106 protein-coding genes, 1 pseudogene and 1 CRISPR repeat array (2 of these 108 only partly in view) are annotated in these 115,343 nt (G+C 51.9%); of the genes and pseudogenes, 58 read left to right on the plus strand and 49 right to left on the minus strand.

Going from position 1 to position 115,343, the window contains the following annotated elements; genetic code table 11:
- From glnP to rhtA, 4 genes are all read right to left on the minus strand, one after another.
- A protein-coding gene (glnP, locus tag HV346_RS06795; protein ID WP_181622771.1) for a glutamine ABC transporter permease GlnP crosses the window boundary here: on the minus strand, positions 1–286 show its 5' portion. Its footprint begins 374 nt before the window's first position; only the first 286 of its 660 coding nucleotides appear in the window; it begins with the start codon at positions 284–286; its stop codon lies off the left edge, out of view.
- An 86-nt stretch (positions 287–372) separates the two neighbouring features.
- The gene (gene glnH, locus HV346_RS06800; RefSeq protein WP_013097464.1) at positions 373–1,116 is read right to left on the minus strand and encodes a glutamine ABC transporter substrate-binding protein GlnH; all 744 of its coding nucleotides are present in this window, start codon (positions 1,114–1,116) and stop codon (positions 373–375) included.
- 361 nt (positions 1,117–1,477) lie between these two features.
- Positions 1,478–1,981: a DNA starvation/stationary phase protection protein Dps gene (dps, locus tag HV346_RS06805; RefSeq protein WP_181622772.1), complete on the minus strand. Its 504-nt coding sequence runs from the start codon at positions 1,979–1,981 to the stop codon at positions 1,478–1,480.
- 301 nt (positions 1,982–2,282) lie between these two features.
- Positions 2,283–3,170 carry a threonine/homoserine exporter RhtA gene (rhtA, locus tag HV346_RS06810; RefSeq protein WP_181622773.1) on the minus strand — a complete coding sequence of 296 codons (888 nt, stop codon included), beginning with the start codon at positions 3,168–3,170 and terminating at the stop codon, positions 2,283–2,285.
- A 354-nt stretch (positions 3,171–3,524) separates the two neighbouring features.
- Between rhtA and ompX the strand changes: the two genes are divergently transcribed.
- Complete coding sequence (gene ompX / locus HV346_RS06815) at positions 3,525–4,043, plus strand: outer membrane protein OmpX (protein ID WP_181622774.1); 519 nt, start codon at positions 3,525–3,527, stop codon at positions 4,041–4,043.
- Positions 4,044–4,177: 134 nt separating this feature from the next.
- Here ompX and HV346_RS06820 read toward each other — a convergent pair whose 3' ends face one another.
- Both HV346_RS06820 and mntS read right to left on the minus strand, forming a co-directional pair.
- Positions 4,178–5,761: a phosphoethanolamine transferase gene (locus HV346_RS06820; RefSeq protein ID WP_181622775.1), complete on the minus strand. Its 1,584-nt coding sequence runs from the start codon at positions 5,759–5,761 to the stop codon at positions 4,178–4,180.
- Positions 5,762–6,040: 279 nt separating this feature from the next.
- On the minus strand, positions 6,041–6,169 hold the full coding sequence (gene mntS / locus HV346_RS06825; RefSeq protein ID WP_181622776.1) for a manganase accumulation protein MntS: 129 nt from the start codon (positions 6,167–6,169) through the stop codon (positions 6,041–6,043).
- A 182-nt stretch (positions 6,170–6,351) separates the two neighbouring features.
- Between mntS and mntR the strand changes: the two genes are divergently transcribed.
- The 6 genes from mntR (at position 6,352) to HV346_RS06855 (ending at position 12,705) form a co-directional block, all read left to right on the plus strand.
- The gene (gene mntR / locus HV346_RS06830; RefSeq protein ID WP_181622777.1) at positions 6,352–6,825 is read left to right on the plus strand and encodes a manganese-binding transcriptional regulator MntR; all 474 of its coding nucleotides are present in this window, start codon (positions 6,352–6,354) and stop codon (positions 6,823–6,825) included.
- Positions 6,822–7,922, plus strand: coding sequence for an anion transporter (locus HV346_RS06835; protein ID WP_181622778.1), 1,101 nt, complete (start codon positions 6,822–6,824; stop codon positions 7,920–7,922). Before mntR ends, HV346_RS06835 begins: the two co-directional genes overlap by 4 nt.
- Positions 7,923–8,024: 102 nt before the next feature.
- Entirely contained in the window at positions 8,025–9,062 is a 1,038-nt protein-coding gene (locus HV346_RS06840; protein ID WP_181622779.1) for an aldo/keto reductase, read from the plus strand.
- Positions 9,063–9,221: 159 nt separating this feature from the next.
- Positions 9,222–10,598: a glycoside hydrolase family 1 protein gene (locus HV346_RS06845; protein WP_181622780.1), complete on the plus strand. Its 1,377-nt coding sequence runs from the start codon at positions 9,222–9,224 to the stop codon at positions 10,596–10,598.
- Positions 10,599–10,649: 51 nt separating this feature from the next.
- Positions 10,650–11,972 carry a PTS transporter subunit EIIC gene (locus HV346_RS06850; protein WP_181622781.1) on the plus strand — a complete coding sequence of 441 codons (1,323 nt, stop codon included), beginning with the start codon at positions 10,650–10,652 and terminating at the stop codon, positions 11,970–11,972.
- Between the two features lie 16 nt (positions 11,973–11,988).
- Positions 11,989–12,705 carry a GntR family transcriptional regulator gene (locus tag HV346_RS06855; RefSeq protein WP_181622782.1) on the plus strand — a complete coding sequence of 239 codons (717 nt, stop codon included), beginning with the start codon at positions 11,989–11,991 and terminating at the stop codon, positions 12,703–12,705.
- 15 nt (positions 12,706–12,720) lie between these two features.
- Here HV346_RS06855 and HV346_RS06860 read toward each other — a convergent pair whose 3' ends face one another.
- Positions 12,721–13,530, minus strand: a complete 810-nt coding sequence (locus HV346_RS06860; RefSeq protein ID WP_181622783.1) for a glycosyltransferase family A protein — start codon at positions 13,528–13,530, stop codon at positions 12,721–12,723.
- A 245-nt stretch (positions 13,531–13,775) separates the two neighbouring features.
- A complete protein-coding gene (gene ldtB / locus HV346_RS06865; protein WP_181622784.1) occupies positions 13,776–14,696 on the minus strand; it encodes a L,D-transpeptidase in 921 nt (306 codons plus the stop codon).
- Positions 14,697–14,917: 221 nt separating this feature from the next.
- On the opposite strand from ldtB, the gene HV346_RS06870 reads away from it, so the two are divergent.
- Positions 14,918–16,513: an ABC-F family ATPase gene (locus HV346_RS06870; protein ID WP_181622785.1), complete on the plus strand. Its 1,596-nt coding sequence runs from the start codon at positions 14,918–14,920 to the stop codon at positions 16,511–16,513.
- 181 nt (positions 16,514–16,694) lie between these two features.
- Here the strand turns inward: HV346_RS06870 and HV346_RS06875 are convergent, their stop codons facing one another.
- Together HV346_RS06875 and HV346_RS06880 are read right to left on the minus strand one after the other, a co-directional pair.
- A complete protein-coding gene (locus HV346_RS06875) occupies positions 16,695–19,058 on the minus strand; it encodes a glycoside hydrolase family 31 protein (RefSeq protein WP_181622786.1) in 2,364 nt (787 codons plus the stop codon).
- A gap of 17 nt (positions 19,059–19,075) precedes the next feature.
- Complete coding sequence (locus tag HV346_RS06880; RefSeq protein WP_181622787.1) at positions 19,076–20,377, minus strand: MFS transporter; 1,302 nt, start codon at positions 20,375–20,377, stop codon at positions 19,076–19,078.
- Between the two features lie 288 nt (positions 20,378–20,665).
- Here HV346_RS06880 and HV346_RS06885 point away from each other — a divergent pair, with 288 nt between their 5' ends.
- A complete protein-coding gene (locus HV346_RS06885; protein ID WP_181622788.1) occupies positions 20,666–21,733 on the plus strand; it encodes a LacI family DNA-binding transcriptional regulator in 1,068 nt (355 codons plus the stop codon).
- Here HV346_RS06885 and HV346_RS06890 read toward each other — a convergent pair.
- The 4 genes from HV346_RS06890 to HV346_RS06905 form a co-directional block, all read right to left on the minus strand.
- Positions 21,730–22,986: a DUF1479 domain-containing protein gene (locus HV346_RS06890; RefSeq protein ID WP_181622789.1), complete on the minus strand. Its 1,257-nt coding sequence runs from the start codon at positions 22,984–22,986 to the stop codon at positions 21,730–21,732. The two genes, HV346_RS06885 and HV346_RS06890, sit on opposite strands and share 4 nt — an antisense overlap.
- 148 nt (positions 22,987–23,134) lie before the next feature.
- Positions 23,135–23,950 (minus strand): Cof-type HAD-IIB family hydrolase, encoded by an 816-nt coding sequence (locus HV346_RS06895; protein WP_181622790.1) that lies wholly within the window; start codon positions 23,948–23,950, stop codon positions 23,135–23,137.
- Positions 23,951–24,117: 167 nt separating this feature from the next.
- Complete coding sequence (locus HV346_RS06900) at positions 24,118–26,550, minus strand: formate C-acetyltransferase/glycerol dehydratase family glycyl radical enzyme (RefSeq protein WP_181623711.1); 2,433 nt, start codon at positions 26,548–26,550, stop codon at positions 24,118–24,120.
- A 5-nt stretch (positions 26,551–26,555) separates the two neighbouring features.
- Positions 26,556–27,455 carry a glycyl-radical enzyme activating protein gene (locus tag HV346_RS06905; protein WP_181622791.1) on the minus strand — a complete coding sequence of 300 codons (900 nt, stop codon included), beginning with the start codon at positions 27,453–27,455 and terminating at the stop codon, positions 26,556–26,558.
- Between the two features lie 128 nt (positions 27,456–27,583).
- Here HV346_RS06905 and fsa point away from each other — a divergent pair, with 128 nt between their 5' ends.
- A complete protein-coding gene (fsa, locus tag HV346_RS06910; RefSeq protein WP_181622792.1) occupies positions 27,584–28,246 on the plus strand; it encodes a fructose-6-phosphate aldolase in 663 nt (220 codons plus the stop codon).
- A gap of 81 nt (positions 28,247–28,327) precedes the next feature.
- Here the strand turns inward: fsa and moeB are convergent, their stop codons facing one another.
- Both moeB and moeA read right to left on the minus strand, forming a co-directional pair.
- Complete coding sequence (moeB, locus tag HV346_RS06915; protein WP_181622793.1) at positions 28,328–29,080, minus strand: molybdopterin-synthase adenylyltransferase MoeB; 753 nt, start codon at positions 29,078–29,080, stop codon at positions 28,328–28,330.
- A 2-nt stretch (positions 29,081–29,082) separates the two neighbouring features.
- On the minus strand, positions 29,083–30,315 hold the full coding sequence (gene moeA / locus HV346_RS06920) for a molybdopterin molybdotransferase MoeA (protein ID WP_181622794.1): 1,233 nt from the start codon (positions 30,313–30,315) through the stop codon (positions 29,083–29,085).
- Positions 30,316–30,504: 189 nt separating this feature from the next.
- Here moeA and iaaA point away from each other — a divergent pair, with 189 nt between their 5' ends.
- Genes iaaA through gsiD form a run of 5 tightly spaced genes read left to right on the plus strand, consistent with a single transcriptional unit; the run spans position 30,505 to position 36,764 of the window.
- On the plus strand, positions 30,505–31,443 hold the full coding sequence (gene iaaA, locus HV346_RS06925; RefSeq protein ID WP_181622795.1) for a beta-aspartyl-peptidase: 939 nt from the start codon (positions 30,505–30,507) through the stop codon (positions 31,441–31,443).
- An 11-nt stretch (positions 31,444–31,454) separates the two neighbouring features.
- Positions 31,455–33,320 (plus strand): glutathione ABC transporter ATP-binding protein GsiA, encoded by a 1,866-nt coding sequence (gsiA, locus tag HV346_RS06930; protein WP_181622796.1) that lies wholly within the window; start codon positions 31,455–31,457, stop codon positions 33,318–33,320.
- A 23-nt stretch (positions 33,321–33,343) separates the two neighbouring features.
- A complete protein-coding gene (gsiB, locus tag HV346_RS06935) occupies positions 33,344–34,882 on the plus strand; it encodes a glutathione ABC transporter substrate-binding protein GsiB (protein WP_181622797.1) in 1,539 nt (512 codons plus the stop codon).
- A gap of 48 nt (positions 34,883–34,930) precedes the next feature.
- Positions 34,931–35,851 carry a glutathione ABC transporter permease GsiC gene (gene gsiC, locus HV346_RS06940; protein ID WP_181622798.1) on the plus strand — a complete coding sequence of 307 codons (921 nt, stop codon included), beginning with the start codon at positions 34,931–34,933 and terminating at the stop codon, positions 35,849–35,851.
- 1 nt (position 35,852) lies between these two features.
- Positions 35,853–36,764 (plus strand): glutathione ABC transporter permease GsiD, encoded by a 912-nt coding sequence (gsiD, locus tag HV346_RS06945; protein WP_181622799.1) that lies wholly within the window; start codon positions 35,853–35,855, stop codon positions 36,762–36,764.
- Positions 36,765–36,820: 56 nt separating this feature from the next.
- Here the strand turns inward: gsiD and rimO are convergent, their stop codons facing one another.
- Both rimO and HV346_RS06955 read right to left on the minus strand, forming a co-directional pair.
- Positions 36,821–38,155 carry a 30S ribosomal protein S12 methylthiotransferase RimO gene (gene rimO / locus HV346_RS06950; protein WP_181622800.1) on the minus strand — a complete coding sequence of 445 codons (1,335 nt, stop codon included), beginning with the start codon at positions 38,153–38,155 and terminating at the stop codon, positions 36,821–36,823.
- 251 nt (positions 38,156–38,406) lie between these two features.
- Positions 38,407–38,988 (minus strand): hypothetical protein, encoded by a 582-nt coding sequence (locus HV346_RS06955; RefSeq protein ID WP_181622801.1) that lies wholly within the window; start codon positions 38,986–38,988, stop codon positions 38,407–38,409.
- A gap of 158 nt (positions 38,989–39,146) precedes the next feature.
- Between HV346_RS06955 and HV346_RS06960 the strand changes: the two genes are divergently transcribed.
- The 5 genes and pseudogenes from HV346_RS06960 to HV346_RS06980 all read left to right on the plus strand — a co-directional run.
- On the plus strand, positions 39,147–39,356 hold the full coding sequence (locus HV346_RS06960) for a hypothetical protein (RefSeq protein ID WP_181622802.1): 210 nt from the start codon (positions 39,147–39,149) through the stop codon (positions 39,354–39,356).
- Positions 39,357–39,448: 92 nt separating this feature from the next.
- Positions 39,449–39,967, plus strand: a complete 519-nt coding sequence (locus HV346_RS06965; RefSeq protein ID WP_181622803.1) for a PAAR domain-containing protein — start codon at positions 39,449–39,451, stop codon at positions 39,965–39,967.
- 18 nt (positions 39,968–39,985) lie between these two features.
- Complete coding sequence (locus HV346_RS06970) at positions 39,986–41,434, plus strand: PAAR domain-containing protein (RefSeq protein ID WP_181622804.1); 1,449 nt, start codon at positions 39,986–39,988, stop codon at positions 41,432–41,434.
- The gene (locus HV346_RS06975) at positions 41,427–41,834 is read left to right on the plus strand and encodes a hypothetical protein (RefSeq protein WP_181622805.1); all 408 of its coding nucleotides are present in this window, start codon (positions 41,427–41,429) and stop codon (positions 41,832–41,834) included. Before HV346_RS06970 ends, HV346_RS06975 begins: the two co-directional genes overlap by 8 nt.
- Before the next feature lie 367 nt (positions 41,835–42,201).
- Positions 42,202–42,520, plus strand: a pseudogene (locus tag HV346_RS06980) (transposase); the annotation flags it as partial.
- Between the two features lie 254 nt (positions 42,521–42,774).
- Here the strand turns inward: HV346_RS06980 and HV346_RS06985 are convergent.
- The 6 genes from HV346_RS06985 to HV346_RS07010 form a co-directional block, all read right to left on the minus strand.
- Positions 42,775–43,443 carry a hypothetical protein gene (locus HV346_RS06985; protein ID WP_181622806.1) on the minus strand — a complete coding sequence of 223 codons (669 nt, stop codon included), beginning with the start codon at positions 43,441–43,443 and terminating at the stop codon, positions 42,775–42,777.
- A 545-nt stretch (positions 43,444–43,988) separates the two neighbouring features.
- Positions 43,989–46,097 (minus strand): dynamin family protein, encoded by a 2,109-nt coding sequence (locus tag HV346_RS06990; protein ID WP_181622807.1) that lies wholly within the window; start codon positions 46,095–46,097, stop codon positions 43,989–43,991.
- Positions 46,094–47,074 (minus strand): hypothetical protein, encoded by a 981-nt coding sequence (locus HV346_RS06995; protein WP_181622808.1) that lies wholly within the window; start codon positions 47,072–47,074, stop codon positions 46,094–46,096. Before HV346_RS06995 ends, HV346_RS06990 begins: the two co-directional genes overlap by 4 nt.
- Positions 47,067–47,891, minus strand: coding sequence for a hypothetical protein (locus HV346_RS07000; protein WP_181622809.1), 825 nt, complete (start codon positions 47,889–47,891; stop codon positions 47,067–47,069). Before HV346_RS07000 ends, HV346_RS06995 begins: the two co-directional genes overlap by 8 nt.
- A gap of 23 nt (positions 47,892–47,914) precedes the next feature.
- Positions 47,915–49,528, minus strand: coding sequence for a dynamin family protein (locus HV346_RS07005; RefSeq protein WP_181622810.1), 1,614 nt, complete (start codon positions 49,526–49,528; stop codon positions 47,915–47,917).
- Positions 49,521–51,182 (minus strand): dynamin family protein, encoded by a 1,662-nt coding sequence (locus HV346_RS07010; RefSeq protein WP_181622811.1) that lies wholly within the window; start codon positions 51,180–51,182, stop codon positions 49,521–49,523. Before HV346_RS07010 ends, HV346_RS07005 begins: the two co-directional genes overlap by 8 nt.
- A gap of 295 nt (positions 51,183–51,477) precedes the next feature.
- Between HV346_RS07010 and bssR the strand changes: the two genes are divergently transcribed.
- Together bssR and HV346_RS07020 are read left to right on the plus strand one after the other, a co-directional pair.
- Complete coding sequence (gene bssR, locus HV346_RS07015) at positions 51,478–51,861, plus strand: biofilm formation regulator BssR (RefSeq protein WP_181622812.1); 384 nt, start codon at positions 51,478–51,480, stop codon at positions 51,859–51,861.
- A 106-nt stretch (positions 51,862–51,967) separates the two neighbouring features.
- Positions 51,968–53,086, plus strand: a complete 1,119-nt coding sequence (locus tag HV346_RS07020; protein ID WP_181622813.1) for a PQQ-dependent sugar dehydrogenase — start codon at positions 51,968–51,970, stop codon at positions 53,084–53,086.
- Here the strand turns inward: HV346_RS07020 and HV346_RS07025 are convergent, their stop codons facing one another.
- Positions 53,087–53,713, minus strand: coding sequence for a glutathione S-transferase family protein (locus HV346_RS07025; RefSeq protein WP_181622814.1), 627 nt, complete (start codon positions 53,711–53,713; stop codon positions 53,087–53,089).
- A 257-nt stretch (positions 53,714–53,970) separates the two neighbouring features.
- Between HV346_RS07025 and dacC the strand changes: the two genes are divergently transcribed.
- A complete protein-coding gene (dacC, locus tag HV346_RS07030; RefSeq protein WP_181622815.1) occupies positions 53,971–55,176 on the plus strand; it encodes a serine-type D-Ala-D-Ala carboxypeptidase in 1,206 nt (401 codons plus the stop codon).
- Between the two features lie 84 nt (positions 55,177–55,260).
- Here dacC and deoR read toward each other — a convergent pair whose 3' ends face one another.
- From deoR to HV346_RS07045, 3 genes are all read right to left on the minus strand, one after another.
- A complete protein-coding gene (deoR, locus tag HV346_RS07035) occupies positions 55,261–56,019 on the minus strand; it encodes a DNA-binding transcriptional repressor DeoR (RefSeq protein WP_181622816.1) in 759 nt (252 codons plus the stop codon).
- 67 nt (positions 56,020–56,086) lie between these two features.
- Positions 56,087–56,695 carry an undecaprenyl-diphosphate phosphatase gene (gene ybjG, locus HV346_RS07040; protein WP_181623712.1) on the minus strand — a complete coding sequence of 203 codons (609 nt, stop codon included), beginning with the start codon at positions 56,693–56,695 and terminating at the stop codon, positions 56,087–56,089.
- Between the two features lie 7 nt (positions 56,696–56,702).
- Complete coding sequence (locus HV346_RS07045; RefSeq protein ID WP_181622817.1) at positions 56,703–57,431, minus strand: phosphatase PAP2 family protein; 729 nt, start codon at positions 57,429–57,431, stop codon at positions 56,703–56,705.
- Between the two features lie 168 nt (positions 57,432–57,599).
- Between HV346_RS07045 and HV346_RS07050 the strand changes: the two genes are divergently transcribed.
- Positions 57,600–58,832, plus strand: coding sequence for an MFS transporter (locus HV346_RS07050; protein ID WP_181622818.1), 1,233 nt, complete (start codon positions 57,600–57,602; stop codon positions 58,830–58,832).
- 55 nt (positions 58,833–58,887) lie between these two features.
- On the opposite strand, the gene HV346_RS07055 is transcribed toward HV346_RS07050, so the two are convergent.
- Entirely contained in the window at positions 58,888–59,700 is an 813-nt protein-coding gene (locus tag HV346_RS07055; RefSeq protein WP_181622819.1) for a Cof-type HAD-IIB family hydrolase, read from the minus strand.
- Entirely contained in the window at positions 59,690–60,904 is a 1,215-nt protein-coding gene (locus tag HV346_RS07060) for an MFS transporter (protein WP_181622820.1), read from the minus strand. The genes HV346_RS07055 and HV346_RS07060 overlap by 11 nt, the downstream gene beginning before the upstream one ends.
- Before the next feature lie 81 nt (positions 60,905–60,985).
- Here HV346_RS07060 and HV346_RS07065 point away from each other — a divergent pair, with 81 nt between their 5' ends.
- Positions 60,986–61,579, plus strand: a complete 594-nt coding sequence (locus HV346_RS07065; protein WP_181622821.1) for a TetR/AcrR family transcriptional regulator — start codon at positions 60,986–60,988, stop codon at positions 61,577–61,579.
- Positions 61,580–61,695: 116 nt separating this feature from the next.
- Here the strand turns inward: HV346_RS07065 and HV346_RS07070 are convergent, their stop codons facing one another.
- Positions 61,696–63,381 (minus strand): aspartate:alanine antiporter, encoded by a 1,686-nt coding sequence (locus HV346_RS07070; protein WP_181622822.1) that lies wholly within the window; start codon positions 63,379–63,381, stop codon positions 61,696–61,698.
- A gap of 278 nt (positions 63,382–63,659) precedes the next feature.
- Between HV346_RS07070 and HV346_RS07075 the strand changes: the two genes are divergently transcribed.
- Complete coding sequence (locus tag HV346_RS07075) at positions 63,660–64,034, plus strand: inner membrane protein YbjM (protein WP_181622823.1); 375 nt, start codon at positions 63,660–63,662, stop codon at positions 64,032–64,034.
- Between the two features lie 43 nt (positions 64,035–64,077).
- Here the strand turns inward: HV346_RS07075 and HV346_RS07080 are convergent, their stop codons facing one another.
- Positions 64,078–64,347, minus strand: a complete 270-nt coding sequence (locus HV346_RS07080; protein ID WP_010429050.1) for a GrxA family glutaredoxin — start codon at positions 64,345–64,347, stop codon at positions 64,078–64,080.
- 187 nt (positions 64,348–64,534) lie between these two features.
- Between HV346_RS07080 and nfsA the strand changes: the two genes are divergently transcribed.
- The 12 genes from nfsA (at position 64,535) to HV346_RS07140 (ending at position 75,811) form a co-directional block, all read left to right on the plus strand.
- Positions 64,535–65,257 carry a nitroreductase NfsA gene (gene nfsA, locus HV346_RS07085; protein WP_181622824.1) on the plus strand — a complete coding sequence of 241 codons (723 nt, stop codon included), beginning with the start codon at positions 64,535–64,537 and terminating at the stop codon, positions 65,255–65,257.
- 69 nt (positions 65,258–65,326) lie between these two features.
- Positions 65,327–66,229 carry a 30S ribosomal protein S6--L-glutamate ligase gene (gene rimK, locus HV346_RS07090; protein WP_181622825.1) on the plus strand — a complete coding sequence of 301 codons (903 nt, stop codon included), beginning with the start codon at positions 65,327–65,329 and terminating at the stop codon, positions 66,227–66,229.
- Between the two features lie 63 nt (positions 66,230–66,292).
- Entirely contained in the window at positions 66,293–66,769 is a 477-nt protein-coding gene (locus tag HV346_RS07095; protein ID WP_181622826.1) for a YbjN domain-containing protein, read from the plus strand.
- Between the two features lie 351 nt (positions 66,770–67,120).
- Entirely contained in the window at positions 67,121–68,233 is a 1,113-nt protein-coding gene (gene potF / locus HV346_RS07100) for a spermidine/putrescine ABC transporter substrate-binding protein PotF (protein ID WP_181622827.1), read from the plus strand.
- A gap of 100 nt (positions 68,234–68,333) precedes the next feature.
- The gene (gene potG, locus HV346_RS07105) at positions 68,334–69,467 is read left to right on the plus strand and encodes a putrescine ABC transporter ATP-binding subunit PotG (RefSeq protein ID WP_181622828.1); all 1,134 of its coding nucleotides are present in this window, start codon (positions 68,334–68,336) and stop codon (positions 69,465–69,467) included.
- A gap of 9 nt (positions 69,468–69,476) precedes the next feature.
- On the plus strand, positions 69,477–70,433 hold the full coding sequence (gene potH, locus HV346_RS07110) for a putrescine ABC transporter permease PotH (protein ID WP_181622829.1): 957 nt from the start codon (positions 69,477–69,479) through the stop codon (positions 70,431–70,433).
- A complete protein-coding gene (potI, locus tag HV346_RS07115) occupies positions 70,430–71,275 on the plus strand; it encodes a putrescine ABC transporter permease PotI (RefSeq protein WP_181622830.1) in 846 nt (281 codons plus the stop codon). The genes potH and potI overlap by 4 nt, the downstream gene beginning before the upstream one ends.
- Before the next feature lie 17 nt (positions 71,276–71,292).
- The gene (locus tag HV346_RS07120) at positions 71,293–71,814 is read left to right on the plus strand and encodes a YbjO family protein (protein WP_181622831.1); all 522 of its coding nucleotides are present in this window, start codon (positions 71,293–71,295) and stop codon (positions 71,812–71,814) included.
- Between the two features lie 117 nt (positions 71,815–71,931).
- Complete coding sequence (gene rlmC / locus HV346_RS07125) at positions 71,932–73,068, plus strand: 23S rRNA (uracil(747)-C(5))-methyltransferase RlmC (protein ID WP_181622832.1); 1,137 nt, start codon at positions 71,932–71,934, stop codon at positions 73,066–73,068.
- A 64-nt stretch (positions 73,069–73,132) separates the two neighbouring features.
- The gene (locus HV346_RS07130) at positions 73,133–73,558 is read left to right on the plus strand and encodes an Sbal_3080 family lipoprotein (protein WP_181622833.1); all 426 of its coding nucleotides are present in this window, start codon (positions 73,133–73,135) and stop codon (positions 73,556–73,558) included.
- Positions 73,559–73,647: 89 nt separating this feature from the next.
- Positions 73,648–74,355: a response regulator transcription factor gene (locus HV346_RS07135; RefSeq protein ID WP_181622834.1), complete on the plus strand. Its 708-nt coding sequence runs from the start codon at positions 73,648–73,650 to the stop codon at positions 74,353–74,355.
- The gene (locus tag HV346_RS07140; RefSeq protein WP_181622835.1) at positions 74,339–75,811 is read left to right on the plus strand and encodes an ATP-binding protein; all 1,473 of its coding nucleotides are present in this window, start codon (positions 74,339–74,341) and stop codon (positions 75,809–75,811) included. The genes HV346_RS07135 and HV346_RS07140 overlap by 17 nt, the downstream gene beginning before the upstream one ends.
- Before the next feature lie 65 nt (positions 75,812–75,876).
- Here HV346_RS07140 and artJ read toward each other — a convergent pair whose 3' ends face one another.
- From artJ to HV346_RS07170, 6 genes are all read right to left on the minus strand, one after another.
- Complete coding sequence (artJ, locus tag HV346_RS07145; RefSeq protein WP_181622836.1) at positions 75,877–76,608, minus strand: arginine ABC transporter substrate-binding protein ArtJ; 732 nt, start codon at positions 76,606–76,608, stop codon at positions 75,877–75,879.
- Between the two features lie 179 nt (positions 76,609–76,787).
- Entirely contained in the window at positions 76,788–77,456 is a 669-nt protein-coding gene (artM, locus tag HV346_RS07150) for an arginine ABC transporter permease ArtM (RefSeq protein ID WP_181622837.1), read from the minus strand.
- Positions 77,456–78,172, minus strand: a complete 717-nt coding sequence (gene artQ, locus HV346_RS07155; protein WP_181622838.1) for an arginine ABC transporter permease ArtQ — start codon at positions 78,170–78,172, stop codon at positions 77,456–77,458. Before artQ ends, artM begins: the two co-directional genes overlap by 1 nt.
- Before the next feature lie 6 nt (positions 78,173–78,178).
- Positions 78,179–78,910, minus strand: coding sequence for an arginine ABC transporter substrate-binding protein ArtI (gene artI, locus HV346_RS07160; protein ID WP_181622839.1), 732 nt, complete (start codon positions 78,908–78,910; stop codon positions 78,179–78,181).
- Positions 78,911–78,929: 19 nt separating this feature from the next.
- Positions 78,930–79,658, minus strand: a complete 729-nt coding sequence (artP, locus tag HV346_RS07165) for an arginine ABC transporter ATP-binding protein ArtP (RefSeq protein WP_181622840.1) — start codon at positions 79,656–79,658, stop codon at positions 78,930–78,932.
- A gap of 225 nt (positions 79,659–79,883) precedes the next feature.
- Positions 79,884–80,399, minus strand: a complete 516-nt coding sequence (locus tag HV346_RS07170; protein WP_181622841.1) for a lipoprotein — start codon at positions 80,397–80,399, stop codon at positions 79,884–79,886.
- A 91-nt stretch (positions 80,400–80,490) separates the two neighbouring features.
- Between HV346_RS07170 and HV346_RS07175 the strand changes: the two genes are divergently transcribed.
- The 3 genes from HV346_RS07175 (at position 80,491) to HV346_RS07185 (ending at position 82,540) form a co-directional block, all read left to right on the plus strand.
- Positions 80,491–80,814: a heavy metal-binding domain-containing protein gene (locus HV346_RS07175; protein ID WP_181622842.1), complete on the plus strand. Its 324-nt coding sequence runs from the start codon at positions 80,491–80,493 to the stop codon at positions 80,812–80,814.
- Positions 80,811–81,641 (plus strand): N-acetylmuramoyl-L-alanine amidase, encoded by an 831-nt coding sequence (locus HV346_RS07180; RefSeq protein ID WP_181622843.1) that lies wholly within the window; start codon positions 80,811–80,813, stop codon positions 81,639–81,641. Before HV346_RS07175 ends, HV346_RS07180 begins: the two co-directional genes overlap by 4 nt.
- A gap of 275 nt (positions 81,642–81,916) precedes the next feature.
- A complete protein-coding gene (locus HV346_RS07185; RefSeq protein ID WP_181622844.1) occupies positions 81,917–82,540 on the plus strand; it encodes a helix-turn-helix domain-containing protein in 624 nt (207 codons plus the stop codon).
- A 25-nt stretch (positions 82,541–82,565) separates the two neighbouring features.
- Here the strand turns inward: HV346_RS07185 and HV346_RS07190 are convergent, their stop codons facing one another.
- Together HV346_RS07190 and HV346_RS07195 are read right to left on the minus strand one after the other, a co-directional pair.
- The gene (locus tag HV346_RS07190; protein WP_181622845.1) at positions 82,566–83,165 is read right to left on the minus strand and encodes a hypothetical protein; all 600 of its coding nucleotides are present in this window, start codon (positions 83,163–83,165) and stop codon (positions 82,566–82,568) included.
- Complete coding sequence (locus tag HV346_RS07195; RefSeq protein ID WP_181622846.1) at positions 83,165–84,742, minus strand: peptidoglycan-binding protein; 1,578 nt, start codon at positions 84,740–84,742, stop codon at positions 83,165–83,167. The genes HV346_RS07190 and HV346_RS07195 overlap by 1 nt, the downstream gene beginning before the upstream one ends.
- Before the next feature lie 301 nt (positions 84,743–85,043).
- On the opposite strand from HV346_RS07195, the gene gspC reads away from it, so the two are divergent.
- The 15 genes from gspC (at position 85,044) to HV346_RS07270 (ending at position 101,347) form a co-directional block, all read left to right on the plus strand.
- Positions 85,044–85,775 carry a type II secretion system protein GspC gene (gspC, locus tag HV346_RS07200; protein ID WP_181623713.1) on the plus strand — a complete coding sequence of 244 codons (732 nt, stop codon included), beginning with the start codon at positions 85,044–85,046 and terminating at the stop codon, positions 85,773–85,775.
- 12 nt (positions 85,776–85,787) lie between these two features.
- On the plus strand, positions 85,788–87,692 hold the full coding sequence (gene gspD / locus HV346_RS07205) for a type II secretion system secretin GspD (protein ID WP_181622847.1): 1,905 nt from the start codon (positions 85,788–85,790) through the stop codon (positions 87,690–87,692).
- 13 nt (positions 87,693–87,705) lie between these two features.
- The gene (gene gspE / locus HV346_RS07210; protein ID WP_181622848.1) at positions 87,706–89,184 is read left to right on the plus strand and encodes a type II secretion system ATPase GspE; all 1,479 of its coding nucleotides are present in this window, start codon (positions 87,706–87,708) and stop codon (positions 89,182–89,184) included.
- Positions 89,184–90,392, plus strand: coding sequence for a type II secretion system inner membrane protein GspF (gspF, locus tag HV346_RS07215; protein WP_181622849.1), 1,209 nt, complete (start codon positions 89,184–89,186; stop codon positions 90,390–90,392). The genes gspE and gspF overlap by 1 nt, the downstream gene beginning before the upstream one ends.
- Positions 90,393–90,395: 3 nt before the next feature.
- A complete protein-coding gene (gspG, locus tag HV346_RS07220; RefSeq protein ID WP_181622850.1) occupies positions 90,396–90,839 on the plus strand; it encodes a type II secretion system major pseudopilin GspG in 444 nt (147 codons plus the stop codon).
- Complete coding sequence (gene gspH / locus HV346_RS07225) at positions 90,839–91,324, plus strand: type II secretion system minor pseudopilin GspH (RefSeq protein ID WP_181622851.1); 486 nt, start codon at positions 90,839–90,841, stop codon at positions 91,322–91,324. Before gspG ends, gspH begins: the two co-directional genes overlap by 1 nt.
- The gene (gene gspI, locus HV346_RS07230) at positions 91,317–91,697 is read left to right on the plus strand and encodes a type II secretion system minor pseudopilin GspI (protein WP_181623714.1); all 381 of its coding nucleotides are present in this window, start codon (positions 91,317–91,319) and stop codon (positions 91,695–91,697) included. Before gspH ends, gspI begins: the two co-directional genes overlap by 8 nt.
- Positions 91,694–92,335 (plus strand): type II secretion system minor pseudopilin GspJ, encoded by a 642-nt coding sequence (gspJ, locus tag HV346_RS07235; RefSeq protein WP_181622852.1) that lies wholly within the window; start codon positions 91,694–91,696, stop codon positions 92,333–92,335. Before gspI ends, gspJ begins: the two co-directional genes overlap by 4 nt.
- Complete coding sequence (gspK, locus tag HV346_RS07240) at positions 92,332–93,342, plus strand: type II secretion system minor pseudopilin GspK (RefSeq protein WP_181622853.1); 1,011 nt, start codon at positions 92,332–92,334, stop codon at positions 93,340–93,342. The genes gspJ and gspK overlap by 4 nt, the downstream gene beginning before the upstream one ends.
- A gap of 15 nt (positions 93,343–93,357) precedes the next feature.
- Positions 93,358–94,503 carry a type II secretion system protein GspL gene (gene gspL / locus HV346_RS07245; RefSeq protein WP_181622854.1) on the plus strand — a complete coding sequence of 382 codons (1,146 nt, stop codon included), beginning with the start codon at positions 93,358–93,360 and terminating at the stop codon, positions 94,501–94,503.
- Positions 94,500–94,985 (plus strand): type II secretion system protein M, encoded by a 486-nt coding sequence (locus tag HV346_RS07250; protein ID WP_181622855.1) that lies wholly within the window; start codon positions 94,500–94,502, stop codon positions 94,983–94,985. The genes gspL and HV346_RS07250 overlap by 4 nt, the downstream gene beginning before the upstream one ends.
- On the plus strand, positions 94,982–95,770 hold the full coding sequence (locus HV346_RS07255) for an A24 family peptidase (RefSeq protein ID WP_181622856.1): 789 nt from the start codon (positions 94,982–94,984) through the stop codon (positions 95,768–95,770). Before HV346_RS07250 ends, HV346_RS07255 begins: the two co-directional genes overlap by 4 nt.
- Positions 95,771–96,023: 253 nt before the next feature.
- Positions 96,024–98,807: a glycosyl hydrolase family 18 protein gene (locus tag HV346_RS07260; RefSeq protein ID WP_181622857.1), complete on the plus strand. Its 2,784-nt coding sequence runs from the start codon at positions 96,024–96,026 to the stop codon at positions 98,805–98,807.
- Between the two features lie 137 nt (positions 98,808–98,944).
- Positions 98,945–99,391: a type III secretion system invasion protein IagB gene (gene iagB, locus HV346_RS07265; RefSeq protein ID WP_181622858.1), complete on the plus strand. Its 447-nt coding sequence runs from the start codon at positions 98,945–98,947 to the stop codon at positions 99,389–99,391.
- 135 nt (positions 99,392–99,526) lie between these two features.
- Entirely contained in the window at positions 99,527–101,347 is a 1,821-nt protein-coding gene (locus HV346_RS07270; protein WP_181622859.1) for a glycoside hydrolase family 19 protein, read from the plus strand.
- A gap of 88 nt (positions 101,348–101,435) precedes the next feature.
- On the opposite strand, the gene HV346_RS07275 is transcribed toward HV346_RS07270, so the two are convergent.
- The 4 genes from HV346_RS07275 to poxB all read right to left on the minus strand — a co-directional run bounded on the left by HV346_RS07275 (position 101,436) and on the right by poxB (position 106,751).
- Positions 101,436–102,449, minus strand: coding sequence for an NAD(P)-dependent oxidoreductase (locus tag HV346_RS07275; RefSeq protein ID WP_181622860.1), 1,014 nt, complete (start codon positions 102,447–102,449; stop codon positions 101,436–101,438).
- A gap of 93 nt (positions 102,450–102,542) precedes the next feature.
- On the minus strand, positions 102,543–103,979 hold the full coding sequence (locus HV346_RS07280) for an SDR family oxidoreductase (RefSeq protein ID WP_181622861.1): 1,437 nt from the start codon (positions 103,977–103,979) through the stop codon (positions 102,543–102,545).
- Positions 103,980–103,993: 14 nt separating this feature from the next.
- Positions 103,994–104,995 (minus strand): low-specificity L-threonine aldolase, encoded by a 1,002-nt coding sequence (gene ltaE, locus HV346_RS07285; protein WP_181622862.1) that lies wholly within the window; start codon positions 104,993–104,995, stop codon positions 103,994–103,996.
- Positions 104,996–105,032: 37 nt separating this feature from the next.
- On the minus strand, positions 105,033–106,751 hold the full coding sequence (poxB, locus tag HV346_RS07290) for a ubiquinone-dependent pyruvate dehydrogenase (protein WP_181622863.1): 1,719 nt from the start codon (positions 106,749–106,751) through the stop codon (positions 105,033–105,035).
- Between the two features lie 152 nt (positions 106,752–106,903).
- Here poxB and HV346_RS07295 point away from each other — a divergent pair, with 152 nt between their 5' ends.
- Positions 106,904–107,338 carry a DoxX family protein gene (locus tag HV346_RS07295; RefSeq protein ID WP_181622864.1) on the plus strand — a complete coding sequence of 145 codons (435 nt, stop codon included), beginning with the start codon at positions 106,904–106,906 and terminating at the stop codon, positions 107,336–107,338.
- Between the two features lie 180 nt (positions 107,339–107,518).
- Positions 107,519–107,726: direct repeats of the CRISPR family, unit length 28 nt; unit sequence GTTCACTGCCGTACAGGCAGCTTAGAAA.
- 159 nt (positions 107,727–107,885) lie between these two features.
- On the opposite strand, the gene hcr is transcribed toward HV346_RS07295, so the two are convergent.
- The 4 genes from hcr to aqpZ all read right to left on the minus strand — a co-directional run bounded on the left by hcr (position 107,886) and on the right by aqpZ (position 112,438).
- The gene (gene hcr / locus HV346_RS07300; RefSeq protein ID WP_181622865.1) at positions 107,886–108,854 is read right to left on the minus strand and encodes an NADH oxidoreductase; all 969 of its coding nucleotides are present in this window, start codon (positions 108,852–108,854) and stop codon (positions 107,886–107,888) included.
- 10 nt (positions 108,855–108,864) lie between these two features.
- Positions 108,865–110,517 carry a hydroxylamine reductase gene (gene hcp, locus HV346_RS07305; RefSeq protein ID WP_181622866.1) on the minus strand — a complete coding sequence of 551 codons (1,653 nt, stop codon included), beginning with the start codon at positions 110,515–110,517 and terminating at the stop codon, positions 108,865–108,867.
- A 144-nt stretch (positions 110,518–110,661) separates the two neighbouring features.
- Positions 110,662–111,561: a lysine exporter LysO family protein gene (locus tag HV346_RS07310; protein ID WP_181622867.1), complete on the minus strand. Its 900-nt coding sequence runs from the start codon at positions 111,559–111,561 to the stop codon at positions 110,662–110,664.
- Positions 111,562–111,742: 181 nt separating this feature from the next.
- Positions 111,743–112,438 (minus strand): aquaporin Z, encoded by a 696-nt coding sequence (gene aqpZ, locus HV346_RS07315; RefSeq protein WP_181622868.1) that lies wholly within the window; start codon positions 112,436–112,438, stop codon positions 111,743–111,745.
- A gap of 372 nt (positions 112,439–112,810) precedes the next feature.
- Between aqpZ and HV346_RS07320 the strand changes: the two genes are divergently transcribed.
- The gene (locus HV346_RS07320) at positions 112,811–114,469 is read left to right on the plus strand and encodes an ATP-dependent endonuclease (RefSeq protein ID WP_181622869.1); all 1,659 of its coding nucleotides are present in this window, start codon (positions 112,811–112,813) and stop codon (positions 114,467–114,469) included.
- Here the strand turns inward: HV346_RS07320 and HV346_RS07325 are convergent.
- A protein-coding gene (locus HV346_RS07325; RefSeq protein WP_181622870.1) for a VirK/YbjX family protein crosses the window boundary here: on the minus strand, positions 114,466–115,343 show its 3' portion. Its footprint extends 79 nt past the window's final position; the window shows 878 of its 957 coding nt (coding positions 80–957); the start codon falls outside the window, past its right edge — the gene reads right to left on this strand; its stop codon occupies positions 114,466–114,468. The two genes, HV346_RS07320 and HV346_RS07325, sit on opposite strands and share 4 nt — an antisense overlap.

Below are 115,343 nucleotides of genomic sequence, written 5' to 3' on the forward strand. Positions count from 1 at the left end.
TGACAACAGCTGCACTGAACGGATCGATGCGCAGGTCGTTAAAGGCCATAGGCAGGGCAAAGTAAATGAACATAACCTGGACGACAATCGGCGTTCCGCGGATCACTTCAATGAAGACCAGTGCGATGTGGTTTGCAATCCAGCCACCGTAGGTGCGAGCGAAACCAGCCACGAGGCCGATAATCAACCCGCCAACCAGACCGAGGACCGAAATCCACAGGGTCATTTTGGCGCCTTCAAGCAAGATAGGAATGGCAGGCCAGATGGCGCTCCAGTCAAACTGCATGATAATTTCCTGTTACTGTTACCGTGGTTCAAAAATAGCAGGGGCGAAAGGTCGCCCCTGAGTGTTCTTCTTTTTTTTAAGAATAGTTATTTAGGTTCTGTACCGAACCATTTTTTGTAAATTTCGTTGTACGTGCCATTCTCTTTCAGGGTTTTCAGCGCGCCGTTCACTTTGGTACGCAGGTCGTCGCTGCCTTTCGGGAAAGCGATTCCGTACTGCTGGGCTTCCAGAGACTCACCCACCGCTTTGAACTTGCCGTTGCCTGCTGTTTTGATGAAGTACAGGATGTTTGGCGTATCGTGCAGAACCGCGTCAGCACGGTTAGTGCCGAGTTCCATATAGGCATTATCGATGTTCGGGAACTGACGTAGGTCTTTGGTTTTGATATTTGCTTTTGCGTAATCAACGGAACCCGTACCGCTCTTCACAGCAACCACTTTACCATCGAGATCTTTAACGCTTTTCACGTCGTTGTTGTCAGCTTTCACCATCACCAGCAGGCCGCTTTTGTAGTAGCCGTCAGAGAAGTCGATCGCTTTTTTACGTTCGTCGGTAATGGTGATACCCGCGAGTGCCAGGTCAACGTTTTTGGTTTGCAGTGCCGGAATGATGCCGCTGAAGTCCATTGGCTTCAGGGTGTAGTCCAGTTTGAGTTCTTTTGCGATAGCCGCCCACAGATCCACGTCAAAACCAACGTACTTGTCGCCCTGCTTGAATTCAAACGGAACGAACGCAGTGTCAGTTGCCACAACAAGTTTGTCGGCAGCCTGAGAAGACACCGCAAAAGCCAGGGTAAGTGCAGCCAGTGAAACTTTTAATACAGACTTCATAGCATTTCCTTTTATATCCACGGGGCGATCCCCTGCGAGAACGATTGGTATCATGAAAAAATCGTGCCAACTTTACAACCTGTTGTTTTGCAAAGGGGATGGTGTCACATATTGCACAATAAATGTGGCAAAGATGCTGAATTGCACCAATGTGAAGCACCATTTTGGTGCATTGCATTTAGGGCAGGTAGCAGGGGGCTATTTAGCGCATATTCTGGCGAAAAAACAATCTTCCGTTAACGGTTGTGTGAGGTGATTATTACATTTCATTCACTTTTGCAGCGAGGGGGAGAAAAACATGCACCATAAATGTGCAAAACCCCCGCCAGAGGGCGAGGGTTTGATAGTAAATTCGTATGGATTACTCAATGTTAGATTCGATAAACCACAGGAATTTGTCCAGGTCGCGAGAAGCTGCTGTAAAGATATCAGCCGTGTCTTCATCCTTCGCTTCACTCACCGCCTTGCGAACGTCGTTAGCGACGATGGCATAGCGATCCGCCAGCTCTTTCAGGTGATCCTGTACGGTATGGATATCCAGCGGGTAGCTTTTCAGCGGGGTTTTGCTATTGATCACCTGCGTTGTACCGAGCGCAACGCCCCCGAGTTGTACCGCACGTTCTGCCATGGTATCGAGGTGGTCGGTGAGCGCGGTACGGAAGCCATCCAGCATTTCATGTACAGCGATAAAGTTTGCACCACGCATGTTCCAGTGGGCCTGTTTGGTGATCAGTGACAGGTCAATGAACTGGACAACCTGGCGATTCAGCAACTCGATCGTCGCTTTTTTATCGCTATCTGATACATCGTTACGGGTATAAAGCAGATTAGACGCTTTCGTTTTTACCAATTTAGCGGTACTCATAATCTCATATCCTCTTGATGTTAGTGTCCCAGGTAATTAACGAAAATGAGTATAGCACCAGACTTGAGGTATGTGGTTTTGGTGCTGCCTATCAGTTTAATAGTAAGAAGTGAGTTGAAGTGTTTATTTAAATAAAAACAATAAGTTAGTTAATTTTTATTAACGTGTGGAACATTTTGTTTATGCTGCGTGAACGTACGGTTTTTATTTTAAAATAATAACAGAAGTGTTAGTAAATAATACGTGATCTCATTATGGCCTCTATTCTGCATGGCAAATTTGCCATGCAGAATCATGCGCATCAATTTATATCTATTTTTTCAACTTTACTTTCGCGCCGCAGAGTGAGCGTCGACCCCATCGATGCGGCGATAATCGAACAGAGTGCCAGCGTCTGAGTGAATGTCAGGGTTTCACCCAGAAAGACCATACCTGAGATAGCCGCCAGTGCAGGTTCCATGCTCATTAGCGTACCAAAAATACGTGTGGGCAGGCGGGTCAGGGCAATCATCTCCAGAGAATAGGGAAGTGCTGTTGACAGAATGGCGACAGCTATTCCGATCGGCATGACTGACCATTGCCAGATAGATGCAGTAGCCTGCGCCATTCCGAGTGGCACAAAAATAATGGCAGCAATTAATGAACCCAGCGCCACTGTTGCCGGGCCGTGTTCTTCTCCGGCTCGCTGACCTGAGAGGATATAGATGGCCCAGCACGCCCCAGCACCCAACGCGAGTGCAGCGCCGGTCAGGTCAATTTGCGAGACATCCTGACCCAGTGGCAGCAGGAACCATAATCCCAGAACGGCCAGAACCACCCAGATAAAGTCCACCGGACGACGAGACGAAAAAAGAGCAACGGCCAACGGGCCGGTGAATTCAAGCGCAACGGCGATCCCAAGCGGTATGGTCTGTATAGAGAGGTAGAACATATAGTTCATCGCTCCCAATGACAGCCCGTAGAAAAGCAGAGGCAAACGCTGCTCTTTCTTAAAGCGGAGCCGCCACGGTTTAAAGATGACCACGAGTATCAGTGTACCAAGGGCAATACGCAGCGCTGTGACGCCCGGAGCTCCAACAAGCGGAAAGAGTGATTTCGCAAGCGATGCGCCGCTCTGGATGGACAACATGGCGATGAGTATTACAGCGATCGGCAACCAGACCGATGCTTTGCGGGGTAACCCTGGCATCCTTTCTCCTGTCAATTTATGTCAAATGAAGTAAAAGCCGCAGTGTAATAGAAATATGCTGCAACGGTTGAGACTACGTTGAAAAAAAAACGTGTGAAATCCGTAAAATGGTTAAGCGTTGATGGATTTATCAGCTGTCAGATTAGGAATAATCTGGATGAATGTAGCGACAAGGGCGCGCAGTATTAGCGTTTTGAAGTGGGAATTCTATGTTATTTGAAGGAGATAGCTTCTTCTGGAAATGTTCTGTTACAGGAAAGGCTCCTTTAGACATTACGAATCACAAAGAGTTTCACAAGAATTTTTGATATATTTAAAACTTACGGATTTACTTGAAGCACATTTGAGGTGGTTATGAAAAAAATTGCATGTCTTTCAGCACTGGCCGCTGTTCTGGCTGTTTCCGCAGGTACTGCTGTAGCTGCTACTTCTACCGTTACCGGTGGTTACGCTCAGAGCGATATGCAGGGCGTGATGAACAAAGCTAACGGTTTCAACCTGAAATACCGCTACGAGCAGGACAACAGCCCGCTGGGTGTGATCGGTTCCTTTACCTACACTGAAAAAGACCGTTTCGACGACAGCGCTTACAATAAAAGCCAGTACTACGGTATCACCGCAGGTCCAGCTTACCGTCTGAACGACTGGGCAAGCATCTACGGTGTTGTTGGTGTGGGTTACGGTAAATTCCAGCAGACTGAAAACGAATCTGCTAACCGCACTGCAAGCACCAGCGACTACGGCTTCTCCTACGGCGCAGGCCTGCAGTTCAACCCAATTGAAAACGTTGCTTTGGACTTCTCCTATGAGCAGAGCCGTATCCGCAACGTTGACGTTGGCACCTGGATCGCGGGTGTAGGTTACCGCTTCTAATCACTCCGGTGAGCCAGTAAAAAATCCGCCCAATGTGGCGGATTTTTTTATGTCTGTAAAAGTAAAATGGCAACCCGAAGGTTGCCGTTTTATAGTATTTGTCCCCTCGCAGGAGAAGGGACAGGCTGCACAAATCAGCGACTTTTTATATCGAAGATATCCGTGCCCAGGTGGTTATAGTCAACTTTCTGTAACTTAAAATTGGTAACGTAAACTGGCGGGGCTTTTTGCCCGGAGATAAAACGATAATCGTTAGGGATTTGCGTGGCGGAAATCCCCGTCCACTGTGAGAAGAAGCTCAAAAAATCGTTCGCAGAGCGACGTGCTTTAACAATACGATGGGCTTTATCATCACTGGAGAGCACCATAAAGGGAACCTGGAAGTTCTGCTGGAATTTGTCATCGTGCGCCAGGTATTGAACCTCTTTTCCGCGTTCCTTAAATGCCAGCCCGTGGTCAGAAAAATAGACCATCGAGAAACTGTCACCGGTATTACGCAACTGGTCATACAGCTTACTTAGCAGATCGTCCGTCTGCGTCATGCTGTAGAGGTAGCATGACGTCTCCTTCGATTGAACGAATTCGTTGTATTTCCCCTGAGTACGATCGCAAGCCTGTGGATGTGAGCCCATTAAATGCAGAACGATCAGTTGTGGCTGCGTGTGCTGCGTGGCAAAAACCTGGGCTGTCATTTTCAGCAGAGCTTCGTCTTTGGTGTTTTTATCGGCTTCAAAATCACCATTCTTCAGGAACTGAACCTCATCAGCACGTTTTGCAATGCTGGCGATAGCGGTATCATATTCGCCAATTTGGCCTTGGTTCGAGAACCACCACGTCTGGAAACCTGCACGGTTTGCCAGCGTGACAAAGTTATCCTGATATTGCGGTTTATTATCAACTACCCGGTTTAACGTTAATCCCAGCGATTTTTGCGTGGAACCACTGGCCGCAATGTAATCGGTAAACAGGTAACCATTCACCGAGCTGGCAAAGGGTGTGTTATCCCAGTGGCCACCAAATGCACCCAGCGCATCACGGCGAGCGCTTTCACCAATGACCACCACGTATGTGTGATACTTCGGTTTAACGGCCAGTACGTTCCAGGTGTCCTTCATTTGCGACAGTTCTGCCATTCGCGACTGTTCATCGAGAACTTCCTGGTTATTGACCACGACATCTTTTACAAAGCGGAACACTGGATAGCCGGTATCCTTGAACTTAAATACGCCACCCCAGGCAAGATTTTGAACCGGCGTGACAAAAAAGGTTGCCACGCTAAACACCAGGCACAGGCTCTCAACTTTTCCCCATGCTTTTTTCTCTTCCGGTTTACGACGAACGGCGATGACGCCGAGTGCAAAAATGAAAAGACCTACTACGTAGCTGTACCACGGGAAGATGGTCAGAATTTCCGTCGACTCTTCCATGTTGGTGGAATGCAGCGCCAGCAGGGTATTAAAGTTTGGCGAGCCATAGGCCTGGCCAAAAGGAAAATAAAGTGCCGCGATCAGCGAACAGATCCCTACCACTATCTTCTGCACTCGGGGTGTGCCACGCCACAGCAAATGGAGTACGCACGTAAAGGCGACGGCGTACAGCAGGCTAAAGGGATAACCAAGTGCAAAGTTAATCAGCAGTGATTGCAGAAAATAGAATCCCGTCCACGGGCTTAAGGCCCGGCTGCGGGTAACAAGTGTTTCTTTCAGGGTTAAATTCATAGGTCACTATCATAAAAACGCCATGTGCTAACCCTGGCGTCGAGGGTCAAAACCTGCCTGACAGTGCGTGGAGAGGGAATGAGGGTCCGCTTCAGCGAGCCGCAAATTGTGCAGGGCTGCAAGAAGATAGTGCGAGCGATAAATAAGATCAACAGTTGCTAAGCAGATGTTTTGCGAAGGGGATTACAAATCCGTAAAAAAGATCGGGAAATTTGAGGTAAACGCGCAGTTTGCACGAGAATTGTGACGAAAAAATGAAGCGGCGTACCGCGACGCCGCTTAGTGGGATGGTTTATCGTTCTGCTGTGGTTTGTTGCCAAACATATCGCACAGCATATTCAACAGCATTAAGCGTACTTTAAAGGGAGAGTGAGTAAACACGTTCATGCACCTCTTGAATTCGTTCATATGACCTCCTGATTTTTGATCCCTTCGATCCGTGAAGGATGACTGCATTACATACAGATATAGCACAGGCTATATTGTATAGCTACGGCTATTTCGTTAATTTTTTGTGCTTGTTCCGCGATGGTTTACAATGGCGCTCTCGTTATACGGCGCTGGAAGCGTCACCCCATTGAGGAAGCACAATGAACCGTCGCGCAGGTAAGCCAACAAATAAAAAAACGACGCAACTGGTTAATGTTGAAGAGCATGTCGAAGGATTTCGTCAGGTCAGGGAAGCACACCGTCGTGAACTGATTGATGACTACGTTGAGCTGATTTCCGACTTGATTCGTGAAGTCGGGGAAGCACGGCAGGTTGATATGGCAGCACGTTTGGGTGTTTCGCAGCCAACAGTCGCTAAGATGTTAAAGCGTCTGGCTTCTGTTGGTCTAATCGAGATGATCCCCTGGAGAGGTGTATTTTTAACGCCAGAGGGTGAGAAGCTGGCGCACGCGAGTCGTGAGCGTCATCAGATAGTCGAAAACTTTTTACTGGTGTTGGGCGTAAGCCAGGAGATTGCGCGTCGGGATGCGGAAGGGATGGAACATCATGTGAGCGAAGAGACGCTGGTGAAGTTCCGTGAATTTACCCTTAAGTATGGGCCTTCTGTTGAATGAGTATCCCAGGACTGCGGGCACTTGCCCGCGATCGTTTTTTCCATCTTTTATTACTCATTGGTGCAGGATTAAGTTTCTTTGTTCCGTTTGCACCTGACACCTGGCCTGCTGCTATCGACTGGCGGACGATAATTACCCTCAGCGGGTTAATGATGCTGACCAAAGGTGTGGAGCTCAGTGGCTATTTTGATGTACTGGGACGTAAAACTGTCCGCCGTTTTGCCACTGAGCGCAAGCTGGCGTTGTTCATGGTATTGTCAGCCGCACTGCTGTCGACATTCCTGACCAACGATGTGGCGCTGTTCATTGTTGTCCCGCTCACTCTCACGCTACGTAAGCTTTGTGCCATTCCGGTCACGCGGCTGATCATCTTTGAAGCTCTGGCCGTGAACGCCGGGTCACTCTTAACGCCCATTGGAAATCCGCAGAATATTTTGCTCTGGGGCCGCTCTGGCCTATCGTTCGCCGCATTTACCTGGCAGATGATGCCGCTGGCACTGGCGGTCATGGCCTCACTGCTGCTGGTCTGCTGGTTTGCGTTTCCGGCTAAAAAACTGCAGTACCATAGCAGTAATACAGCCCCACAGTGGCAGCCGCGTCTGGTGTGGAGTTGTCTGGCACTGTATATCGTTTTCCTCACGGCACTGGAGATGAAACAAGAGCTGGCGGGCGTTCTACTGGTTGCGTGTGGGTTTTTGTTCCTCGCAAGTCGCGTCCTGGTCAGCGTCGACTGGACGCTGTTGCTGGTGTTTATGGCGATGTTTATCGATGTGCATCTGCTGATTCAGTTGCCTGCATTACAAAACGCCCTGCATAGTGTTACGGGCCTGTCGCAAACCGGTCTGTGGTTGACGGCAATGGGCTTGTCGCAGTTTATCAGCAATGTTCCCGCAACCATTTTACTGCTTAATTATGTGCCTGCTTCGACCTTGCTGGCCTGGGCGGTTAACGTCGGCGGATTTGGCCTTCTGCCGGGTTCGCTGGCAAATCTGATTGCCCTGCGTATGGCCAACGATCGTCGCATCTGGTGGCGTTTTCATCTGTGGTCGCTGCCCATGCTGGTCTGGGCCGCGTTGATTGGCTTCCTGCTACTTTAGAGAAATGGGCAAGAAATAGACAGAAACGCCACATTCGCAATGAGGGGCGGGAAGGTATAACTCTTCCTGTACCCATCGAACGAACATTGCGAGGAGCGTTGTATGCGTTATCAAAAACTGGGCAATACCGGTCTGTTTGTTTCTGAGTTGTGCCTTGGCACGATGACTTTTGGTGGTGAAGGCGGCATGTGGGGAAAAATAGGCCAGTTGCAGCAGCGTGAGGCTGACCAACTGGTGGGCCGTGCGCTGGATGCTGGCATTAACTTTATCGATACCGCAAACGTCTACTCGGAGGGCCGCTCTGAGGAGATCACGGGTCAGGCGCTGAAAAATCTCCATATCCCGCGTGAAAATGTTGTGGTTGCGACCAAAGTATTTGGTGAAACAGGGACGGCTGGGGTGAACTCACGCGGCAGTTCGCGTTTCCACATCATGAACAGCGTCAAAGAGAGCTTGCGTCGTTTACAGCTCGATCATATCGATCTCTACCAGTTACATGGTTTTGACCCAGCCACTCCCATCGAGGAGACGCTGTACGCTCTGGATAATCTGGTCCAGCAGGGTCATGTGCGTTATATCGGTGTGTCGAACTGGGCAGCCTGGCAAATCATGAAGGCGCTGGGGATTGCCGAGCGCCTGGGTCTGTCCCGTTTTGCGTCGCTGCAAGCCTATTACACCATTGCCGGGCGTGATCTGGAGCGCGAACTGGTTCCGATGATGCAAAGTGAAGGCGTTGGGTTGATGGTCTGGAGCCCGTTAGCTGGAGGGCTGTTGAGCGGTAAATATGGCCGTGATGGTCAGAGTGAAGCCGGCGGGCGTCGTCTGGAGTTTGATTTCCCGCCTGTGGAGAAAGATCGTGCATTCGATGCGGTTGATGTGATGCGTATGATTGCTGACCGTAAAGGTGTGTCGGTGGCGCAAATCGCGCTCGCATGGCTGCTGCATCAAAAAGTGGTCACCAGCGTCATCATTGGCGCAAAACGCCCGGAACAACTCGATGACAACATTGCAGCAACCACCGTTTGTCTAAGCGAAGAAGAGCTAAAACAACTTGATACGGTTAGTGCTCTGCCGCGTGAATATCCAGGCTGGATGCTGGAACGCCAGGGCGAGTATCGTCGCAACCAGCTCGCGCAGTAGTCATTTTATAACGTGCTTTCAGGCCGGGTCCGCATAGCGGATCCGGCTTTTTTATTTAATACGGCTCACAAAAAACGATCCTTTCTTTTGCCTGGTTTTTCATTCTTGTCTATATGACTAGTCATAATATTTAAATGACTAGTCATATAGGGAGAGACCATGAATCAATCACTGCCAGCTAATTTCTTGTGGGGAAATTCAGTTTCCAGCATGCAGACGGAAGGGGCGTGGAATGAAGGCGGAAAGGGAATGTCGGTGTATGACATTCGCGAGGCCGCTGAGAATACCTCTGACTGGAAAGTGGCGACAGACTCGTACCATCGTTATAGGGAAGATTTCGATTTGATGCAGGATCTGGGCATGAATTGCTACCGTTTCCAGATCGCATGGAGCCGCGTTTGCCCTCAGGGTGATGGCGAGTTCAATGACGAAGGGATCGCGTTTTACGATCGTTTTATTAACGATCTGATTGCCCGTGGCATTGAGCCCATGATTTGTCTCTATCATTTTGACATGCCACTGGCGTTGGCACAGGAATACAACGGTTTTAACGATCGCCGTGTGATGGCGGCGTTTATCCGCTACGGCAAAAAGATGATCGACTGCTACGGCGACCGCGTGAAGTACTGGCTGACCTTCAACGAGCAGAACATTTTCCATATGCCGGAAGCCTTCAGGATCTCCGGCTATATGAAAGGGGAGAAAACCCTGCGCGAGTTGTATGAGCTTCAGCACCACACGATGGTGGCGCATATGGCATTGACCGAGTACTTGCATCAGACCAGACCGGGGCAGTTAATGGGCGGTATGCTGGCACATCAACTGGTTTACCCGGCAACCTGCAAACCGCGCGATATTTTTTGTGCACAACAGTACGACGAATTCCTCAACCAGAACCTGCTGCGCGTTTTTGCAGGCCAGGGCTACAGCCCGGCGGTCATGGCGGTGGTAGAACAGCTTGGCTTTAGTGATATCTATCGTGCTGAAGATCTGGCTCTGCTGGCAAGAACCAAAAACGATTACATGGCATTCAGTTACTACGCCAGTAAAACCCTCGACAGCGATGCTATCCCTGACGGGACGCCGGTGAACGATTACCTGCTTTATGGCGATAAAAATAATCCCTACCTGAAAGCAACAGAGTGGAACTGGCAAATTGATCCTCTTGGTTTTCGCACCATTATCACGCGCTATTACAACGACTGGCGCATGCCGGTATTCCCGATTGAAAACGGTATTGGGGTGATTGAATCATGGGATGGGATTCACCCGATCGAGGACGATTACCGTATCGATTATCACCGTAAGCACCTTGAGGCGATGCAGGCCGCGATGTTTGAAGATGGCGCGCAGGTTATTGGCTACCTTGGCTGGGGGTTGATCGACATTCTCAGTTCGCAGGGGGATATGCGTAAACGTTACGGCGTGGTCTATGTGAACCGCGAAAACCATGATCTGAAAGACCTTAAACGCGTGCCGAAAAAGAGTTATGCGTGGTTAAAACAGGTTATCCATACCAACGGACGCGAGATGTAAGTTGTACGCTGCCGGGCCGTTTTTGTGACTGATAAATGGGAAATATCCGCTATGTCTGAAACAAAAATAACACCGAATATGCAGTCTTTTGTCGACAGATTTGTTGAGTTTTCAGCACGCCTGGCAAACCAGGTGCATCTTCGCTCCCTGCGTGATGCCTTCGCCACGGTAATGCCGATTTTTATTCTGGCGGGCCTGGCAGTGCTGGTGAACAATGTGGTGTTTCCCTGGATCTTTGAGGGCGACACGCTGACACAGTTTAAGGTGTGGGGCGAGGCTATTATCAACGGTACGCTGAATATAGCGGCGCTGTTGCTGGCTCCGATGATCGCCTGGTCGCTGGCGCGCAACAAAGATTTCGACAATCCGGTCTCGGCAGTGGTGATCGCCGTCAGCAGTTTTATCATTATGATGCCCATGCATCTGCAACTGACTCCCGTAGGAAGCCAGACAACGGTGAACGTCACGCAGGTGCTGACGTTTGCCAATATAGGCTCCACCGGGATTTTTGCCGGAGTGCTGATTGGCCTCCTTTCCACTGAGGTCTTTATTGCCATTTCGCGGTTAAAAGCGTTGCAGATCTCACTTGGGGAGAATGTCCCTCCGGCGGTCAGCAAATCCTTTACCGCACTGATCCCGACTATCCTCACGCTCTCTTTATTTGCGGTGCTGGCCGCCTTGCTGGCGAATGTGATGCATACGGATTTGATCCACCTGATCACCACCTTTATTCAGCAACCCTTACGACTAATTAATACCAGTCTGCCCGGTACTATTTTTATCTATAGCTTTGTTAACTTCCTGTTTACGTTGGGTATTCACCAGTCAGTGGTGAACAGTGTGGTGCTGGAGCCATTTTTGCTCATCAATACGAATGAGAACATGCTGGCTTTTGCTAACGGCCAGCCTGTTCCTCATATCATCAATAACATCTTTGTCCCAACATTCGGTATGGTGGGCGGAACCGGGAGCACCATTTCACTCCTGCTGGCGATTTTTATCTTCTCGCGGCAAAAATCTGCAAAACAGGTGGCGCGGTTATCCCTGGCGCCGGGATTATTCAATATCAATGAGCCGGTTATCTTTGGCTTACCGATTGTCTTTAACCTGCCGCTGATGATCCCGTTTGTCCTGCTGCCAGCGATTGGCATTTACGTTGCCTGGCTATGCACTACGCTGGGATGGATGTCGCGCTGTGTGGTGATGATCCCCTGGACGACACCGCCCATTCTTAGCGCATGGCTGGCGACGGCAGGGGACTGGCGGGCGGTGGTGGTGCAGTTGGCAATCATTGTATTTGGTGTATTCTTCTACCTGCCTTTCCTCAAAATTGCCGAGAGAGTGGCGTTAAAAAACAGCGGGATAGAAAACTAATTGTAAGGAAAGGACGATGGCGGCTAAGTACATCACCATTGCACGGGAAATCAAGAAACGCATTATCAGCCAGCAGTATGCCGCTAGTGAGCCGTTGCCAGACCAGTTTGCGCTGGCAGCGGAGTTCAGTACCAGCCGTATGACCATTCAACAGGCGATGCGCCAGTTGATTGTCGAAGGTCTGGTATATACCCGTCAGGGGCAGGGGACGTTTATTCGTAAGAATTTCCTGCAACTCTCGCAATGGGATCTCTCTGGTAGTGACTATTTTGGGGCGACAAAAACATGGGAACATCTTGGAACAGTCACAAGCCAGGTTGTGCACTTTGAACTGCGTTTCCCGAACGAGAAAGAGCAGGCATCCCTGATGATAAACGGTGATGCGCCAGTCTATGATTTTGTCCGTCTGCGTTTATTGAATGGTGAGCCGATGTCGCTGGATTCAACCGTAATGCCGCTGAACCTGGTTCCGGGGTTGAACAAAAGCCACCTCGAAAGCTCGGTATTCCGTTATGTGCAAGAAACGCTAGGGCTCAAAATTATGGGATCATACCGTGTTGTGCGTGCACTCAAGCCGAATGCCCTGGACATGCAGCACCTGGTTTGTGAGCAAACCGATCCGGTTCTGGAGGTTGAGCAGGTTATCTATCTGGAAGATGGCACACCGCTAGAGTATGCGCATTGTCATTATCGTTATGACCACGGTGGGATCGTGATTGTGAACAACGGGTAAGTATTTACCCGCATCTCAGGCGCATGACTCAAAGTAATTGTCGGTATCTTTTATGTAGAGATCGTTCTGGCACAGATAGTGAATTTGACCTGGTTTAAATGTGAAACGCATTTTTTGCAGGAATGAGCGTTTAATTTTGCTGGTATTTGTTCGGGAAAGACCATAGTCATGAATAATTTCATGGATATGACGAATGTTTTGCGCTGAAACATAAACAGGTGTTTTGGTTAATTGAATAAGTTTACTGATCCAGATGTCATCCGCGCAGGGGCATACTGTCAAAAAGTCTTCATTATCATGAAAATATTGAGGAATCATATTTTTTTTAAGTACGACGCCACCAAGTCCCGTAATAATATAGTCCTGATCTATCACTTTTGGTGTGGTAATTAACGGGAAATTTCTATAACTATCAAGAATATCTTTTTTCTTTTTTATCGTTTTTCTGACGCGAATAGCCACGACGTATTCTTGATTATGGTGATAAAAATCACTCAGCAGGTTTTCAGTCCACACATCGTTATAAATAGCGTCGTCATCAGCATAAATCAGTATATCGTCTCCTGTTGCTTCTCGCAGAGCAGGGAACAACTTACGGTACGGGCCTGTGTTTTTAACCCAGCGGAAAATAAGGTTTATGCCTGTTTGTCGGATCTTTTCTGCCCACACGGGTTCTTCGGTGATGCCTTCATCACTGAGGTATGGCTCTCTGGATACCCAAACAACAATCTGATCCACCGTTTTACTCTGGTTCGCAAGTGACCATACGGTTTGCGAACAGAGATAAAGACGCGATTTTGTAGTTGTTAAATTAATACTGATCATCGTAAGAAACGTGCTCCAGAAAAATTATGCAATTACAAATAACGCAGAAAACACCGGGCTATAAGTGGCTGGATGATATCACTGGGAAGAATAGATGTAACCCCATCTGGCTAACATAAAATGGCCGTAATGAGACATATAGCATCTTTAATACATTTTTCTGGGAGATATAAATACGGAACACAAAAAAATAAAAACCCCGATGATTCGGGGTTTTTTAGGAACGCTTTAATAAGCAGAACGGATTAGTTTAAGCGTACTGGCATACCAGAGCGGTTTTGAATAGCCTGATCAACAATCGTGCTTTCAACGTCCTGCTGAGCTGTGACGGCTTGTACCGCTTTAGTCAGAGTCACAGGTACGGTTTCGTTATTGTTAATCTGATCTTCGCTAGTGGAGAGCGGGTTATGAACTTCAATATAACGGCTACCATCTGGCTCTGACGTTGCTTTTACTGGTTCGTTGATGAACTGAACGCGCGTGCCAACTGGAACGTTTTCAAACAGGAATTTGATGTCGTCGTTACGCAGACGCACACAACCATGGCTCACACGCAGACCAATACCGAAGTTGGCGTTGGTTCCGTGGATCGCGTACAAGCGGCCAATGTAGAGAGCATACAGACCCATAGGGTTATCCGGGCCGGCAGGAACAACGGCTGGCAATGGTTCGCCTGCTGCAATGTATTCTGCGTGCATTTTGGCGGTTGGCGTCCAGGTTGGACCCGCTTTTTTACGCTCAACTTTGGTGGTCCAGTTCATCGGGGTATCTTTACCCAACTGGCCGATACCAATTGGCAGAACGATGACCGTGTTTGTCCCTTTCGGGTAGTAGTAAAGACGCATTTCGGCGCTATTAATGACGATACCTTCATGAACGGTATCTGGCAGAATCAGCTGCTGAGGAATGTTCAATACCGTACCGGCTTTCGGCAGATAAGGGTCTACACCTGGATTGGCTTCCAGCATGTTGGACAGGCCTAGCTGATACTCAGCGGCGTAATATTCCAGCGGCTGGGTGTTTCCTTCCTCAATGGTGACGACCTGGTTTTGACCTACCAGACGGCTACCGTCTGTCGGCAGTGGATACGTCACCGCAGAAGCGGTTTTGCAAAAACCTACTACGGCAAACGCCGCCGCTAAAAGCGTTGTTAATTTCATGTTCATGTTGTGCGAGGTATCTGGCCACTCAGGCGATTAGTTGATAAGTCTGAATCATTGATGGGAGCGCATTATATGTGCATTCCCGCTAACAGGGAAATCAGATGTGTACGAAATCACACTTTTTTCGGTTTTGTTATAGTTTAGTGGCGAATTGCAACACGGGATCTCATTTCGGAATTGTGGCATAATGCCGTGTTTATCACACTTTTTCGCAGGAATCTCCCGTGTTAGTTACCAGCAACGTCACTATGCAGTTTGGCAGTAAGCCGCTGTTTGAAAACATTTCCGTCAAGTTTGGCGGCGGCAACCGTTACGGCCTGATTGGTGCCAACGGTAGCGGCAAATCTACCTTTATGAAGATTCTGGGTAGCGATCTCGAACCTACACTGGGCAACGTGTCGCTCGATCCGAATGAGCGTATCGGTAAGCTGCGTCAGGATCAGTTTGCCTTTGAAGAATTTACCGTACTCGATACCGTGATCATGGGACACGGAGAGCTGTGGGAAGTGAAACAAGAACGTGACCGCATCTACGCCCTGGCAGAAATGAGCGAAGAAGACGGCTATAAAGTGGCTGATCTCGAAGTACTTTATGGCGAAATGGACGGTTACTCTGCTGAATCTCGTGCGGGCGAACTGCTGCTTGGCGTGGGCATTCCTGTTGAACAACATTATGGTTTGATGAGTGAAGTGGCCCCAGGCTGGAAACTGCGTGTGTTGCTTGCGCAGGCGCTGTTCTCTAACCCGGACATTCTGCTGCTCGACGAACCAACGAACAACCTGGACATCGATACCATTCGCTGGCTGGAGCAGACGCTGAACGAGCGTGACAGCACCATGATTATCATCTCGCACGACCGTCACTTCCTGAACATGGTCTGTACCCACATGGCGGATCTGGATTACGGCGAACTGCGCGTTTACCCAGGCAACTACGACGAGTACATGACGGCGGCAACTCAGGCGCGTGAGCGTCTGCTGGCTGATAACGCCAAGAAGAAAGCGCAAATTGCTGATCTGCAATCCTTCGTGAGCCGATTCAGTGCGAATGCGTCAAAATCCCGTCAGGCGACCTCACGTGCTCGTCAGATTGACAAGATCAAACTTGACGAAGTGAAGGCCTCCAGCCGTCAGAACCCGTTCATCCGCTTCGAGCAGGATAAGAAACTGTTCCGTAACGCGCTGGAAGTGGAAGCCCTGGCTAAAGGGTTCGATAACGGCCCATTGTTTAAAAACTTCAACCTGTTGCTGGAAGTGGGTGAGAAGATTGCCATTCTGGGAGCGAACGGCGTGGGTAAATCCACCATGCTGAAAACGCTGGTTGGCGAACTTCAGCCTGACAACGGGACGGTGAAGTGGTCTGAGAATGCGCAGATTGGTTACTACGCACAGGATCATGAATTTGAATTCGAAAATGATCTGACCGTATTCGACTGGATGAGCCAGTGGAAGCAGGAAGGGGATGACGAGCAGGCTGTTCGTAGCATTCTGGGGCGTCTTCTGTTCAGCCAGGACGATATTAAAAAGCCTGCCAAAGTGCTTTCTGGTGGTGAAAAAGGCCGCATGCTGTTTGGCAAGCTGATGATGGAAAAACCGAATATTCTGGTCATGGATGAACCAACCAACCACCTGGATATGGAATCGATCGAGTCGCTGAACATGGCGCTGGAAATGTACCAGGGGACGTTGGTCTTCGTGTCCCACGACCGTGAGTTTGTTAGCTCGCTGGCAACCCGTGTGATTGAAATTACGCCAGAACGCGTGGTGGACTTCACCGGCAACTACGAAGATTATCTGCGTAGCAAAGGCATCGACAACTAATTTCCCGTTGTCTTTTACGCAGCAGATGCGTTGGCTTCACCTGTTCACCCCGGTCACTTACTGATGTAAGCGCCCGGGGATTCACTGGCTTACCGCCTTCCTGCAGCGCGAAATACTGAGGGAAAGGAGTATTGCTCCTGTTCCCTCTCCTAATGGGAGAGGGTGAGGGCATCAGGCCGTACTACACCACCCATTCACCACCTTCAACACCATTCACCAGCAGCTTGCGTTTTTCCCCTGTCGGTAATGATACCTTCAGCGCTTGCCACGCCGGACGATAATCCCCGCGCGCATTCACCTTCAGATTGATGGTTGCCCCATCGCACACCATCTCCCACTCAACCCACAACGCGTTGCCTGTCTGATATCCCCAGCTTTCGCCATCATCTTCGAACAGCAAACCTGATGTCGTGCCGACACCTTTGACAGGGAACAGCTTCAGTTCACGCGCGTCATCTTTTTCCGCGCAGACATGGGTGATGCGTTCGCTGAGCGGCAACCCCGCCCCTGCGCGAACCAGAAGCGGGAGTTTTTCCAGCGGGGCGTCGAGGACAATCCACTGAGCACCCGAGAACCATTCGTGGGTGTAGAAATCGTACCAGCCGGTTTCGTTATCCGGTAACCAGACGCGGCGCTCACGTTGCCCGGCTTCAACCACGCTTGCGACCAAAACGTCGCGGCCCAGCAGGAAGTCGTCACACTCGTCGAAGGTCTGCGCATCATGTTCGTGATCGAGGAAGGTCGGGCGCAGCATTGGCTCATCGTCGGCATGTGCCTGCCAGAGCAGGGTGTAGAGGTAAGGTAGCAGACGATAGCGCAGTTCAATCGCGCTACGGATCGCAGGCGTAACGCCCGGATACATCCATGGCTCATTAACGGTGTGATCGTCATTCCAGGAGTGAATGGTGAAACGTGGGTGCATCACGCCGTTTTGTACCCAACGAACGAACAGCTCTGCATCCGGCTTATCACCGGAGAAACCGCCGACGTCATGACCGACGTTAAACAGCCCTGACAGGCTCATTCCCAGCCCCATGCGGGTGTTATAGCGCAACGTATCCCAGTTGGTGCGGTTGTCGCCGCTCCAGGTCTGGACATAGCGCTGCATCCCTGCGCAGCCGGAACGTGAAATCAGATACGGGCGTTTTTCTGGCGCAAAACGCTGCTGTGCTTCCAGCGAAGCACGCATCATCAACAGCGGCATCACCGGACGGATGTGCTTAATCGCAATCTCCTGGCCAAAGCCATGGCAGCGGGCTTCTCCGTCCCACACTTCAAATTCATTGTTATCGTTCCAGGTGGAGTCGATGCCCATCTCCAGTAACTGAGTGGTAACGCCTTCTTGCCACCACTGGATCGTCTGTGGGTTCGTAAAATCCAGGTTTGAACCTTCGTCATCCCAGAAGCTTGAACGTTCTGGGGCGTCGGTTTCGGAGTCACGAATGAACAACCCTTTTTCCGCCACTTCGTTATAGCGTGGGTGATCCTGCAACAAACAGGGTTTGATATTTGCCGCGAGTTTCAGCCCTGCGTCATGGAAGGCCTGGCTCATCACTTTCGGCTGCGGCACTTTGTCGTAGTTCCAGTTAAAGACGTAGCGTTTACCGTTGATGGAGGTATAGCCGGACGAGAGCTGGAACGAATCGCACGGGATCGCGTGTTCTTCGCACAGGCGAATAAAGTTCATCAGCTGGTTTTGCGCGTCCGGCGCATCGGTGTAGTGCATGGTCGAGCCGCTATAACCCAGGCTCCATTTGGGACCGAACAGGGTTTTACCGGTCAAACGCACAAAGACTTTGGTGACATCCAGCACCCGTTTACCGGTAAACATGTAGTAATCAATGTCACCCGCTTCCGCTTGCCAGCGGCGATAAGCGGTGTGGTAGTTATCAATTTCGTTACCCAGATCCAGCCAGCAACTGCTCAGGTTATCGTAGAACAGGCCATAGCTGACGTCATCGCGGCGCGCGATAGTGAACGGAATATGTTTGTACAAAGGGTCTGTGCTGACGGCGTTATACCCCATTGCATCCAGGTTACGCATCTCATAGCGCTTACCGTTGCGTTGTAAATCACCGGCCTTTTCGCCCAGGCCATAAAAACGTTCATCCTTGCGACGGCTCAGGTAGTGCGCCACGCCGTCGCCGTGGGCATTCAGCAAATAGGCACTCGTCGGGCGATCGTTGACCAACGGCTGCCACTCACCCGCGTCGCTGCGATAATGCCACTCCAGCCACAGTGGCTGGTGCACCGTCACGCGCAGTTGTTCTGTTGCAACGGTAAGCATGTCGTCCTGCTGAGTAAGCTGCCAGGCCGGGCAAGAAAATCCACTGAGATCCTGGCGATCGCGCCCTTCCCAGGGCACATCTTTCTCCGGGGCGATACTCCAGGTTTTGTCCAGAGCCAGTCCGCCTTTGCGCTTAATCAGCACACGAAACAGATTCTCTTCCAGCACATACAGACACAGATGATGTTGGTTATCGAGCAGCAGTTCCAGATGGTTCGCCGTCTGCTTATTGAGGGTCCAGCTTTTCAGGGTTTTCATATGCAATACATCCACTATCAGGCGCGCTTGGCGCGGCGTTCAGCAATAAATGCTACCAGGAAGAAAGCGCCAATCAGGTCGAAGAACCCCATGGCGATAAACAGCGGGTTAAAGCCGATTTTGTCGGCGGTCACCCCAATCAAAAGGGAGAAAAGGAAGCTCGCGATCCACGCAGCCGAGCCGCGCATACCATTGACGGTCGCCATCTGGCCTTTATCGAATGACTCCACGACCAGCGCGCTCAACATGCAGGAGATGATCTGATGCCCGAAGCCACCAATTGAGATCAGTACGATGGTGATATACGGATCACGCGTAATGGCGACGGCGGCCAGGGAGATCATCAAAAATGCGCCAGTGACGGAGCTCGCCACCACAGAGTTAACACGGGTGCAGCCAAACACGCGGGTGTACAGGCGTGTAAGGTATCCACTCACAACACTGCCCAGGTCGGCAGCAAGGAACGGCAACCAGGCGAACATAGCTATTTGCTTCAGATCCATGCCGTGTTCTTTGGCAAGGTACAACGGAACCCAGAAGCTCAGAACGGCCCAGGCTGGCTCCGCCATAAAGGCCGGGATGGCAATACCATAGAAGCGCTTATTCCTGGAGACGGTTTTCAGCGCGGTGAGGAAAGGCAGTTTCATGGCGGGCGGTTCATTATCCTGCTTGATAAACGCCAGCTCGTCTTTGCTCAGATTCGGATGCTGCTCAGGGTTATGGTAGAACGCCCACCACAGGATCACCCACAGCAACGCCAGCACGCCGGTAAACATAAACGCACCCTGCCAGCCAAAGGAGGCATGCGCGAAGTAGATGATCGGCGGGGCGAGCATTGCGCCAATTGAGAAGCCGACTCCCGCCCAGCCAGCGGCAATCGGGCGCTCTGATTTCGGGAACCATTCACCAATCGTTTTGGCGTTAGCCGGCGTCGCCGCCGCTTCTGATGCCCCCATAAAGAAGCGCAGGATAGCCAGATGCAGCCAGCTTCCGGCTCCTGCATGGAAAATACACATCAGTGCCCACAGACCGGCGCACACCATAAAACCAATTTTCAGCCCAATGACATCGATCAGCCAGCCGCACAGGGGCTGGAAAATGGTATAGGCAATCTGGAACGCGCCCACAATCCAGGAATACTGTTCGGTGGTGATGCCCACGCTCTCTTTCAGTTCCGGAGCAAGGATACCGAGAGAGTTACGGGTGATGTAGTTGACGGTTACGCCCAGCAAAAACAGTACCAGCACATACCAGCGCAGGTTCTTTATGACGCGGCGAGTTTTGCTCGTCGCCACAGTGTTGTTGATGTCCTGACTCATTTCGTTCTCCACAAGACGGACGGGTAGGGGATAAGGTTTAGGTGTCATGCATATTTTTTAACTATTTGATAGTTATCTGTTTTGTTGTTTAAAGCTGATATACAACTAGTATGGAAGATGTGTGACAAGTTCACCTTAAGGGAGAAAAAGAACTGGCAATAGTGGATTTTGTGCAAACTTTCTCATAACTACCGCTAATCGTTTGGCATGATGCATTCCATGACCGATAGTGCCTGATATTTACGTCATGAAAATTTTTTCATTTAGCAAACGGAGCGAGATCACAAAATGGATAAAAGGCTAAAAATTGCCGAGATTGCCGCTCGCACAGCGCTTTCCATCAGCACGGTTTCGCGTGTACTGGCAGGAAAAGCCAATACCAGCGAAAAGGCGCGTAGCAAGGTGCTGGAATGTGCACGGCAACTGGGCGTTATGGAGGGGCTGGCTGCTGGTCGCTTGCTGCTCAACAGTCTGGTGGTCTTTGCTCCACAGCGCGCGTTTGATGAGCGGTCCGACATCTTTTACTACCGCGTGATCCAGAGTGTCAGTAAAGGTCTGGCCTCACATGAAGTACGGTTGCGCTATTGTGCGCTGGAAGAGAATGACAGTGACGCACAGCTGTTTCTGGCGCGAATGAACGAGCCAGATACCCAGGCCGCAATTCTGCTGGGGATAGACGATCCGCATATTCACGATTTGGCGGTAGATATCGGCAAACCCTGCATGTTGATTAACTGCCGGGACCGCCTCATGCGCCTTCCTGCGGTTGCGCCCGACCACCGCGCGATTGGCGAACGTGCTGCTGAATACCTGTTTGAAATGGGGCATCGTGAGGTAATGAATGTGCTCTGCCTGCGGCGCTACACCATGGAACTGCGTCTGTCGGGAATGCGTGACGCATGGCAGGCACATAACCTGAAGTTTACGGATAAACGTGATCTGCTGGTGATCCCGAGTTTCAGTGCCAAAGAGACAGAGCAACGGGTCAGTGAGTGGCTGAGTCAAAGCAAAAACGTGCCTACGGCCTTTCTGGTCGGAGGGGATTTTATGGCCGCAGGTACGATAAGCGCCCTGCAAAAAAAGGGGTTACGCGTGCCGCAGGATGTCTCAGTGATGAGCATTGACGGCTTTAACCTGGCGGCTATTCAGGATGTGCCATTAACCGCCGTACATGTCCCGCGGGATGAGCTGGGTACAGAAGCGGTGCATATGCTCCAGCAACGGCTGATGCGCCCGGATGCAGCTGTCGGAACCCTGTTGCTGAACGGTTCACTGGCGGTGCGGGAGTCCGTCCGGCGGATACGTCAGGGAAAACGACGCACCGCCGTTGAGCGGGAAGGGTTATACGATGTTTAGGCCATACCCAGCGCGCGTTTGCCGTGGATGTTCAGATCGTCCAGGGTGAAGCGGTCCTGCCAGGTTTTTTCATAATCTTCACGCGGGAAATCCCCCGGCGAAGCCCCGGTTTCCAGTGCTGCTTTGACTTTCTTCGCGTAGGCGAGGTTTTTCTCACACATCGGTGCGGCAGGGATGTACATCACATTGCCCCAGCCTTGCTGGTTTTCGACAGGCGCAACAGAGTGGATCACATCGCAGTGCCACCAGACGGAATCACCGGCTTCCAGAGCAGGAATGCTGGTGAGTGCTTCGATAAGCAGTGGATGCCATTTTTCGGAAATGGGCAGCACGCGGCCAGGGGCAACACCGCACAGCTCATCTTCCGGTACATCGTCCAGCAATGGGCGCAGCAGAATATATGCCATCGCTTCCGGGATCGGAACCACATGCAGCAGACCTTGATCCGGGATCATATCGGAGAGCGCAGTCCAGCCCTGGAAGGTGCGGAACACGGAACATTTCGTGGTGTTATCCACGGTGTACTCTTCAACGTCGGTGCGATGCGCCGCATTCCACGGATCGTATTGATCCACATTGCCGTCAAAGACGCGGGCGAACACCTGCTGGTAAGCCGGAAGTAGCCAGCGTTCCAGCGCTCCGGAGTCGGTGTGTGCTCCCAGCCCTTTTGACGTGGTTCCTGGCGGGCGGCGGCGGATACGATCCGGGTAAATCACGCTGACATCCGGGTTAAACCACTGTTTACCGTTGCTCTCGAATGTCCATAAACGGTTCAGGAACGACTGGACCTGCGCCATCTCTTCACTCTGGCGTGCCTGCATTTGCGCCTGTGACCAGTAGATCGGGTAAATCTCCGGGCGTGAAGCGGTTAATGTGCCGAAGAAGTTATCGCCAGGCCCTTTGTAGACCGCATCAAACTGGTTGAGATCAAGATAGTCGAGCATGGCGTTATCCCACGCCAGCGCTTGCTCGCGCGGGAAATGACCTTTGATGACGGCACAGCCCCGGCGTTTAACGGCATCACGCTGTTCTGCGGTGATACTGCCGTTTTTGACATCTGCAAACGGGATCACCGGCCAAACGGATCCGCCTTTGCTTTTCAACGTATTTATTTCGGCCACGCGGGTCGCAATTTTGTCGCTGAGCGTATCGAAAACCGCCTGAACGTCACCGATCTGCACACGTAACTCACGTTTCATCTGACGGATCGCGGCTTTGTGGTCCGCTGGCAAAATCTCACTGGTAAACGTCATAACTGCCTCGCATCTTTCATTCGAAAGTAAAAATATCTACAAGTGATACTTTAAGTTAAAAAATGGTTAATGCAAGTTTAAAATCTTGACGTACAGCACAGGATGAAAAAAGAGTGTGTTGCCGGGGAATGACACCGGCAACGGGGGATCAGGCGTCGAACGGGGAAGCGGTATCGAGCACGGCCTGAATGACATTCAGTGCGCCCTGGTGGTTGTTATCGTCAGTGGCAAAATGGCTGATCGCTTTGATGTTTTCTGCGGCATTACCCATGGCAAATGAATACTTCACCAGCCTGAGCATTTCGGCATCGTTGCCGCTGTCACCGATGGCGACACACTCCTGTGGCGAGATTTTCCAGCGCTTCAGTAACCGGCTGATGCCATTGGCTTTGTGCAGGCCTGGGATAATCAAATCGACAAAGCCAAACCCGCTGGTGACAGGTTTCATAATGCCGTCCAGCGACACATGCAGCTTATCGATTAAACCAGGGATATCACTGTCTGGCAGATTCAGGGAGAACTTGAACAGCACATCGTCGATCTCACGGTAATCGCTGATGCGTTTTAAGCGGTGATAGTGCTTTGACATCAGTGCCACAAACTCTTCCGGCGCGGTATTGCTCACATAGGCGCTGTCCAGACCGCAGGCCACGAAGTTAAGCTGTTTATCCTTGAGCAGTTCACCAATCACAATTTGTGACTCATGACGAGTCAACTCGCCATGGAAAATCTGTTCCCCGTGTTCGAAAACCAGAGCGCCGTTTTCTGCCACAAAAGAGATCTGTTCTTTCAGTTCCGGGAAGAAGGAGATGAGCTGGTAATACTGGTTGCCGCTGGCGACAACAAATTCAATATTACGGGCTTTAAGTTGCTCGAATTGCGCCTGAAAGCGGATACGATCGTACTGCTTGGCATCATCAAGAAAAGTTCCGTCCATATCGGTGACGATAACTTTAACGGTCATACATTGCGCTCCTGAATATTACTGCGACCAGCAACATTCTAATAACAACGTGACCTGAACCACAAATTTATTTCATTCGAAAGTAAAAGCAAAACGGCAACCGACGTTGCCGTTTTAGTGTTTTTATCCTCTCCCGCCAGTTGAGTGCCGGGGTGAGGGGGACTCTGTTACAGCGTATGTTCTGTACGCGCAATAATATCGTCCTGCGCATCTGGTGACAGGGCAGTGAAGAACGCTGAGTAACCCGCTACGCGCACCACCAGATCGCGATACTGGTCCGGATGTTTCTTCGCTTCCAGCAGCGTTTCACGGGAGACAATGTTGTACTGAATATGCCAACCTTTATGTACTTCAAAGAACGTACGCAGCAGTACCATCAGCTTCTGGCGGTCACTGTCATTCTCCAGCGTTGACGGATTCAATTTCTGGTTTAACAGCACGCCGCCCAGAATGGCTTCCGTTGGTAATTTACCGACGGAGCCGATGACTGCAGTTGGGCCGAGATGGTCTGTACCCGATGCCGGGCTTGCCCCTTCAGCCAGCGGCGTGTGCGCTTTACGTCCGTCCGGTGTCGCCATGGTGGCTGCGCCAAACGGCACGTTAGCTGAAATTGAGGACGTACCGGCGTAGTAGTTCCCTCCAATTGGGCCACGGCCATAGCGCGGGTTGTGGTACTGCTTCAGCTCTTCGATATAGGTTGCATAGGCACGGGTGAGCAGTAAGTCCACACTGTCATCGTCGTTACCGTACTTCGGTGCACCGTTGATCAGACGTTGGCGCAACTGTTCGTGAGTCAGCCCTTCGTAATCATCGGCCAGTGCGGCAGCAAGCTGTTGCTGGCCGATCGCACCCTGTTCGAAGACCAGTTTCTTCACAGCAGCCAGGCTGTTACCGAGGTTAGCAATGCCGACCTGGAGACCTGAAACCCAGTCATACTTCGCGCCGCCTTGCTTAATGCTCTTCGCGCGTTCAATACAGTCGTCGACCAGGGCCGAGCAGAGAATATCGTGCACGTTCTCTTCCAGCATGGTATCCACCACGTACTCAATCTCGATGGATTTACGCGTGTAGTAACGGATCTGGGTATCCCAGGCCGCCATGACCTCGTCGAAATTATCGAAATTACCGGCAGAAAGAGCCTTTTCCTGAGGCAGGAAGACTTTTCCGCTGGTGGCATCGCGGCCGCCTTCCAGTGCGGCCAGCATCACGCGGGCGAAGTTAATAAAGCTCATGCCCGTACAGCGATAGCCCCACTTACCACCCACTGCGGTTTCGATACAGCCAATGGCGGCATAGTCGTAGGCATCTTCTCTCTCTATGCCGAGTTTGATGAATTCCGGGATCACGATTTCATCGTTGTTAAAGGCGGGCATACCAAAGCCACAGCGAATGACCTGCACGCAGGCATCGAGGAAATCGTTGCTCATGCCAGCATGGTAACGCACGCTCAGGTTTGGCTGTGTTGAGCGCAGGCGGCCGCAGGATTCCAGAATGGCGTAAGAGAGTGGATTCACCGCATCCATTGGCTCGCCATTGATCAGCGTTTGTCCGCCGATGGTGACGTTCTGGTACAGCGGGCTACCCGCAGAGGCTTTAGAGTGCGAGCCGGAGCGGATCTTGTTCACTTCCAGCAGCTTCAGCCAGCAGCTGTGCAGCAGCTCGATGGCGTGCTCGCGGTCAAGGCTCTGGTTCAGTTCCACGTCGCGGCGATAGTACGGATAGAGATACTGGTCCATACGGGCAAACGATACGGAGTGACCGTTGGATTCAATTTGCAGGATCAACTGGATGAAGTAGCACAGCTGTAGCGCCTGCCAGAAGGTTTTTGGTGGTTCGTGGGCAATCACATCGCAGTTTTCGGCCATTGCCAGCAGTTCATCGCGGCGGCTTTCACGGGTTTCGCTGGAGGCCATTTCGCGCGCCAGGCCAGCAAAACGTTTGATATGCAGGCTCACCGCTTCCAGCACAATATCGATCGCTTTCAGGAATTGATCGCCGTGCAGGTCTTCCAGGTAGGTCAGGTTGATGCGGGAACGACGCTCGTCCACCTTGCGGCGCATGCCATCAAGACCTTCCTCCAGTACCAGCGGGAAGTTAACGGCCAGGTGTGCATCGCCTGATGTCATGTTGCCTTCGGCTTTGATAATACCGGTTTCCAGCAGACCTTTTTGCTCATCAGTAAACATGCCGTAGCAGCGATCCTGTACGGTCTGACCACGCCACCAGGGGCAAATCTCATGTAAAACGCGTTTATTCTCTTCGCTTACCGCAAAGCCTGCACCAGGACGATCAGCCAGATCATCAATCTCTTTTTCTATCCAGGAGACGGTGTATTCCGGGAAGATGGGCGCGGCGCGCACTTCACTTGCCTGGTTACCGATAATCAACTCATCGTGTTTGATCCAGATGGTGCGTTGTGCCAGGTGATGCGCCAGGGCCAGTGCACGACGCACCGGGATAGGCTTGTCCATATGCTGTTGGTACATCTCGGTATAGTGCTGCGCGCGTTCGGTACAGACCGGCGGCTTAACGATATGCACCAGGGCGGTTTTGTGTGCCTTAATACGGTCGCTGAGCGTGTTGAGATTCAGAGTAGTCATCATATTTATCCTCGTAAGGTCGCGGTTAACCCTTTCTGGCAGGCATACTGCTGCGCAAAGTCCAGTAGCGCAGGGTTATCCAGCGGTTTATCAGGGGCAGAGTAAGGTTGGTCGAGCAGGGTGTATTTGTTCATGCCCAGCGTGTGATAGGGCAGAAAATGGATGTCGTGAACGTTCAGTTCATCGGCGGCAAAATCAGTAATAGCGGTAATGGATGCTTCATCAGCGTTAAAGCCCTGGATCAGCGGTACACGGATCGTAATCTGTTTTCCGGCGGCAGCCAGGCGTTTCAGGTTATCCAGAATCCGTTTTGCCGATCCGTCCGTCCACTGTTTGAAAACGTCACCCTCGACGTGTTTCAGGTCGGCCAGGAACAGATCGATATAGGGCAGGGATGGTTCGATATAGTGCCACGGCACGTGCAGGCAAGTTTCGACCGCCGTATGTATGCCCTGATCGTGGCTGGATTTAAACAGGGAAAGGGCGAGATCCGGGTTCATAAAGGGTTCGCCACCGGAGAGGGTGATCCCGCCGCCGCTTCGATCGTAAAATGGTTTATCGCGCAAAACGGTCGCCATAATCTCCGGGACCTGCTGCTCTTCGCCGCAAACGGTGAGTGCCTGCGTCGGGCAACATGAGGTGAGGGTGTCGAGCGTCTCTTCGCTCAGTTTTTCGCGGTGGATGACCAGCCCATTCAGCGTGCGATCGATAATGCCCGGCGCCGCCTGTTGGCACAGGTCGCACCCTTCAAGACACAGGCGAGCGTCAAACAGCACATCCCGCGTGCGGGAACGGCTTTCCGGGTTCTGACACCAGCGACAGCCCAGTGAGCAACCTTTCAGGAACACCACGGTACGAATTCCGGGGCCATCGTGGGTAGAATAACGCTGAATATTGAAGATCATTTTTTCGCCTCTCGTGTTGCATATGAAGATTAAATTACTTTCGAATGAAAGTTATCTTGATATGGGTCAACTCTTGAGCGGGTTTTGCCGTGATAGGGTTAGTGCAGGCTAATTTTGAGGGTTACATCATGGAACTTTATCTCGACACATCCGACGTTGCGGCAGTTAAAAAGCTGGCGCGTGTTTTCCCGCTGGCGGGGGTAACAACCAACCCAAGCATTGTGGCAGCCGGGAAAAAACCGCTGGAGGTGTTACTGCCGGAATTGCATGACGCAATGGGCGGGAAAGGGCGACTGTTCGCTCAGGTGATGGCAACGACCGCTGAAGGGATGGTGGAAGATGCGCGCAAACTCCGCGCGATTATTCAAGACCTGGTGGTGAAAGTCCCTGTGACGGCAGAAGGTCTGGCGGCCATCAAAGTGCTGAAGGCTGAAGGGATCCCGACGTTGGGAACGGCTGTCTATGGTGCAGCCCAGGGCATGTTGTCTGCTCTGGCGGGAGCAGAGTACGTCGCACCTTACGTTAACCGTGTCGATGCCCAGGGCGGTGACGGGATCCAGACCGTTGCGGAATTACAGCAATTGCTGACGCTGCACGCGCCACAGTCAAAAGTGCTGGCGGCGAGCTTTAAGACGCCGCGTCAGGCGCTGGATTGTCTGCTGGCGGGATGTGAGTCGATTACATTGCCGCTGGATGTCGCACAGCAGTTTATCACTTCACCAGCGGTTGATGCCGCTGTCGCGAAGTTTGAACAGGACTGGCAGAGCGCGTTTGGGCGAACGTCGATTTAATTGATGCGGCCTGATGCCCACACTCCCTCACAGGGAGAGAGGGCAAACACGAAAACGGCAACCCGAGGGTTGCCGTTTGTTTTAGCCCCCACACACCTCACACCCAGGGTTTCGCATCAGTTTCATCTCACGAAACTGGCAGGTCATCGCGTCATACATCACGATTTTCCCCGCAGCCGGTGTGCCGTAATGGGCTAACACTTTGATGGCTTCCATGGCCTGCAACGACCCTATCACCCCGACCAGCGGCGCCATCACCCCCGCTTCCACACAGGTCAGCGCATTTTCACCAAACAGACGGCTTAAACAGCGATAGCAGGGCTCATTCTCGGCGTAGGTAAATACGCTGATTTGCCCTTCCATGCGGATAGCCGCGCCGGAAACCAGCGGAATTTTATGGGCAAAACAGCCTGCATTCAGCTGATTGCGAATGGCGACGTTATCGGTGCAGTCCAGCACCAGATCGTGCCGGGCAATTTGCGCGAACAGCGCGTCGTCATCCAGCATGGCATCAATGAGCGTGAACTGAACGTGAGGATTAATACGTGCCAGAGCCTGGCGCGCAGAGTCGACTTTCGGTTCGCCAACGGTCGCGTCGCTGTGTAGCGTCTGACGTTGCAGATTGGAGACCGACACCGTATCGAAATCCAGCAACGTCATACGGCCTGTGCCCGCAGCAGCCAGATACTGTGCGGCTGCGCAGCCCAGTCCCCCCAGTCCGACAACCAGGACGTTAGCGGCCTTGAGGGCTTCCTGACCGTCAAAATCGAAACCGCGCAGCACAATCTGGCGGTTATATCGCAGCATCTCCTGATCGCTCAGTTCTACCGCCATGATTAGCCTCCGAACAGGTGGTTGAAGGTTTCCACCTCTACCCATTCACCGACATCCACATTGCCGCGCTCACGCTCAAGCACGATAAAGCAGTTCCCCTGGCTGAACGAACTGAAAATATGCGAACCCTGATGACCCGTAGTGCTGACTTCCAGATCTCCATCGGCGTTGCGCGCCAGTATACCGCGCTGGAAATCGAGACGACCCGGCGATTTCTTCAGCCGTGTTGCCGTTCGCACGCGCAGGCGTTCCGGAAGCGGGCTGGCGGTGTTACCAGAAAGTTTTGCCAGCAGCGGCTGCACCAGTTGATAGAAGGTCAGCGCCGCTGAAACCGGGTTACCCGGCAGGCCGCAGAACCAGCTGTGTTTCAGTTTGCCAAATGCGAAAGGTTTGCCCGGTTTGATGGCCAGTTTCCAGAAGCCGATTTCGCCCAGCTCGTCGAGAATGGTTTTGGTGTAATCCGCTTCGCCTACGGAGACGCCACCTGAACTGATCACCACGTCAGCGGAGGCATCCGCTTCAATAAAGGCCGCACGCAGTTTCTCCGGGTCATCCGGAATGATCCCGAGGTTAACCACTTCACAGCCCAGTTGCTCCAGCATCAGATGGACCGCCAGACGGTTGGTGTCATAAATCTGACCGTCATGCAGTGGCTGCCCTGGCGACTGTAATTCATCTCCGGTTGAGAAAAGCGCCACGCGAACTTTACGGATAACGTCAATATCGGCTATACCGAGCGATGCCAGCACGGGCAGTTCGGCGACCGTCAGTTTTTGTCCGGCCGTGAATACGGTTGCACCGCGCGTAATATCTTCACCCGCCCGGCGGATGTTCTGGCCGGCTTTAACACTGGCAGTAAAGCGGACACCGCCTTCGGTTTGTTCGGTTTCTTCCTGCATCACCACGGCATCACAACCCGCGGGAACCGGCGCACCGGTCATAATCCGCACGCAACTGCCTGCTGGCCATTCACCGCTAAACGGCTGACCGGCGAACGCTTTACCGGCGACAGGCAACGCGGCTCCCGTCTGGATATCCGCCAGGCGTACCGCGTAACCGTCCATTGCGGAGTTATCGAATCCTGGCACGTTGAGTGGGGAGACGATATCGCGCGCAACAATACGACCAAAACAGCGCACTAACGGCAGTGTCTCCTGATCGTGCAACGGGGTGATGCGATCGAGCATCTGCGTGAGTGCCGTCTCAAGCGACATCAGTCCGGCGGTAAAATCCATGGGTGGCTCCTGCGGGATAACAACGAAAGCGCCCATTATGGCAGAAAAGTGCCACTAACTGTATGACCCCATGGGCTTAGCCTTTACATCGCAGTTGCGTCTTTCTATATTCAAAAATCATCTGAAGTTTCATCGACGATAATGATATTTATAGAAAAAGCAGCAAGTCAGGCTGATGGGTGATGTGAAATGGTCAATGCGGTAATCGCAATTCATGGCGGGGCCGGGGCAATCACCCGTGCGCAGCTCAGTCCGGAGCAGGAAAAGCGTTATATTGACGCGCTTTATACCATTGTGGAGACCGGCCAGCGCATGCTGGAAGCTGGCGAGAGCGCGCTGGATGTTGTTACCGAGGCGGTACGTCTGCTGGAAGAGTGCCCGCTTTTTAATGCCGGTATCGGTTCCGTGTTTACCCGCGATGAAACACACGAACTGGATGCATGTGTGATGGACGGAGCAAGCCTGAAGGCGGGAGCTGTCGCCGGAGTGAGTCATCTGCGTAATCCCGTTCTTGCTGCGCGACAGGTCATGGAACACAGTCCCCATGTCCTGCTGACAGGTGCAGGTGCAGAGCAATTCGCTTTTGAACAAGGAATGGAATCGGTATCGCCGGAGATATTTTCCACGCCTGAACGTTATCAGCAGTTGCTGGAGGCGCGTTCAGCCGGCGTGACTCGCCTGGATCACGCCGCTCCGCTGGATGAACGCAGCAAAATGGGCACGGTCGGTGCAGTTGCCCTCGATAAAGCGGGCAACCTGGCGGCGGCAACCTCGACGGGCGGAATGACCAATAAATTGCCGGGACGGGTTGGCGATAGCCCACTACCCGGAGCGGGATGCTACGCCAACAATGCGACGGCGGCTGTCTCCTGTACCGGAACGGGCGAAGTGTTTATTCGGGCTCTCGCCGCTTATGACATTACCGCGCTGATGGATTACGGCGGGTTAAGCCTTGCCGAGGCCTGTGAGCGTGTGGTGATGGAAAAATTGCCCGCTCTGGGGGGGCGCGGGGGATTAATTGCCGTCGATCACGAAGGAAACGTGGCGTTGCCCTTTAACAGCGAAGGAATGTACCGCGCCTGGGGGTATGCCGGGGATGAACCCAGCACAGGAATTTATCGTGAATAAGGGGGTACAACGTGCCGCACAGTGAGGAACTGGACAGCCGGGAAGTTCTGGCGGTTCATCAGCTGAATATTGCGTTTCAGGAAGAGCGGCAGTTCATCCCCGCAGTAAAAAATCTGTCGTTTTCGCTTAACCGTGGAGAGACGCTGGCGATTGTGGGGGAATCTGGTTCTGGGAAATCGGTCACGGCGCTGTCGTTAATGCGTCTGATTGAGCAGGCGGGTGGTAAGGTCAGCTGCGACAGCATGCTGCTGCGTCGACGTAACCAGCAGGTGATTGATTTATCTGAGCTTAGCTCGTCGCAAATGCAGGGCGTGCGTGGCGCGGACATCGCAATGATTTTCCAGGAGCCGATGACCTCGTTAAATCCGGTTTTTCCGGTGGGTGAGCAGATTGCCGAGTCCATCCGTTTACACCAGGGATTGAACGGTGATGAAGCACTGCTTGAAGCAAAACGCATGCTTGAACGCGTACGTATTCCCGAAGCGCAGGCCATGCTGTCACGATACCCGCACCAGCTTTCCGGCGGTATGCGCCAGAGAGTCATGATTGCGATGGCGTTATCGTGCCGCCCTGCGGTGCTTATCGCCGACGAACCGACGACCGCACTGGATGTCACGATTCAGGCTCAGATCCTGCAACTGATCAAAGTACTCCAGCAGGAAATGGACATGGGGGTGATCTTTATCACCCATGACATGGGCGTGGTAGCGGACATTGCGGACAGCGTGCTGGTGATGTATCAGGGCGAAGCGGTAGAAATGGGCAGCGTAGAGCAAATCTTTCATGCGCCAGTTCACCCTTATACTCAGGCGCTACTCGCCGCTGTGCCGCGCCTGGGCGAGATGAAAGGGAGCGATCTTCCGCGACGTTTTCCGTTGGTTTGCCAGGCTTCCCCTGAACGCCAGTACGCAGAACAAGATACCGTCGTTGCGGGTGAACCGATCCTTCAGGTCCGCGGTCTGGTGACCCGTTTTCCCCTGCGCAGTGGGCTCTTTAATCGTGTGAAGCGCGAAGTCCATGCGGTTGAGAATGTCAGTTTTGATTTATGGCCTGGTGAAACGCTGGCGCTGGTGGGGGAATCGGGTTGCGGTAAATCCACCACCGGGCGAGCCTTGCTCAGGCTGGTGGGATCCCAGGAGGGGAGTATTACCTTCAATGGCGAGCGTATCGATACCCTTGCACCCGGCAAGTTGCAGCCGTTACGACGAGATATTCAGTTTATTTTTCAGGATCCGTATGCCTCCCTCGATCCTCGTCAAACGGTAGGGTATTCGATCATGGAACCGTTGCGGGTTCATAACCTGCTCCACGGTGACGCGGCTCAGCGGCGTGTAGCGTGGTTGCTGGAGCGTGTAGGGTTACTGCCTGAACATGCCTGGCGTTATCCGCACGAGTTTTCTGGTGGTCAGCGTCAGCGTATCTGCATTGCCCGGGCGCTGGCGCTGAATCCGAAAGTGGTGATCGCCGATGAATCTGTCTCGGCGCTGGATGTCTCCATCCGGGCACAGATTATCAACTTACTGCTCGATTTACAGCGGGATATGGGTATCGCCTTCTTGTTTATCTCCCACGATATGGCGGTGGTGGAGCGCATCAGTCATCGCGTGGCGGTGATGCTGATGGGTCAGATTGTTGAGATTGGCCCCCGCAGAGCGGTGTTTGAAAACCCGCAACATCCGTACACGCGCAAGCTGATGGCGGCAGTGCCGGTTGCTGATCCTTCACATCGCCACGGGCAGCGTGTGTTACTGCAAGATGAGATGCCAGGCAATATTCGTAAACGGGGTGAGTCGATGGAGCGTGTCACGCTTCGTGAAGTTGGCCCCGGTCATTTCGTTGCACCGCCGCGTCAGGACAATGCATTCTCGCGGTTATAACTTACAACAGGCAGGAGAACACAATGGTTAAATTTGTTGCTCGTACATGGCTGTTAGCCGCGAGCGTGACGGCAGCCCTGACCGCAGCACCCGCGTTCGCTGCCAAAGATGTGGTGGTTGCCGTGGGGTCCAACTTCACGACACTGGACCCCTACGATGCCAATGACACTCTGTCGCAGGCTGTGGCTAAATCTTTCTATCAGGGTTTATTCGGGCTCGACAAAGAGATGAAGCTGAAGAATGTCCTCGCTGAGAGCTACACGATATCGGACGACGGGCGTGTGTATACCATCAAACTCAGAACCGGTGTGAAGTTCCAGGACGGGACGGATTTCAATGCCGAAGCGGTAAAAGTTAACCTTGATCGCGCCAGTAACCCGGAAAACAGCCTCAAGCGCTATAACCTGTACAAAACCATTGCCAGTACCGAGGTGGTTGACCCGTCGACGGTGAAAATTACCCTGAAAGAGCCGTTCTCAGCGTTCATTAATATCCTGGCGCATCCGGCAACGGCGATGATCTCGCCTGCTGCACTCAAAAAATATGGCAAAGAGATTGGTTTTCACCCGGTGGGAACAGGGCCATATGAACTATTGACCTGGAATCAGACCGATTTTGTGAAGGTGCAGAAATTCGCCGGGTACTGGCAGAAGGGGTTGCCAAAGCTGGACACGATTACATGGCGTCCGGTCGTGGATAACAATACCCGTGCCGCGATGCTGCAAACGGGTGAAGCGCAGTTTGCGTTCCCGGTCCCGTATGAGCAAGCCGCGATTCTGGAGAAAAACAGCAAGCTTGAGCTGGTGGCCAGCCCGTCGATCATGCAGCGCTATATCAGCATGAATGTCACGCAAAAGCCGTTTGATAACCCAAAAGTGCGTGAGGCGATAAACTACGCCATCAACCGCCAGGCGTTAGTGAAAGTGGCGTTTGCCGGTTACGCAACGCCAGCCACGGGCGTATTGCCGCCAGCCATTGCTTATGCGCAAAGCTATCAGCCGTGGCCGTACGATCCCGCTAAAGCGAGAGCGTTGTTAAAAGAGGCCGGTTTCCCGAACGGTTTCAGCACCACACTCTGGTCGTCGCATAATCACAGCACTGCGCAAAAGGTGCTGCAGTTCACCCAGCAGCAGCTGGCGCAGGTAGGAATTAAAGCACAGGTGACGGCGATGGATGCCGGACAACGTGCGGCTGAGGTGGAAGGCAAAGGACAGAAAGAGAGCGGTGTGAGAATGTTCTACACCGGCTGGTCGGCTTCAACCGGTGAAGCCGACTGGGCGTTGTCGCCGCTGTTTGCCTCCCAGAACTGGCCGCCGACGTTGTTTAACACCGCGTTTTACAGTAATCCGCAGGTAGATAAAGACCTTGCCGATGCCCTGAAAACCACAAAACCTGAAGAGAAAGCGCGCCTCTATAAAGACGCGCAGGATATCATCTGGAAAGAGTCGCCGTGGGTTCCGCTGGTGGTGGAAAAACTGGTGTCAGCCCATAACAAGGCGCTGACCGGGTTCTACATCATGCCGGATACGGGCTTTAGTTTTGATGACGCTGATTTGAAATAAGAAAACTCACTCCCGCAGGCGGCGGTCTGCGGGATGAGAGGGAAAGGCATGCTGAATTATGTTTTTAAACGCCTGCTGGGGCTAATTCCTACGCTGCTCATTGTGGCGGTGCTGGTGTTTTTGTTTGTCCATTTGCTGCCGGGCGATCCGGCCAGATTAATCGCAGGGCCAGAAGCTGATGCGTCAGTGATTGAGCTGGTCCGTAAACAGCTGGGTCTTGATCAGCCACTTTATAAGCAGTTCTTGCATTATATCGGGAACGTTTTGCAGGGGGATTTTGGAACCTCGATGGTGTCGCGTCGTCCGGTCTCCGAAGAAATTGCCAGCCGCTTTATGCCGACGTTTTGGTTAACGATTGCCAGCATGAGCTGGGCGGTGCTGTTTGGCCTTGCCGCCGGGATTGTCGCGGCCGTCTGGCGAAATCGCTGGCCGGATAAGCTGGGTATGGCGCTTGCTGTGACGGGGATTTCGTTTCCGGCGTTTGCATTGGGAATGTTGCTGATGCAGATCTTCTCCGTTGAGTTGGGCTGGCTGCCTACGGTCGGGGCTGATACCTGGAAGCACTATATTCTGCCCTCATTGACCCTGGGGGCGGCCGTGGCTGCGGTGATGGCGCGCTTTACCCGCGCGTCGTTTGTTGACGTTCTGAGTGAGGATTATATCCGCACAGCCCGGGCAAAAGGGGTCAGCGAAAAATGGGTCGTGCTTAAACATGGTTTTCGTAATGCCATGATCCCGGTGGTGACAATGATGGGGCTGCAGTTTGGCTTTCTGTTGGGCGGCTCGATTGTGGTGGAAAAAGTGTTTAACTGGCCAGGTCTGGGGCGTCTGCTGGTGGATTCGGTCGACATGCGTGACTATCCGGTCATTCAGGCTGAAGTCCTGCTTTTCTCTCTGGAGTTTATTCTTATTAACTTAGTGGTGGACGTGCTCTATGCCGCCATTAACCCGGCTATCAGGTATAAGTAAGATGCGATTGTTGAACTGGCGTCGTCAGGCCATTTTAAACGCTATGCCGGGGCTAAAGCCGGACCATATACGAACCCCGTGGTTTGAATTCTGGCGACGGTTCCGCCGCCAGCCCGTCGCGATGACAGCGGCGCTGTTTGTGTTGCTGTTGATCCTGGTGGCGATCCTGGCCCCGTGGATCGCCCCATTTGATGCGGAAAACTACTTTGACTATGACCGCCTGAACGACGGGCCTTCAATGCTGCACTGGTTTGGCGTGGACTCCCTCGGGCGCGATATTTTTAGCCGTGTGCTGGTGGGGGCGCGGATATCGCTGGCGGCAGGGGTCTTTGCCGTATTGATTGGCGCGGCGATAGGGACGGTACTCGGTCTGCTGGCAGGGTATTACGAAGGCTGGTGGGACAGGCTCATTATGCGGATCTGCGATGTACTCTTCGCGTTTCCCGGCATTTTGCTGGCGATTGCGGTCGTCGCCATTATGGGGAGTGGCATGGCGAATGTGATCATCGCTGTAGCGGTCTTCTCTATTCCCGCCTTTGCCCGTCTGGTGCGCGGAAATACGCTGGTGCTCAAACAACAGACCTTTATTGAATCGGCCCGCAGTATGGGAGCAAATGACGCAACGATCCTGTTCAGCCATATATTGCCGGGCACAGTTTCGTCCATCGTGGTCTATTTCACGATGCGTATTGGGGTGTCGATTATCTCTGCGGCAAGTCTGTCGTTTCTGGGATTAGGTGCGCAACCGCCGACGCCGGAGTGGGGGGCGATGCTCAACGAGGCAAGGGCAGATATGGTGATAGCCCCGCATGTGGCGTTATTTCCGAGTCTGGCCATTTTCCTGACCGTGCTGGCATTTAACCTGCTTGGCGATGGGCTTCGCGATGCGCTTGATCCGAGGATTAAGGGATAAAAGAGGTCACTGGAATTCCCTCTCCCCTTGGGGGAGAGGGTTAGGGTGAAGGGGAATTAAACCCGGCTACCCCACAGGTCATACTCGTCAGCGTTTTCAACTTTCACGCGCACGATATCACCCGGTTTTACGTTCGTTTCACCGTTCAAGTACACCGCGCCATCGATTTCCGGGGCATCCGCCATACTGCGGCCAATTGCGCCTTCTTCGTCCACTTCGTCGATGATCACCAGGATCTCGCGGCCCACTTTTTCCTGTAAACGCTCCGCAGAGATCTGCTGTTGTAGCTGCATAAAGCGATTCCAGCGCTCTTCTTTGACCTCTTCCGGAACCTGGTCTGCCAGTTCGTTTGCTGTTGCACCGTCTACCGGGCTGTACTTGAAGCAGCCGACGCGATCCAGACGCGCTTCAGTCAGGAAGTCGAGCAGCATCTGGAAGTCTTCTTCGGTTTCACCAGGGAAGCCGACAATAAAGGTGGAACGCAGGGTCAGTTCCGGGCAGATCTCACGCCACTGTTTGATGCGTGCCAGCTGGCGGTCAACGGAGCCTGGGCGTTTCATCAGTTTCAGAATACGCGGGCTGGCGTGCTGCAGCGGGATATCCAGATAGGGCAGGATTTTGCCTTCCGCCATCAACGGAATGACATCATCAACGTGCGGATAGGGATACACATAGTGCAGACGCGTCCAGATACCCAGTTTCGCGAGTTGCTCACACAGACCGACCATGCTGGTTTTCACTGGTTCGCCATTATGGAAACCAGAGCGATGTTTCACATCCACGCCGTAGGCAGACGTATCCTGAGAAATGACCAGCAGCTCTTTCACGCCAGCATCAGCCAGACGTTTCGCTTCCGCCAGAACTTCGCCAACAGGACGGCTAACGAGATCGCCGCGCATGGACGGGATGATGCAGAAGGTGCAGCGATGGTTGCAGCCTTCAGATATTTTTAAATACGCATAGTGGCGTGGCGTCAGTTTTACACCCTGTTCAGGCACTAAGCTCAGGAACGGATTGTGCTTTGGTTTTGGCACATAGTGGTGTACGTGTTCCAGCACCTGCTCGTAACTGTGGGGGCCGGTAATTTCCAGTACCTTCGGGTGAACTTCACGAATTTGATCGACTTTCGCACCCAGACAGCCTGTGACGATCACCTTGCCGTTCTCCGTCAGCGCTTCACCGATAGCTTCCAGGGACTCCTGTACCGCGCTGTCGATAAAACCGCAGGTGTTGACGATCACCATGTCGGCGTTGTCGTAGCTTGGGACCACGTCATAACCTTCAGTGCGAAGTTCGGTCAGGATGCGTTCAGAATCCACCAGGTTTTTCGGGCAGCCTAAAGATATAAATCCTACTTTCGGTTGACTAGTAGGTGTTTTAGTATGGGACATGTAGATTTACTCACATTGGATCAATGGCGCGGGATTTTAATGTCATCTAAGCAAAAATTATACAGCTACTCCCACAGATATTTGGTAAAGATTTGGCGTGGCTATTACGAGCGGAGGAAATCCGTTAGGTCGTGCTGAGAATGCGACTGTGATATTTGCGCCGCTGACAGTATGCAAGGTGGGGGGGCTTCTTAAGTTTGTGCGCCGGGGGAGTTGGGTAGGATTTGGGGGAATTTCTTCCCCCTGTTTTGTCAATCAAGCAGATTACTCAATGGTGCCAACGTCACATAAATATAATTGCCGTCACGTTCCTCGATGGTGATCGGAATGTCTACCCCATTCGAAAGCACTGCCTTTGCGCGATAATGCTTATCTGAAACCTTCTTTACGTCCTCTACGGCAAGACATTGAACATCACTGTTTTTGTCTTTGAATATCGAGGTGGTGATCTCACAGGCCGATGTCTTTAGGGCTTCGTTATCATCGATGGTTGTGCTGATAAAAATACAGCCCAGCGTAATCGCGATGAAAGCTACCAGCCAGCGCCATTTTTTCATCCCAGCGTCTCTGGCGCGAGCGTATACATAGATGGGGGGCAAAATAACAATCCCCAGCGCAGATCCCACGATATGAGTTTCGGACTCAACTCCAGACCGCACCAACGCCCGTTGGTCAAAAACAGCACAGAACAACAAAGCCGCATACAACGCAGCATATGCCGCCTTTTCGTGCATCGTGAAGTAAAAGGCTATAGGGAACACCACCGGCGCTGCCATGTAGAAATAGAAGTACAGATTCTTTTTTTTCAGTTGATTAGTGGTCAAAGCCGTCATCCTTTCATGCTGTTAGGTCGAAGTTTCAGACACTCACTTTAACCAGTTTTATGAATTATTTAGATCTTATCGATTATTTTTATCGATCGATGTGGTTAAAATATTTTCATGCTGCCATTCACACCGAGCCAGCACTGATAACAAAGAGGAGATGAAAAATGAAAGGCTATACAGCGATATTTTGCGGTTTAATGGTGGCCTTCAACGCCAGCGCCGGACGCATAACCATGAGCAACCCGGAGCAGACAACCACGGCGAATGGGCAGACCTTATGTGTTTACTCCAACAGCATCTACACCTTTACCTACCTTACGAAATCGAAGCACTGTCCATACAGCAAGACCTTTGATGCTGAAAATAGCGAATGAACACATTCACCATGTGAATAATTTGAAATGGAGTTTCATTTTATGAAAAGCCACTACCTGAGCATGGCCGCTATTTGTACAATGGATTACGTATGAAGATAAATTCACAACACGCAGAGGGACTTATGCAGCAATACACCAATGAACTTACTCCATCAGTGCTCACATCATTCAAGAATCCATTCAGTGCAGAACAACTGGCAAACGCAGACGAAGAACAACGTCAGATTTTCAAATCTCATGTTGAAGAAATGAAAGACCGTTCTTTAGTCGCAATCTGGCGCTTTGCCACTGCGGGATCACTCACCCGAAACGGCGGAAGGATTGATAAAGCCAGCGCCAACGACTCATTTACTCTTAACGATGGGAGCGAGGTTAATCGGGCAATGGTTGGCGACTACGTTGTTTATCCTGACGGAACACGCGCAAGGATCATCAACGGCTCGGGATCAGTCAATACCAACGGGAATGGCGTTTCTTTTGCCCTGGTAGGAAGCCAGCTTGATAACGGTGATATGATCATTAGCACCCCACAAGATTATGCTCTCCTGTGCCAGTTAGACAATAGCTCTACAATGCCAGCCGATTTTCTTGCACCAGCGGCACTCTAAAAATAAGGAATGCAGAAAATGGCTACAGGCTTTTGGATAGTACAGGGCGATAAAACAACATGCGGGGGATCTGTACTGACCGGACACCCGAAAGGAAAGAAGATTGGCCCGAATCAAAACAGACAAGCAACAGTAGGCTGCCAGGTATCCTGTGGTAAACACCCTGGTAAATACAGCGTGGTAGGTGGATACCCCGGCGAGAGTATTCACGGGCAGTTGGCCGCCAGCACGCTCTACAGCCGTTCGACTTGTCCCTGTAAGGCTTTCTTCATCGCTACCCATACTTTTATGCGACATGGTCCTTACCAGGCCCCAGTAAAAGCAACATCTGCACCTGTGGCAACGACAGCAGTATCTGAACCAGTTCAAGAACCAGAGCAACACGCACAGGCAGCTAAAAAGCATGTGCAGGAACAACCAAAGCCGCAGGAAGTAAAACGTGAACCTGTAGACGCTGGCTTTTGTGTCCTCCCCTATGGGGCCGAAACTGGAGCCTATGAGCCGTGGCTATTCCAAAGTGAGCCGCCGCCAGGAACACGAGAACTTTACCGCGCTCTGAATGGTGCAGGTAAGGAATACAAGGCTGGTTCTATTCTGCTGGTAGTTGATCCTGATAAGCAGGACAGTGAACAAATCGCACATATGCAGGCTGCGAAACAACGTATTGATACAGCGTTAGCCCCATTATCGCACCAGCAAGCCAACTTTCTATACAAGCACAAAGACACCATTGAGATGTTCGCCGCCGCTGTTACGACAGCAAATGACGTTGCTGGATATTCAGGGCAAGCGACCGAAGCCGCGAAGGGGTATTTCCAACAAGTAGAAAAAATCCTTGTCGGGATAGAGAAAACCTATAAAAACCATTACATCACCAGTGGTACTCTGATAGGTGAACAGTTTTACGTTGAGCGGCGTCAGTTGTTAGATCAGCTTGATAGTGTTCTCAAGATGTTCATGAAACATCGCTTCATGTTCAATGAGTACGCCGATCTGAAAAGTGCCCTTGGCCTTTCCAGCCGTTCAATCACCCACCGCTGGAATGAAACAGGCGTTAGCGATATTGAAGGATACGCGACACACATTGAGAAGCTGGCAAAGTATGTGAAGCTCATGGAAACAGCCGGAAAGATTGGTCTCGGTCTATCCGCTCTGGATACCGCAGCGAAAATCACTGAAGCCTGCACCGTGGGCCGGGATTGTGCGAAGACCTCGTTTACCTCTATTGGGGAGTTTGCGGGTAGCTTAGCTGGGGGGGCTTTAGCAAGCAGAATTATCCAAAGCAGTGCAGCAAGTTCAATCTGCGCCGTAGTACTGGGAGCTGCAACCATAGAGGCCGGTGGTGCAGGTGCCTTGCTCTGCACGATCGGCGTAAGTGGTGGTATAGCATACGGGAGTGATAAAGCATTATCTGCGGTAGGAGAGTATTCTGGCGAGCTTTTATACAAGGTAAGCAGCAATGATTAATACTCCAGATAAAGTATTCCTCGTGGCTACTTGCCTTGGTACTGTGTTCATCATTGCCAGTATAATAGCCTCGCTTCTGAACAGGAAAAGATTTAAGGAGATCTGCCAGTTATACAAAGAGAAGTTCGGCAGCCTTCCTGATGCCGTAGTGCTATTCGAGAATGTTAACTCGCTTTATTACAAGGGAGCGTACGGCATAAAAACGCAGTTCATATTCATGCCGCTGTTGTGGAATAAAAGCTCTATATTGACCAAGAACGATGACAAAGACTTCATCCGGGGATTACCAAAAAGGATTATCAGGCCTTTCTATGTTGAAGCATTTCTTGGTCTAATCAGTATAGTATTTTTTGTCATTGCTGGGATTTTGATGCTGGCGATAAAACGCGGTTGGGTGTGAAAGGAGCGTCCATTATAGGGCTTTACTCTGCTACACAAACTGCGACACACGACAACCCCAGCGCTGTAGATGCCTGACGTATGGTTGAACGAAGCCGCCTTATCGGTCAGCTTTCACAACTTAAAGAAACCCTGCTTCGGCGGGGTTTTTGCTTTCTGAAGGGGGCTTAGTAGTTATATAGCGAATGTATTATTTTTGACTTTCGGGCAGCCCAGGGAGACAAAGCCGATTTTCGGCTGGTGCGTAACATTGCTCATAGGTTAAAAATTGTTCGATTTTTGGAATGGTCAGGGCGTGGATTCTACAGAGGTTGGGAGGAAATTTGTACTGAAGAATTGCAGGCTGTAGGGGATTTCGGTGTCAGTATCGGGGTTACCCCCTGAAACTGCAGATGGACAACGACCCTGAACTGGTCTTGCTTACGCTGGTACTGCGGGCAGAAGGACACGGAGTGATGCGGGAATTTATCAAACCGGGAAAGCCAAAGCAGAGTACCTTTATCGAACGATTTAACCGGACGTACCGGACAGAAATTCTGGATTTTTATCTGTTCAGAAGCCTGAATGAAGCGTGGGAAATTACAGAGCGCTGGTTGACGGAATTCAACAGTCAGCAGTCCTATGAATCCCTGAATACGTTGACATTGGAAGATAGCTGAAAAACCGGAAATCTCAAAAAGTGAGTGAAATTAAAACTGATGTGCTTCTTGTTCACCGAACAAGAGAGTAACGTAAGAAAGAATTTCACTGATTCATTCAGTATCTATCAGCACAAGTTAGCTTTTGAGGTTCGTATGGATTATGGCTTGTTAGCACGTATAAAAGTGAATTGACAGAAGGGTATATCAGTCAGTAAACAATGAAAGATGGTTTCACTTAAACTGCTAACCCTGATTATTTTCAACAGATGCTAGCAGTGTGTTAAATAATAACAGGTACTACTAATTAATCTTTTTTGAGTGTGATGTAACATCATGTGTAAAGATGTCGTAATAATGTGAACTGGAGAGTGTTCTTATTACTTTTACAGTCTCATCAAATTTATCATGGCTCAGTTTTAATTTATCATACAGATTTATACTGTCTGGTTTTATTTCGGAAATAATCTTCTGAATTTCATCTAAAGCATCTAAAAGGGTATTCATAGCGTTAGCCCCTTTCTCCGTCAAACCCACATTCCAATACTTTAGCATACTGGTTGCCATGGTTAAATTCATGCTAAACTGATCCATTTTATCTATTCCTTCTATAATCTTTTTTCTGTTATATTCTCCTAAATCAATATGTTTACTTTTTTCAGAACATCTTAACATTCGAACAATGTGCTTATATAAAGGATCAATAGATTCAAAAGAAGTTTCAATTAATTCAAGAATCTTTTCAGTTTGCTTGAATGCCTTTTCATTTATCTTATTATCAAGCCATTTTCTAACTTGAGATGCAGACCACAATGCCAGTGTAAATGTACACATCGCAACTAACGTTGCTACTCCTGGTGCTGTAATACGTTTGGGATCTTTAAATACTATCCAGTTAAATATGACAGTAACAACAATCCCAACAAAAAAACCAATCACGTGAGATAGGTTAAATCTATCTTTAGTTTTCATTTTAACGTTATCCATTCCTCAGTTTAATAGGGGAATATTACTATGGACAGTTTGAGAGAACAACTACACAAAGGCGTAGTTGTTGGTAATGGAGCGGAATCATACATCAATAGAATCATTCATAAATTCACTGAGTATAGCTATCTTTCTCGTGAAGATATGATTCAATACTTTTAATATTCCCCAGTATGTTATTATTCATTAATTTATTTTATCGCATTATTAATTAATATAATAATTTAAAATTCATTTGCAGTTTTAAACGTATATAAGTATTAAATTGTAGGGCAAGGTCGTTTTATAGGCTGGGCAGCAGTATTTTTATGGTGTTTAACATAATCATCATTATGGCCGCAGCGTTAACAAATATATATCTAGTAGAGTGGAGGGCATTATTCAGTAGTTATGATTTACTGGTATAGTCATGTAGGTAGATAAGGTTAAAGATCAAAGTCAATGGCATCTGTCTGTCAAACGCTCACCTCATCTGTGCGAGGCCGTATTCTTCGTTCCAATCACCGGGAGGAAGAATACGGCTGGTGTGATTAGGCCAGTTGGTTGAGCAGGTTACGATACCCGATGATCTCGGTCTCTTTACGCTGCAATCCGGCTTCGATTTCACTCACTTCAGCATTGAGGCTGTTACTGAGCTTATCCTGTAGCCCATTTTTTAACGTCTCAAGCTGGGTAAAGATGGCCTGCGACCCGGAAGACAGTTGTTGCGCCAGATCGTCAAACATGGAACCCAACGCACTATCCAGTATTTGCTGGAGCCGCTTTTTATCCTCTGGCGTTTTTACCTCTCCCTGGAAAGGGAACATCATCCGGGATTCATCGACGTTGAGCGTCAGTTCAGGCAGTTTCAAACCATAGATGGCACTTTCCAGCGCACTACGGAACACGGAGGCATCATACTTATCGCTGTCCGTATTCAGGTGTTTCACCAGTGACTGTCGCAGCTGTTTTTTTAATGCGCCCGGCTCAATCAGCGTATTGAAATGTTGGCGGATCTGGCTGGCACAGGTGCGGCTGTATTGACGAAGCTGTTCAACGGCATCCTGCGGGTTAAAGTACTGGTAAGACACTGAGGTTGTGCCATAGGCTGTGCGAGTCCTTCCCCAACTGAACGGGTTGTACCAGGAGGAGTCACTGACCTCGTAGGAATAACTCTCTTGTCGGATGCCGGTATGTGCTGTCAGATGGCGATGGCGAGAAATGTCTTCAGCCAATTGCGAAGAAATCTGACCTGTCTGCTTACGTGCTGCAAAAATGGCATCGCCAATAATTGAACGTAGTTCTGCGGCGATCCCTTCCAGCCGCTGCTGACACTGGGACTGTTGTTGTCTCAGGCTCTGGAGATCCTGCGTTTCCAGCGTAGTAATGCGGGAAGTGATTCTCCCGGTCAACCGGGCCAGCAGACTCTCGAATTGCACTTCACTCTCGCGGGTAAAGCTTTCGCGCTGCTGGGTCAGTATTGGCAAGCGGTCATGACGAGCCTGCTGCCAGGCCCCACGCAATGTCTCGACGTTAGCAATACGCCCCCAGTCCTGTTGGCTGAACATGTCCGGCCAACACTCTTGCGCCATTGCCTGTAACTCGCCATGAATGTGGTGCATGCTGCTGCTCCATTTGTCCGTCGGCCAGTGCGCGAAGCCCCATGCGAAGGTACTGGCAAAGACCGGTTGCGCCAGGTATTCAAGAATAACGGCCCGTGCCTCATTGCCGTTTTCTCGTTGAAAGGCAACGAGTTGCTCCGATTTTTGCTGAGCAATACGTTGCAGGCGTTTATGGATATTCTCTTCAGTTTCCGCCAGAGAAGCACGATCGTAGCCGTCATCCAGAATCACGGAATCATATTGGCCAGCAACCAGCACCAGACGTTTCACCCCTTTACCGGGCAACTGCTCGCCAAGCAGGCGGATATCGGCGTCATCAAGGAACTGGCTACAGCGAGAAAGGAAAAACACCACATCACAATTCGCCATGTAATCACGCGTTTTTTGTGAACGGCTCTGCACCGGGTCGTTCATCCCTGGTGTATCCACCACTTCAAACCCTTTCAGCGCTTCGTCCGGAAGCGTCAGTACGGTGGATTTTACCAGTGCGGTGTATCTCCCATCGTTGCCCGTAAACTGATTTAACAGGCCTTGTAGCTCGCTGATGTCACGGGCGTTAATCACCTCTGTCTGATCCTTGAGGTTTGCCACTTTTTGCCAGTGTTCGGTGAGCGAAATATTGCTATCAGCAGACATTGCCAAAAGTTCGCAGGCCACTTTATGGCTGTCGCTATCCGATGGCTGTCGGGCCTGTTCGGCGATCTGCTGCCACTCCTGTTCGCTGTAATATTCGACCTGAAGGCTGTGCGTTTGACCGTAACCAATTCGGGTCAGGTTCGCGGTTTTAGGGGTGGCGGCTTCAGGCAGAATAGGGCGTCCATCAAACAGCAATGTGTTAAGAAAGGTGCTTTTCCCTGCTTTTACTTGACCCATAATGCCGATGTTGAGCGTCTGCTCATGATGTTGCCAGCGGGCCAGTTTTTGCGAGTAATCCTGAGCCAGCGTTTTTAACGCATCGTTTTCCGCGGTAAAGAGCTGCGGGAAATGCGCGCAGGCATCCAGAGCGCGTTGAATACGCTGTTGCAGAGTTGTGGTCATTGAGGTCCCTTTATAAAGCAGCTATCGCTGATTGAATGTTCAATCGCGTTATTTTTAAGAAACAGGTACACCTTCTCTGAAACACTCTTCAGGTTCGATCCTGGCATACTGAGTTTTTTTAATTTTTTCAGATGGCAGATCGAATCAGGAAGCCTGGAAATCTGTCCATATCCGCCTATGTTTATACCGCCAAGCGTCTGGGGTAATACATTTGAGTCCGGGAACTCGGTGATCTTGAAGGAATCAAAACCGAGCCAGTCCAGATTGACTAATAACGATAACCCGGCTGGAAATGGCGCGATGTTTTTCCAGGATGACGGGTAAAGATCGAGTGTGGTAATACCGGCGAGATCGGAGATGTTTTTCCGCAATGATATTTGTGAAACATCATTTTCCCTTGCCCACTCCTTGAGTTCGGAAAAGAGTTGATCTATGTAAGAGGTCAGGAATTCGTGCCAGACGGAGAGAGCATGAAGACCTAACGCGAGATGTCGTGGTTTTCTATTTTCAACGGGCAATCCGATAATCAGGCAGGTGAGATAAACGATGGTATCCATCTGCACCTCACCAATATTCAGCATTTGTGCCAGCGCCTCAAACAGGGTCACTTGCGATTGTGTGAGCGGGGCATTCACGCGGGAAAAAACCAGGCAGTCAAGCATAAAACAGTGGTTGCCACCGGCATCGCGCACGGTGTCGATCGCCTCCGCCAGCCCCTCCTGACTTAGCTTAACCGCCATCTGAAAGAGTTCGGCTTGTCGTCCTTCCATGTTGATGGTGGGGAGCCACAGTTGCAACATGCGCTGCTGATCTTCACCGATCGGCCCCTGGTTGAGCAGTACCATAAACAGCAGGGCACAATATTGCCGACGGGTATTTTCATCCTCGTCCGCGAGGGAGTGAGGAGAATAGGGGTTCTCTTTCAGACGCTGGCGATCCAGTTGCTGTAAAATCGCTAATGTTGAGATTTCACTCATGATAAGTCTCTATAAAAAAACTGTGCCAGGTATTGAAAGCCGGGGGCAGTTCAATAATGTCAAAAATAGCCTCGCCTTTTTTTCCGTACTCTTCGTTTTTACTTTTTTTGGCATCCATAAGGATGTCCATCACGAATCCGCTTTGATATAACGTCACTGAGCGACAAATTGTTTTTTCACCCAGAAAGTTAAATGCTGAGTCTGCGGTTAATTTGTGATTAAACGCGTACTTACCTTTTTTAAAGAATTGATGCGGATGAGGAATTGAACGCAAAAGATATCCGTTAGATGACGTGTTTATAGAGAGATATTTGACCTCTATGTTGGCAATATTTATCCGCTTCGTTATTTGCGTGAACAGTTTTGGCGGTGTTTTCACGCCCAGGAGTTTCATGCTCCAGAAATTAATTTGCAGGATCTGCTCTTCCGTCACGCCAGTCAGTTTTGCCAGCCAGGATAACCGTTCCACATGATGTGGTGTGAGTGGCCCGGCGAGGCGCTGTAAAACGGCAAAGTCAAACAGCAATGCCAGTCCCGACTGTTTCACGCTGCGTATGTTCTCTATGATACGCGTCAGCATAGCGGCATCCAGTTTGGCGGCTTGCTGAAGATAATGTGAAAGCGGGAAGGACGGGCCAATAGCCGGGAGAAGTAACAGCAACAGGCGCTGTTGAGCCTCGGTTAATGCTCCATTTTCCAGCAGCAAGGCTGCAAGAAGCGTTAAATAATCATCTTTAAATGCCGCTTCAGTTGATGAAATAAAATGGGCATCCAGCGGTTCGAGCGCGACTCTGGCCTCGGTAACGACTGTGTCCATGAGTCTGCGCGTTTTTTCCTGATTCACTCTTTTGCTCCTTTGTGCAGCGTTTGCAACGATGCATAGCGTGATGTCTCTCTTCGAAGCAACGTGTCCAGCCGGGTTAATGGCTCGTTGCCCATCAACGGCTGCCAGATATCCCTGTCATCCACTCTGTCGTGGCGTAGTAGCCGTTCACGGTTTTTTAGCGGCAGGTCTGTCATCAGCGGCTGCCAGGTTTCTCCGATCGCGAGGCTGTCCCGCCGCAGAAGCCGATCCATATGCTCCAGCGGAAAATCGCGGGTCAGCGGTCGCCACAGCTCCAGGTCTGGGTCGTGAGGCAGGGTTACGCCGGTTAGCGTTGCCAGCGATTGCAGCATACTTTGCAGATTCACCGCCGTGTATTGCAGCATAGACAGGCTTTCCGGCTCATCCAGCGGGATCGTCAGCCGATCGCCTATCTGCCTCAGATGGCGGAAGAACGTCTGCTGGATCTCCTTGAGCGATGCGCACACCTCTTCAAGTTGTTGGAGGTCATTTTTGCATTTGCGTTGCAGGCTCTGCAGGTCGGATTGCACGCCAGAATCATCACTCAGTGAGAGAATACGGTTGAACCTGCTCAGTTGCCTTTGTGCGTCCTGTCGCGCCTCGCCAAGGTAATTTTCGTAGGCCATAAACTGGCGTTTAAATTGCCGGGTAAAACCCGGATCACGATAAACATGATTCCACTGCTCCAGGTACTCCTGTAGTGGCGCGATAGACCAGGGTTGACGCGGACGCGTGGAGAACGGCAGTACATCAAGCACTTCAATACCGCGCTGAGTCACGGTTTGCCGAACCAGGTCGACAATTTTCCCGATGGTGTCTTCGGGGTGTTTATCGGCACGGCTGACAACAATCAATTTGGGGATATGCTTGTCGAGCGAGGCGAGAAACGCGATGTCATCTTCGGTGATCGTGCCCTTATCCGCAGGAACCAGCCAGATAATAAACTGTGCGCTGTTAAGCTGGCTGCGCGCAATACTGGCATCCGTGCGTAGGCTGGACTCTTCATCCGCTTTGCTGTAGCCCGGTGTATCCAGTAGCGCCAGGTTTGCCCAGTTGAAGCCGTTATGTGCCACCACAACGGATTTGAGCATCCGGCTCACCTGGCTGCCGTAACGTTCGCGCTCCTCATGGGTGAGCGTGCGAAACTGGCTGTGGCTTAAGGTGATGAGGCGGTTAAACAGATTGATCGCTTTCACTTCCGGCGTATCGTGCGTTCCTTGCACCAGATATGTTGGCAATGACGTTGTCGGGTCCACTTCTGTGACCAGGCATTTACGATCGCCCACCAGTGCATTAATCAATGATGATTTACCGGCGCTGAAGCTCCCGCCAAGGCCCACCACTACCTTGCCGGAAAGTACCGGATACTCGCAAAATTCCCGGAAACGCACCATTTCATAGCGCAGCGACCGAAGAATATCGGTGAAGGTTGGCGGGCTGCCGCGACGAGCAAGGTCTGGAAGCTCCTGTTCAATCAGGTGCTCCAGCGCAAGCAGTACGGCTTCGTCTTCCTTTGCTGCGCCGTTAGGGCGATCTTCACAGGCTTCACAGAGCAGGGCATAGCGATCGCGCAACACGGCTTCTTCCAGTGAGGCGAAAGCATCAGCCATGGTTATATACCTGCAACTGGGCCAGCATCTGTTTCAGCGCCATGCTGTCTGCTTGCCATGTTTGCTGGCGTTGGGCTTCGGCCGCTTTCTCGGTATGCAGAGCGCGCACCTTGAGATCCAGCGTTTGTTGCACTTTTGCCATCGCCTCATCCGTCGAACGGCTGATGGCCTGCATGACGTCATCGATGGTGTTGCTAAGCCCGCGGGCAATGTCGGGTGCGGCTTTTGAGCAGCATGACGGAATGACCGTATTAATCACGTGACGTCGGGCTTCTTCCTGCTGCTGGCGTTGAATCAGCTCCTGGCTGCCGCGCTGGAATAGCCCTTCCAGCGCTGAGATGATGAAGGGGGTTAAGAATTTGCCCATAGGGATACGGGTAATGAGCGTGATGGCGGCAGGCAGAATGTAAGCCAGCGTCATTTTGATAATCTCTGTGCCTGATTCATTGGACTTGAAACCATGCGCATAGGCCACGTCCTGCATCTGCAATTCTTCCTGAAGTTGCAACTGCCCCAGTTCTTTCTGGATAACGGGCTTGAGATAACGTTCAACACCCTGTGAATAAGACATGCGCAGGGCATGGCCAATCGTACCGCTGACGTCTTCACCATTAAGCAGTGCACGCGTGAGTGTATCGAGTTGACCATTCATGCGGCTGGCAAAATCATCCACAATAGCGCGTTCGGCCAGATTGCGTTGCTCATGCAGGCGGGTGGTGATTTGCTGAACGTCTTCCTGCATGCGTTGGTACTGTTCGGCAAGTAACTCTCGCTCGCTTTCAATTTCTTCCAGGGTCTGGTTATGGCCCTGAGAGAGTTGTTCAATTCGTATCAGAATATCGTTGATGCATTTCTGGACCGGAAGACCAATGGCCTGATGCCAGAACTGCTGCTGTAAAGGCAGAAGAACCGGGAGTGCCGTTGCCCATTCGGTCGCATTTCTGCGTTGTGTACGGCACACCGCAAGTAACGGTTTTTTCGCCAGTTTTTCAATCTGCGCCTGGACATGCGACACGACCGCCTCGACATCCTCCGGGCGCTTTTTATCGCATTTAGTGATCACAAGCATCATGGGCTTGTCATGTATGGCCAGTTCTTCAATGACCTTGCGCAGGCTCTCTTTCAGGACACCTTCATCCACGCTGACCACAACGCAGTAGGCGGCGCTGCGGTCGAGATAGTTATCGATCGCCAGAGAATGCTGGGTGATGCCGGATTCCCAGCCAGGCATATCGACCAGCGTCATACCGTTCAGCTTCGCAAGAATGGGGTTGGGCAGGGTAATGTCGACGACGTTATCCGGATCATGCTCGCCAAACTGCTGCGCTTTTAAGGCGTCACGACTTAACGGCAGAGGCATGGTGTTTTTGCGGCGCAGGGTAATTGACTCCTGAGGCGCAAAGTGCAATTCCGTGGGCAAACTGGTCTCTGGATCGATGGCGACCGATAGCAGGTTATCCTGTAATAAACTGTTGATCAGGGACGATTTACCGGCGCTAAATGCGCCAATCAGCGGCAGTCGTACGGAGAAGGTGCGTATGTTTTCCTGAATAATATCGAGATTTTCTATCGAAAATTCATATTGTTGCCAGTAAGCACGCAACGCGATCAGGTGGGTTTCAATAAGGGTGGCTTCTGTCTGTGGAGGCAACATATTTTTCCTTAAATAATCAGCAAGCGACTACGTTATTAACGGCACTTTCACAGGAAAATTAAGGTAAATATCTGATTACTTTCAGCTGACTTTCCTGCTAGCGAACCAGGGTCCACTCTACGCAGGCTGACTGACACAATATGTCGTTGCGCTCGGCTGGGCATTAAAATGCAGAGAAAGTTGTAACATTGTAAATAATGTTAATCAGTTACGTTTTATTGATCTCAGGCAGTGAATTGCACAAAAAATAACCTTATCCTGAATGGGCACAATGGCTGACAAGGGAGGAAATAGCATGTCCGTTGACAGACTGAAACGCGATCTGCTGAACAAGCTGATCAACGCCCGAATTGACCTTGCTGCTTATCTGCAACTGAGGAATGCAAAAGGGTATATGTCGGTCAGCGAAAGCGAACATCTGCGTGATAATTTCTTTGAACTGTGCAACTTCATGCGTGAAAAAGCACCCATCCTGAAAGCGGAGTACGGGGAAAGCGAGTTAATTGCGCTGCGCCGTGCCGCCGAGGTGCTGTCCGTTGCTGGAGTATGCCTGATGAATGGGCATCACGACTGCCCAACGTTTATCGCTGTTAACGCGGAGAAGCTTGAACACTGCCTGACGACAATGTCTCTTTGTATTATGTGTCTGAACGAGCACACGAAGCTCGAGCACATCTAAGCCCGGGGGAGGCGACTCCCCCTTCGGATTAAGCTTTTGTAAAAGTGGTAACTCGCCCTGGCTCAGTGGCTAATCTTTATGCCATATGCTGATAAAGGAGTGTGTTATGCATCGATCCTCGCTCATTTTCGTTCCTGCGTTATTTGTCCCCTTTTCCCTGCTTGCGGCTCCTGATGCGGTAAACGTTGAGGTGTTGCAAAACAAACTTGATCACCCCTGGTCGCTGGCGTTTTTGCCAGACAATAAAGGGCTGTTACTGACACTGAGGAACGGACAGCTTAAACACTGGCAGGCGGGGAAAGGGTTGTCTGATCCCATTGCGGGTGTTCCCAACGTTTGGGCAAGTGGTCAGGGAGGATTACTGGATGTGGTATTAGCCCCCAATTTCTCTGAGTCACGCCGGGTTTGGCTGAGCTATGCCGAAGTGGGAAACGATGGAAAAGCCGGTACTGCGGTGGGTTATGGTCGGTTAAGTGATGATCTGACGCGCATTGAGGGCTTTCAGGTGGTATTCCGCCAGATGCCGAAACTCTCTACCGGTAACCATTTCGGCGGACGACTGGTGTTTGACGACAAAGGCTATCTGTTCATTGGCTTAGGAGAGAACAACCAGCGTCCAACGGCTCAGGATCTGGATAAGTTACAGGGGAAAGTTGTGCGCCTTACCGAAGACGGCAACGTGCCGGCGGATAACCCCTTTGTGAAGACTTCTGGTGCGCGGCCTGAAATCTGGTCTTACGGTATTCGCAATCCGCAGGGAATGGCGATGAATCCCTGGAGCGATACGCTATGGCTCAATGAGCATGGCCCGCGTGGCGGAGATGAGATCAATATTCCGGAAAAAGGCAAAAACTACGGCTGGCCGCTGGCAACACACGGAATTAATTACAGCGGGCTGAAAATCCCGGAGGCGAAGGGTGAGCATGTCGAAGGAACCGAGCCGCCGCTGTTTGTCTGGAAAGTGTCCCCTGCCGTGAGCGGCATGGCGTTCTATAACAGCAGTGTCTACCCGCAGTGGAAAAACAAACTCTTTGTCGGTACTCTGAAGGAGAAAGCGGTCATTGTCCTGAGCGTTGACGGTAATCGCGTGAGCGAAGATGGGCGCATTCTGGAAGACAGAGATAAGCGAATTCGTGATGTGCGGGTTGGACCGGATGGTGCGCTGTATGTGTTGACTGATGAAACGGACGGGCAACTGTTAAGGGTAAGCCCGTCCGGGACGTGATCAGGTTACGGGGATCATCACGACGTTGCGATACGCCGGGCGCTCACTGAGTTGCTGGATCCAGCGTTCAAGATGCGGGCGCGGGGTCCACTTCAGACCCATATTGGTCAGGTTCCAGACAAAGGGCGCTACGGCGATATCACCTACACCAAATTCCGTACCTGAGAACCACTTATGCTTAGACAGCTCGTCATCCATCATTGCGAACAGCGTTTCACAGGCATCTTGTGCCGAGTGAATGGCGGGGTAGTCGCGTTCTGGCTCTGGCGTTCTGATTAGCCCCATCAAAATGACACGATGGGTGGGAGAGAGCGTCTGGTTTGCCCAGTCCATCCATTTTTCGCCCTGGGCGCGTTCCGCCGGGCTATCTACCCATAAGCGGCTTTGACCATACTGGGCGGCGAGATAACGCACGATCGTATTGGACTCCCAAAGCGTTGCGCCGGTCTCTTCATCGCGCAGGAGCGGAACCAGCCCGTTGGGATTCATGGCCAGATAGTCGGCCTCTTTATTCACCCCAAACTGCAAACCAGCCATAACCTGTTTAAACGGTAAATCCAGCTCTTCCAGAGCCCAGAGGACTTTCTTAACGTTGGTCGAATTGTTCCTGCCCCACAGCGTAATCATGTTAACTCCCAAAATAGTCAAACAACCTGAGATGTGAATCAGAGCCAGTGACTGGACATGGTGAGATAAACCTAACAATTACGCAACAGAAGACAAAAAAATCGTTCTTATCAAAGCGTATCTGGATGTTATTGCATAAACTTTAAAAACTTTACCTGGTTTAGGTTTCTTTAAACGCATTAGTACGATATTACTCATCGCTTCTTGCGACACGGTGATGTGACGTGACTTTTTGAATGGACACTCGGGTGGCATTTATGACGCAGAAAATGACTTCTTTGCGCGGCCTGGCAGCAGGTTCCGCGCTCCTGTTTCTTTTCGCTCCTACACTCTACGCAGCTGAGCAGGCTGCACCAGAAGCGCCTCCTGTTGACGCGCGAGCCTGGATATTAATGGATTATGCCAGCGGTAAGGTGCTGGCAGAAGGGAACGCTGACGAACAACTTGACCCCGCCAGCCTGACTAAAATTATGACCAGCTATGTGGTTGGACAGGCATTAAAAGCGGGCAAGATAAAGCTGGAAGACCAGGTGACAATTGGTAAGGATGCATGGGCGACCGGCAACCCGGCGCTGCGTGGTTCTTCCGTGATGTTTCTGAAACCCGGCGATCAGGTTTCCGTTTCTGATTTGAATAAAGGGGTGATTATTCAGTCAGGAAACGATGCCTGTATTGCACTGGCGGATTATGTCGCAGGTAGCCAGGATTCCTTCATTGGCCTGATGAATGGCTATGCGCAAAAACTGGGATTGACCAACACCACCTTTAAAACGGTTCACGGCCTGGATGCGCCAGGCCAGTTCAGTACCGCACGCGATATGGCGCTGTTAGGTAAGGCGCTGATCCACGACGTGCCGGACGAGTACGCTATCCACAAAGAGAAAGAGTTTACCTTCAACAAAATCCGCCAGCCGAACCGCAACCGTCTGCTGTGGAGCACTAACCTGAATGTCGATGGAATGAAGACCGGGACAACTGCAGGGGCGGGATATAACCTGGTCGCGTCAGCGACGCAGGGAGATATGCGTCTGGTCTCCGTTGTGCTGGGAACCAAAACCGACCGTATTCGCTTTAATGAATCGGAAAAACTGCTGACCTGGGGTTTCCGTTTCTTTGAAACCGTAACCCCGATTAAGCCGGATGCTACCTTTGTTACCCAACGCGTTTGGTTTGGTGATAAAAGCGAAGTCAATCTGGGCGCCGGGGAAGGCGGTTCAGTCACGATCCCGCGGGGTCAGTTGAAAAATCTGAAAGCCAGTTACACCATAACGGACCCTCAACTGACCGCACCGCTGAAAAAAGGCCAGGTCGTGGGGACGATCGATTTCCAGCTTAACGGCAAATCGATTGAACAACGTCCGCTGATGGTCATGGAAGCGGTAGAGGAAGGCGGTTTCTTCAGCCGGATGTGGGATTTTGTGATGATGAAATTCCACGGCTGGTTTGGCAGCTGGTTCTCATAGGTAAAAGCAAAACGGCAACCCAGGTTGCCGTTTTGCTTTTCTGAACCTTCTTCCCGAGGGAAAGGAGACCAGGCCGCAATACCCTTAATACATCAACTTAATCTGCTGCGCTTTGGCGTGATCGACCAGGTCATCTTCCGGGCGGCAATCACTCACTATCGTATCAAAACGCGCCAGCTCGCCCATTCTCGCTGGACGTACCTTGCCAAACTTACTGTGATCAACCACCAGAACGTGGTATTGCGCCGCGTTGAGCGCCCAGTGTTTCACCGGCAGTTCTTCCAGGTTAAAGCAGGTTGCTCCCTGCCGTACACTCACGCCTGCCGCAGAATAAAAGGCGATATCCGGGCACAAACTACTGAGTGTGTCCTGCAAATTAAGAGGTTTGAAAATGGCGTTACTGGCGTGGAACTCACCGCCACAGAGGATCACCCGACACTCGGGTTTCTCCTGAAGCGCCAGGAAGGTGTTCAGCGAGTAGCAAACAGCGGTAAACGGCAAACTGCTGTCGATCGCCTCGATGATCCATGGGGTTGTTGTTCCGCAGTCAAAGAACAGCGTCTGATGAGGCTGCACCAGGGAAGCCGCCAGACGTGCCGCTTTGCGTTTTTCTTCTACCAGACGCGTTTTTTGATCGCTTATCAGGTAGTGGCTGGCGCTGCGTGGCTCCAGAACGATATACCCGCCCAGCAGTACAACGGGGGCACTGTCGCTGTTCAGGTCGCGACGAATGGTCATCTCGGAGACACCGAGCAGGGAAGCAGCTTCTTTAAGATGCAGCTTATCACTGCGCTTCAGCGCCTGTAGCAGCTGAGCAATGCGGTCATCGCGTCGTGTTTCCATAGATCCTCAGGGTGGAAAAGTGAACCCCCGCAGGGCGGGGGTTCAAGTGTAACCTGTCGGGCCGGGATTAGTCACGTATCCAGCCTTTACGGATAGGGATCGCAAAGCAAACGCGATAAAGATGTGAGAGCCCACGGTAAAGCGCTTGACCAAAAAGGCTCCACAGGATCGCCGCACTGACACAGCCAATCAGCCCCACAAGGAAGCCGCCGATCATATCCAGCGGCCAGTGCACGCCCAGATAGACACGTGACCAGGCGATGGCGGCGGCGATAACCATCAGTACCGAGCCCGACCAGAGTCGATGCCAGAACAGGAAGGCCAGTGCAAAGGTGAAGATTACCGTACCGTGGTCGCTCGGGAAGGAGTCATCTGGCGCATGGTGCAGGAAGGTATAGCCGACGTGATCGACGAAAGGGCGATCGTGAGGGAAGGCGTGTCCGAGAATAAAACTGACCAGAACGCTTACGCCCAGGGCCATCGCAACTTTAATGACCAGCTGGCGCTGGGCATTGACCTGCTTGCGCGGACCCCAAAGCCAGAGAATAGCAGCCAGTGCCGGTACAATGCTGATGAGGTCTTTTGCCATAAAGGTCGCGACATCAATCATCCATTCCGGTGACGCGGGGGTGGCGTTAATCAGATAAAACAGTCCGTAATTCAGTTGCTCTAACATATTGTTGTCACTCTTTAGCAAACCAGGCGGAAACAAGGCCATAGGCCACCACCTGAGAAAACCAGACCCACCACCCAGCCCACAGGTTGTGAGAGAAAAAATGCGCCCCGCGCATGACTTGCCCGAACCCCATCGCCAGGCCTAAAAAAATGCCCAATGCGACGAAGAACCAGGCCAGACGAGGACGTTCGCGCCAGAAGGCAAAAAACAACCCCATGACCATAAAGCCACTGGACGAATGGCCGCCAGGGAAGCAGCGTCCGGGACCGCTGTCAGCGGGTATTGCGCCAAACAGGGGATAAGAGATCGCCTTGCCGCCATACTCCACTAAATCCCAGGGACAACTGTGGTGGCTGATACTCTTCAGCACCCCAACAACCAGCGCCCCAAGCCCCATCAACAGGGCGGCGGTAACCAGTCGAGCATTACGACGAAATGCACCGTAAAACAGGGCGACCGCCCCCAGGGCAATCGCGATATATTTAGCCAATCGATGGTTCAGCAGATCCAGCAGCGCGTTTTGCTGCAACGGAAACCCCCGCGTTGTAGCGTCATACCAAAAGCCGGTGATCCAGCGATCCACTGTTTCGTCACGAGAGAGCCAGGTAAACAGCACAGCAAGGACTATCAGCACGAAAAGTTGATAACCATAAAAGCGTATCGGCAAACGGTAAAGTTGTTTTGTCTTATTTGTCGGTAACTTAGATAATTCTGAACGGCTGGTGGTTTGTGCCATAAATTGAGATCGGTGACGTGAAATAGGGCTATCATATTTCTGTCAACTTAAGGAAACCTTAAACAACGACGATAAGTGCTTTATTTCTGTTTTTTCCCGATTATTGACTATCTCAGACAGCGGCAATTCATTACACTCACCGCGATTTTTTCATCATAAAGAGACTTCATGCTAAACCGTTCTTCTTCAGGTAGTCGTCTGGGGCGCCAGGCGTTACTTTTCCCTCTGTGTCTGGTGCTCTACGAATTTTCTACCTATATTGGCAACGATATGATTCAACCCGGAATGCTGGCTGTTGTTGAACAGTACAACGCCGGAATTGAGTGGGTTCCTACATCCATGACGGCCTACCTTGCGGGTGGGATGTTTTTACAGTGGCTGCTCGGGCCGTTGTCGGACCGCATTGGCCGTCGTCCCGTGATGCTGACGGGAGTGGTATGGTTTATCGTGACCTGCCTCGCCACGCTGTTGGCGCAAAACATCGAACAATTCACACTGCTGCGCTTCCTTCAAGGGGTGAGCCTGTGCTTCATCGGGGCGGTGGGGTATGCCGCCATTCAGGAATCCTTTGAAGAGGCGGTGTGCATCAAGATCACGGCGCTCATGGCCAATGTCGCGCTGATTGCGCCTCTGCTTGGGCCACTGGTGGGGGCCGCGTGGGTACACGTCGCGCCGTGGGAAGGGATGTTTATTCTCTTCACTCTTCTTGCGGCTATCTCCTTCTTTGGTTTGCATCGCGCCATGCCGGAAACCGCGACCCGTCTGGGCGAAAAGCTTTCGCTAAAAGAACTCGGCCGTGATTACAAAGAGGTGCTGAAAAATGTCCGCTTTGTGGCGGGGGCGCTGGCGACGGGGTTTGTCAGCCTGCCATTGCTGGCATGGATTGCCCAGTCTCCGGTCATCATTATCAGCGGCGAAAAGCTGAGCAGCTATGAATATGGCTTGCTGCAAGTCCCGATTTTTGGCGCGTTGATCATGGGCAACCTGGTGCTGGCGCGTCTGACGTCGCGGCGCACCGTGCGTTCGCTGATCATTATGGGCGGCTGGCCGATTGCGGCAGGGCTGATTGTCGCGGCGGTTGCCACGGTTGCATCGTCACATGCCTACCTGTGGATGACCGTGGGGCTGAGTATCTATGCCTTTGGTATCGGTCTTGCGAACGCTGGTCTGGTACGTCTGACCCTCTTTGCCAGCGAGATGAGCAAAGGGACGGTGTCTGCTGCGATGGGAATGCTGCAAATGCTGATTTTTACCGTCGGCATTGAGGTGAGCAAGCATGCCTATGCGTTTGGCGGTAACGGGCTTTTCAGCCTGTTTAATCTCGCCAACGGCGTGCTGTGGGTTGCCCTGATGGTGGTATTCCTGAAGGACAAACGCGTCGGGGCGGCGTTGCAGCCTTAATCTGTTCGTTCCCTCTCCCACAGGGAGAGGGGGGAAGGCATCAAATCCGACAGCGTCAATAAAACGGCGCTTCTTTGCTCAGTACTTTCTCTATCACATCCAGCACGCCTTCGAGATTGTTGTGCGGCGCTTCATAGCGCGCAACCGCTTTAATCTGCGTCCTGGCATTTGCCATCGCAAAGCTAAATCCGGCCTGGCGCAGCATTTCAACATCGTTGCCGCTGTCGCCAAAGGCCACCACTTCGCTGTCGTCAATGCCCCAGTGGTTTTGCAGAAGGCGCAACCCGTTGGCTTTGTGCACGCCCGGTATAATCAAATCAATATTGCCGTGACCGGTGGTGACGGGAACCATAATGTCGCCCAGCTCAGCATGGATCATAGTCTGGACGCGGGGGATTTCATCATCGGGCAGGTTTAGCCCAAATTTAAAGAAGATATCGTTAAGATTATCGAAATTATCGACCATTTCCAGACGGTGATAATACTGCGCCGCCATCGTTTTAAGTGCATCGTTGTATGACTTCAGGGTATAGGCACTGTTTTTACCGCAGGCGATCACTTCAACGCCCTGGAGTGAACAGAGAAACTGCGCGACGGTAGCAAACTGGGTTTTCGTCAGCTCGCCATTGAACACATCTTCTCCGGCATTGACCACCCAACCGCCGTTTTCTGCCACAAAGGCGATCTCGTGGGCGATCTCCGGGAAAAACGAAATTAGCTGGTAGTACTGGTTGCCACTGGCGACCACGAAACGGATCCCCAGTTGCTTCATGCGCGTATATTGCGCCAGAAAACGCTCGCGGTTGTATGTCTTCGCATCGCTCAGAAACGTGCCATCCATGTCGACTGCAATCAGTTTAACGCTCATATCCCTTCTCCAGTGTCGGTTGTTCTGCTGTCGGCTTTGCTACCGCACGCGCGACCAGCGCCGCAATAATTACTAATCCCAATACCACCAGCATGGCACTGCGCAATCCATAATGTTCACCCAGGAAGCCGAGCAGTGGCGGTCCCACCAGAAAGGCAAGATAGCCAGTGGTGGCGACCACGCTGACGCGCGTTGGCGCATCCGGGCCAGTGTCGCTGGCGGCAGAGATGGTCAGCGGGAAGCCGAGTGACGCACCAAGCCCCCACAAAATGACCGAAACGCCGGCAATCCAGTCGACATCGACGAAGATGATCATCGCAATGCCTAGCCCACCCAGCAGCGCACTGGCGCGAACCACCGCCACCCGGCTGTAGCGATCGATAAACCAGCCCCCGGTAAACCGCCCGACGGTCATACCCAGCGTAAACCCGGCGTAGATCAGCGAGCCGGAGGTTGGGCTAAATCCGTGTCCGTCTACCATCAACAAGGGGAGCCAGTCATTGGCTGAACCTTCAGCAAAGGCCATGGCCAGCACCACTACACCAATCAGCATCAGTTGCATATCACGGTAAAACGGTAAACCTTTCTCCGCTGATTTCTGTTCATCAGCCGAGTTTTTGCCCGTGCCGTCTGGGATGGCTTTGATCCCGGTCAGTACGGGAATAATACAGACCAGCGCCGCCAGTAAAATATGCAGATTCGCGGCGATACCAAACGCGGTCAGTGCCATCCCAACGCCCGCGCCAGCCAGTGTGCCGAGGCTGTAAAAGCCGTGCATCATCGGCAAAACTGTTTTGTTCATTTCGCGTTCTACCGCAGCACCTTCAACGTTGATGGCAACCTCGGCTGCACCAAAGCTTCCACCAAAGACCGTCAGCCCCAGGGCAAACAGAAGCGGGGAGGCGAACCACAGCGCTACGCTTAATACCATCATCCCGAACACTGCGCAGCACATGGTGGTACGGATCACAGCCCGTGTGCCAAAGCGTTTTACCAGCCACGCGGAGCAGAGAATTCCGCTCATCGAGCCTATTGACAGACCAAACAGCACAATCCCCATTTCCGCGGTAGATACGGACAAAATATCGCGGATGGCCGGTGTACGGGTTGCCCATGAAGCCATTAATAGCCCGGGGATAAAGAAGAACATAAACAGCGCCCACATGCGCAGCTGCAGGGCTTTACGGGGAGAGGTCAAGGTCATTGGGGTAGCACCAGAAGTACAACAATAGCGACAACACTAACAAGTTTGTGTACATTTGTACATAAATGAGGTGAGGAATTTATGAGCAGAGCACCGAACGATCCTAAGCGCAGGGAAAAAATCCTGCAGGCCACGCTGGATACTATTGCCGAACATGGCATCCAGGCCGTTACCCACCGTAAAATTGCCAGCTGTGCAGGTGTCCCGCTGGGGTCGATGACCTACTATTTTTCAGGTATGGAGTCGCTGATTGAAGAAGCTTTCACGTGGTTCACTCAGGAAATGTCCCGGCAATACCGTGACTTCTTTGCCGGTGTCACTGGCCCGGAAATGGCGTGCGAGTCCATCACGACACTGATCCACAGCTCGGAAGTTACCACGCCACACAATATGGAGCTGATGTACCAGCTCTATGCCTTTATGAACCGCAGTGCGGCGTTGAAAATGGTAATGCAGGACTGGATGAAGATGAGCCAGACAACGTTAGAGCAGTGGTTTGACCCTGTCACTGCTCGTGCGCTGGATGCGTTTATTGAAGGCATGACATTGCACTTTGTGACCGACAGACAGCCGTTGTCGCGGGATGAGATCCGGGCGATGGTGGGCAGAATTGCGGGGGAAGGAATTTCAGGCAACAAAAAACCCATCAACCTTGAACCAAAACGGCGGGGTTGATGGGCTCCACAAATTGGGGACATCAAAGAAAAGCAGTGGCACTAGTTATGACTGCCCTCTGAATAAAAAGTTCTGCGCATCGCAAAAATTTTTTCTGCAATGCGCAAACTTGAGAGTTATCCGAGTCCCGGCCAGATGATGATGATAAGCGTACCGGCCAGAGTCAGCAGTACGTTGGCGATGGCGTACGTGCCGGCATAGCCCAGCGCCGGAATATTGCTGCGCGCGGTATCACTGATAATTTCCATTGCCGGCGCACAGGTACGTGCGCCCATCATTGCGCCAAACAGCAGGGCGCGGTTCATACGCAGCACGTAAGCCCCAAACAGGAAACAGATCACCACAGGAACCAGGCTGACAATCAGGCCTGATACCAGCATCTGCCAGCCTACGGCCCCCAGGCTGTGACCAATGCCGCTGCCTGCGCTTAATCCGACGCCAGCCATAAAGACCATCAGGCCAAACTCTTTGACCATGTTCAGTGCGCCTTGCGGGATATAGCCAAATGTTGGATGGTTCGCACGCAGGAATCCGAGCATGATCCCAGCAAACAGCAACCCGGCGGCGTTACCGATGCCGAAGCTAAAGTTGCTGAACTGGAAGGTGATCATCCCGATCATCAGGCCCACAATAAAGAAGGCACAAAAAGCCAGCAGGTCGGTGACCTGGCTGTGAATTGAGATAAAGCCGATACGTTCGGCAACGGTTTTAACGCGACGAGCATCGCCGCTCACCTGCAATACATCGCCTTTGTTCAGGACGACGTTATCGTCGATAGGCATTTCAATCTGGCTGCGGATCACGCGGTTTAAGAAGCAGCCGTGGTCGGTCAGTTTCAGTTGTGCCAGGCGGCGGCCGACTGCGTTGTGGTTTTTCACCACAATCTCTTCGGTGACGATACGCATGTCGAGCAGATCCCGGTCAAACACCTCTTTTCCGTTACGGAAACTGGGGTCGAGGCGCGCATGGGCGTCGGGATAGCCGACGAGCGCAATATCATCGCCCATCTGCAACACCGCGTCACCGTCAGGGTTTGCCAGAATACCGTTACGGCGAATACGTTCGATATAGCAGCCCGTCTGGCGGTAGATCCCCAGTTCACGCAGGTTTTTGCCGTCAGCCCAGGCCACCAGCTCTGGCCCTACGCGATAAGCACGAATAACGGGCAGGTAGACTTTACGCTTGGTATCAGTATCCAGCCCGCGCTCGCGCGCAATCTGCTGGGCGCTGGTCTGCAAATCCTGATGCTGCAGTTTGGGCAGATAACGCGCGCCCACAATCAGGCTTACCAGGCCAATCAGATAGGTCAGAGCATAACCGAGACTCAGGTGATCGAGGGCGGTAGAGAGCTGGGAGCCTTCCATTCCGGAGTGGCGCAACGTGTCCCCCGCACCTACCAGAACAGGGGTTGAGGTCATGGAGCCTGCCAGCATCCCGGCCGTTAAGCCGATATCCCAGCCAAACAGCTTACCGAGACCAAGTGCGATCAGCAGCGCGCTACCGACCATCACCAGCGCCAGCATCAGGTAATTTTTGCCGTCGCGGAAGAAAATGGAAAAAAAGTTCGGACCCGCTTCCACGCCTACACAAAAAATAAACAGCATAAACCCAAGATTGAGCGCATCCGTGTTAATGCTGAAATGTTGCTGACCTAATAATAATGAGACCACCAAAACGCCAATGGAATTACCAAGTTGAACTGAACCCAGGCGCAATTTACCCAGACAGAGGCCCAGCGCAAGTACCACAAATAATAACAGGATGTAATTCCCATTTAACAAGTCTGCGACGTTTATATTCACGGAGGCTAACTTCTTGTTTACCAGTAAGCTGTTGAAAGGAAGGGTTATTTAGGCTACTGTTTTGCTCTGTGTGCGAAAGAAAACGTACCTTTTGGCACATGCGCTTTATATCCCACAGAGCAATAACAGGTCGTTAGTTTAATCGTATTAGATATCTACGGCTAGTGAAGATCGCGCAACACTGTATGAGCTTAGGCAAGGAATGCCGCATTGCTTTATCTGACTGGGCGTCCGCAGGACGAATGTGTATTCGATAGAGATGAAGTCAGGAGGATTATTTGAACATCAAGCGCAACTGGGCGGGGATCGTCAGCGGTTTTTTGTTATTTACGGTGGTTTGCCTGTCGTTATCCCTCAATGTCACGGGAGCGTTCAGAGCCTCTGGTCATTCTGAACTGGGCTTGCTCTTTTTTGTGCTTCCCGGTGCAGCCGCGAGTTTTCTCTCCCGCCGGGGAGAAGTCATCAGACCCCTGTTAGGGGCAATGCTCGCTGCGCCAGTATGTTTGTTGTTGATGCGCGTGCTGTTTGTCTCATCGCGCTCATTCTTGCAGGAACTGGCATGGCTGATGAGCGGGGTGTTCTGGTGTGCGCTGGGGGCGCTATGCTTTTTATTTGTGCGTCGCATGCTACACCGACGGCGTCACCGCAAATAAAAACGCCCTCATTTTGAGGGCGTTTATCGATAACGTTCAGACATTACTGAGCAGCAAAAAGACCCAGATTTTCTTTCGCGTAGGCTTCAAAATCGGTGCAGCCGCCAATGTGCTTCTGATCGAGGAAAATCTGCGGGACGGTTTCAACCGGTTTACCCACGGTTTTTTCCAGATCGGCTTTGGTGATACCTTCCGCGTGGATATCCACATAACGGAAGTTGAAGTCATCACGCTCTTCGGTCAGTTTCTCAGCCAGTTCTTTTGCGCGCACGCAGTAAGGGCATCCTGGACGACCAAAAATCACTGCAAACATTTCTCTCTCCTCAAAAAACAAGCCTGACGGCGAATGGAGCGTATATTGCACGATAACCTGCCGTCATGGAAAGAAGGTTTCACCTGTCGCTTTAATATCTCTGAGCTATGTTTCGCCAATTACATGCAGCATATCATTGCCTATACTGGCTGCCATATTGCGTACAGACAGACCAAAGAGAGACAACATGACGCCAACGATTGACCTGCTACGTTCCCACCGTTCGATTCGCCATTTTACCGATGAGCCAATCACTCAGGCACAGCGCGAAGCCATTGTGGACAGCGCAAGGGGTACATCCAGCTCCAGTTTTTTACAGTGCAGCTCTATTATTCGTATTACCGACCCCGCAATGCGTGAACAACTGGTGACGCTAACGGGTGGGCAAAAACATGTGGCTCAGGCGGCGGAGTTTTGGGTGTTTTGCGCCGACTTTAACCGCCATTTGCAGATCTGTCCGGAGGCTGAGCTTGGCCTGGCGGAACAACTGTTGCTCGGCGTCGTGGATACGGCGTTGATGGCGCAAAATGCCCTGACAGCAGCGGAATCATTAGGGTTGGGTGGGGTGTACATCGGCGGTTTGCGCAATAACATTGAAAGCGTGACAGAACTGTTGAAGCTGCCTAAACACGTTTTACCGCTCTTTGGCCTGTGCCTCGGCTGGCCGGCGGATAACCCGGACGTCAAACCACGCCTGCCTGCAAGCATGATCATGCATGAAAACCACTATCAGCCAGTCGACCAGGATGTACTGGCACACTACGATGACGAGCTGGCGCACTACTACCTGACGCGCGGCAGCAATACCCGTCGGGATACCTGGAGCGACCATATTCGTCGCACCATCATTAAAGAAAACCGTCCGTTTATTCTCGACTATTTGCATAAACAGGGCTGGGCAACGCGATAGTGCATTCATCCTGTGCCTGCCTGCGTGTATGATACGCAGGCTTTTCCCATGTTATTAGAGAGGTGCAGGGTGAACATTGCCATTTTGTCCCGGGATGGAACGCTCTATTCATGCAAGCGCCTGCGCGAAGCGGCACTAAAGCGCGGCCATCAGGTTGAGATCCTCGATCCGCTGTCCTGTTATATGAATATCGACCCGGCAGCGTCGTCGATTCACTATAAAGGTCGTCAGTTACCGCATTTCGACGCGGTCATCCCCCGTATTGGTTCTCAGATTACTTACTACGGTACTGCCGCATTACGTCAGTTCGAAATGCTCGGAAGTTACCCCCTCAATGAATCCGTCGCGATCTCACGCGCCCGCGATAAGCTCCGCTCGCTGCAACTGCTGGCCCGTCAGGGCATTGATCTGCCCGTCACCGGAATTGCCCATTCGCCGGACGACACCAGCGATCTGATTGATATGGTCGGGGGCGCGCCGTTGGTGATCAAGCTGGTGGAAGGTACGCAAGGTATTGGCGTAGTACTGGCAGAGACGCGCCAGGCGGCTGAAAGCGTTATTGATGCGTTTCGCGGCCTCAATGCCCATATTCTGGTGCAGGAATATATCGAAGAGGCCAAAGGGCGGGACATTCGCTGCCTTGTGGTGGGCGATGAAGTCGTGGCTGCCATTGAACGTCAGGCAAAAGAGGGCGATTTCCGTTCTAATTTGCACCGTGGTGGTGTAGCGCGGGTAGCTGATATCAGCGAACGTGAGCGCGAAATGGCTGTTAAAGCCGCACAAACGCTGGGACTGGATATTGCGGGTGTCGATATTCTGCGCGCGACGCGAGGGCCGCTGGTGATGGAAGTGAATGCCTCACCGGGGCTGGAAGGCGTCGAGAAAACCACGGGTATTGATATTGCGGGTAAAATGATCGCATGGATCGAACGCCATGCGACGCCGGGGTTCTGCCTGAAAACGGGCGGTTAAATGGATCACTGCGTATTTTTTGCGTAATCTAGGCGAAGTTTTTTCTTAAGAGGCTGCACAGCGATGGATTTACAGGTCGTACCAACACTGGATACGTTACGTCAATGGCTCGATGATGCGGGAATCACTTACTTTGAGTGTGATTCCTGTCAGGCGCTGCACTTGCCGCATATGCAAAATTTCGACGGCGTGTTCGATGCCAAAATCGATCTGATCAACGACGTGATTCTTTTCTCCGCCCTGGCTGAAGTGAAGCCTTCAGCGCTGCTGGCGCTGGCTTCCGATCTGTCGGCTATTAATGCCAGTTCTTTGACGGTGAAAGCATTTCTCGATATTCAGGATGATAATCTGCCAAAACTGGTTGTTTGCCAGTCTTTATTCGCTGGAGCAGGGCTCTCCTTCAAACAGTTTTCCTGGTTTATGCGCCTGAGCGAAGAGCAGATCTCGATGGTGATGCTGGAAGCCAGTGCACATCATCTGCTGTATGGCAGTGAAGATGACGCAGAGAATAATGATGCATCTCCCAATTTTCTTCACTAGTGCTGTCTGACTTTTGCGCAGTCGCTGCCAGAGCGGCTGCATAACACCATTTTTTCTGCTACTTGTAACCTTTCTTTAAAGAATTTTTCACCTCCCCAAAGGCCATTTCGGCTTATCACGTAGACATTACCTGCATAAAAAATTGATAAAAGGCGTTTTTTCGTCTGGGCTATAGCCGGAGACACGGGCTACAGTTATTCTTGCGATGCTTAAAAAAGCGAGCGAATACTGCCGGATAACGTCGTTTCTTTTTATTTCGGGCAGAGCGACAAAATATGCATGAATATTGCATATCTTCAGATTGCACAGTTTTAGTTCGTTTGTTAACGAGCTTTCATAAGGAATAACGATATGATCGCCTTGAATAAAAAATGGTTATCGGGTCTGGTTGCGGGTGCTCTGATGGCCGTCTCTGCCGGCTCGCTCGCTGCGGAACAAAAAACGCTGCACGTTTATAACTGGTCTGACTATATCGCGCCGGATACGGTGGCAAACTTCGAAAAAGAGACCGGGATCAAAGTGGTCTATGACGTGTTCGATTCGAACGAAGTTCTGGAAGGCAAACTGATGGCGGGAAGCACCGGCTTTGACCTGGTGGTTCCGTCCGCAAGCTTCCTGGAGCGTCAACTGACCGCAGGCGTCTTCCAGCCGCTGGATAAAAGCAAATTACCGAACTGGAAAAACCTCGATCCGGAAGTGCTGAAGCTGGTTGCAAAGCATGACCCGGACAACAAATACGCGATGCCTTATCTGTGGGCGACCACTGGTATCGGCTATAACGTCGACAAAGTGAAAGCGGTCCTCGGCAAAGACGTCAAACTCGATAGCTGGGACGTGGTGCTGAAGCCTGAAAACCTTGAGAAGCTGAAAAGCTGCGGTGTCTCCTTCCTGGACGCCCCGGAAGAGATTTTTGCCACCGTACTTAACTATCTGGGCAAAGATCCAAACAGCACTAAAGCCGATGACTACACCGGCCCGGCGACCGATCTGCTGCTGAAGCTGCGTCCAAACATTCGCTACTTCCACTCATCCCAGTACATTAACGACCTGGCAAATGGCGACATTTGTGTGGCCATCGGTTGGGCAGGCGATGTCTGGCAGGCGGCTAACCGTGCGAAAGAGGCTAAAAATGGCGTGAATGTGTCTTACTTCATTCCAAAAGAAGGGGCTCTGGCGTTCTTCGACGTGTTCGCCATGCCTGCTGATGCCAAAAATAAAGACGAAGCGTATCAGTTCCTCAACTACCTGATGCGTCCGGACGTGATCGCCCACATCAGTGACCACGTGTATTACGCTAACGGTAATAAGGCGTCTGTGCCGCTGGTCAGCGAAGAAATCCGCAATAATCCGGCGATCTATCCGCCAGCCGATGTCTTCGCCAAGCTGTTCACCCTGAAAGTGCAGGACCCAAAAATTGACCGCGTGCGTACGCGTGCGTGGACGAAGGTGAAAAGCGGTAAATAAGGCTTTGTGAGATGTATGCCGGGCAGGTGTTGTTCTGCCCGGCGATACGCACCCTTTTGGTGCGTTTGCACCAGTTTTGATTTATGCCGGAGAACACCCCGTGAATGAAGTGATCCCCCGCCCGCAGGCGAAAGTCCGTAAAGCGCTGACCCCGCTTCTTGAAATCCGTAACCTCACGAAATCTTTTGACGGCCAGCATGCCGTGGACGACGTTAGCCTGACCATCTACAAAGGCGAGATTTTTGCGCTGCTGGGTGCGTCTGGCTGTGGTAAATCTACATTGCTGCGTATGCTGGCCGGTTTTGAACAGCCGACAGCCGGGCAGATTGTGCTGGATGGTGTTGATCTCTCCAGCGTACCACCGTATCAACGCCCGATTAACATGATGTTCCAGTCCTACGCCCTGTTTCCGCACATGACCGTTGAGCAGAACATTGCCTTTGGCCTGAAGCAGGACAAGCTGCCAAAAGCCGAAATCACGGCGCGTGTGGCCGAGATGTTGAGTCTCGTGCATATGCAGGAGTTCGCCAAACGTAAACCGCACCAGCTTTCAGGCGGTCAGCGTCAGCGTGTGGCGCTGGCGAGAAGCCTGGCGAAACGCCCGAAACTGCTGCTGCTCGACGAGCCGATGGGAGCGCTGGATAAAAAACTGCGCGACCGTATGCAGCTGGAAGTGGTGGATATTCTTGAGCGTGTGGGGGCGACCTGCGTCATGGTGACTCACGATCAGGAAGAGGCGATGACCATGGCTGGACGCATTGCGATCATGAATCGCGGTAAGTTTGTGCAAATTGGTGAGCCGGAAGAGATCTACGAACATCCGACCACGCGCTACAGCGCAGAGTTTATTGGCTCGGTTAATGTGTTCGAAGGGCTGCTGAAAGATCGTCAGGAAGATGGGCTGGTGATTGAATCTCCTGGGCTTGTTCACCCCCTGAAAGTCGATGTTGATGCGTCGGTGGTGGATAACGTACCGGTTTACGTGGCGCTTCGTCCGGAAAAAATCATGCTCTGCGAAGAACCGCCTGCCGATGGTTACAACTTTGCCGTCGGGGAAGTGGTGCATATTGCCTATCTGGGCGATCTCTCGATTTACCATGTGCGTCTGAGTAGCGGGCAGATGATCAGTGCTCAGTTGCAGAACGAACACCGTTACCGTAAAGGTCTGCCGACCTGGGGCGACGAAGTGCGTCTGTGCTGGGATGCAGACAGTTGCGTCGTGCTGACGGTATAAGGAGCGATCATGAGTACACTTGAACCTCCAGCCCGCCGTGTAGAAAAACCGGGCGGCTTTGGGCATTGGCTGGCGCGCATGCAGATGGCGCATGGGCGCAAGCTGGTGATCGCCATGCCGTATGTGTGGCTGATCCTGCTGTTTCTGTTACCTTTCCTGATCGTCTTTAAGATAAGTCTCGCCGAAATGGCGCGGGCGATCCCGCCGTACACCAACCTGCTGGACTGGGCCGACGGGCAACTAACGCTGACGCTGAATCTGGGTAATTTCCTTCAGCTCACCGACGACCCGCTCTATTTTGAAGCCTATCTGCAGTCGTTGCAGGTGGCGGGGATCTCGACGATCTGCTGTCTGTTGTTGGGGTATCCGCTCGCGTGGGCGGTGGCGCACAGTAAACCGTCGACGCGCAATATTCTGTTGTTGCTGGTGATCCTCCCGTCCTGGACCTCATTCCTGATCCGCGTGTATGCGTGGATGGGGATCCTGAAAAACAACGGGGTGCTGAATAACGTTCTGATGTGGCTTGGGGTTATCGATCAGCCGCTGACCATTCTGCACACCAATCTGGCTGTTTATATCGGCATTGTGTACGCCTATCTGCCGTTTATGGTGCTGCCAATTTATACCGCCCTGACGCGTATCGATTACTCGTTGGTTGAGGCGTCGCTGGATCTGGGCGCTCGCCCATTAAAGACCTTCTTTAGTGTGATTGTGCCACTGACAAAAGGTGGCATTATCGCCGGTTCTATGCTGGTGTTTATCCCGGCGGTTGGGGAGTTTGTGATCCCGGAACTGCTGGGGGGGCCGGACAGCATCATGATTGGTCGTGTTCTGTGGCAGGAGTTCTTCAATAACCGCGACTGGCCGGTGGCTTCAGCGGTGGCGATTGTGATGTTACTGCTGTTGATTGTGCCGATCATGTGGTTCCACAAGCATCAGCAAAAACAGATGGGAGATCACGGATGAACAATTTACCGGTCGTTCGCTCTCCGTGGCGAATTCTGATCCTCGTGATCGGATTTACCTTCCTGTACGCGCCGATGCTGATGCTGGTGATCTATTCGTTCAACAGTTCCAAGCTGGTGACGGTATGGGCGGGTTGGTCGACGCGCTGGTACAGCGAGTTATTCCACGACGACGCGATGATGAGTGCAGTAGGGTTGAGCCTGACCATTGCCGCATGTGCAGCAACCATGGCATCGATCCTTGGAACGATAGCCGCGATGGTGATGGTTCGTTTTGGGCGTTTTCGTGGGTCTAACGGCTTTGCGTTTATGATCACCGCGCCGCTGGTTATGCCAGATGTTATTACCGGTTTATCACTTCTGTTGCTGTTTGTTGCCCTGGCACATGCCATCGGTTGGCCAGCGGATCGCGGTATGTTGACCATCTGGCTGGCACACGTCACCTTCTGTACTGCCTATGTGGCGGTCGTGATCTCGTCGCGTCTGCGCGAACTGGATCACTCTATTGAAGAGGCGGCGATGGATCTCGGTGCAACGCCGCTGAAGGTCTTTTTCATCATCACGTTACCGATGATTATGCCTGCGGTGATTTCCGGCTGGTTACTGGCCTTTACGTTGTCGCTGGATGACCTTGTGATCGCCAGCTTTGTTTCTGGCCCAGGCGCGACGACGTTACCGATGTTGGTCTTCTCCAGCGTGCGTATGGGGGTTAACCCTGAGATTAACGCCCTGGCTTCCATCATTCTGGGGGTTGTCGGAATTGTCGGATTTATCGCCTGGTATCTGATGGCTCGCGCGGAAAAACAGCGTGTACGTGATATCCAGCGTGCAAGACGCGGCTGAAGCATTTAAAATTTCCCATGAAGTGCCGCGCCTGTCGCGGCACTGTTTTTCAGGGAAGTAAAACAGTGGGATTTTTTAAACAATCGCGTGGTTCGCATGCTCGTCTGAACGTCCCTGCGCTGGTGCAGGTGGCGGCGCTCGCCATCATTATGATTCGCTGCCTTGATCTGCTGATGATTCTGAACACACTGGGCACGAGCGGTATTGTTGAGTTTATCCATCGCAGCGTGCAGACGTGGAATTTGACGCTGGTCTTTCTTTCCAGTCTGGTGCTGGTTTTCGTTGAGATCTATTGTGCGTTTTCGCTGGTGAAAGGGCGCAACTGGGCGCGCTGGATCTATCTGCTGACGCAAGTGATTGCGGCGAGCTATCTTTGGGCTGCTTCGATCGGTTACGGTTATCCGGAGCTGTTCAGTATCGCAGGAGAGTCAAAACGAGAGATTTTCCGTTCGCTGATCATGCAAAAACTTCCTGATATCCTGGTGCTGTGTCTGCTGTATGCTCCGGCGTCCAGCCGACGGTTCTTCCGTCTGCAATAGTGTGTATCCACGTCATCCTTCAGGCTGTCGCTGTGTTGGTTGCGTCTGCTCACCTTGATACAACTTGAATGATTTTGTGTATATAATCGCAGCCCTCGTTATTCTTAAGGTTTTCGTATGCAGTGCGCACTTTATGACGCCGGTCGCTGTCGCTCCTGTCAGTGGATAGAACAACCGGTCTCCCGGCAACTCACCGCCAAAATGGCCGATTTACAGCAATTACTGGCTGAACATGCGGTGGGAGAGTGGTATGCGCCTGTCAGTGGGCCGGAAAAGGGGTTTCGAAATAAAGCCAAAATGGTGGTCAGCGGCAGCGTCGAAAAACCGCTGCTGGGGATGTTGCATCGTGATGGCACACCGGAAGACTTAACCGACTGCCCGCTCTATCCAGCCTCATTTGAACCGGTTTTTGCCGCTCTCAAGCCTTTTATTGCCCGAGCAGGGTTAACGCCTTACAACGTTGCGCGTAAACGTGGTGAGCTTAAATACCTCCTGCTGACAGAAAGCCAGCTGGATGGCGGCATGATGCTGCGTTTTGTGTTGCGTTCAGAGGCAAAGCTGGAACAACTGCGAGCCGCTTTGCCGTGGCTGCAACTGCAGCTCCCGCAGCTCAAGGTCGTCACAGCAAATATTCAGCCTGTGCATATGGCGATTATGGAAGGGGAGAAAGAGATCTTCTTCACCGGACAGCACGCCCTGGCAGAGAACTTCAACCATGTGCCGCTGTGGATCCGCCCACAAAGTTTCTTCCAGACGAACCCAACGGTCGCAAGTGCGTTGTATGCCAGTGCCCGTGACTGGGTCCGGGCATTACCGGTCAACCATATGTGGGATCTGTTCTGCGGTGTGGGGGGCTTTGGTTTACATTGTGCAACGCCAGAGATGACGCTGACAGGAATTGAGATTTCAGCGGAAGCCATCGCCTGCGCGAAGCAATCTGCCGCTGAATTAGGGCTAACCAATCTTCAGTTCCAGGCGCTTGACTCCACACAGTTTGCGACCGGCCAGGCCGATGTGCCGGAACTGGTGCTGGTCAATCCACCACGTCGTGGGATAGGCAAAGCGCTGTGTGACTACCTGAGCGAGATGGCCCCGGATTACATGATCTACTCAAGCTGTAATGCTCAGACTATGGCAAAAGATTTCCGCGATCTGCCGGGTTATCGCATTGCACGCGTCCAACTTTTCGATATGTTCCCACATACGGCACACTATGAAGTATTGACGCTGTTAATACGAGATCCGCTGTCGTAATGTCAATTTTTGTTAAGGAAAGCTGTGGCATAATCGCCGCTCCTTTTCCATAGACAAAAGAAAAATGAAGAAAATCATTCTGTTGCCGATGTTCGCCATCGGCCTTGTGGGTTGTACGTCTGTAAAAGTCAATCCATTGCCTAAAACTGAGCTCATTGATCGTATTTGTATTCAGCGAAATGATGCGGTCAAAGTCAGCGATTTATTACCTGTGGTGCAACAACGTCTGCAATATCACCATATCAACTCTGAAGTGTTCAGCACCGAGAAGCCTGAAAATTGCCGTTATATTATGAACTACACGGCATACCGTACCTGGGATGTCGTGCCTTATCTCTCCTCTGCAGATTTCACCATAAATCGCGAAGGGGTGATGGTTGCCTCTGCCAATTTCCATCTGCGTGCGGGTGGCGGTTTATCGCTCATGAAATGGCGAGGTACGGAGTACAAGATCAATCCCGTTATCGACCGTCTGGTCGGTGGGCAATAATCACCGTTAACTCTTAAACAAAATGTGAACTCTTCCCCGGCCTGAAATCAGGTAAGCTTTAGTCATATGAAATGAATGAAGGCTTACCGATGAAGCAGATTTTGCTGGTGGAAGACGATCGCGATATCGCGGCGTTACTGCGTCTGAATTTAGAAGACGAAGGCTATGCGATTACCCACGAGGCTGACGGAAGCAGGGCGTTATTACTGCTTGAGCAGTCGTCGTGGGATGCGGTGATCCTCGACCTGATGCTCCCGAGCGTGGATGGTCTGGAAATTTGCCGTCGTATCCGTCAGATGACCCGCTACCTGCCAGTGATTATCATCAGTGCCCGCAGCAGTGAAACCGACCGTATTACCGGCCTGGAAACGGGGGCGGATGATTATCTTGCCAAACCCTTCTCAGTCCAGGAGCTGGTGGCGCGCATAAAAGCCTTGTTCCGCCGTCAGCATGCGATGGGGCAGACGCAAATCTCCGGGCAAATCCAGGCTCATGGCCTGATGCTCGATCCCCTGACCCGCAGCGTGCAATTGCACGGTCGGGACGTTGACCTCACCCCACGCGAGTTTGAACTGCTCTGGTTTTTTGCCCGCCACCCTGGCGAGGTATTTTCGCGTCTGGCGTTGCTTGAGCAGGTCTGGGGCTATCAGCATGAAGGCTATGAGCACACCGTAAACACCCATATCAACCGCCTGCGCATCAAGATTGAGAAAGACGCCGCTGAACCGGAGATCATTCGTACTGTCTGGGGGAAAGGTTATAAATTTGCGGAGCTGAATCATGATGCGGCGCTTTAGCCTGAGCCAGCGTCTGACGCTGCTGTTTATCCTGTTGCTGATGCTCTGTGCCACTGTGGCCTGCGTGGTGCAGATGTACACCAGCATGCAGTACGGTAACGCCATGGTACAGCGGCTATCCGGTGGTCTGGCGCAACAGATCGTGCAGCGCGAACCGATTCTGGACGCGCAGGGCCAGGTTGATCGTAGTGCCCTGAAGCCGTTGTTAGACCGGTTAATGACCTTTAATCCGAGCGTCGAACTGTATGTCATATCCCCTGACGGCGAGCTACTGGCCGATGCTGCGCCACCGGGCCATATCCAGCGGCAAAAGATCGACATTACACCACTGCAAACGTTTTTAAGTGGAGCCGCGATGCCGGTCTATGGCGACGATCCGCGAAGTGCGGGTAAGCAAAAAGTGTTTAGCGTGACGCCGCTTCGCCAGGACGGTGAGCTCAAAGGCTATCTGTACATTATCCTGCAAGGTGAGGAGTCGAATGCCCTTGCCGACATGGCCTGGCACAAGGCGCTGTGGAGTACGGCACTTTGGTCACTGCTGCTGGTGGCGTTGTTTGGCCTGCTGGCAGGATTACTGGTCTGGTATTGGGTGACGCGTCCTGTGAAACGCCTGACGGCGGATGTTACGGGGCTGGAGCAAGATAGCATCAGCGCGATTAAGCACCTGGCGGCACAAACTACGGATTTGACCTCGGGGGATGAGGTGACGCTATTGCGTAACACCTTTATTGAGCTGGCGCGTAAAATTGCTGTGCAGTGGGATCAACTGGCGGACAGCGATCGCCAGCGCCGTGAATTTATTGCCACGATTTCGCATGATTTACGCACGCCACTGACCTCCTTACTTGGCTATCTGGAAACACTGTCACTGAAATCGGCTACGCTCACGCCACAAGAGCATCAGCAATATCTTGCGACTGCCCTGCGTCAGGGGCAAAAGGTCCGTCATCTCTCTCAGCAGCTCTTTGAGCTGGCGCGCCTTGAATATGGCGGCATTAAGCCACAGCGTGAGCGCTTTGCGATGGGGGAATTGATTTCCGACGTCGCGCAGAAGTTTGAGCTAACTGCCCGCACGCGCGAAGTCAATCTGCATATTGATCTTCCCGGGCCATTGCCACTGGTTAACGCCGATGTGTCGATGATTGAGCGTGTGGTGACGAATTTGCTGGATAACGCGATGCGACACACGCCGACAGGGGGGGAAATTCGGCTGGCGGTGTGGCAGGAGAATGAGCAGCTACAGGTTGAAGTCGCTGATAACGGTTCAGGCGTTGATGCCTCACTGCGCGATGAGCTGTTTCAGCGCCCGTCTGCACTAAATTCCCAGGCGTCGCGGGAAAATCGTGGGGGATTAGGGCTGCTAATTGTTAAAAGGATGCTGGAGCTACACGGCGGTGGGATCAGGCTGATGGATTCGGTGAGTGGGGCTCGTTTTCGCTTCTTTGTACCCTTATGAGAAATTGCCGGGCAGGCCCGGCCTACATACCACCCCCGTAGGCCAGGCTACCCGACAGAAGAGAATTACTGCGGGAACCACTGATCGCTGATTTTCTGATATGTACCGTCAGTTTTAATCGCTTTCAGTGCGCCGTTCAGTTTTTCCAGCAGCGCTTTGTTATCAGGACGTACCGCGATACCCAGGCCTGTGCCGAAGTATTGTGGGTCGGTCACTTTTTCTGTCGCTGTACCCAGTTGCGGGTTGGTTTTAAGCCATTCGTTCACCACGGCAGTATCGCCAAACACGCCATCAATACGGCCATTTTTTAGGTCGATAATCGCATTCTGATAGCTGTCGTAGGCAACAGTTTTGACTTCAGGATGCTTGTCCTGCAGGTACTTCTGGTGTGTCGTGCCGTTTTCCATGCCAATGCGTTTGCCTTTCAGCTGGTCAAAGGAGGTGAATTCGCCTTTTTTCGCAATGACTACCGCGGAGTTCGCGTAATACGGGTCGGTAAACGAAACTTGTTTGCTACGCTCCGGTGTGATGTCCATTCCGGAGATCACCGCGTCGTATTTTTTGAATTTAAGAGACGGGATCAGGCTGTCAAATGCATGGTTGGTAAAAGTACAGTCGGCCTGCATCTGTTTGCACAGTGCTTTCGCCAGGTCGATATCAAAACCGACGATCTGGTTGCTGGCATCCAGTGATTCGAACGGAGGATATGTCGCTGAAACACCGAAATTAATTTTATCTGCAGCTGATGCGCCAGCGGCGAAAGTTGCCAGTAATGCGGCCAGAACTACCTTTTTCATTTTAATGCTCCCGTCTGTCAATCTTGTCATTATGCGCCGTGTCTGTGGCATGAACGTACAATGCCAGTTATTGAATTTGTATGCAATAAAAATGATTAAATATTATTTAATGCATAAAAAAAGACGGGCAGTCTTTAGACTTGCCCGTCTCTGTTATTGCTTTTTATGCAAAGTTTACGCTAATTACGGCGCTCAAATGCCAGGGCTTTACGTTCGATGAGGCGCATCATCAGCGTCAGCAAACCGTTAACCACCAGGTAAACCAGGCCTGCCGCACCGAATACCATCACATCGTAGGTGCGTCCATATAACAACTGTCCGTGACCCATCACTTCCATCAGCGTGATGGTATAGGCCAGCGAGGTGCTTTTGAACACCAGCACGACTTCGTTAGAGTACGAAGAAAGGGCGCGTTTAAAGGCATAAGGCAGAAGGATCGCAAGCGTGTCTTTCTTGCTCATCCCCAGCGCGCCGCAGGATTGCCATTGTCCTTCCGGGATCGCGCGGATAGCACCGTAAAACAGCTGAGTGGTGTAAGCGGCACTGTTGAGCGACAGTGCAATCAAGGCGCACAGCCACGGCTCGGAAAGCAGATGCCAGATAACCGGATAGTTCTGCAACGTCGGAAACTGGCCCGGCCCGTAGTAAATCAGGAAGATCTGCACCAGCAGCGGCGTACCGGTGAACAGGGTGATGTAACCACGTACAATCCAGACCACGACGGGCGTTTTCAGCGTCAGCACAATGGTGAAGACGAGTGCCAGGATCAGCGCCACAATGATCGACGCCACGGTCAGCGTCAGGCTGGTATGCAGCCCTTTCATCAGCTCAGGTAAATACTCAAGCATCAGCCTGGTCTCCGTTCAAAACGCGTTGCACGCAAATCAATACGCTTCAGGATGTACTGACTCAGCAACGTGATCACCAGGTAGATAGCGGCCGCCACAATGTACCAGGTAAACGGCTCCTGGGTACGGGTGGCGATACTTTTGGTCTGCAACATCAAATCATTTACGCTGATCAGGCTGACCAGCGCGGTATCTTTTAACAGTACCAGCCACTGGTTGCCGAGCCCTGGCAGGGCATGACGCCACATTTGCGGCATCACCAGGCGGAAAAAGATCGCAGCTTTCGATAAACCTAATGCCTGGCCCGATTCCCACTGACCAACGGGTACGGCTTTCAGCGCGCCACGCAGGGTTTGCGACGCGTAAGCGGAGTAGAGCAGGGAGAGGGCAATCACGCCACACAGGAACGGACTGACGTCAAAGTTCTCAATTTGCATCTGCACCGGGATCTGCGCAAAACCCAGATTGAGGGTGAAGCCGTCTGACAGCATTAACAGCAGCTGCGAGGAACCGAAATAGATAAACAGGACCACCAGAATTTCCGGTAATCCCCGAAGTACCGTGACCAGCGCAGAGCCAAGCCATGCGATAGGTCGCCATTTCACTGACTCCCACACCGCAAAGACCATCGCCAGCGCCAGGCCGATAATGAGTGCACAAACGGCAAGGCCGACGGTCATCCCGGCGGCGCTTGCTAAAGGAAAAATTTCGTTCATCAGGTCTTACTTCTGGAACCATTTAGCGTAGATGGTTTCGTACGTGCCGTCTTTCTTCACTTTTTCCAGAGCCGCGTTGAATTTCTGCTGCAATTCAGTGTTGCCCTGACGGACGGCGATACCCAGACCCGTGCCGAAATAATCTTTATCGGTCACTTTGTCACCAACGGCAGCCAGCTTGTCGTTTGCTTTCAGCCATTCAGTCACGACGGCAGTATCACCAAAGACAGCATCAATACGACCATTTTGCAGATCCAGTTTCGCATTCTGGTAGCTGTCGTAAGGCACAGTGGTGATTTCCGGGTGCTTATCCGTGATGAATTTCTGGTGCGTTGTACCGTTCTGCACACCTACTTTTTTGCCTTTCAGCAGGTCAACAGAGGCATATTTCCCTTTCTGACCAATGAACAGTGCAGAGTTATCATAATAAGGGGTAGAGAACAGAACCTGTTTTTCACGTTCAGGTGTGATGTCCATACCGGCCATGACCGCGTCAATACGACGGAATTTCAGGCTTGGGATCAGGCTGTCGAACGCCTGATTGCTGAAGGTACAGGTCGCGTCGATCTCTTTGCACAACGCGTTTGCCAGATCCACGTCGAAGCCAACAATTTTGTTGTTTGCATCGATGGATTCAAACGGAGGATAAGAGGCCTCAGTGGCAAAACGAATCGTCTGGGCTGCGGTAGCGGAAAGGTTGACGCTAGCAAGCAGCGCGGCAATCAATACTTTTTTCATTATCATTTCCCCTGGCAAATCAGTGAGATAAATAGTTTTTGAAGGCATCGGTTTGCGGGGCTGTGAAGCAGCTCGCATCACCTTGTTCAACGATATACCCGTTTTCCATGTAGACCACGCGGCTGGCGGTTTTACGCGCCACTTCTACTTCGTGGGTCACAATAACCTGAGTAATATTGGTTTCCGCCAGCTCACGAATAATGCTCACGATCTGGGCGGTAATTTCGGGATCCAGTGCAGCCGTCGGCTCATCAAACAGCAGTACGGCAGGCTCCATCATCAGCGCCCGGGCAATCGCCACACGTTGCTGCTGACCACCAGAAAGGTGCAGGGGGTAGCGGTCACTGTATGGTTTAAGACGCAGGCGTTCCAGCAGCTTTTCAGCGCGCGCCATTGCCTGGTCTTTGCTAAGACCCAGCACGCGGCAAGGTGCTTCAATCAGGTTTTGCAGCACCGTCAGGTGCGGCCAGAGATTGTATTGCTGGAAGACCATACCGACGTTTTGGCGCAGTTCACGAATCGCTTTATCAGAAGGCGCTTTCGCGAAATCAAAATGGTTACCGGCGATAGCCAGCGTGCCCGAACGGGGCATCTCAAGCAGATTAAGGACACGCAGAAGGGAGCTTTTGCCCGCGCCGCTTGGGCCAAGCAAAACCAGCGTTTCACCTTCTGGGCAGTTCAGCGTGATGTCGAACAGCGCCTGGTGTGCGCCGTAGAAGCAGTTAATGCCGTTTAGTTTAATACTCATCGGGGCAGTCTTTACTCATCCAGGCAATCTATAGCAATTGAGGCCGCAGATAGTACCGTTGACAGAATAGTTATGCAATATTTCTGCGTTAAAAGTTAAATATAACCCGTAATCCTATCTAAACATAGCACAAAATAGCGAAGGGCAATTCCGGCGAGTATAAATGTCGGCATTCCTGATGAAATGCCGCACATTTTACGGGGTTAACAATTGATTAACGGGTGGTCAGTGGTTTTCAATGGACTGGCGTAGCGTGCCTGCCGGGGCATGGACGCTGCCGCCGACGTAGCGGACATCATCAATCGCCCAGCATTGTCCTTCACGGATCATCAGCACTTCATCCTGCCAGGATTGTGTGCCCTGGGTGAGTTTCACCCGCAGAGGAATGTTCCGGGCATCGGTGTTCGGGATGGTGGATGCACTGGCGACTTCAGCGCTGTCTGGCAATGTGGTGCGGCTGGAGAACGGGTCAGATTTGAGCAACGCATTATGCTGCGGATCGCGGGTTGCATCGTTCAGCAGTTTTGCCAGGTTGTCACTGAGGTAAGGGCGCAGTGCGGTGATGTCGTTACTGCGATGCTGAATGTGATAATCATAGAATTGCTGTGCTACGGCATCCGGGCCGCCGTCAATACAAGGACCGCTGCGAGTACCGATATCCTTAAAGGCCGGTGTAACCGTGGTGCAGGCGCTGAGCACCAGCGCGCATGGCACTAAAAGCGTTAAAGCAGAGTAGCGCATGTTGATTTCCTTATTTATTTACTATCCTTTCAATCATAGCGTAACGACCCGATAATGCTGCCTGAGCTTCACGCTAAAAAGGAGAGAAACCATGCAGTTTTCAACAACCCCCACTCTGGAAGGGCAGCCGATCATCGAGTATTGCGGCGTGGTCACAGGCGAAGCCATCCTGGGGGCAAACATTTTCCGCGACTTTTTTGCCGGTATCCGCGACATCGTGGGTGGCCGCTCGGGTGCTTACGAAAAAGAGCTGCGCAAAGCGCGAGAAATCGCGTTTAAAGAGCTGGGTGAACAGGCGAAAGCATTGGGAGCGGATGCCGTTGTAGGCATTGATATTGACTACGAAACGGTAGGGAAAGACGCCAGTATGTTGATGGTAAGCGTCAGTGGTACGGCGGTGAAAATCCGTCGATGAAGCGCTCGTTATCTGCGCTCCTGCTGGCCATGCTGCTGGCAGGCTGTGCGACAGAAAAGGGTATCCTTGATAAAGGTGCATATGAGCTGGATACCCGGCATCAGGCACAGGCGGCGTATCCACGTATCAAAGTGCTGGTCATTCACTACACCGCCGACGATTTCGACAGCTCACTGGCAACGTTAACGGACAAAAATGTGAGCTCGCATTACCTCATTCCGGCTCATCCGCCTTCTCCTGATGGCAAGCCCCGTATCTGGCAATTAGTACCTGAAGATCAGCTTGCCTGGCATGCAGGGATCAGCTTCTGGCGCGGTACTAACCGGATAAATGATACCTCTGTGGGCATTGAACTGGAAAACCGGGGCTGGCAGAAAACGGGTGAGGTGAAACATTTCACCCCGTTTGAGCCAGCACAAATTGCCGCATTGATTCCACTCGCGAAAGACATTATCGCGCGTTACAACATCGAGCCGGAGAATGTGGTCGCGCATTCGGACATAGCGCCGCAGCGTAAGGACGATCCTGGCCCACTGTTCCCCTGGCGTGAACTGGCGCAAAGAGGGATTGGCGCCTGGCCAGACCCGGATCGCGTGACGTTTTACCTTAACGGGCGACCGCGTGATCAGGCCGTGGAGACGGCAGCGTTGCTCGATCTGCTGGTGCGTTATGGCTACGCGTTACCGGAAAACAGCACCCCGGCACAGCAGAAGCGGGTCATTATGGTGTTCCAGATGCATTTTCGCCCGGAACGCTGGGATGGTAATGCAGATGCTGAAACGATGGCCATTGCTGAAGCCTTACTGGAAAAATACGGGCAGGGATAATCCTTCGGGATACCTCTGAGTAAGATGCCCGGCACAGAATGTGCTTAGGATTAATCTTAAGTACATTCTCAATTAAATTATAGTTAATTGACTTAAAATTACCCGCACTTAAGATAGATGCATAGCGTGCTAACTCATTGAGTAAGTATAATTATAAACTAAGATTGATTCTTGGTTATATTTTCTTTTATTTAAAAAACACCTTGTTTAATGGCCTCGGCAACACGTTGTCGCGGCTATCTATTATTGATTTTTTGAATTTTAATGAGTGCAATATGTTAAGTATTTACGGTAAAAATTTACGCCCACAAAACGAAATTAACAATATTATTTCGGCTACCACGGAATATGAGGAGAAAACGTTAAAGAAATGGCAAAAAATCAGCACGGCCAATGCTGAATATATTTATATTATTATCAGCGGAGATGTTGAATTTCGCCGAACATCGGATGATCTTTGCATGTTCACGTTACAGGGGCAGTGTATCTTTGGCTTATCCTCTATTTTTCATAATACGTCGCACATCTATGGCGTTGTTCGGGCCAATACGGTTGTGCGCGCCATCAAAAGAGATGCGTTTTCACGATTGATGACTGAAAAAAATCTGTGGCCCGATCTCACGATAGTCCTGTCATGGTATATTTGCCTGATGAGTAAACGAGATGACTTGCTCGTTGCGCGTAGTGCATATTCGGTGGTTCGTGAATTCCTTATGGAAATTAATGAGCTGACGATCCAACAACATCGTGATATCAATGTTTATGATTATATTCAGGAATACACGAATCTGGCACGTAGCACCATTATCAAAATCCTCTCAGATCTAAAAAAAGGACATTATATCGTGGTGGAAAAAGGACGGCTTATCAATATGACGTCTTTACCTGAGAAATATTAATTATCCCGCTGGCTCTCCTTTTTAGTTAAGGAGAGCGATTGACAGCCTGATGGTCCGTTTTCATCTGAATATTATCCTGCGTTTCATCAACAGGTGGCGCGGGGATTTTCCCTTGCGAATAATCCTGCTGCTGCTCCTTTACGGCCTGATTCAACAGTGCTTTTAATGATATATCGCTATTATTCTCACTGACGGAGGCGCGAGCGTGAGACTGCGTGCCGGGTAATGTATCCCGTGATGTATCTTCATTATTATTCCCCTCAGGTGCTTGTTGCCAGTCTGCATCATCGCTGTTAATTGGCATATCCTGCATGGTCGGAATATCGTGTTGCACCACGTCAGGTTTAGGCTGCGGATGCGGGAATGGTTTACTCACATAGATGTAATGCATATCGGAAAGCTGCGTTTCTGATTTGACGGCGTGTGCTTTCACGGGTGCGGGTACAGGGTGACGTAAATTCCAGTAAACATGAGCGTAAAGTCCGGCGATCAACAAGGTACAAAATCCCAGCATCCACAGCAGGGCGGTGATGACGATTTTTTTCAGGCTGGGGAGCCGATATGAAAACCAGACGGCTTCCCCTGTGGTGTGGCTGCGTTGAGCAGCGAGACAGATTGTCGACATTATGAGTTCTTCCCCCGTGTCGCCGGATGTGCTGTTGAGTCAGGCGCCTGGATCAGTACACCTGGCGTGGTATTGGCTTCACGCATTAATCGCATCAATGTCTCTTCACCAGGAATACCATCCGCGTGTAGCTTCATTTTTAGCTGGAACTCGCGAGTGCGTTTTTCCATTTCGGCTGTCCAGTGTTGTGCATGGGTTTCCGGTTCAGCGAGTACCAGACTGAGTTGTTTGTCGAACCACGCCAGATCCTGACGGCTGCTGGCGGCATTAATCGCCTCTTTACCTTGCGGCGTCAGACGGTGTAACAGGGTGTATTTACCCGTCGCATGCTGGTTAAACCAGCCGCGACTCACCTGCCACGTGCGGCCATTGATCAGTAAATCCATCGAATTATCGCCGACCCGGGCGACAACCGCGTAGTTGAGATGATGACCTGTCTGCATCTCACTCACCCACGGATACCCTTCAGATGCCAGTGTGTCCAGTGAAGCCGTCCCCTGTTTGCAGGCCAGATTCACCTTTTCGGCATTTTGGCATAGTGCCTCTTCGGCTGAGGCATCGTAACCCCACATCAGGTACAACTGATGCATTGCATCGGGCTGGTTAACCATTTCATTGTCGATAACGGGAATGACGGGGGCGGCTGTTGTCGATATTTGCGGTTTCCAGCTTGCCGGAACAGGTAACTGAACCGGCAGTTTTGCGCTAATTGTTGGGGTTAAATACCAGCCACAGGCTGCGAACAGGACGGAGGCAAACAGGGCAAGACTCGCCATGCGCTTGCGCCGGGGCTTGGCTGGTAATATCTCTCCAGCCGCCAGGCGAAGATGGCGCGGCCCCACCGTTGCGGCACGCTCTGTCCATGCGGCCAGCATCGCAAGGTGCGCCAGCGCATTTAATTTGCTGACATTGCCTTGTGTTAGCGCATGCATTTTTCGTATGCGTGTGGAAGAGAAGGGGGGCGCTGTGCATCCTTGTTCTTCACACTGCATCTGCATGTAACTCAGCGTTTCGCGACAGGTTAGCGGGCGCACGACATGATGGGTATGAACAAACTCCTGCAGGCCAGCGTGTTGCAGCAGAACGCTCTTCTGATCGGCACAACCCATCAGCACGATGGATAAATGAACATCCAGTTCCTGCGCACGAGTCAGCAACATACCTAATATGGCGAAGCAGCTATCTTTCATCGCTTCTGTATGCGAAATCACCAGTACCTTACTCTTTACCTTCCGCGAGGAAGAGGCGTCCTGCCACTGGCGCAGTACAGTATCAACGGCATGTATCCGGCATTTAGACGCTTGAGTCTCTGGGCTAAGTTTATACAGCAGGTTACTGGCGCTCAGTTTGGGGAAGGCGTTAATTGTGACCATGCCACGGATGCTGATGTTCAGGGCATCACTGAACTGGCTGGACAGTTGCGCATCATTGCAAAAGAGTCCGGTAATTCCCGCCTGTTGCGTCTTTTCTTTCAGCAGGTTGATGATGTCCTGATGATAAGGCACAAAAAATTCCCCCGATAAACGGGTGGCTTTCCTGAACGGCGGGTTTTTGAAATTAAAATGACTCTGATACATAACGGCTTACTGTCTCTTTACGTAACGGGCAACGGTGCGCAAAAAGTAAGATAAGACGATATTCTGGTCAATTTGCAAACAGGATAAAAATAACCTCTTCGCGTTCTCTAACATCGGGTTTTTTTATGGTCAATATTTTTTTTAATGAAAGTTAGTGGCGAAGCCGATAGTCGATTTTGAGCCAACTATTTATTCTTTTCATCAGATGTTAGCGCAGTTTTGTACTGCTTATTATGTTTTGCTAAAGGCCAGGTGAATAATGAGGTTCTCATTTCTCTCACGGTTGATAACACCCTGTGTGATGTTTTTATTGCTGATTTTTTGTGGTCAGCAAGGGTATGTCATCTTTAAAGACTATAAAAAAGTGTCAAATAAGTTGGCAAATACGAATGTAAAACAGAAAAAAACAGTTCAGGACGAAAAACCGTTTACCCTTTTTTCTGCCGCTGTATATCAGGAACATTCACCCGCATTAGTGAGTACGCCGTTAGTGGCAGAAATCGAAGGTATCATCCGTAGCGATGATGCCTGGCTCTCGTTCGCCGTGATTAAGACGCCGGGAGGAGAGAAAAGTTACCGTGAAGGGGAGAACCTTACCGGATTTAACGACGCCTATATTGAAGAGATCAATAAAGACAATGTGGTGGTTAATTACAAAGGTACTGCGCAGGTACTGGCATTAAAAAAACCAGATTATTTTAAAGGTGATGTTGAAAGCGAGCCCATAATGCAACCGACAAACGATGTCGGGGCTGATGGTGTACACCTGGATGATTATCTGGTGTTAAAACCGGTTATCGAAAAAGGCCAACTGGAAGGCTACAACATTAATCCAAGGAATACCTCTTCGTTTTATAACCATTCAGGCTTAAAAAAAGGTGATGTGGCGGTGACGGTGAACTCTGTCGATATGACTGAAGCGGTACAAGCGAAAAGTATTCTCGAAAACTGGTCGAAAATGAAAGACGCAGAGGTTGTCGTCAGACGCCATGCACACCTTGAAAATATTCGGGTTAATGTTCTAAACAATTAAAAGTGTACAGACATGAAGAAATTTCCATGGGCGTGCGTGGCGCTTACCGCATTGTCGTTATATTCCAGTTCGTTGCTTGCAGCAAACTTTAGCGCCAGTTTCAAAAATACCGACATCCGCGAATTTATCGATACGGTTGGACGTAATTTAAATAAAACCATTCTTGTCGATCCTTCGGTGCAGGGATCAGTGTCCGTCAGAACCTATAACGTGTTGACGGAAGACGAATATTACCAGTTTTTCTTAAGCGTGCTGGATCTGTACGGGCTGTCGGTTATCCCGATGGACAACGGCATGGTTAAGGTTGTGCGTTCAAGCGTGGCCAGAACCGCAGGGGTTCCGGTTGCTGACAGTAAGAATCCCGGCAAGGGTGATGAGATTATTACCCGTGTAGTCCGGATGGAGAACGTGCCGGTGCGCGAACTTGCTCCTCTGTTGCGTCAGCTTAATGACGCCAGTGGTGTAGGTAACGTCGTGCATTTCGAACCGTCGAACGTGTTGTTGCTTACCGGTAAAGCCTCGGTGGTAAACCGTCTGGTGGATCTGGTACAGCGTGTTGACAAAGAGGGCGTTCAGCGCCGTGAGATTGTGCCATTGCGTTATGCCTCCGCGAAATCGCTTTCTGACATGCTCAATAACCTCAATAACGAAGAGCAGAAAGGGCAAAACGCGCCGCAACTGGCGACCAAAGTGGTCGCTGACGATGATACCAACAGCCTCGTCATCAGTGGTTCGGAAGCGACCAGAGAGCGAACGCGCGCGCTTATTGGTCAGCTCGATCGTGAGCAAAACAATGAGGGCAATACCCGCGTGTTCTACCTGAAGTACGCCAATGCCAGCAAAGTGGTTCCGGTATTAACCGGGATAGGTGAACAGCTGAAAGACAAGGCCGGGGCGGCGAAAAGCAAAGCGCCAATGGCATCAACCGACCTGAACATCACTGCTGATGAATCGACCAACTCGCTGGTCATTACTGCACAGCCGAACGTGATGAATTCGCTGGAAAAGGTGATCGACAAGCTTGATATTCGCCGTCCACAGGTGCTGGTTGAGGCGATTATCGCTGAAGTACAGGACGGAAACGGCCTGGATCTCGGCGTGCAGTGGACCAGTAAACACGGTGGTGTTCAGTTTGGTTCCACGGGATTACCCATTAGCCAGGTCAAAGATGGCGTAATAAAAGGGGCAAGTTTTACCGGACTGGCAACAGGCTTCTTTAATGGCGACTTTGGGGCGTTGATGAGCGCGCTCTCTACCGATGGCAAAAACGACATTCTCTCGACGCCAAGCGTGGTCACGCTCGATAACAAAGAAGCCTCGTTTAATGTCGGTCAGGATGTGCCAGTTCTTTCCGGCTCGCAGACCACCAGTGGCGATAACGTTTTTAACTCCGTTGAGCGTAAAACGGTGGGGACCAAGCTGAAAATTGTGCCGCAGATTAACGACGGCGACATGATCCATCTGAAGATTGAACAGGAAGTTTCCAGCGTGGACAACAGTGCGACCGAAGATGCCAGCCTTGGCCCTACCTTTAATACGCGCACCATTAATAACGAAGTCATGGTACACAGCGGCCAGACGGTGGTGCTCGGCGGACTGATGGAGAACGTGACGAAACAGTCTGTTTCCAAAGTACCGTTGCTGGGGGACATTCCTCTGGTGGGGCAGTTGTTCCGCTACACCTCCCAGGACACGGCCAAACGCAACCTGATGGTCTTTATTCATACCACGGTCCTCCGCGATGACGAAAATTACAGTGCGGCATCGAAAGAGAAATATGACCAGATCCGTGCACGTCAGCAGCAACGGACGGAAGAGAAGAAGCTGGGGATTATTGAAAACAGTGATAATCCTGTGCTGCCAGCCTTTCCTGAGCAGAGCAGCACCGTGACATCCCGCAATCCGTTTAAAGAATAGAGCGGAGGCCAACGTGGAAGAGTTGAGTCAATACGCGTGCAGCAGCAGCTACGCGAAGGACAACGGTGTGTTGTTTTGCAATGGCGACATTTACATACGCGACGATGCGCCCGCGCATGCACTGCTGGAGGTTCGCCGGGTGCTGGGGCGCACCTTTGCGCCCGTCATCCTGACACCAGAAGCCTTTGAGGAGATGCTGGCGAAAGTCTGGCAGCAGAACAGCGGTGTGTCTCAGCAACTGGTTGACGACATGGATGCCGATATCGATCTGATGGCGTTAACCGAAGAGATCCCCGACAACGAAGATCTGCTGGATAACGATGAAAACTCGCCGGTGATCCGCCTGATCAACGCCATTCTGGGGGAAGCGGTGAAAGAGGGCGCATCCGATATTCATATCGAAACCTTCGAGCGCACGTTGAGTATCCGCTTTCGCGTGGATGGCGTCTTGCGTCCTGTGCTTCAGCCTGCGCGCAAACTTGCGCCGTTGCTGGTATCGCGTATCAAGGTGATGTCAAAACTCGATATTGCTGAAAAACGTCTTCCGCAGGATGGCCGTATTTCCCTGCGCATTGGCCGCAAAGCTATCGACGTGCGTGTTTCGACTATTCCGTCGCAGTATGGCGAACGGGTGGTGATGCGTTTACTCGATAAAAGCAACCTGAAGCCTGACATCAATAAGCTTGGGTTGATTGATGAAGAGCTGGAAAAACTCAAAGGGCTGATTGACCGTCCGCACGGCATCATCCTGGTGACAGGCCCGACAGGCTCCGGGAAAAGTACCACGCTGTACGCGATCCTCTCGGCGCTGAATGGGCATGAACGCAACATTCTGACCGTTGAAGATCCGATTGAGTATGAGCTGGAAGGGGTTGGGCAAACGCAGGTCAACCCACGCGTTGATATGACTTTTGCTCGCGGGTTGCGCGCGATCCTGCGCCAGGACCCGGACGTGGTGATGATCGGGGAAATTCGTGACGGGGAAACGGCGCAAATCGCGGTTCAGGCCTCGCTCACCGGCCACCTGGTGATGTCAACACTCCATACCAACAGTGCTGCCGGGGCGATCACTCGCCTGCGTGATATGGGGCTGGAGTCCTTTTTAATTGGTTCATCGCTGCTTGGCGTCATTGCCCAGCGTCTGGTACGCCGGTTGTGTTTTCACTGCCGGACAACCAGTCCGCTGGATGCCAATGAAAAAACGTTGTTCAGTTTTATGGATAACCCACCCAACGCGATTTATCGCGCCGTGGGGTGTGAACATTGTCGCCAGAGCGGTTACCAGGGACGGGCAGGTATTCATGAATTTTTGGTGGTCGACAGCACAATGCGTCGCGCCATTCATGAAGATAAAGATGAGATGTCCATTGAAACACAGTTATTTAAACAGGCGTACAGCCTGCGTGAAAACGGGCTGCTGAAAGTGATTTCTGGCGTAACGTCGCTGGAAGAAGTGATGCGCGTTACCGCTGAGCGTGGGGGCGATGAGTAATGGCCTTCTATGCATGGACGGCGGAGAATGCCGCAGGGAAAACCCAGCGTGGGACACTACAGGCTGAAGGGCAAAAGCAGGTTCGCCAGTGGCTTCGCGAACAAAAGTTAATGCCGGTCAGTATCACAGAAACGCATGAGAAAGCAGTCACCGGGAAAGCACACACCGGCGCAAAACTTTCCACCCCCGTGTTGTCGATGTTTACGCGTCAGCTCTCGACGCTGGTCAACGCGGCGCTCCCGCTGGAAAGCGCGCTAAAAGCGATTTCGAAACAGACGGAAGATAAAAAGCTGGCGGCGATGGTGGTGGAGATCCGCGAAAAAGTGGTGGAGGGGCATACGCTGTTTGATGCGTTTAGTCAGTTTCCGCGTACCTTCGACAAGCTCTACTGCACGCTGGTGATGGCCGGTGAAAAGACCGGTCATCTGGGCGATGTACTGGAGAAACTGGCGGAGTACAACGAACAGCGTCAGAAGATGAAAAGCAAGCTGACGCAGGCGATGGTCTATCCGATCACCCTGACGGTCGTGGCGATCGCGGTGATCAGTATCCTGCTGGTGGCGGTTGTCCCGCAGGTGATTGAGCAGTTTACCCATATGAAACAGCAACTGCCGATCACCACCCGCACGCTGATTGCGGTAAGTGATTTCCTTCAGGCTTATGGGATCTACATTGCAGGTGGCCTGGCGGCAGGGATTGTCGGCTTTAAGGCCTGGGTCAGGAACGCAAACCATCGCTTTCAGTGGAACCGCTGGCTGGTGAACCGCTCGCCGGTTAAAAAACTGGTGTGTGCCATCAACAGTGCCCGATACATCCGCACGCTGAGCATCTTGCAGGCCAGTAGCGTTCCGCTGCTGGAGGGGATGTATATCGCGATGGACGGCATCGAAAATTTATATGCCCGCCAGGTGCTAGAGCAGGCTGCTGATACCGTACGTCAGGGGGCATCATTATACGCGGCACTGGAACAGGCGAAATTATTCCCGCCCACCATGTTGTATATGATTGCCTCAGGTGAGGAGAGCGGTGAATTAGGTCATTTAATGGATCGTGCGGCGGAAAATCAGGAGTCCGCATTACAGCATCGAATTACATTAACGTTATCGGTATTTGAACCGGCTCTGGTCGTTACTATGGCGACAATTGTTTTATTCATCGTCTTATCAATATTACAACCGCTTTTGCAACTTAATAACATGGTAGGTTAATTCATGGCTGTAAAACAAAAAAACCTGGCTCGCCAGGCGGGCTTCACATTGCTCGAATTAATGGTGGTTATTGTCATTCTCGGCGTTCTGGCGAGTATGGTCGTGCCCAATTTAATGGGAAACAAAGAAAAAGCGGATACCCAAAAAGCGACCAGCGATATTGTTGCTCTCGAAGGATCGCTGGATATGTATAAGCTGGATAACCACCGCTACCCAACGACCGAGCAGGGGTTGCAGGCGCTGGTGACAAAACCGGAAATCGCCCCTGTTCCGAACGGTTACCGCGCGGATGGCTATATTCGCCGTCTGCCGCAGGACCCGTGGGGCAGCGATTATATTCTGGTCAGCCCTGGCGAACATGGCGCGATAGATGTATTTTCCGCCGGCCCGGATGGTGAAGCGAATACGGCCGATGACATTACTAACTGGTCACTCGATAAAAAATAATGAATAAACAACGCGGCTTTACGTTGCTGGAAATTATTCTGGCACTGGTGATATTTGCCAGTTGCGCCATGATGGTGGTCTCCACTATTCCGTCGCGCAGTGGTGCAGATATATTTGGCCAGCAATTAAAAGCACTCGTTGATTATGGTTCCGACCGCGCAGTCATGGACGGGAATATTCTAGGGTTAGTCATCACGGCGGATAAATATCAACTGGTGACGCTAACTGAGAAAAATGGTGAACGTCGCTGGATGCCCTTATCCGCTGGTCGTATTACCACTCTGGGTGATTTCCCTGAAGACATGCACGTTTCGCTTTCCCCTCAGCGTCTGGCCGCCACGACAGAGTCTGAACCGCAGATTGTTTTTTTGCCGGATGGCGAGATTGGCCGCTTCACGTTGACACTGCAAAGCTATGACAAACAGCACTTTTTCCGCGTGGTGTCGCAAGGTGCTGCGCCTGTATCGGTAGAGAATGATGGCTAAAGGCAGAGCAAAACAGAGTGGGATGACGCTACTGGAGGTGATGGTTGCACTGGTGATCTTCTCTACTGCGGCGCTGGCGTTGATGAATTCCGTCTCCCTGAATGTGCGTTTTACGTACGGTCTTGCCGATACGTTACAGGCCAGTTGGGTGGCGGAAAACCAGCTGGCAGAAGCGCAACTGAGTAAAGCCGATTTTCCCGATGCCGAAGAACAAGGGACGGAAATGATGGGAGGACGCAACTGGAACTGGCGCAAGCAACGGATCAAAACCACGAATAACGGCTGGGCGAACGCCATTCGCGTCTATGCGGAAGGGGACGAGAATCAGCCCGTGATTTCCCTGCAAATTATTCCGCCGGGAGCGCGAAAGTGAAAAAAGTGCAACGTCAGCGCGGGTTTACGTTGCTGGAGATCATGATTGCGCTGACCATCTTTGCGGTGATCAGTACGCTTGCCTGGCAGATCCTGGACGGTGCAATGCGCACCAGTTCTGCGACGGATACCCGTGCGGCCCGGCTCAACCAGCTGCAGCGTGCCTGGAGTTTGATGGAGCGCGATTTTTTCCAGCTTCAGGCGCGAGCACCACGTAATGAGCCGGACCTGTTTCGTCAGGAAGGGGAGACGCTTGAACTCACGACGTTAAGTGGGGTAAGCGGAACAGTACAACTGGAGCGTGTGCGCTGGCGTCTGGAAGAAGGCCATTTGTGGCGGGATGTCTGGCCCACGATTGATAGCCCGCCAGACGTGAAGCCCGAAGAAGTGCCGATTATCAGTCAGGTGAAATCCGTGCAGTGGCGGTTTTATCGCAATGGCTGGCAGAAAAACTGGACCGACACTGCGCATCAGCCGGATGGCGTGGAACTCACGCTGACGATGGACAACGGGGAGACCTGGCGCTGGGTATTCACCACTCCAGGGGATATTCCAGATGTGGTGACTGTACCAAAAGAGAAGATGGAGGCGATAACGCCGACGCCTCAAAACGCTCCCGTACCGGGCACAACACGATGAATACGTTGCGTAAACAGAAAGGGGTTGCCCTGCTGGTGGTGCTGATCCTGCTGGTGATGATGTCGGCGCTGGCAGCCAAAATCAGTCAGCAGTTCTGCCGTAATTTGCAGAAAACGCGCTATCAGGTGAGTCAGCAGCAGATCCGCTGGGCCATACAGGCGCAGGAAAAGGTGGTGAAAGATACCCTGCAAACCGACGCCAGCGGCGAAAGTAAACCGCTTGCCCCTGATGGCGACTGGCATCAGCCGCTGGAGACGCTGGGAGAAGACTATACGGTGGTCAGCCAGGTGGAAGACGCCCAGGACTGCTTTAACGTTAACAACCTGCTTGCGGCTGACAACGCGACTCAGGCGGTGAACGTTCAGGCTGCACCGGAAAAACCGCGTAACGAACAGACCCTGGAACAGTTGCTGGCCGACAGCGGTATCAGCCAGGTGACAGCCGAGGAGATTTACCTGCAACTGGTGGATTACCTCGATGCCGATCCTTCCACGGTAAAAGAGGGGGCTGAACGTGATGCCTGGGCCGGGACGGTTCCGGCGCGTTTACCCGCGAATCAAATGATGCGTGATATTGCTGAGATCAAGCTGTTGCCTGCATTTCCCGTCAGTGCGTACCCCAAAGTGAGCAAGCTGCTGTGTGCATTGCCGGATACGGTCAGCAAGGTTGATGTGAACACCCTGAGTCAGGCGAAAGCGGTGATTCTGGCTGCGCTATTTCCCGGCAAACTCACGACAGAGGGGGCTTCTCGCCTGATTGCTTCGCGCCCCGAATCTGGATGGGAAAGTCTGGATGATTTCATGAAAGCGCTGGAGCAAAACGCCCCGCAGCTAAAAGACGATTTACCGAAAGTCACCGAACAACTGGCCATTAACAGCCGCTATTTCCGCGTCCGTTATACCGGTAATACCGATGATTTAACGCTTCGCGTGATCAGCCAGCTTCAGGTGAATCAGGATGCTGGCGAGATTGTGACGTGGCAGCGTCGTTACCGAATGATTGAATAACAAAAGTCGAATTCTATGAAACAGGTACTTTTTATTCGTCCTGACAGCCGTGAGGATGGAGCATTGTGGTGGTGTGTTTCCGGTAGCCAGCAGGTTGATGCTCTGGATGGCACACAAGCGCTTGCCGCACTGGCGGAGCATCCTCTGGCATCTCGCGTATGTTTGCTCTTACCCGCGAGTGAGATGGTCTTTCGCCATTTTACGTTGCCCAAAAAAGGGGGGGCAGCCCAGGCTACGGTATTTTCCTGGATGGCAGAGGAGACGCTGATTGGTGAGGTGGATAACCTGCACTGGACGGTGCTCAACAAAAAGGGCCGTGAGGTTGATGCCGTCGCCATTGACGCAGAACGTCTGCAGTACTGGCTGAGTATTTTTAACGAGGCAGGATTAAAGGTGATCCAGGTGTTGCCGGATGCCTGGTTACTGCCGGTTTCTCCGCATGGGAATACGGTCATCTCTCTGGAGGAGAACTACTGGCTACGCTTTTCTTCGCATGTAGCTTGTAACGTTGATGTAACACTGTTGCCGCTACTGATGCAAAAAGTGCAGAACGGTGAGGTGTGCTGCTATGGCGAGAGCCCGGCGGGCATCCACGTCGATGAGAATCTGCGGTGGCAACACCCGCTGGTATTGATTCAGCCTCAGTGGCAAACCTGTCGTATCAATCTCTTACACGGTAAATTCAGCGCCAGAGGTACAAAGGGCAACACGACAAAAGGGCGTAACGCCGCAATGGCGGTGATGGGAATTTTGTCGCTCGGGCTGCTGTTAGGGCCACGAATGGGCATGGCATGGATGGCGGTTCAGCAAGAAAACCGCTTGCAGCAGGAGATCGTCGATGTCTACCAGCATCACTTTCCCAGTATGCGTCAGCAGAGCAATATCAAATACCACTTTGGACAGAATCTGAAGAAACAGAGTAAAGGGATCTTTCTCCAGCTCGATGAACTGGAAAAAGTGAAGCAGATGGTCCCTGCTGTGGAAATTAATTTGCTGGAATATGACGGCACGCAAAATACATTGACCCTGAGCGTCAGTACGCAAAACCAGGAGGGGCTGAAGGAATTTGTAAGCCAGGCCAGTGAGCGTTTTGATTTTACGCTACAGCCTGTTTCAAATAATTCTCCTTATACCGCCATGATCTCCGGGAAATATAAATGAATGAACGAATTATGCAGCTGAAATCGCGCTACCAGCGTTACAGCGACAGAGAAAAAATTGTATTAAAAGTGTGTGCGGCAGCAGTTTTCTGCGCCGCCGTATATTACGCAGGAGTCCTTCCCTTGGATAATATTATTCAAAATAGCAAATCAACGCTGATGCGACAAAAAGAAACGTTGAACTGGATGCGCAGTGAAATAGATAAAAACCATCTTCAGTTGCAGCAGATTAAAACAGACAACCCTCGCAGCGTCGTGGAAAACAGTGCACACGAGATTAACATATCGCTGACGGATGTGCGTCAGGATGGGCAAGCACTCTCTTTTGCGATCAACCGGATCAACGTTTATGCGTTAAAAAACTGGTTGCGGGAGATGAATATGACATCCGGTATTCGACTGGAAAAAATGAACCTTACACCTGTCGATCATATGAGTGATGTTAAAGCTGAAATTCAGCTCACCTGGAAAAAGGGGGTATGACTAACCTGATGTGGGTCAGGGCATGTCATCCGCTGGGATTCGCACTGATGAGCGGGGGCTTCGGTGCGATTGTTGGGAGCTTTCTGGGGGTTGTGGCTGACCGCGTACCGGGCATGGTGATGAATGAAGGGGAGAGCGGAAATCTCCTTTTGCCCGCGTCGCATTGTCCGGTCTGCAAGCATTCGTTAGCCGTATGGGAAAATATCCCACTGATAAGCTGGCTTCTGCTGCACAGGCGCTGCAGTGAGTGTCACACGCTCATCCCGCTAAGCGTGTTTCTGATTGAGCTTTTTACCGCGCTATTTTTTGGCATTACGGCCTGGTGTATCCCCGGTATCCCGGTGTTGTTTTCAATCTGGTTGCTGGCCGCATTCCTGCTGCCGTTGGCGATGATCGACTGGCGCTACCAGCTTTTGCCGGATTGTTTGACGCAACCTCTGCTGTGGGCTGGGCTGTTACTGACAGCCGTTCTCCATCTCCAGCCATTAACTGATGCACTTTACGGGGCCATAGCCGGCTACCTTTCGCTGTGGTTGCTCTACTGGGCTTTTCGGTTATGCACCGGGCGCGAAGGATTAGGCTATGGTGATTTCAAATTGTTTGCTGCTCTGGGCGCCTGGTGCGGCTGGCAGGTATTACCGACGTTATTACTGGCTGCCGCAGTCAGCGGTATCGTTATTTATGGATTGTTTTATAAATCGCCACATTCACAGGGCGCTATTCCATTTGGTCCTCTTTTAGCATCCTCCGGATTGATTATTTTTATTCTAAATAACATCCATTGATTTTTTATTTGGTGAGTCAAGTTTTTTTTGGGATTATTTCGCCAGGGGAATGAAGGGAAATAATGTGTTTCTCGCGGTATTGTTATAAACATAAGGTGTAGGAATTATTCGCGTATATCTTTTATGGGGGATGAGTAGCGCAATAAATAAATGTTTGGCAACCTTTTATTGAGTCAGTCAATAAGTAATCTCACATGCAAGATGGAATGCATGATTTTTAACTATTCACAAATAAAGTTATCAGGAATTAATAATGAAATTTATGAAGCCTAAATATCTGGCGCTATTAATTGCAGCAGCTTCCGGCTCTGTTTTTGCGGCTGCGCCAGGTACACCGTCCATCAGCAGCGGTAACGATAAATTTGCCCTTGTTGAGGTTGACCAGGCTGCGCAGGACTATAACAGCCTCGTTAAAGTACATAACGACGGTGTGGATGTGAAGGTGGAGTGGAACGTCTGGAGCGGCGATGCACCAACTTCAGCTAAAGTGCTGCTGGATGGTCAAACTGTATGGTCTGGTGCAGGTAGCGCGTCCGGTTCTGCCACGTTTAAAGTGAAAAAAGGCGGACGTTATCAGGAACAGGTTGAACTCTGTAACGCCAGCGGCTGTTCCAAAAGTGCCAGCAAGCTGATCATTGTTGCAGATACTGACGGCAGCCATCTGTTGCCCCTGAATGCGGCAATGCAGGAAAACAACAAAACCTTCGCGCAGCATACTGACAAAGTGGTTGGGGCCTATTTCCCGGAATGGGGCGTGTATGGACGTAACTTCCCGGTAGATAAAATCCCGGCTGCGAACCTGAACCACATTCTGTACGGCTTTATCCCAATCTGTGGTGGCGACGGTATCAACGACAGCCTGAAATCAATCGAAGGCGGGAACAGTTTCCAGGCTCTGCAACGCGCCTGTAACGGCCGTCAGGATTACACCGTAGCCATCCACGATCCGTGGGCCGCGCTGCAAAAACCGCAGTCTGGTGTGTCAGGCTGGGATGACCCGTACAAAGGTAACTTTGGTCAGTTGATGGCGCTGAAAAAAGCGCATCCAGGCCTGAAAGTGTTGCCTTCTATCGGTGGCTGGACGCTGTCTGACCCGTTCTATCAGATGGGTAACCCTGCGATTCGCGCGCGCTTTGTGGCTTCCGTGAAAGACTTCCTGAAAACCTGGAAATTCTTCGACGGTGTGGATATCGACTGGGAATTCCCTGGCGGCGGCGGTGAAAACGCCTCACTGGGTAATCCGCAGCAAGATAAAGCGACCTATACCGCGTTGATGCACGATCTGCGCACCATGATGAATGAACTGTCTGCTGAAACCGGTCGTACCTATGAACTGACCACGGCAATTGGTTCCGGGAAAGATAAAATTGAAGATGTGGATTACACCGCGGCTCAACAATACCTCGACCACATCTTCCTGATGAGCTACGACTTCTACGGCGCATGGAGTAATACCGAACTGGGCCACCAGGCGGCGTTGCATGCACCAGCATGGCGTCCGGAGACCAACTACACCACAGAAAACGGTGTTAAAGCACTGCTGGAGCAGGGCGTACAACCAGGCAAAATCGTGGTAGGCGCAGGCATGTATGGCCGTGGCTGGACCGGTGTACACGGCCAGACTGGCGATAATCCATTTACCGGAACCGCAACCGGGCCGGTAAAAGGCACCTGGGAACCTGGTGTTGTTGACTATCGTCAGATCGTTAACGAATACAAAGGTAAACCGGGCTGGGAATACAAATACGATGCTGATGCTGAAGCCCCGTATGTCTTCAATAAGTCGACCGGTGAACTGATCTCTTATGAAGATGCACGTTCCACTGCGGCAAAAGGCAAGTATGTTCTGGCTAATCAACTGGGTGGCCTGTTCTCCTGGTCCATTGACTCTGATAACGGCGATATCCTGAACGCGATGAATGAAAGCCTGATGGGCGGCAGTTCTTCCGGTTCCGATACTCCGGTTGTGACAAACCATGCGCCGATTGCGGCAGCAGTGGATCAGATGGTCACTGGCCCGGCATCGGTGATTCTGGATGGTTCGTCTTCATCCGATCCGGATGGCGATGCAATTACCTACAAATGGACCCAGATCTCTGGTCCGGCGGTCACCATGACCAACAGCACCAAAGCGAAAGCCTCTTTCAGCGTTAATGCTGTGGCGGCTGACCAGACTCTGGCCTTCCGTCTGACAGTGACGGATGCGAAAGGTCTGAGTAACGCGATTGACGTGCAGGTGGTGAATAAAGCACCAAAAGCGAACCAGGCGCCGGTGGTGAACCCGATGGAAACCGTCTCTCTGCAAGCAGGTGAAAGCTATGCTCTGCATGCTCAGGCAGCCGATCCAGATGGTGATGCACTGACCTATGCATGGAGTGTTCCGGCAGATATGCACGCTACCGGCACGAATACTGCCAACGTGAACATCACTGCACCAGCAGTGAGCGCGGAAACCTCCTACACCCTGAGCGTGATTGTGAGTGACGGTAAAACCAGCGTTCAGTCCAACGTACAGGTTGTGGTGACACCGAAAGCGGCAGATGAAGGCACTCAGCCATCTGACGAAGGAACAACGCCATCTGATGAAGGCACTCAGCCATCTGACGAAGGAACAACGCCATCTGATGAAGGCACTCAGCCATCTGACGAAGGAACAACGCCATCTGATGAAGGCACTCAGCCTTCTGACGAAGGTACGGCTACCGGCAGTTGTGACGCCCCGGTTGATGCTAATGCCAGCAAATATGCTGCGTGGGAATCCAGCAAAATCTACAACAATGGCGACACCGTCAGTGCCGACCATCTGGTGTGGAAAGCGAAGTACTGGACTCAGGGCAACAAACCTGGCTTTGGTGTGGATGCCTGGGAACTGGTGAGCAAAGTGAGCATGAACTGGCGCTCTGACCTGGTTTACAACGGCGGTGAAACAACCACGTATCAGGGCTCTGTATACCGTGCGAAATGGTGGACCCGTGGTGATAACCCTGCCAAGAGTGATGTATGGGTGAAAGAAGGTTCATCTGCAGAGTGTAAATAAGGTTATTAACCTGTCATTACGGGAATGATATCTGCCCGTAATCGTTGGCCACACCCCGCTTCGGGTGTGGCCAATTACACCTAAATAGAATAAATGCACAAGGAGAGTATGGAAAACTGAACGGTGGGATGAATATCATGAAGCGTTTGATGTGGTTATTTTTATTCGTTTGTCCGGGTGTAATGGCCAATTGTTGGGACAGTGCTGCACATTATTACCATGTCGACCCCTATTTATTATTTGCAATAGCAAATGTGGAATCAGGAATGAATCCTTATGCCGTCGGCTGGAACCATGATGGCTCCAGAGATGTTGGGTTAATGCAGATTAACAGCTCTCACTTCAGCGAGTTAGAGCGTCAGGGGATTGATGAGTATCGCTTAATATCAGAGCCCTGCACCTCCATTATGGTGGGCGCATCAATATTATCGAAGATGATTAGAGTCTACGGTTATAACTGGGAAGCCGTTGGGGCTTATAACGCCGGGGTGAGAAAAGAGAATTACCCTAAGCGGATGCTTTATGCTCATAAAGTGTGGCGAAAATATCAGGAAATAAAAGGCAGTGAAATATACAGGGATTGATTTTTCTTTTTTGAAGGATGTTTTCCGTGTCCTTCAAAAAAGGAAAAGAACCGCATCTATGGTTTATTTATTAAAGGAATAATACATAAACCAGGAGTGCATTATCATTGTTGCTTAAATACAGGACTATTTGACATGACGAAAAGGACATTACTGAGCATTCTCGTTGCCGGGGCATGTATTGCTCCGTTTATGGCTCAGGCTGCAACGCTGCAGGCAACCAGCAGCGAACCGTACACCATGAAAGCCAGTGATTTGGCGAAAAAGGAAAAAGAACTCACCAGCTTCCCGCTGATGGCCTCGGTAAAAGATACCATCGCAACGCTGGATAACAGTCTGGTTGAGCAGATTGAGCCAGGGCGTGCTACCAACCCGGATAACGTTAAGCGCGTTGAAGGTATTGTCAAAGCAAGCGACTGGGAATATCTGTTCCCGATGCGTGCGAAAGAATATACCTACAGCAATTTCCTGAAAGCCGTGGGTAAATTCCCGGCGCTGTGTAAGACCTATAATGACGGTCGTGACAGCGATGCGATTTGCCGCAAAGAGTTGGCGACCATGTTTGCCCACTTTGCACAGGAAACGGGGGGTCATGAAAGCTGGCGTCCTGAAGCTGAATGGCGTCAGGCGCTGGTTCATGTCCGTGAAATGGGCTGGACCGAGGGCCAGAAAGGGGGTTACAACGGCGAATGTAACCCGAGTATTTGGCAGGGGCAGACCTGGCCGTGTGGCAAAGATAAAGACGGTGACTTTGTGAGTTACTTTGGTCGCGGCGCAAAACAGCTTTCCTATAACTACAACTATGGCCCGTTCTCGGAAGCCATGTTTGGTGACGTCCGCACGCTGCTGGATAAACCCGAACTGGTGGCAGACACCTGGCTGAACCTGGCAAGTGCGATCTTCTTCTTCGCCTATCCTCAGCCGCCTAAGCCAAGCATGTTGCAGGTGATTGACGGGACGTGGCAGCCGAACGATCGCGATAAGGCCAACGGCCTGGTCTCTGGCTTCGGTGTAACCACCCAGATCATCAACGGTGGTGTAGAGTGCGGTGGTCCGACGGAGATCGCGCAGTCTCAGAACCGTATTAAGTATTACAAAGAGTTTGCTAACTACCTGAAAGTACCGGTTCCGGCGAATGAAGTGCTGGGTTGCGCCAACATGAAACAGTTTGATGAAGGCGGTGCAGGCGCACTGAAAATTTACTGGGAGCAGGACTGGGGATGGAGTGCGGATACGCCTGACGGGAAAACCTATTCCTGCCAACTGGTGGGCTACCAGACTCCGTTCAGTGCGTTTAAAGAGGGCGACTACACCAAGTGTGTACAGAAGTTCTATAACGTGAACATTGTGAATGATGACGGTTCCTCAACAAAACCGGCTGACGAACCTGTGACGCCAGCGCCATCAGACGAAACACCAGTCCCAGCCCCAACTCCGGATGAAACGCCAGCAGAACCTGTAACGGTTAACCACGCCCCAGTGGCACACATTGCAGGCCCGATTGGTGCGGTTGAAGCGGGTGCGCAGGTTTCCCTGAGTGCTGAAGGATCAACCGATGCTGACGGCAACAAACTGACTTATACCTGGCGTTCCCAGGATGGCCAGACGGTGACGGGACAAGACAAAGCGGTTGTTACCTTCACTGCGCCAGAAGCGGCTACCGCTCAGCAGTATGAAGTGGGCCTGACCGTCAGCGACGGTGAACTGAGCAGCACCACGTCTTACCTGCTGAATGTGAAAGCGAAAGCGGCTGCACCTTCTCAGGATGAGGGGACATCTGGCGCTTATCCTGGCTGGAGTGCGAACAGCAAGTACAAAGCGGGGGATATTGTGAACAACCACGGTAAGCTCTTCCAGTGTAAACCGTTCCCGTACAGTGGCTGGTGTAACAACGCCCCGGCCTACTACGAACCGGGCGCAGGTCTGGCCTGGTCTGACGCCTGGACTGCGCTGTAAAAACGAACGGCAACCCGAGGGTTGCCGTTTTCGTGTTTTCCGCTCCGTTAAGAGAGGGAATTGTCACGACTGGTGCTTTCAGGTGTGACTAGCGGTGCAATTTCCCGTGATCCCGTAACCAGGCTGCAGTGCGTACGATCCCGTCATCCAGCGTGACGACGGGTTTATACCCCAGCTCGTTCTCCGCGCGCGTTGTGTCCAGCGTGAAATCGAAATTGAGCTTCGATACGCCATAATGCGTCAACGCAGGTTCTTTTGCCGACTTGCTACCGAAACGCTCCATACTGCGGGCGATCATATCCAGCATGGGATACGGCACAGAACGGATGCGACAGTGAATATTCAGTTCATCAATCAAGCGTTGCACGATGCTACGCAGCGCCTGAGGCTCACCGTTGGTAATGTTGTAGGCGCGGCCTGACGGTAAATGATCGCATGCAGTCTGGCTGGCCAGCCACATGGCATGAACGGCATTTTCGTAATAGGTCATATCCACCAGTGCATCGCCACCACGTGGAAGTAACACGCTGCCGTAGTGATGCATCATCTGCGCCAGGCGTGGGATAAATACTTTGTCATGCGGTCCGAACAGGCTTTGCGGACGCAGGATGGTAAAACGGGTATGCGGGTTCGACTGCGCCAGCAGATCGATCACCTCTTCGCTGGCGGCTTTACTGCGCGCAAACTCGCAGGCAAAACGTGCCGGGCGAAAATCTTCCTGAACATTACGGTGGTGGTGATAATCGAAATAAAGGGAAGGGGAGGAGATATGAACAAAATTACGTACGCCCCAGGCTACCGCCCACTCACCCAGACGACGCGTGGCGCGGACGTTGGCGAGATCAAAGGCTTCCTGTGTGCCCCACGGGGAGGTAAAACTGGAACAGTGCCACAGCGTATCGATTCCGGCGAGCATCACTTTAGCCTGAGAGGAAACCAGTTCCGTCAGGTCGGCATGGACAAATTCTGCGCCCATTTTTTGCAGCAGTTTTCCCATCGCCTCGTTGCGACCGGTCGCCCTGACGCTAATGCCTTTGTTGCGCAGAAACTCGACCGCGTTTCGGCCTAAGCCGCTGGTCGCACCGGTAACCAGTACCTTCATATCAATCCACTGTGTTGAAAAAGAATTTCGTGCGCATTCTTCCGTGAATTACGCCTGTATGCAATGGGAAAGGTGAAAGAATAAGAGTTTTATTTAGATCTTTTCCTTCTTTTGTTCTGCAAGCTGCGCAATACGTTTAGCCATTCCGCGAAAGATAAACAGATGCGCCGGGATCATAAACAACCAGTAGAATAACCCCGGCATACCATGGGGATGCCACCAGGCGCGGACATCCAGCTCACGGTGATCGCCCTTATCTTTGAGCGTAAAACAGAGTCGCCCAAGCCCCGGCGCTTTCATACCGAACAGCAGAGCCAGCTGCTTTTCCGGCTCGACGATGATCACTTTCCAGCTATCGACCGTATCACCGACCTGAAGATAGGATCGGCCAGGACGACCTTTCGCCAGCCTGTGCCCTACCAGCAGGTCCATCGCCCCTCGTGTTTGCCAGAGGATATTGCCGAAGAAATAGCGCTCTTTGCCGCCAATCTGGTTAACCACTTCCCAGAGTGCTTCCAGGCTGGCCTGCGTTTTAACGGTACAACCTGCCTGCTTCGGGTAATACCCATACTCTGGCCGCCAGCGGGCAAACGCCTGCGCGTCATACCCCCAATCACTGGAGTTCACCAGCTTCTCTTCTTCTTTCAGCGTGTTACGCACTGCGTCATCAAAACGGATCAGATCCTGCGGAATCAGCGCGCGCAGATCGCGGTCGTCCGCCAGGAGATCGTGTTTCAGCCCCTGGATCAGTGCTTTTGCCGTCGTGGGAGGAACCGAGGTGATGACATTTAAAAACCACACGGAGATCCAGCGGGTGGGGAAAGGGACTGGAACCAGCCAGCGATGACGACCGCTGACAGCCATAAAATGTTCGAACTGCGCCTGATAGGTCAACACTTCAGGCCCGGCCGCCTCCAGAACCCGGTGTTGTTCTGCGGGATGACGCAGGAGTTCAACCAGATAATGCAGCAGATTCTCCAGGGCGATGGGCGTGGTGCGTGAACGCACCCAGCGCGGCGGGGTTAATATCGGCAGGTTGTAAACCATATCGCGCATCACTTCAAACGCAGCGGAACCCGCACCGACGATAATGCCTGCCCGTAATTCCGTCAGGGGGATCGCGGCACTGCGCAGGATCTCTGCGGTCAACTGGCGCGCGCGAAGATGGTCTGATTGTTCATGTTCCGGGGCTTGCAGCGAACTTAAAAAAATCACCTGCTTCACCGGTGTTTGCAGAAGAGCATCGCGCACGTTCATCGCGACCTGACGTTCATGCGCAATAAAATCGCCACCTTCTCCCATGCTGTGAACCAGATAATAGAGGGTATCTACGCCCTCCAGCAAAGAAGGGAGCGTATCCGGCCAGTTAAGGTCGACATTGTGGCAGGCTACACCAGGCAGATTTTGTTTTTGCAGGCGTTCAGTATTACGTGCCGCTGCCAGCACCTGATGCCCTTGCTGACTTAACGCAACGGTAAGGTGTTGACCAATATAACCACTGGCCCCGAGTACCAGAATGCGTTGCGGCACGTTGTTCTCCTCAATTAACGCTGTAAAAAAGCCTGCCAGTGGCGAGCCACTTCTGCGAGCTGTTCACGGCTGACATCCAGATGCATGACCAGGCGTACCACCGGAGAGGCATTAATCAGCACACCGCGTGCTTTCATAAACTCACCCAGCGCGGCCGCGTGATCATCGCCGACGCGAACAAACAGCATGTTGGTATCGTGACGCATCACGTCAGCACCGATCTCGCGGAGCTGTGTTGCCATCCACGCGGCATTGTCATGATCGTCTTTCAGACGTGCGACGTTGTTTTTCAGCGCATATAAACCGGCTGCGGCCAGGATCCCGGCTTGACGCATTCCGCCGCCCGTCATCTTACGCCAGCGATTGGCGCGCTTAATGTAGTCAGCATTGCCTACTAACAGCGAGCCAACCGGCGTACCTAAGCCTTTGGAGAGGCAAATGGTGAACGAGTCGCAATATTGCGTGATCTCTTTCAGTTCACAGCCATACTCCACCACGGCGTTAAAAATACGTGCACCATCAACATGTAAACCCAGTTTGCGTTCGCGGGTAAATGCCCACGCAGCTTTCAGGTATTCACGCGGCAGCACTTTGCCGTTGTGGGTATTTTCAAGGCTGAGCAACTTTGTACGGGCAAAATGGATATCGTCGGCTTTGATTTTTGCCGCGACTTTATCGAGGGGCAGGGAGCCATCAGACGCGGCATCAATCGGTTGTGGTTGAATGCTGCCCAGTACAGCCGCACCACCGGCTTCGTACAGGTAGTTATGCGCACCCTGTCCGACGATGTACTCTTCGCCGCGTTCGCAATGGCTGAGGAGTGCAACCAGGTTGGCCTGTGTGCCGGTCGGCAGGAACAGCGCAGCCTCTTTTCCGCTCAATTCTGCGGCATAGCGCTGGAGTTCGTTGACCGTCGGGTCATCGCCGTAAACGTCGTCCCCGACCGGGGCGGCCATCATCTCTTCCAGCATGGCGCGACTCGGGCGGGTAACGGTATCACTGCGTAAATCAATCATGGCATGTCCTTATTCAGTAAAGGCGATGCCAGATGTTTTACCTGAGCCAGTTGGTTTTTGCCAGTTCAATGACTTCATCTCCGCGCCCGTTAATGATGGCGCGCAACATGTAGAGGCTAAAGCCTTTGGCCTGCTCCAGTTTGATCTGTGGTGGGATAGCCAGTTCTTCTTTTGCGACCACCACATCCACCAGAACAGGGCCGTCGATGGAGAAGGCTCGCTGCAGTGCTTCATCTACCTCGGAGGCTTTTTCAACGCGGATCCCGGTGATGCCGCAGGCTTCGGCAATACGGGCGAAGTGGGTATCGTGCAGTTCTGTCCCATCCGTCAGATACCCCCCGGCTTTCATCTCCATCGCCACAAAACCGAGCACGCTGTTGTTAAAGACCACGATTTTGAGCGGAAGCTTCATCTGTGCGACAGACAAAAAATCCCCCATCAACATGCTGAACCCGCCATCGCCACACATCGCGACCACCTGGCGATCCGGTACGGTGGCTTTCGCACCCAGCGCCTGTGGCATGGCGTTTGCCATCGAGCCGTGGTTGAACGAGCCGAGCAGGCGGCGTTTACCATTCATTTTCAGATAGCGCGCAGCCCACACGGTCGGCGTACCAACATCACAGGTGAAGATAGCGTCATCTGCCGCGAAATGGCTGATCTGCTGCGCCAGATACTGCGGGTGAATGGCTTTCTCACTGGGTTTTGCCAGGTCATCCAGACCCTTACGTGCTTCGCGATAATCACTCAGCGCCTTGTCGAGGAACTGACGATCGGTTTTCTCTTCCAGATGGGGCAACAGGGCGGCAAGCGTTGCTTTGATATCGCCTATCAGCGCCATATCGACTTTGCTGTGCGCACCAATACTGGCGGGGTTGATATCAATCTGAATGATTTTGGCATCGGCAGGGTAGAAAGGACGATAGGGGAATTGTGTTCCGAGCAATACCAGCGTGTCGGCATTCATCATGGTGTGGAACCCGGAAGAGAAGCCGATAAGCCCGGTCATACCGACATCATAAGGGTTATCGTATTCCACGTGCTCCTTGCCACGCAGGGCGTGGACAATTGGCGCTTTCAGTTTTCCGGCAAATTCCAGGAGCTCTTTGTGTGCTCCGGCGCAGCCGCTGCCGCACATCAGGGCAATGTTGCTGGAATAGCGCAGCAGTTGAGCCAGTTTTTTCAGCTCTTCTTCGGGAGGGATAACCATCGGCTGCGGCGCGTGATACCAGTGTGTGCTGGCGCTTTCAGGCGCAGCTTTCAGCGCAACATCACCGGGTAATACCACCACTGAAACGCCACGGTTCAGCACCGCTTTACGCAGGGCAATTGCCAGCACCTGGGGGATCTGCTCCGGGGTGGAGACCAGCTCGCAATAGTGGCTGCATTCACGGAACAGCTCCTGAGGATGCGTTTCCTGAAAATAGCCGCTGCCGATTTCGGTCGAGGGAATGTGGGCGGCAATCGCCAGCACCGGAACATGATTGCGATGACAGTCGAACAGGCCGTTAATTAAATGCAAATTCCCCGGCCCGCATGACCCGGCACAAACTGCCAGCTCACCCGTGAGTTGCGCTTCGGCTCCAGCGGCAAATGCAGCCACTTCTTCGTGGCGAGTCGGCATCCATTCGATAGTTTTCATCTTATTGAGGCTGTCACTTAGCCCGTTAAGCGAGTCGCCAGTGACACCCCAGATGCGTTTTACACCTGCCTGTTCAAGCGTTTTGGCAATATAGGCAGCTACGGTTTGTTTCATGGTTGTCCGTCTCCTTTTTGTGATATCGCTTACAAGCTTAGATGAAACTCACCGCAACGCCCGGTAATTCCCCACCATTAAAAGGTGCTTTTCATTGGTATCTATTCAGATTAGTCTGATGAAACCTCGGGTGAAAACAGGAATCATTTCAGATGGTTAAATCATTGTTAATTACTGTTAATAAAAAGCTAGCGTGCGACGATCTTGGCAAACTTTTGTTACGACTCGCCGTCGGCGGGTTGATGCTGTTTCACGGTTTACACAAACTCTTTGGTGGCGTGGGTTTCATCAGCGGCATGCTGGTGGAAAAAGGGCTGCCCGGTTTTATCGCCTACGGTGTGTTAGTGGGGGAAGTGGTCGCGCCGGTTCTGATTATTCTGGGGATCTTCACGCGTCCCGCTGCGCTGGTACTGGCATTTACAATGGTCGTGGCATGGCTGATGGTGGGAACAGGCGAAACGTTCGCGCTGGATGCGGTGGGCGCATGGGCGATTGAAAGCCTGGTCTATTTCTTTATTGGCGCGCTTGCCGTCGCATTTCTAGGCGCAGGACGTTATGCCCTGGCGAAAGATCCGGCGTGGCAGTGAACGTTGTTCCTTGTTAACCGGAAATGATTTTTTAAAAAAGGGTCTGCGGACCCTTTTTTATTTGCCGGTTATAACCTATTGATTTTCTTGGCTTGAAATAACGGTGAGGAAAAAAGGGTTTTTTTCAGGAAAAAGAATAATTCTGTTTATTAGACAACAGGATAGGTGTAGATTGCTTCAGTTCACTGCCGTACAGGCAGCTTAGAAAAGTTGGCGGTTAAGCGCTGCGTTTTCATTCGCGTTCACTGCCGTACAGGCAGCTTAGAAAGGTGGTAACTCATCATTACACAGAACCCATTCGTTCACTGCCGTACAGGCAGCTTAGAAACCGAATAACACCTCCACAAATAACCGCGTCAAGTTCACTGCCGTACAGGCAGCTTAGAAAAATCGAAAGGGTCAACGTTTAAGGATTGGAACGTTCACTGGCAGCTTAAACATTCACATCAGCAGACCCGCACAGGGTGGCGATTAATCCTGCATCAACCCCCTGAAATGACCACTACGAAAAACTGTGCCCAGCAGCAGTACCGCCGGGCACAGGTTATCAGGCCAGGACCAAATCACCCTGCGGATGGCAGGAGCACGCCAGTACGTAGCCTTCGGCAATCTCTGCGTCCGTTAACGTCATGGTGCTGGTGACGGTGTAGTTACCCTCAACCACTTTCGTTTTACAGCAACCACATACACCAGCGCGACAGGCGGCAACCACGGGCACGTTGTTGCTTTCCAGCGCATCCAGCAGCGTACTCCCCACACGACCAAAGAATGTCTGCGCCGGTTGCAGCTTAGTGAATTTGATGCCGCTGGTGGCGGCTTCAGCAACGGGCGTGAAGAATTGCTCTTTGAAGAAGCGGGTCACACCCAGTGCTGTCACCTCTTTTTCCACGATATCCATGTACGGCGCTGGGCCACAGGTCATTACCGTTCGGCTGGCAATGTCCGGTACGCTTTGCAGCAGTTCACGGCTCAGACGACCCGGCACAAAACCGTGGGTGGCGTTGTTTTCAGCCACCAGCGTGACGGGATAATTGCGCCATTCGTCGGCAAAAATGACATCGTCGGGTGAACGCACGCTGAAAATCACCTGTACGTCGGCCTGAGGACGGTTTTTTGCCAGCCAGCGGCGCATCGACATCACCGGCGTCACGCCACAACCGGCTGCCAGCAGCAGGAATTTATCTTCAGCCTTGTCATCGCAGGTGAAATCCCCCTGAGCATCAGACAGCCAGATGTAATCTCCGCGTTTTACGTCACGAGTCAGCCACTGGGAACCTGCGCCGTCATCAATCCGACGGATGGTGAGCGTAATGTACTCGCTCACGCCCGGCGTAGACGAGATCGTATAAGCGCGAAGGGTATCGGCAGAGTGGCGAACGCTGACCAGCGCGTACTGACCTGCACGGTACGGATAGTAGTCATGGCACAGCAGCGAGAGCGTCCACACATCCGGCGTCTCCTGATGGATGTGATGAACCTGCATCCGCCACGGACATTGTGAGGTTGGCATCGTCATGAATGGCTCCTTACGCGCTCAGCAGTTGCTGCATATCTTCTTCAACGGTAGTCACAGAACGCAGACCAAATTTCTCGTTCAGGACGGCGAGCAGGTCCGGCGTCAGGAAACCGGGAGCCGTTGGCCCGGTGACAATATTGGTCACGCCCAGAGAGAGCAGGGTCAGCAGGATCACAATCGCTTTTTGCTCGAACCAGGAAAGCACCAGAGACAGCGGCAGGTCGTTCACGCCGCAGCCCAGTTTTTCCGCCAGGGTGACGGCCAGAATAATGGCGGAGTAGGCATCGTTACACTGACCCGCATCTACCAGACGTGGCAGGCCTTCGATGTTGCCGAAGTCCAGTTTATTGAAACGGTATTTACCGCAGGCCAGTGTCAGGATCAGGCAATCCTGCGGTACGCTGGTAGCGAAATCGGTGAAGTAGTTACGTTCACCACGTGCGCCATCGCAACCGCCAATCAGGAAGATATGACGCAGTTTTTCGCGGCTCACCAGGTCGATTAAGGAATCTGCAGCACCCAGCAGGGTTTCGCGGCCAAAGCCGACGGTGATCAGGTGTTCAATTTCGCTGTACGGGAAGCCTGCCATCTGCTGGGCCTGGGCGATCACCGGGCCGAAATCATCGCCTTCAAGGTGGCTCACACCCGGCCAGCCGACGATGCTGCGCGTCCAGATCCGATCGTCATATGCACCGACGGTTGGGTCGATGATGCAGTTGGATGTCATCACGATAGGGCCAGGGAAGCGGGCAAACTCTACCTGCTGGTTCTGCCAGCCACTGCCGTAGTTACCGACCAGGTGTTTGAATTTACGCAGCTCCGGATAACCGTGCGCAGGCAGCATTTCACCATGGGTATAGACATTCACGCCCGTCCCTTCGGTTTGTTGCAGCAGATTATAGAGATCTTTGAGGTCATGCCCGGAAATCAGGATGCATTTCCCTTCGGTCGCTTTCACGTTCACCTGTGTTGGCGTTGGGTGACCGTAAGTGAGGGTTTCTCCGGCATCCAGAATGCTCATCACTTTGAAGTTCATCTGGCCAATTTCCATTGAACATTCCAGCAGTGCATTCATATCGGACGGCCATGTGCCCAGCCACGCCATAATGTTGTGGTACTGCGCGTAAATATCATTGTCGTACTGACCTAATACGTGGGCGTGTTCCATATAGGCAGCCGCACCTTTCAGGCCGTACAGACACAGCAGGCGCAGACCCAGAATGTTCTCGCCAATCGCGGCTTTGTCTTTGTTCGGGGTAAATTCGGCGGCCTGACGCTGCAATTCGCCCAGATCGTCGCTTACCAGTTGCAGACCCGCCATGGGGTTATCAACGCAGGCGGTGGCATCGGCACTCAGGCTTTGCGCTTTCAGCGCTTCACGCAGGGCGATGGCTTCGCGGGCATAACCCACAATGCGCGGGGAATCGAAGTTAACGTTAGTCAGTGTGGAGAAAAAAGCGCGGGGGGCGAAATTGTCGACATAGTGGTCGATGATGCCGTATTCACGGGCTTTTGCAGCCCATGCGGAAAGCCCTTGCAGGGCAGCAATCAGCAGATCCTGTAAATCTGATGTCTCTGCGGTTTTACCGCACATACCTTGCGCGTAGGAGCAGCCATTGCCTGCCGGGGTACGGATGGTTTGTTCACATTGCACACAAAACATAATCACACCTGTTAAAGTTATATTTGATATACATGTTTAAGGTTATGCTTGTGCCAGAAAGGTGAAAAGGGCTTTCTGCTACAAAATAGAGGGATATTGATTTAGCGCAATATTGGCGGCAGAGGAACTACCGCCAAAGAAGTATCAGGCAGAGAACAGCGCCATCAGGATGGGAACCAGCAGGCTTAAAATAAAACCATGCACAATGGCGGCGGGAACGAGCTCAAGCCCACCTGAACGCTGCAGGACCGGCAGGGTAAAGTCCATTGATGTCGCGCCGCACAACCCCAGCGCAGTAGAGCGACTGCGGCGTACAAGGCCAGGGATCAGCATAATGGCAATCAACTCACGCGCCAGGTCGTTAAAGAAGGCTGAACTGCCAATCACCGGACCGAATGATTCGGTTAACAGAATGCCGGAAAGCGAATACCAGCCAAACCCGGACGCCATCGCCAGCCCGGTTTTTAGCGGCAGGTCGAGGATAAAGGCATTAATCACGCCACCAATAAGTGAACTGGCCACCACAACAACCGCGACAATCATTCCCCGGCGATTCAGGACAATCTGTTTCAGTGTCATACCATTATTGCGTAGCTGAATACCAATCAGGAACAAAAGGAAAATCAGGGTATATTCGCTGGCTTGTGTTGCATGTTTTAAAAATGCCCATCCCGTTAGGCCAAGCAGGAAACCAAGTACGACTACGCCACAGAGTTTTAATGATTCAATGGCCATGGCAATACGCGAAGGGAGTTTTTCTTGCTGGTGGTGATTTTTCCACGGAATCGTCCGTTCCAGCCAGAAAAGCGCGGCAATATTGCACGCTAAAATAACCACAATAGTTACGGCGGAATAATGAAGGATCGACAGCAGGTTGGTGGCGAGATTATCCAGAAACGCCAGGCTTATCCCCATAAAGAAAAGAATGACGTAAACAATCCAGCTGAGAAAGCGATTGATCAGCTTTAATGCTGAAACCTGGTGCAAAGGAATAAGGTAGCCCACGATCAGGGGCAGAAGAATGATGAGGAGTCCTGAAAACATGAACCGCCGGTCCTTTTGAGTATCTGCTTAGCGCCAGAGACACTACCCAATAAAGGCTGCCCAGTAAAGTGACAAAATAAAGCCGGGCAGCGCTAACGCTTACCCGGCTTTATTTGCGTGGGAACGTGGGACCTTAATTCCGCATTCCGACCCTCTCCCATCGGGAGAGGGGAAAGTATGGTTAATCGCGTTTTTCCAGCAGAGTGCGATACAGCACACCACCCAGAATACCGCCGATGATTGGCATCACCCAGAACAGCCACAGCTGTTCAAGTGCCCAACCGCCCTGGAAAATAGCGACTGCGGTGCTACGGGCCGGGTTAACGGAAGTATTGGTTACTGGAATAGAAATCAGGTGAATCAGCGTTAATGCCAGGCCGATAGCAATAGGGGCGAAACCGGCTGGCGCGTGTTTGTCCGTTGCACCGTGAATAACCAGCAGGAAGCCTGCGGTCAGTACAATTTCAATCACGATAGCAGACAGCATAGAGTAGCCGCCTGGTGAGTGTTCACCATAACCGTTAGAGGCAAAGCCGCTGGCCGCTGCGTCAAAGCCTGCTTTGCCGCTGGCAATAACATACAGCACTGCGGCTGCAATAATGCCACCGACGACCTGAGCAACAATATAGCCAATCACCTCTTTCGCCGGGAAACGTCCGCCAGCCCAGAGTCCTAATGTCACCGCCGGGTTAAAATGACCGCCGGAAATATGTCCCACGGCAAACGCCATAGTTAAAACGGTTAAGCCAAAAGCCAGCGCGACACCGACAAAACCAATCCCTAATTCCGGAAATGCTGCTGCCAGAACTGCACTACCGCAGCCACCAAACACCAGCCAGAATGTACCGAAACATTCTGCCGCTAATTTTCTGAACATAACCACCTCAATTAAAATGTCCGGGCGCTATCCTGCGCACGGGTTATATCGCCATAAAGGGATGACGACTCAAAGAGCGAGTATTTTAGAAACCAACAACACCCCTTCGCCACTTAAATAAATTCGATTAATTTGATTTAAGGCAATGTGATGTCAATCCTTGTTCGAACGGGAGGTGAATAAAGCATAGTTCAATTCTGAAAACAGAGTTTCTTTCGCTAAACCAATATTTCAAATGAAACCTGACATGAAAATTCGCAATTTATTGCGTTCTGTCGACATAACCTGACTTTCCGGGAGTGTCCTGTCTGCGTACGAGCCGTTATACTGCTGATAACTTGAAGGAAAAAAGTTCTGTTACCCGGAGGGTGTATGCTTCTCGAACGTGTCGATATCGTAGGGTTTCGTGGCATTAATCGGTTATCGCTAATGCTGGAGCAGAACAATGTCCTGATTGGGGAAAACGCCTGGGGTAAGTCCAGCCTGCTGGATGCGCTTACGCTACTGCTTTCCCCCGAAGACGATTTATACCATTTCGTGCATGATGATTTCTGGTTCCCGCCAGGTGATGTCATGGGGCGCGAAAAGCATCTGCATATTATTCTGACATTTCGGGAAGCTGAGCCAGGGCGTCACCGCGTGCGTCGCTTCCGGCCAATGTCGCCCTGCTGGGTGCAATGTGATGACGACTATCACCGCATTTTTTACCGCCTTGAAGGTGAGCTGGATGAAACCGAGGGCGTACTGACCCTGCGTGAATTCCTCGATGCGAAAGGCAACCCGATCCCGCTGGAGAATATCGATGATCAGGCGCGTCATCTGATACGTTTGATGCCGGTCCTGCGTTTGCGCGATGCGCGTTTTATGCGCCGTATTCGCAACGGCACAGTCCCCAATATGCCTGAAGCGGAAGTTACCGCCCGTGAGCTGGATTTTCTGGCGCGAGAACTGGTTTCCCGGCCACAGAATTTAACCGACGGCCAGATCCGCCAGGGGCTGTCTGCCATGGTGCAATTGCTGGAGCATTACTTTTCTGAGCAGGGAATATCGCCTTCCCGAAACCGGCTGATGCGTCGCCGCTCTCATGACGAGCAGCGTAGCTGGCGTTACCTCGATATCATTAACCGGATGATCGACAAACCTGGAGGTCGAACTCATCGGGTTATTTTGCTGGGATTGTTTTCCACACTCTTGCAGGCCAAAGGTACGGTCCGGCTGGACCGGGATGCGCGCCCGTTGCTGTTAGTGGAAGATCCCGAAACGCGTCTGCATCCCATCATGCTCTCCGTTGCCTGGCATTTGCTTAATCTCTTGCCCCTTCAGCGTATTACCACCACCAACTCCGGTGAGCTGTTATCGCTGACGCCGGTGGAATACGTCTGCCGTCTGGTGCGTGAATCATCACGCGTTTCCGCTTACCGCCTTGGTCCAGGCGGATTAAGCGCGGAAGACGGGCGTCGTATTGCGTTTCATATTCGTTTTAATCGTGCGTCATCGCTGTTTGCACGTTGCTGGCTACTGGTCGAAGGGGAAACCGAGACCTGGGTGATTAACGAGCTTGCGCGCCAGTGCGGTCATCATTTCGATGCGGAAGGCATTAAAGTCATCGAGTTTGCGCAATCGGGATTAAAGCCACTGATCAAATTTGCCCGTCGGATGGGGATTGAATGGCACGTGCTGGTGGATGGTGATGAAGCCGGTAAAAAATATGCCTCAACCGTGCGTGGCCTGCTGAACAATGACCGTGATGAAGAGCGGGATCATCTGACGGTATTACCCGCCATGGACATGGAGCATTTCATGTATCGACAGGGCTTTGATGATGTTTTCCATCGCGTCGCAATGGTTCCTGTCGATGTGCCGATGAATATGCGGCGAGTGATCGCTAAAGCCATTCATCGATCGTCAAAACCGGATTTAGCGATAGAAGTTGCAACGGAAGCGGGAAAACGGGGCGTTGAGTCTGTACCAACTCTGCTGCGCAAAATGTTCTCCCGCGTGATGTGGCTGGCACGCGGGAGAGCGGATTAACTGTGAGTGGCCTGTTTGACCTGGTCAATCAGGCTGTCCAGTAACTCATAGCGACGGCGGTATTCCGAGCGTTTCTTGCTGGCAATCTCTTCCATCGGTTTACGCGGCATGGTCAGCGGCATCACGAAGTTACCACTGCTGGATTGCTCTCCGCCAAGGGAGAGCCAGAAGCTGTCATAATCTGCCAGCAACTTACCTTCTTTTTTCTTGCGATAACGCCAGCTGCGATAGATGTGGGTGGCGTTACTCACGGCAACAATCTGTTCTACCGGGAAGGCTGCACCCAGCGTCATGGCCGTTTCAACCAGAAGACGTTTCGGGAATAAACCGTGGCATGCTTTGGTTGCGCCCTGGATGAGTTCATGGGAGACATACGATTTGGCTCCCTGTAATCCACCAATGAAGAGCGTGGACTTGCCCTCAAACTGGCACAACGTAAAGGTCATTTCTGCCAGTACGGTGTTTTGATGGTCGCAGAATGCAATTGTTGCTTCGCCTTCTTTGTCGAGAAACGCATCGGCACACAGACGCACGGTAAATTGCTGTTCGTCTTTGCCTGTCAGCGTTAGCAGTGTCACACCCTGTTTAGACAAATAACCGTTCATCAACACAGGTGGAAGCTTACGGCTCATCGTCTGGTAATGGCAGTTAAGTGATTCCAGAGACTGCTGGCGGTTCATATTAACGGTAAGCCACGGACGGTGAAGACGACACGGCAGACCAGGCTGCACCTGGAGCATTTGCATCAGACGTGGTTGCTTTGCAAGGCTTGTCAGCAGACGAGCGGTGCTAAACGGTGTAGCCAGCGAACGTAACATGAATTTACGACGATAGGATGGGTTTTGCCACGCCAACCCTGGGGTGAGCGCGCCTG

It is taken from the genome of Enterobacter sp. RHBSTW-00994, assembly GCF_013782625.1.
Classification (GTDB): domain Bacteria; phylum Pseudomonadota; class Gammaproteobacteria; order Enterobacterales; family Enterobacteriaceae; genus Enterobacter.

Bases quoted from the DNA above. Each gene is read 5' to 3' on its own strand.
- HV346_RS07025 (WP_181622814.1), bottom strand. From the start codon at position 53,713: ATGATTACGCTGTGGGGCAGGAACAATTCGACCAACGTTAAGAAAGTC.
- HV346_RS07095 (WP_181622826.1), top strand. From the start codon at position 66,293: ATGGATTTACAGGTCGTACCAACACTGGATACGTTACGTCAATGGCTC.
- gsiC (WP_181622798.1), top strand. From the start codon at position 34,931: ATGCTGAATTATGTTTTTAAACGCCTGCTGGGGCTAATTCCTACGCTG.
- HV346_RS06895 (WP_181622790.1), bottom strand. From the start codon at position 23,950: ATGACCGTTAAAGTTATCGTCACCGATATGGACGGAACTTTTCTTGAT.
- HV346_RS07005 (WP_181622810.1), bottom strand. From the start codon at position 49,528: ATGGCTGATGCTTTCGCCTCACTGGAAGAAGCCGTGTTGCGCGATCGC.
- fsa (WP_181622792.1), top strand. From the start codon at position 27,584: ATGGAACTTTATCTCGACACATCCGACGTTGCGGCAGTTAAAAAGCTG.
- nfsA (WP_181622824.1), top strand. From the start codon at position 64,535: ATGACGCCAACGATTGACCTGCTACGTTCCCACCGTTCGATTCGCCAT.
- HV346_RS07135 (WP_181622834.1), top strand. From the start codon at position 73,648: ATGAAGCAGATTTTGCTGGTGGAAGACGATCGCGATATCGCGGCGTTA.
- HV346_RS07065 (WP_181622821.1), top strand. From the start codon at position 60,986: ATGAGCAGAGCACCGAACGATCCTAAGCGCAGGGAAAAAATCCTGCAG.
- HV346_RS07130 (WP_181622833.1), top strand. From the start codon at position 73,133: ATGAAGAAAATCATTCTGTTGCCGATGTTCGCCATCGGCCTTGTGGGT.
- artM (WP_181622837.1), bottom strand. From the start codon at position 77,456: ATGCTTGAGTATTTACCTGAGCTGATGAAAGGGCTGCATACCAGCCTG.
- dps (WP_181622772.1), bottom strand. From the start codon at position 1,981: ATGAGTACCGCTAAATTGGTAAAAACGAAAGCGTCTAATCTGCTTTAT.
- HV346_RS06855 (WP_181622782.1), top strand. From the start codon at position 11,989: ATGGCGGCTAAGTACATCACCATTGCACGGGAAATCAAGAAACGCATT.
- HV346_RS06990 (WP_181622807.1), bottom strand. From the start codon at position 46,097: ATGACCACAACTCTGCAACAGCGTATTCAACGCGCTCTGGATGCCTGC.
- HV346_RS06890 (WP_181622789.1), bottom strand. From the start codon at position 22,986: ATGACGTTTACCAGTGAGATTTTGCCAGCGGACCACAAAGCCGCGATC.
- HV346_RS07050 (WP_181622818.1), top strand. From the start codon at position 57,600: ATGCTAAACCGTTCTTCTTCAGGTAGTCGTCTGGGGCGCCAGGCGTTA.
- bssR (WP_181622812.1), top strand. From the start codon at position 51,478: ATGTCCGTTGACAGACTGAAACGCGATCTGCTGAACAAGCTGATCAAC.
- HV346_RS06835 (WP_181622778.1), top strand. From the start codon at position 6,822: ATGAGTATCCCAGGACTGCGGGCACTTGCCCGCGATCGTTTTTTCCAT.
- glnH (WP_013097464.1), bottom strand. From the start codon at position 1,116: ATGAAGTCTGTATTAAAAGTTTCACTGGCTGCACTTACCCTGGCTTTT.
- gspG (WP_181622850.1), top strand. From the start codon at position 90,396: ATGGCTGTAAAACAAAAAAACCTGGCTCGCCAGGCGGGCTTCACATTG.
- HV346_RS07310 (WP_181622867.1), bottom strand. From the start codon at position 111,561: ATGTTTTCAGGACTCCTCATCATTCTTCTGCCCCTGATCGTGGGCTAC.
- artJ (WP_181622836.1), bottom strand. From the start codon at position 76,608: ATGAAAAAGGTAGTTCTGGCCGCATTACTGGCAACTTTCGCCGCTGGC.
- aqpZ (WP_181622868.1), bottom strand. From the start codon at position 112,438: ATGTTCAGAAAATTAGCGGCAGAATGTTTCGGTACATTCTGGCTGGTG.
- HV346_RS06975 (WP_181622805.1), top strand. From the start codon at position 41,427: ATGATTAATACTCCAGATAAAGTATTCCTCGTGGCTACTTGCCTTGGT.
- HV346_RS07260 (WP_181622857.1), top strand. From the start codon at position 96,024: ATGAAATTTATGAAGCCTAAATATCTGGCGCTATTAATTGCAGCAGCT.
- HV346_RS06970 (WP_181622804.1), top strand. From the start codon at position 39,986: ATGGCTACAGGCTTTTGGATAGTACAGGGCGATAAAACAACATGCGGG.
- ompX (WP_181622774.1), top strand. From the start codon at position 3,525: ATGAAAAAAATTGCATGTCTTTCAGCACTGGCCGCTGTTCTGGCTGTT.
- HV346_RS06840 (WP_181622779.1), top strand. From the start codon at position 8,025: ATGCGTTATCAAAAACTGGGCAATACCGGTCTGTTTGTTTCTGAGTTG.
- HV346_RS07000 (WP_181622809.1), bottom strand. From the start codon at position 47,891: ATGGACACAGTCGTTACCGAGGCCAGAGTCGCGCTCGAACCGCTGGAT.
- ldtB (WP_181622784.1), bottom strand. From the start codon at position 14,696: ATGAACATGAAATTAACAACGCTTTTAGCGGCGGCGTTTGCCGTAGTA.
- HV346_RS07060 (WP_181622820.1), bottom strand. From the start codon at position 60,904: ATGACCTTGACCTCTCCCCGTAAAGCCCTGCAGCTGCGCATGTGGGCG.
- HV346_RS06820 (WP_181622775.1), bottom strand. From the start codon at position 5,761: ATGAATTTAACCCTGAAAGAAACACTTGTTACCCGCAGCCGGGCCTTA.
- rlmC (WP_181622832.1), top strand. From the start codon at position 71,932: ATGCAGTGCGCACTTTATGACGCCGGTCGCTGTCGCTCCTGTCAGTGG.
- HV346_RS07195 (WP_181622846.1), bottom strand. From the start codon at position 84,742: ATGTATCAGAGTCATTTTAATTTCAAAAACCCGCCGTTCAGGAAAGCC.
- potI (WP_181622830.1), top strand. From the start codon at position 70,430: ATGAACAATTTACCGGTCGTTCGCTCTCCGTGGCGAATTCTGATCCTC.
- HV346_RS06850 (WP_181622781.1), top strand. From the start codon at position 10,650: ATGTCTGAAACAAAAATAACACCGAATATGCAGTCTTTTGTCGACAGA.
- artI (WP_181622839.1), bottom strand. From the start codon at position 78,910: ATGAAAAAAGTATTGATTGCCGCGCTGCTTGCTAGCGTCAACCTTTCC.
- HV346_RS06875 (WP_181622786.1), bottom strand. From the start codon at position 19,058: ATGAAAACCCTGAAAAGCTGGACCCTCAATAAGCAGACGGCGAACCAT.
- HV346_RS07295 (WP_181622864.1), top strand. From the start codon at position 106,904: ATGGTTAAATCATTGTTAATTACTGTTAATAAAAAGCTAGCGTGCGAC.
- HV346_RS06905 (WP_181622791.1), bottom strand. From the start codon at position 27,455: ATGATCTTCAATATTCAGCGTTATTCTACCCACGATGGCCCCGGAATT.
- rimO (WP_181622800.1), bottom strand. From the start codon at position 38,155: ATGTCCCATACTAAAACACCTACTAGTCAACCGAAAGTAGGATTTATA.
- gspI (WP_181623714.1), top strand. From the start codon at position 91,317: ATGGCTAAAGGCAGAGCAAAACAGAGTGGGATGACGCTACTGGAGGTG.
- HV346_RS07320 (WP_181622869.1), top strand. From the start codon at position 112,811: ATGCTTCTCGAACGTGTCGATATCGTAGGGTTTCGTGGCATTAATCGG.
- gspK (WP_181622853.1), top strand. From the start codon at position 92,332: ATGAATACGTTGCGTAAACAGAAAGGGGTTGCCCTGCTGGTGGTGCTG.
- HV346_RS06995 (WP_181622808.1), bottom strand. From the start codon at position 47,074: ATGAGTGAAATCTCAACATTAGCGATTTTACAGCAACTGGATCGCCAG.
- HV346_RS06885 (WP_181622788.1), top strand. From the start codon at position 20,666: ATGGATAAAAGGCTAAAAATTGCCGAGATTGCCGCTCGCACAGCGCTT.
- gsiD (WP_181622799.1), top strand. From the start codon at position 35,853: ATGCGATTGTTGAACTGGCGTCGTCAGGCCATTTTAAACGCTATGCCG.
- potH (WP_181622829.1), top strand. From the start codon at position 69,477: ATGAGTACACTTGAACCTCCAGCCCGCCGTGTAGAAAAACCGGGCGGC.
- ltaE (WP_181622862.1), bottom strand. From the start codon at position 104,995: ATGATTGATTTACGCAGTGATACCGTTACCCGCCCGAGTCGCGCCATG.
- iagB (WP_181622858.1), top strand. From the start codon at position 98,945: ATGAAGCGTTTGATGTGGTTATTTTTATTCGTTTGTCCGGGTGTAATG.
- HV346_RS06860 (WP_181622783.1), bottom strand. From the start codon at position 13,530: ATGATCAGTATTAATTTAACAACTACAAAATCGCGTCTTTATCTCTGT.
- mntS (WP_181622776.1), bottom strand. From the start codon at position 6,169: ATGAACGAATTCAAGAGGTGCATGAACGTGTTTACTCACTCTCCCTTT.
- HV346_RS07250 (WP_181622855.1), top strand. From the start codon at position 94,500: ATGAATGAACGAATTATGCAGCTGAAATCGCGCTACCAGCGTTACAGC.
- artQ (WP_181622838.1), bottom strand. From the start codon at position 78,172: ATGAACGAAATTTTTCCTTTAGCAAGCGCCGCCGGGATGACCGTCGGC.
- poxB (WP_181622863.1), bottom strand. From the start codon at position 106,751: ATGAAACAAACCGTAGCTGCCTATATTGCCAAAACGCTTGAACAGGCA.
- gsiB (WP_181622797.1), top strand. From the start codon at position 33,344: ATGGTTAAATTTGTTGCTCGTACATGGCTGTTAGCCGCGAGCGTGACG.
- hcp (WP_181622866.1), bottom strand. From the start codon at position 110,517: ATGTTTTGTGTGCAATGTGAACAAACCATCCGTACCCCGGCAGGCAAT.
- HV346_RS07140 (WP_181622835.1), top strand. From the start codon at position 74,339: ATGATGCGGCGCTTTAGCCTGAGCCAGCGTCTGACGCTGCTGTTTATC.
- HV346_RS07055 (WP_181622819.1), bottom strand. From the start codon at position 59,700: ATGAGCGTTAAACTGATTGCAGTCGACATGGATGGCACGTTTCTGAGC.
- HV346_RS06960 (WP_181622802.1), top strand. From the start codon at position 39,147: ATGAAAGGCTATACAGCGATATTTTGCGGTTTAATGGTGGCCTTCAAC.
- gspD (WP_181622847.1), top strand. From the start codon at position 85,788: ATGAAGAAATTTCCATGGGCGTGCGTGGCGCTTACCGCATTGTCGTTA.
- potF (WP_181622827.1), top strand. From the start codon at position 67,121: ATGATCGCCTTGAATAAAAAATGGTTATCGGGTCTGGTTGCGGGTGCT.
- gspC (WP_181623713.1), top strand. From the start codon at position 85,044: ATGTTTTTATTGCTGATTTTTTGTGGTCAGCAAGGGTATGTCATCTTT.
- HV346_RS06880 (WP_181622787.1), bottom strand. From the start codon at position 20,377: ATGAGTCAGGACATCAACAACACTGTGGCGACGAGCAAAACTCGCCGC.
- HV346_RS07170 (WP_181622841.1), bottom strand. From the start codon at position 80,399: ATGCGCTACTCTGCTTTAACGCTTTTAGTGCCATGCGCGCTGGTGCTC.
- deoR (WP_181622816.1), bottom strand. From the start codon at position 56,019: ATGGAAACACGACGCGATGACCGCATTGCTCAGCTGCTACAGGCGCTG.
- HV346_RS07080 (WP_010429050.1), bottom strand. From the start codon at position 64,347: ATGTTTGCAGTGATTTTTGGTCGTCCAGGATGCCCTTACTGCGTGCGC.
- ybjG (WP_181623712.1), bottom strand. From the start codon at position 56,695: ATGTTAGAGCAACTGAATTACGGACTGTTTTATCTGATTAACGCCACC.
- artP (WP_181622840.1), bottom strand. From the start codon at position 79,658: ATGAGTATTAAACTAAACGGCATTAACTGCTTCTACGGCGCACACCAG.
- gspL (WP_181622854.1), top strand. From the start codon at position 93,358: ATGAAACAGGTACTTTTTATTCGTCCTGACAGCCGTGAGGATGGAGCA.
- moeA (WP_181622794.1), bottom strand. From the start codon at position 30,315: ATGGATTTTACCGCCGGACTGATGTCGCTTGAGACGGCACTCACGCAG.
- HV346_RS06955 (WP_181622801.1), bottom strand. From the start codon at position 38,988: ATGACGGCTTTGACCACTAATCAACTGAAAAAAAAGAATCTGTACTTC.
- HV346_RS07190 (WP_181622845.1), bottom strand. From the start codon at position 83,165: ATGTCGACAATCTGTCTCGCTGCTCAACGCAGCCACACCACAGGGGAA.
- dacC (WP_181622815.1), top strand. From the start codon at position 53,971: ATGACGCAGAAAATGACTTCTTTGCGCGGCCTGGCAGCAGGTTCCGCG.
- HV346_RS07175 (WP_181622842.1), top strand. From the start codon at position 80,491: ATGCAGTTTTCAACAACCCCCACTCTGGAAGGGCAGCCGATCATCGAG.
- hcr (WP_181622865.1), bottom strand. From the start codon at position 108,854: ATGACGATGCCAACCTCACAATGTCCGTGGCGGATGCAGGTTCATCAC.
- gspH (WP_181622851.1), top strand. From the start codon at position 90,839: ATGAATAAACAACGCGGCTTTACGTTGCTGGAAATTATTCTGGCACTG.
- HV346_RS06985 (WP_181622806.1), bottom strand. From the start codon at position 43,443: ATGAAAACTAAAGATAGATTTAACCTATCTCACGTGATTGGTTTTTTT.
- rhtA (WP_181622773.1), bottom strand. From the start codon at position 3,170: ATGCCAGGGTTACCCCGCAAAGCATCGGTCTGGTTGCCGATCGCTGTA.
- iaaA (WP_181622795.1), top strand. From the start codon at position 30,505: ATGGTCAATGCGGTAATCGCAATTCATGGCGGGGCCGGGGCAATCACC.
- mntR (WP_181622777.1), top strand. From the start codon at position 6,352: ATGAACCGTCGCGCAGGTAAGCCAACAAATAAAAAAACGACGCAACTG.
- HV346_RS06845 (WP_181622780.1), top strand. From the start codon at position 9,222: ATGAATCAATCACTGCCAGCTAATTTCTTGTGGGGAAATTCAGTTTCC.
- moeB (WP_181622793.1), bottom strand. From the start codon at position 29,080: ATGGCGGTAGAACTGAGCGATCAGGAGATGCTGCGATATAACCGCCAG.
- HV346_RS07020 (WP_181622813.1), top strand. From the start codon at position 51,968: ATGCATCGATCCTCGCTCATTTTCGTTCCTGCGTTATTTGTCCCCTTT.
- HV346_RS07180 (WP_181622843.1), top strand. From the start codon at position 80,811: ATGAAGCGCTCGTTATCTGCGCTCCTGCTGGCCATGCTGCTGGCAGGC.
- HV346_RS07275 (WP_181622860.1), bottom strand. From the start codon at position 102,449: ATGAAGGTACTGGTTACCGGTGCGACCAGCGGCTTAGGCCGAAACGCG.
- HV346_RS07255 (WP_181622856.1), top strand. From the start codon at position 94,982: ATGACTAACCTGATGTGGGTCAGGGCATGTCATCCGCTGGGATTCGCA.
- HV346_RS07185 (WP_181622844.1), top strand. From the start codon at position 81,917: ATGTTAAGTATTTACGGTAAAAATTTACGCCCACAAAACGAAATTAAC.
- HV346_RS06900 (WP_181623711.1), bottom strand. From the start codon at position 26,550: ATGACTACTCTGAATCTCAACACGCTCAGCGACCGTATTAAGGCACAC.
- HV346_RS07270 (WP_181622859.1), top strand. From the start codon at position 99,527: ATGACGAAAAGGACATTACTGAGCATTCTCGTTGCCGGGGCATGTATT.
- HV346_RS07120 (WP_181622831.1), top strand. From the start codon at position 71,293: ATGAAGTGCCGCGCCTGTCGCGGCACTGTTTTTCAGGGAAGTAAAACA.
- gspF (WP_181622849.1), top strand. From the start codon at position 89,184: ATGGCCTTCTATGCATGGACGGCGGAGAATGCCGCAGGGAAAACCCAG.
- HV346_RS06965 (WP_181622803.1), top strand. From the start codon at position 39,449: ATGAAGATAAATTCACAACACGCAGAGGGACTTATGCAGCAATACACC.
- HV346_RS07045 (WP_181622817.1), bottom strand. From the start codon at position 57,431: ATGGCACAAACCACCAGCCGTTCAGAATTATCTAAGTTACCGACAAAT.
- HV346_RS07010 (WP_181622811.1), bottom strand. From the start codon at position 51,182: ATGTTGCCTCCACAGACAGAAGCCACCCTTATTGAAACCCACCTGATC.